This is a genomic window from Nocardioides panzhihuensis (genome assembly GCF_013408335.1).
Lineage (GTDB): Bacteria > Actinomycetota > Actinomycetes > Propionibacteriales > Nocardioidaceae > Nocardioides > Nocardioides panzhihuensis.
Genome location: NZ_JACBZR010000003.1, coordinates 1 through 83150 on the forward strand (window position 1 = coordinate 1; position 83150 = coordinate 83150).

99 protein-coding genes and 3 pseudogenes are annotated in these 83150 nt (G+C 67.2%); 8 read left to right on the forward strand and 94 right to left on the reverse strand.

From position 1 onward, the window contains the following. The 16 genes and pseudogenes from BJ988_RS29560 to BJ988_RS29635 all read right to left on the reverse strand — a co-directional run. A pseudogene (locus BJ988_RS29560) lies at positions 1-625 on the reverse strand (hypothetical protein); the annotation flags it as partial. A gap of 392 nt (positions 626-1017) precedes the next feature. Then, the gene (locus tag BJ988_RS29565; protein WP_179661720.1) at positions 1018-2247 is read right to left on the reverse strand and encodes a DUF3631 domain-containing protein; all 1230 of its coding nucleotides are present in this window, start codon (positions 2245-2247) and stop codon (positions 1018-1020) included. 392 nt (positions 2248-2639) lie between these two features. Further along, positions 2640-3869, reverse strand: a complete 1230-nt coding sequence (locus BJ988_RS29570) for a DUF3631 domain-containing protein (RefSeq protein ID WP_179661720.1) — start codon at positions 3867-3869, stop codon at positions 2640-2642. Between the two features lie 392 nt (positions 3870-4261). Then, positions 4262-5563, reverse strand: a complete 1302-nt coding sequence (locus tag BJ988_RS29575; RefSeq protein ID WP_246321592.1) for a DUF3631 domain-containing protein — start codon at positions 5561-5563, stop codon at positions 4262-4264. Beyond that, positions 5560-6588 (reverse strand): bifunctional DNA primase/polymerase, encoded by a 1029-nt coding sequence (locus tag BJ988_RS29580; protein ID WP_179661026.1) that lies wholly within the window; start codon positions 6586-6588, stop codon positions 5560-5562. The genes BJ988_RS29575 and BJ988_RS29580 overlap by 4 nt, the downstream gene beginning before the upstream one ends. Continuing rightward, a complete protein-coding gene (locus tag BJ988_RS29585; protein ID WP_179661027.1) occupies positions 6569-6862 on the reverse strand; it encodes a hypothetical protein in 294 nt (97 codons plus the stop codon). The genes BJ988_RS29580 and BJ988_RS29585 overlap by 20 nt, the downstream gene beginning before the upstream one ends. Further along, entirely contained in the window at positions 6862-7893 is a 1032-nt protein-coding gene (locus tag BJ988_RS29590; RefSeq protein ID WP_179661028.1) for a helix-turn-helix domain-containing protein, read from the reverse strand. The genes BJ988_RS29585 and BJ988_RS29590 overlap by 1 nt, the downstream gene beginning before the upstream one ends. 279 nt (positions 7894-8172) lie before the next feature. Further along, complete coding sequence (locus BJ988_RS29595) at positions 8173-10434, reverse strand: cell division protein FtsK (protein WP_179661029.1); 2262 nt, start codon at positions 10432-10434, stop codon at positions 8173-8175. Positions 10435-10436: 2 nt separating this feature from the next. Further along, positions 10437-10619, reverse strand: a complete 183-nt coding sequence (locus BJ988_RS29600) for a hypothetical protein (protein ID WP_179661030.1) — start codon at positions 10617-10619, stop codon at positions 10437-10439. Further along, complete coding sequence (locus tag BJ988_RS29605) at positions 10619-10834, reverse strand: hypothetical protein (RefSeq protein ID WP_179661031.1); 216 nt, start codon at positions 10832-10834, stop codon at positions 10619-10621. Before BJ988_RS29605 ends, BJ988_RS29600 begins: the two co-directional genes overlap by 1 nt. Before the next feature lie 4 nt (positions 10835-10838). Beyond that, positions 10839-11048, reverse strand: coding sequence for a hypothetical protein (locus tag BJ988_RS29610; protein ID WP_179661032.1), 210 nt, complete (start codon positions 11046-11048; stop codon positions 10839-10841). An 11-nt stretch (positions 11049-11059) separates the two neighbouring features. Further along, positions 11060-11455, reverse strand: coding sequence for a P-loop NTPase family protein (locus tag BJ988_RS29615; RefSeq protein ID WP_179661033.1), 396 nt, complete (start codon positions 11453-11455; stop codon positions 11060-11062). Continuing rightward, positions 11452-11814 carry a hypothetical protein gene (locus BJ988_RS29620; protein WP_179661034.1) on the reverse strand — a complete coding sequence of 121 codons (363 nt, stop codon included), beginning with the start codon at positions 11812-11814 and terminating at the stop codon, positions 11452-11454. The genes BJ988_RS29615 and BJ988_RS29620 overlap by 4 nt, the downstream gene beginning before the upstream one ends. After that, positions 11811-12023 carry a hypothetical protein gene (locus tag BJ988_RS29625; RefSeq protein WP_179661035.1) on the reverse strand — a complete coding sequence of 71 codons (213 nt, stop codon included), beginning with the start codon at positions 12021-12023 and terminating at the stop codon, positions 11811-11813. The genes BJ988_RS29620 and BJ988_RS29625 overlap by 4 nt, the downstream gene beginning before the upstream one ends. 15 nt (positions 12024-12038) lie before the next feature. After that, positions 12039-12326: a DUF6284 family protein gene (locus BJ988_RS29630; RefSeq protein ID WP_179656084.1), complete on the reverse strand. Its 288-nt coding sequence runs from the start codon at positions 12324-12326 to the stop codon at positions 12039-12041. A 92-nt stretch (positions 12327-12418) separates the two neighbouring features. Beyond that, positions 12419-12688, reverse strand: a complete 270-nt coding sequence (locus BJ988_RS29635) for a hypothetical protein (RefSeq protein WP_179661036.1) — start codon at positions 12686-12688, stop codon at positions 12419-12421. Between the two features lie 166 nt (positions 12689-12854). Here BJ988_RS29635 and BJ988_RS29640 point away from each other — a divergent pair, with 166 nt between their 5' ends. Next, on the forward strand, positions 12855-13727 hold the full coding sequence (locus BJ988_RS29640) for an AAA family ATPase (RefSeq protein ID WP_218861152.1): 873 nt from the start codon (positions 12855-12857) through the stop codon (positions 13725-13727). Next, positions 13724-14296: a phosphotransferase-like protein gene (locus BJ988_RS29645; RefSeq protein WP_179661037.1), complete on the forward strand. Its 573-nt coding sequence runs from the start codon at positions 13724-13726 to the stop codon at positions 14294-14296. The genes BJ988_RS29640 and BJ988_RS29645 overlap by 4 nt, the downstream gene beginning before the upstream one ends. A 179-nt stretch (positions 14297-14475) precedes the next feature. Here the strand turns inward: BJ988_RS29645 and BJ988_RS29650 are convergent, their stop codons facing one another. The 35 genes from BJ988_RS29650 to BJ988_RS29820 form a co-directional block, all read right to left on the reverse strand. Next, entirely contained in the window at positions 14476-15594 is a 1119-nt protein-coding gene (locus BJ988_RS29650) for a tyrosine-type recombinase/integrase (protein ID WP_343051811.1), read from the reverse strand. Continuing rightward, positions 15591-15830 (reverse strand): helix-turn-helix transcriptional regulator, encoded by a 240-nt coding sequence (locus BJ988_RS29655; protein ID WP_179661025.1) that lies wholly within the window; start codon positions 15828-15830, stop codon positions 15591-15593. Before BJ988_RS29655 ends, BJ988_RS29650 begins: the two co-directional genes overlap by 4 nt. Before the next feature lie 292 nt (positions 15831-16122). After that, a complete protein-coding gene (locus BJ988_RS29660; protein ID WP_246321592.1) occupies positions 16123-17424 on the reverse strand; it encodes a DUF3631 domain-containing protein in 1302 nt (433 codons plus the stop codon). After that, on the reverse strand, positions 17421-17576 hold the full coding sequence (locus BJ988_RS29665; protein ID WP_179661839.1) for a hypothetical protein: 156 nt from the start codon (positions 17574-17576) through the stop codon (positions 17421-17423). Before BJ988_RS29665 ends, BJ988_RS29660 begins: the two co-directional genes overlap by 4 nt. Positions 17577-18130: 554 nt before the next feature. After that, positions 18131-19432, reverse strand: a complete 1302-nt coding sequence (locus BJ988_RS29670; protein WP_246321592.1) for a DUF3631 domain-containing protein — start codon at positions 19430-19432, stop codon at positions 18131-18133. Then, positions 19429-19584 (reverse strand): hypothetical protein, encoded by a 156-nt coding sequence (locus tag BJ988_RS29675; protein WP_179661839.1) that lies wholly within the window; start codon positions 19582-19584, stop codon positions 19429-19431. The genes BJ988_RS29670 and BJ988_RS29675 overlap by 4 nt, the downstream gene beginning before the upstream one ends. Positions 19585-20138: 554 nt before the next feature. Further along, positions 20139-21440: a DUF3631 domain-containing protein gene (locus tag BJ988_RS29680; protein ID WP_246321592.1), complete on the reverse strand. Its 1302-nt coding sequence runs from the start codon at positions 21438-21440 to the stop codon at positions 20139-20141. Continuing rightward, entirely contained in the window at positions 21437-21592 is a 156-nt protein-coding gene (locus BJ988_RS29685) for a hypothetical protein (RefSeq protein WP_179661839.1), read from the reverse strand. The genes BJ988_RS29680 and BJ988_RS29685 overlap by 4 nt, the downstream gene beginning before the upstream one ends. A 554-nt stretch (positions 21593-22146) precedes the next feature. Beyond that, positions 22147-23448, reverse strand: a complete 1302-nt coding sequence (locus tag BJ988_RS29690) for a DUF3631 domain-containing protein (protein ID WP_246321592.1) — start codon at positions 23446-23448, stop codon at positions 22147-22149. Then, complete coding sequence (locus tag BJ988_RS29695; protein WP_179661839.1) at positions 23445-23600, reverse strand: hypothetical protein; 156 nt, start codon at positions 23598-23600, stop codon at positions 23445-23447. The genes BJ988_RS29690 and BJ988_RS29695 overlap by 4 nt, the downstream gene beginning before the upstream one ends. A 554-nt stretch (positions 23601-24154) precedes the next feature. Continuing rightward, a complete protein-coding gene (locus BJ988_RS29700) occupies positions 24155-25456 on the reverse strand; it encodes a DUF3631 domain-containing protein (protein WP_246321592.1) in 1302 nt (433 codons plus the stop codon). Continuing rightward, positions 25453-25608 (reverse strand): hypothetical protein, encoded by a 156-nt coding sequence (locus BJ988_RS29705; protein ID WP_179661839.1) that lies wholly within the window; start codon positions 25606-25608, stop codon positions 25453-25455. The genes BJ988_RS29700 and BJ988_RS29705 overlap by 4 nt, the downstream gene beginning before the upstream one ends. 554 nt (positions 25609-26162) lie before the next feature. Then, on the reverse strand, positions 26163-27464 hold the full coding sequence (locus BJ988_RS29710) for a DUF3631 domain-containing protein (protein ID WP_246321592.1): 1302 nt from the start codon (positions 27462-27464) through the stop codon (positions 26163-26165). Beyond that, a complete protein-coding gene (locus BJ988_RS29715; RefSeq protein WP_179661839.1) occupies positions 27461-27616 on the reverse strand; it encodes a hypothetical protein in 156 nt (51 codons plus the stop codon). The genes BJ988_RS29710 and BJ988_RS29715 overlap by 4 nt, the downstream gene beginning before the upstream one ends. A 554-nt stretch (positions 27617-28170) precedes the next feature. Beyond that, complete coding sequence (locus BJ988_RS29720; RefSeq protein ID WP_246321592.1) at positions 28171-29472, reverse strand: DUF3631 domain-containing protein; 1302 nt, start codon at positions 29470-29472, stop codon at positions 28171-28173. Further along, positions 29469-29624, reverse strand: coding sequence for a hypothetical protein (locus BJ988_RS29725; RefSeq protein WP_179661839.1), 156 nt, complete (start codon positions 29622-29624; stop codon positions 29469-29471). The genes BJ988_RS29720 and BJ988_RS29725 overlap by 4 nt, the downstream gene beginning before the upstream one ends. Positions 29625-30178: 554 nt before the next feature. Next, positions 30179-31480, reverse strand: coding sequence for a DUF3631 domain-containing protein (locus BJ988_RS29730; protein ID WP_246321592.1), 1302 nt, complete (start codon positions 31478-31480; stop codon positions 30179-30181). Next, positions 31477-31632, reverse strand: coding sequence for a hypothetical protein (locus BJ988_RS29735; RefSeq protein WP_179661839.1), 156 nt, complete (start codon positions 31630-31632; stop codon positions 31477-31479). Before BJ988_RS29735 ends, BJ988_RS29730 begins: the two co-directional genes overlap by 4 nt. Before the next feature lie 554 nt (positions 31633-32186). After that, on the reverse strand, positions 32187-33488 hold the full coding sequence (locus tag BJ988_RS29740) for a DUF3631 domain-containing protein (RefSeq protein WP_246321592.1): 1302 nt from the start codon (positions 33486-33488) through the stop codon (positions 32187-32189). Further along, entirely contained in the window at positions 33485-33640 is a 156-nt protein-coding gene (locus BJ988_RS29745) for a hypothetical protein (RefSeq protein WP_179661839.1), read from the reverse strand. The genes BJ988_RS29740 and BJ988_RS29745 overlap by 4 nt, the downstream gene beginning before the upstream one ends. A gap of 554 nt (positions 33641-34194) precedes the next feature. Next, positions 34195-35496 (reverse strand): DUF3631 domain-containing protein, encoded by a 1302-nt coding sequence (locus BJ988_RS29750; RefSeq protein WP_246321592.1) that lies wholly within the window; start codon positions 35494-35496, stop codon positions 34195-34197. Beyond that, complete coding sequence (locus BJ988_RS29755) at positions 35493-35648, reverse strand: hypothetical protein (protein ID WP_179661839.1); 156 nt, start codon at positions 35646-35648, stop codon at positions 35493-35495. Before BJ988_RS29755 ends, BJ988_RS29750 begins: the two co-directional genes overlap by 4 nt. Positions 35649-36202: 554 nt before the next feature. Continuing rightward, a complete protein-coding gene (locus tag BJ988_RS29760) occupies positions 36203-37504 on the reverse strand; it encodes a DUF3631 domain-containing protein (RefSeq protein ID WP_246321592.1) in 1302 nt (433 codons plus the stop codon). Continuing rightward, on the reverse strand, positions 37501-38529 hold the full coding sequence (locus BJ988_RS29765; RefSeq protein ID WP_179661026.1) for a bifunctional DNA primase/polymerase: 1029 nt from the start codon (positions 38527-38529) through the stop codon (positions 37501-37503). Before BJ988_RS29765 ends, BJ988_RS29760 begins: the two co-directional genes overlap by 4 nt. Continuing rightward, positions 38510-38803: a hypothetical protein gene (locus BJ988_RS29770; RefSeq protein ID WP_179661027.1), complete on the reverse strand. Its 294-nt coding sequence runs from the start codon at positions 38801-38803 to the stop codon at positions 38510-38512. Before BJ988_RS29770 ends, BJ988_RS29765 begins: the two co-directional genes overlap by 20 nt. Beyond that, positions 38803-39834, reverse strand: coding sequence for a helix-turn-helix domain-containing protein (locus BJ988_RS29775; protein WP_179661028.1), 1032 nt, complete (start codon positions 39832-39834; stop codon positions 38803-38805). Before BJ988_RS29775 ends, BJ988_RS29770 begins: the two co-directional genes overlap by 1 nt. A 279-nt stretch (positions 39835-40113) precedes the next feature. Continuing rightward, a complete protein-coding gene (locus BJ988_RS29780; protein WP_179661029.1) occupies positions 40114-42375 on the reverse strand; it encodes a cell division protein FtsK in 2262 nt (753 codons plus the stop codon). A gap of 2 nt (positions 42376-42377) precedes the next feature. After that, a complete protein-coding gene (locus BJ988_RS29785; RefSeq protein ID WP_179661030.1) occupies positions 42378-42560 on the reverse strand; it encodes a hypothetical protein in 183 nt (60 codons plus the stop codon). Then, positions 42560-42775 carry a hypothetical protein gene (locus BJ988_RS29790; protein ID WP_179661031.1) on the reverse strand — a complete coding sequence of 72 codons (216 nt, stop codon included), beginning with the start codon at positions 42773-42775 and terminating at the stop codon, positions 42560-42562. Before BJ988_RS29790 ends, BJ988_RS29785 begins: the two co-directional genes overlap by 1 nt. A 4-nt stretch (positions 42776-42779) precedes the next feature. Next, positions 42780-42989 carry a hypothetical protein gene (locus tag BJ988_RS29795; RefSeq protein WP_179661032.1) on the reverse strand — a complete coding sequence of 70 codons (210 nt, stop codon included), beginning with the start codon at positions 42987-42989 and terminating at the stop codon, positions 42780-42782. Between the two features lie 11 nt (positions 42990-43000). Then, a complete protein-coding gene (locus tag BJ988_RS29800; protein ID WP_179661033.1) occupies positions 43001-43396 on the reverse strand; it encodes a P-loop NTPase family protein in 396 nt (131 codons plus the stop codon). After that, complete coding sequence (locus tag BJ988_RS29805) at positions 43393-43755, reverse strand: hypothetical protein (RefSeq protein WP_179661034.1); 363 nt, start codon at positions 43753-43755, stop codon at positions 43393-43395. Before BJ988_RS29805 ends, BJ988_RS29800 begins: the two co-directional genes overlap by 4 nt. After that, positions 43752-43964: a hypothetical protein gene (locus tag BJ988_RS29810; RefSeq protein WP_179661035.1), complete on the reverse strand. Its 213-nt coding sequence runs from the start codon at positions 43962-43964 to the stop codon at positions 43752-43754. Before BJ988_RS29810 ends, BJ988_RS29805 begins: the two co-directional genes overlap by 4 nt. Before the next feature lie 15 nt (positions 43965-43979). Then, entirely contained in the window at positions 43980-44267 is a 288-nt protein-coding gene (locus tag BJ988_RS29815; RefSeq protein ID WP_179656084.1) for a DUF6284 family protein, read from the reverse strand. A gap of 92 nt (positions 44268-44359) precedes the next feature. Further along, complete coding sequence (locus BJ988_RS29820) at positions 44360-44629, reverse strand: hypothetical protein (protein WP_179661036.1); 270 nt, start codon at positions 44627-44629, stop codon at positions 44360-44362. Positions 44630-44795: 166 nt separating this feature from the next. Between BJ988_RS29820 and BJ988_RS29825 the strand changes: the two genes are divergently transcribed. Further along, positions 44796-45668: an AAA family ATPase gene (locus tag BJ988_RS29825; protein WP_218861152.1), complete on the forward strand. Its 873-nt coding sequence runs from the start codon at positions 44796-44798 to the stop codon at positions 45666-45668. Then, positions 45665-46237: a phosphotransferase-like protein gene (locus BJ988_RS29830; RefSeq protein WP_179661037.1), complete on the forward strand. Its 573-nt coding sequence runs from the start codon at positions 45665-45667 to the stop codon at positions 46235-46237. The genes BJ988_RS29825 and BJ988_RS29830 overlap by 4 nt, the downstream gene beginning before the upstream one ends. Before the next feature lie 179 nt (positions 46238-46416). On the opposite strand, the gene BJ988_RS29835 is transcribed toward BJ988_RS29830, so the two are convergent. From BJ988_RS29835 to BJ988_RS29910, 16 genes are all read right to left on the reverse strand, one after another. Then, the gene (locus tag BJ988_RS29835; RefSeq protein WP_343051811.1) at positions 46417-47535 is read right to left on the reverse strand and encodes a tyrosine-type recombinase/integrase; all 1119 of its coding nucleotides are present in this window, start codon (positions 47533-47535) and stop codon (positions 46417-46419) included. After that, positions 47532-47771, reverse strand: coding sequence for a helix-turn-helix transcriptional regulator (locus tag BJ988_RS29840; protein ID WP_179661025.1), 240 nt, complete (start codon positions 47769-47771; stop codon positions 47532-47534). Before BJ988_RS29840 ends, BJ988_RS29835 begins: the two co-directional genes overlap by 4 nt. A gap of 292 nt (positions 47772-48063) precedes the next feature. Beyond that, the gene (locus BJ988_RS29845; RefSeq protein WP_179661720.1) at positions 48064-49293 is read right to left on the reverse strand and encodes a DUF3631 domain-containing protein; all 1230 of its coding nucleotides are present in this window, start codon (positions 49291-49293) and stop codon (positions 48064-48066) included. 393 nt (positions 49294-49686) lie between these two features. Continuing rightward, on the reverse strand, positions 49687-50988 hold the full coding sequence (locus BJ988_RS29850) for a DUF3631 domain-containing protein (protein ID WP_246321592.1): 1302 nt from the start codon (positions 50986-50988) through the stop codon (positions 49687-49689). Continuing rightward, positions 50985-52013, reverse strand: a complete 1029-nt coding sequence (locus tag BJ988_RS29855; protein WP_179661026.1) for a bifunctional DNA primase/polymerase — start codon at positions 52011-52013, stop codon at positions 50985-50987. The genes BJ988_RS29850 and BJ988_RS29855 overlap by 4 nt, the downstream gene beginning before the upstream one ends. Then, entirely contained in the window at positions 51994-52287 is a 294-nt protein-coding gene (locus BJ988_RS29860) for a hypothetical protein (protein ID WP_179661027.1), read from the reverse strand. Before BJ988_RS29860 ends, BJ988_RS29855 begins: the two co-directional genes overlap by 20 nt. Continuing rightward, a complete protein-coding gene (locus BJ988_RS29865; protein ID WP_179661028.1) occupies positions 52287-53318 on the reverse strand; it encodes a helix-turn-helix domain-containing protein in 1032 nt (343 codons plus the stop codon). The genes BJ988_RS29860 and BJ988_RS29865 overlap by 1 nt, the downstream gene beginning before the upstream one ends. 279 nt (positions 53319-53597) lie before the next feature. Then, positions 53598-55859 carry a cell division protein FtsK gene (locus BJ988_RS29870; protein WP_179661029.1) on the reverse strand — a complete coding sequence of 754 codons (2262 nt, stop codon included), beginning with the start codon at positions 55857-55859 and terminating at the stop codon, positions 53598-53600. A gap of 2 nt (positions 55860-55861) precedes the next feature. Continuing rightward, positions 55862-56044 carry a hypothetical protein gene (locus BJ988_RS29875; protein WP_179661030.1) on the reverse strand — a complete coding sequence of 61 codons (183 nt, stop codon included), beginning with the start codon at positions 56042-56044 and terminating at the stop codon, positions 55862-55864. Then, complete coding sequence (locus tag BJ988_RS29880; RefSeq protein WP_179661031.1) at positions 56044-56259, reverse strand: hypothetical protein; 216 nt, start codon at positions 56257-56259, stop codon at positions 56044-56046. The genes BJ988_RS29875 and BJ988_RS29880 overlap by 1 nt, the downstream gene beginning before the upstream one ends. A gap of 4 nt (positions 56260-56263) precedes the next feature. Further along, on the reverse strand, positions 56264-56473 hold the full coding sequence (locus BJ988_RS29885) for a hypothetical protein (RefSeq protein ID WP_179661032.1): 210 nt from the start codon (positions 56471-56473) through the stop codon (positions 56264-56266). Positions 56474-56484: 11 nt separating this feature from the next. Further along, entirely contained in the window at positions 56485-56880 is a 396-nt protein-coding gene (locus BJ988_RS29890; protein ID WP_179661033.1) for a P-loop NTPase family protein, read from the reverse strand. After that, positions 56877-57239 (reverse strand): hypothetical protein, encoded by a 363-nt coding sequence (locus BJ988_RS29895; RefSeq protein ID WP_179661034.1) that lies wholly within the window; start codon positions 57237-57239, stop codon positions 56877-56879. Before BJ988_RS29895 ends, BJ988_RS29890 begins: the two co-directional genes overlap by 4 nt. After that, complete coding sequence (locus tag BJ988_RS29900) at positions 57236-57448, reverse strand: hypothetical protein (protein ID WP_179661035.1); 213 nt, start codon at positions 57446-57448, stop codon at positions 57236-57238. The genes BJ988_RS29895 and BJ988_RS29900 overlap by 4 nt, the downstream gene beginning before the upstream one ends. A gap of 15 nt (positions 57449-57463) precedes the next feature. Beyond that, the gene (locus tag BJ988_RS29905) at positions 57464-57751 is read right to left on the reverse strand and encodes a DUF6284 family protein (RefSeq protein WP_179656084.1); all 288 of its coding nucleotides are present in this window, start codon (positions 57749-57751) and stop codon (positions 57464-57466) included. Positions 57752-57843: 92 nt separating this feature from the next. After that, positions 57844-58113 carry a hypothetical protein gene (locus BJ988_RS29910; protein WP_179661036.1) on the reverse strand — a complete coding sequence of 90 codons (270 nt, stop codon included), beginning with the start codon at positions 58111-58113 and terminating at the stop codon, positions 57844-57846. A gap of 166 nt (positions 58114-58279) precedes the next feature. Between BJ988_RS29910 and BJ988_RS29915 the strand changes: the two genes are divergently transcribed. Together BJ988_RS29915 and BJ988_RS29920 are read left to right on the forward strand one after the other, a co-directional pair. Then, positions 58280-59152, forward strand: a complete 873-nt coding sequence (locus BJ988_RS29915) for an AAA family ATPase (protein WP_218861152.1) — start codon at positions 58280-58282, stop codon at positions 59150-59152. Next, positions 59149-59721, forward strand: a complete 573-nt coding sequence (locus BJ988_RS29920; protein WP_179661037.1) for a phosphotransferase-like protein — start codon at positions 59149-59151, stop codon at positions 59719-59721. Before BJ988_RS29915 ends, BJ988_RS29920 begins: the two co-directional genes overlap by 4 nt. A 179-nt stretch (positions 59722-59900) precedes the next feature. Here the strand turns inward: BJ988_RS29920 and BJ988_RS29925 are convergent, their stop codons facing one another. The 17 genes from BJ988_RS29925 to BJ988_RS30005 all read right to left on the reverse strand — a co-directional run bounded on the left by BJ988_RS29925 (position 59901) and on the right by BJ988_RS30005 (position 73218). Then, positions 59901-61019: a tyrosine-type recombinase/integrase gene (locus BJ988_RS29925; RefSeq protein ID WP_343051811.1), complete on the reverse strand. Its 1119-nt coding sequence runs from the start codon at positions 61017-61019 to the stop codon at positions 59901-59903. Next, the gene (locus BJ988_RS29930) at positions 61016-61255 is read right to left on the reverse strand and encodes a helix-turn-helix transcriptional regulator (RefSeq protein WP_179661025.1); all 240 of its coding nucleotides are present in this window, start codon (positions 61253-61255) and stop codon (positions 61016-61018) included. Before BJ988_RS29930 ends, BJ988_RS29925 begins: the two co-directional genes overlap by 4 nt. Positions 61256-61547: 292 nt before the next feature. Beyond that, entirely contained in the window at positions 61548-62777 is a 1230-nt protein-coding gene (locus tag BJ988_RS29935; RefSeq protein WP_179661720.1) for a DUF3631 domain-containing protein, read from the reverse strand. A gap of 392 nt (positions 62778-63169) precedes the next feature. After that, positions 63170-64399, reverse strand: coding sequence for a DUF3631 domain-containing protein (locus tag BJ988_RS29940; RefSeq protein WP_179661720.1), 1230 nt, complete (start codon positions 64397-64399; stop codon positions 63170-63172). Positions 64400-64791: 392 nt separating this feature from the next. Further along, positions 64792-66093, reverse strand: coding sequence for a DUF3631 domain-containing protein (locus tag BJ988_RS29945; protein WP_246321592.1), 1302 nt, complete (start codon positions 66091-66093; stop codon positions 64792-64794). Further along, positions 66090-67118 carry a bifunctional DNA primase/polymerase gene (locus BJ988_RS29950; protein ID WP_179661026.1) on the reverse strand — a complete coding sequence of 343 codons (1029 nt, stop codon included), beginning with the start codon at positions 67116-67118 and terminating at the stop codon, positions 66090-66092. Before BJ988_RS29950 ends, BJ988_RS29945 begins: the two co-directional genes overlap by 4 nt. Further along, entirely contained in the window at positions 67099-67392 is a 294-nt protein-coding gene (locus BJ988_RS29955) for a hypothetical protein (protein WP_179661027.1), read from the reverse strand. The genes BJ988_RS29950 and BJ988_RS29955 overlap by 20 nt, the downstream gene beginning before the upstream one ends. Beyond that, on the reverse strand, positions 67392-68423 hold the full coding sequence (locus BJ988_RS29960) for a helix-turn-helix domain-containing protein (protein WP_179661028.1): 1032 nt from the start codon (positions 68421-68423) through the stop codon (positions 67392-67394). Before BJ988_RS29960 ends, BJ988_RS29955 begins: the two co-directional genes overlap by 1 nt. A gap of 279 nt (positions 68424-68702) precedes the next feature. Further along, a complete protein-coding gene (locus BJ988_RS29965) occupies positions 68703-70964 on the reverse strand; it encodes a cell division protein FtsK (RefSeq protein ID WP_179661029.1) in 2262 nt (753 codons plus the stop codon). Between the two features lie 2 nt (positions 70965-70966). Further along, positions 70967-71149: a hypothetical protein gene (locus BJ988_RS29970; protein ID WP_179661030.1), complete on the reverse strand. Its 183-nt coding sequence runs from the start codon at positions 71147-71149 to the stop codon at positions 70967-70969. Beyond that, positions 71149-71364 carry a hypothetical protein gene (locus BJ988_RS29975; protein ID WP_179661031.1) on the reverse strand — a complete coding sequence of 72 codons (216 nt, stop codon included), beginning with the start codon at positions 71362-71364 and terminating at the stop codon, positions 71149-71151. Before BJ988_RS29975 ends, BJ988_RS29970 begins: the two co-directional genes overlap by 1 nt. Positions 71365-71368: 4 nt before the next feature. After that, complete coding sequence (locus BJ988_RS29980; protein WP_179661032.1) at positions 71369-71578, reverse strand: hypothetical protein; 210 nt, start codon at positions 71576-71578, stop codon at positions 71369-71371. 11 nt (positions 71579-71589) lie between these two features. Next, the gene (locus BJ988_RS29985; RefSeq protein ID WP_179661033.1) at positions 71590-71985 is read right to left on the reverse strand and encodes a P-loop NTPase family protein; all 396 of its coding nucleotides are present in this window, start codon (positions 71983-71985) and stop codon (positions 71590-71592) included. Next, positions 71982-72344, reverse strand: a complete 363-nt coding sequence (locus tag BJ988_RS29990; RefSeq protein ID WP_179661034.1) for a hypothetical protein — start codon at positions 72342-72344, stop codon at positions 71982-71984. The genes BJ988_RS29985 and BJ988_RS29990 overlap by 4 nt, the downstream gene beginning before the upstream one ends. Further along, positions 72341-72553, reverse strand: a complete 213-nt coding sequence (locus BJ988_RS29995; protein WP_179661035.1) for a hypothetical protein — start codon at positions 72551-72553, stop codon at positions 72341-72343. The genes BJ988_RS29990 and BJ988_RS29995 overlap by 4 nt, the downstream gene beginning before the upstream one ends. A gap of 15 nt (positions 72554-72568) precedes the next feature. Next, entirely contained in the window at positions 72569-72856 is a 288-nt protein-coding gene (locus tag BJ988_RS30000; RefSeq protein WP_179656084.1) for a DUF6284 family protein, read from the reverse strand. Between the two features lie 92 nt (positions 72857-72948). After that, positions 72949-73218 carry a hypothetical protein gene (locus BJ988_RS30005; RefSeq protein WP_179661036.1) on the reverse strand — a complete coding sequence of 90 codons (270 nt, stop codon included), beginning with the start codon at positions 73216-73218 and terminating at the stop codon, positions 72949-72951. A 166-nt stretch (positions 73219-73384) separates the two neighbouring features. Here BJ988_RS30005 and BJ988_RS30010 point away from each other — a divergent pair, with 166 nt between their 5' ends. Then, positions 73385-74257, forward strand: coding sequence for an AAA family ATPase (locus tag BJ988_RS30010; RefSeq protein ID WP_218861152.1), 873 nt, complete (start codon positions 73385-73387; stop codon positions 74255-74257). Beyond that, positions 74254-74826: a phosphotransferase-like protein gene (locus tag BJ988_RS30015; protein ID WP_179661037.1), complete on the forward strand. Its 573-nt coding sequence runs from the start codon at positions 74254-74256 to the stop codon at positions 74824-74826. Before BJ988_RS30010 ends, BJ988_RS30015 begins: the two co-directional genes overlap by 4 nt. A gap of 179 nt (positions 74827-75005) precedes the next feature. Here BJ988_RS30015 and BJ988_RS30020 read toward each other — a convergent pair whose 3' ends face one another. From BJ988_RS30020 to BJ988_RS30055, 10 genes and pseudogenes are all read right to left on the reverse strand, one after another. Beyond that, positions 75006-76124, reverse strand: a complete 1119-nt coding sequence (locus BJ988_RS30020; protein ID WP_343051811.1) for a tyrosine-type recombinase/integrase — start codon at positions 76122-76124, stop codon at positions 75006-75008. Then, positions 76121-76360 carry a helix-turn-helix transcriptional regulator gene (locus tag BJ988_RS30025; protein WP_179661025.1) on the reverse strand — a complete coding sequence of 80 codons (240 nt, stop codon included), beginning with the start codon at positions 76358-76360 and terminating at the stop codon, positions 76121-76123. Before BJ988_RS30025 ends, BJ988_RS30020 begins: the two co-directional genes overlap by 4 nt. Before the next feature lie 292 nt (positions 76361-76652). Further along, positions 76653-77357, reverse strand: coding sequence for a DUF3631 domain-containing protein (locus BJ988_RS30030; RefSeq protein ID WP_246322227.1), 705 nt, complete (start codon positions 77355-77357; stop codon positions 76653-76655). A gap of 539 nt (positions 77358-77896) precedes the next feature. Continuing rightward, positions 77897-78283, reverse strand: a pseudogene (locus BJ988_RS31635) (tyrosine-type recombinase/integrase); the annotation flags it as partial. A gap of 11 nt (positions 78284-78294) precedes the next feature. Then, on the reverse strand, positions 78295-78534 hold the full coding sequence (locus BJ988_RS30035; protein ID WP_179661025.1) for a helix-turn-helix transcriptional regulator: 240 nt from the start codon (positions 78532-78534) through the stop codon (positions 78295-78297). 292 nt (positions 78535-78826) lie between these two features. Beyond that, complete coding sequence (locus BJ988_RS30040; RefSeq protein WP_246322227.1) at positions 78827-79531, reverse strand: DUF3631 domain-containing protein; 705 nt, start codon at positions 79529-79531, stop codon at positions 78827-78829. Between the two features lie 539 nt (positions 79532-80070). Continuing rightward, positions 80071-80457 (reverse strand): annotated as a pseudogene (locus tag BJ988_RS31640) (tyrosine-type recombinase/integrase); the annotation flags it as partial. An 11-nt stretch (positions 80458-80468) separates the two neighbouring features. Beyond that, entirely contained in the window at positions 80469-80708 is a 240-nt protein-coding gene (locus tag BJ988_RS30045; protein WP_179661025.1) for a helix-turn-helix transcriptional regulator, read from the reverse strand. Between the two features lie 292 nt (positions 80709-81000). Next, a complete protein-coding gene (locus BJ988_RS30050) occupies positions 81001-82302 on the reverse strand; it encodes a DUF3631 domain-containing protein (RefSeq protein WP_246321592.1) in 1302 nt (433 codons plus the stop codon). Further along, positions 82299-83150, reverse strand: an 852-nt coding sequence (locus BJ988_RS30055) for a bifunctional DNA primase/polymerase (RefSeq protein ID WP_179661840.1), incomplete at its 5' end; no start/stop codon positions are given. The genes BJ988_RS30055 and BJ988_RS30050, both read right to left, overlap by 4 nt.

Here is an 83150-nt window from a genome sequence, read left to right on the forward strand (position 1 = left end):
GCGCGACGGACTCACCAGGCGCGCGACGACGCATCCGGATAACGACGGCGCGGTCCTCGATGGTGTCCGGCATCGCACCGATCCCAGCGAGGGCGGCCATGGCGAATGTCTGGATGCGCTCGACGCTCGAGTTAGCGGCGTTGTAGCGCAGCGCGGGCCGGTTGCGCTGGTGTCCGGCGTTGAGCAGGCCGCGTAGGTCTTCGTTCTCGCCTGCCTTGGGTCCGAAGATGGTGTCGGCCTCGTCGAGCAGGATCGTGGGCGGGTTCTTCGTCTTCATCCCGATGGAGCGGTAAACGGCGCTGGGTGAGGCGTTGACGGTGAGCAGCGGGTCATGGCAGGTCGCCTCGGCCAGGTCGAGCAGCCGCGACTTGCCGCATCGTTTCTCCGGGGCACGGATCACCAGGCGGGGCGCGTGGGCCCACACGGGTACGGCGTGGGTGGCGGCGATCCAGAGAACGACCCCGGTCATGGCGTGAGCATCGGGGAGGATGACGTACTTCCCGATCGCATCGCGAACCTCGTTGAGCAGCAGCTCTCCCGCGTTGGGCGCGAAGTCGGCCGGGGTGAGCCTTTCCTCACCCGGGCTGACCGTGACGTTCTCGGCGGTGGTGGTGTCGTCGGCCATGGGTTGTTCCTCCGGGTTGGGTTCCGAGCGGCAGCACATCGTTCGGGTCGTTGGCTGATCCCGCGACGGCCAGGTGATCGCGGCGGCTGATCTTGCTCATCAGTGGGCCTCCTTGGCGCTCGTGTTGTGGGTTGAGGTGGGGTGAGCCGTACCAGCCGTACCAGCCGTACCAACGGCGTGTTTCGGCTGGTCAGGTGCGGATTTTGGGTGGTACGGCTTTGGTACGGCTGGTACGGCTTGGGATTTCTGGTACGGCTTTGGTACGGCTCGATTTCCCAAGCCGTACCACTCGGAATCGTGGCCTGACCTCGGAAAACAGGGTCTTGGTACGGCTGGTACGGCTGGTACGGCTTGGGGCCCTCGACGTGTCGCCGGTCGGGTGGGGTGGGTGGTCATCGACGGGCCTCCGGGTCGCAGGTCGGGTGTGTGCGGGTGCCGTCGTCGATCGCGAGAGGTTGGCGGCAGATGAGGCAGGTTGGGGCGGGTGCGCAGTAGCGGGCCCAGGCGTCGGCGAACGCGGCACGCTGGTAGCCCTTGGCTTGTCCGGTGTCGAACCGGATCGTGTCGGATCGGATGTCGAAGTCGCGCAGCAGGAAACCGAGTTTCATCGCGGTCAGACCTTGCAGCGGGTTGGAGTAGGTCGCCCACGGTGCCTCGGGGTCGTCCTTGAGCCGGTCGAGCAGGACCGAGGTGGGCAGCGCTTCGGCGTCACCGAACGCGGTACGGCAGTCGGTCAGCAGTCGGGTTTGCAGGGTGGTCTGTGCGTTGGCGTCGCGGGTCTCGGTGAGGGTGACGCAGGCTTCGCGGCCGATCTCGGGCCAGTCGCCTCCGGCAAGGTCGGCGATCGCGAGCAGAGGTTCCCAGGTGTCGGCGGCGCGGTCCTCGACCGGCATGTCCGGGGTGGCGGTGCCGAGGTGGTCATGATGCGCGACCACCCACTGGTTCAGCCGCTTTCGGAGGTTGTCCAGCGCTGGACCATCACGGCGAGTCCGGTACGGCGCGACGGACTCACCAGGCGCGCGACGACGCATCCGGATAACGACGGCGCGGTCCTCGATGGTGTCCGGCATCGCACCGATCCCAGCGAGGGCGGCCATGGCGAATGTCTGGATGCGCTCGACGCTCGAGTTAGCGGCGTTGTAGCGCAGCGCGGGCCGGTTGCGCTGGTGTCCGGCGTTGAGCAGGCCGCGTAGGTCTTCGTTCTCGCCTGCCTTGGGTCCGAAGATGGTGTCGGCCTCGTCGAGCAGGATCGTGGGCGGGTTCTTCGTCTTCATCCCGATGGAGCGGTAAACGGCGCTGGGTGAGGCGTTGACGGTGAGCAGCGGGTCATGGCAGGTCGCCTCGGCCAGGTCGAGCAGCCGCGACTTGCCGCATCGTTTCTCCGGGGCACGGATCACCAGGCGGGGCGCGTGGGCCCACACGGGTACGGCGTGGGTGGCGGCGATCCAGAGAACGACCCCGGTCATGGCGTGAGCATCGGGGAGGATGACGTACTTCCCGATCGCATCGCGAACCTCGTTGAGCAGCAGCTCTCCCGCGTTGGGCGCGAAGTCGGCCGGGGTGAGCCTTTCCTCACCCGGGCTGACCGTGACGTTCTCGGCGGTGGTGGTGTCGTCGGCCATGGGTTGTTCCTCCGGGTTGGGTTCCGAGCGGCAGCACATCGTTCGGGTCGTTGGCTGATCCCGCGACGGCCAGGTGATCGCGGCGGCTGATCTTGCTCATCAGTGGGCCTCCTTGGCGCTCGTGTTGTGGGTTGAGGTGGGGTGAGCCGTACCAGCCGTACCAGCCGTACCAACGGCGTGTTTCGGCTGGTCAGGTGCGGATTTTGGGTGGTACGGCTTTGGTACGGCTGGTACGGCTTGGGATTTCTGGTACGGCTTTGGTACGGCTCGATTTCCCAAGCCGTACCACTCGGAATCGTGGCCTGACCTCGGAAAACAGGGTCTTGGTACGGCTGGTACGGCTGGTACGGCTTGGGGCCCTCGACGTGTCGCCGGTCGGGTGGGGTGGGTGGTCATCGACGGGCCTCCGGGTCGCAGGTCGGGTGTGTGCGGGTGCCGTCGTCGATCGCGAGAGGTTGGCGGCAGATGAGGCAGGTTGGGGCGGGTGCGCAGTAGCGGGCCCAGGCGTCGGCGAACGCGGCACGCTGGTAGCCCTTGGCTTGTCCGGTGTCGAACCGGATCGTGTCGGATCGGATGTCGAAGTCGCGCAGCAGGAAACCGAGTTTCATCGCGGTCAGACCTTGCAGCGGGTTGGAGTAGGTCGCCCACGGTGCCTCGGGGTCGTCCTTGAGCCGGTCGAGCAGGACCGAGGTGGGCAGCGCTTCGGCGTCACCGAACGCGGTACGGCAGTCGGTCAGCAGTCGGGTTTGCAGGGTGGTCTGTGCGTTGGCGTCGCGGGTCTCGGTGAGGGTGACGCAGGCTTCGCGGCCGATCTCGGGCCAGTCGCCTCCGGCAAGGTCGGCGATCGCGAGCAGAGGTTCCCAGGTGTCGGCGGCGCGGTCCTCGACCGGCATGTCCGGGGTGGCGGTGCCGAGGTGGTCATGATGCGCGACCACCCACTGGTTCAGCCGCTTTCGGAGGTTGTCCAGCGCTGGACCATCACGGCGAGTCCGGTACGGCGCGACGGACTCACCAGGCGCGCGACGACGCATCCGGATAACGACGGCGCGGTCCTCGATGGTGTCCGGCATCGCACCGATCCCAGCGAGGGCGGCCATGGCGAATGTCTGGATGCGCTCGACGCTCGAGTTAGCGGCGTTGTAGCGCAGCGCGGGCCGGTTGCGCTGGTGTCCGGCGTTGAGCAGGCCGCGTAGGTCTTCGTTCTCGCCTGCCTTGGGTCCGAAGATGGTGTCGGCCTCGTCGAGCAGGATCGTGGGCGGGTTCTTCGTCTTCATCCCGATGGAGCGGTAAACGGCGCTGGGTGAGGCGTTGACGGTGAGCAGCGGGTCATGGCAGGTCGCCTCGGCCAGGTCGAGCAGCCGCGACTTGCCGCATCGTTTCTCCGGGGCACGGATCACCAGGCGGGGCGCGTGGGCCCACACGGGTACGGCGTGGGTGGCGGCGATCCAGAGAACGACCCCGGTCATGGCGTGAGCATCGGGGAGGATGACGTACTTCCCGATCGCATCGCGAACCTCGTTGAGCAGCAGCTCTCCCGCGTTGGGCGCGAAGTCGGCCGGGGTGAGCCTTTCCTCACCCGGGCTGACCGTGACGTTCTCGGCGGTGGTGGTGTCGTCGGCCATGGGTTGTTCCTCCGGGTTGGGTTCCGAGCGGCAGCACATCGTTCGGGTCGTTGGCTGATCCCGCGACGGCCAGGTGATCGCGGCGGCTGATCTTGCTCATCAGTGGGCCTCCTTGGCGCTCGTGTTGTGGGTTGAGGTGGGGTGAGCCGTACCAGCCGTACCAGCCGTACCAACGGCGTGTTTCGGCTGGTCAGGTGCGGATTTTGGGTGGTACGGCTTTGGTACGGCTGGTACGGCTTGGGATTTCTGGTACGGCTTTGGTACGGCTCGATTTCCCAAGCCGTACCACTCGGAATCGTGGCCTGACCTCGGAAAACAGGGTCTTGGTACGGCTGGTACGGCTGGTACGGCTTGGGGCCCTCGACGTGTCGCCGGTCGGGTGGGGTGGGTGGTCATCGACGGGCCTCCGGGTCGCAGGTCGGGTGTGTGCGGGTGCCGTCGTCGATCGCGAGAGGTTGGCGGCAGATGAGGCAGGTTGGGGCGGGTGCGCAGTAGCGGGCCCAGGCGTCGGCGAACGCGGCACGCTGGTAGCCCTTGGCTTGTCCGGTGTCGAACCGGATCGTGTCGGATCGGATGTCGAAGTCGCGCAGCAGGAAACCGAGTTTCATCGCGGTCAGACCTTGCAGCGGGTTGGAGTAGGTCGCCCACGGTGCCTCGGGGTCGTCCTTGAGCCGGTCGAGCAGGACCGAGGTGGGCAGCGCTTCGGCGTCACCGAACGCGGTACGGCAGTCGGTCAGCAGTCGGGTTTGCAGGGTGGTCTGTGCGTTGGCGTCGCGGGTCTCGGTGAGGGTGACGCAGGCTTCGCGGCCGATCTCGGGCCAGTCGCCTCCGGCAAGGTCGGCGATCGCGAGCAGAGGTTCCCAGGTGTCGGCGGCGCGGTCCTCGACCGGCATGTCCGGGGTGGCGGTGCCGAGGTGGTCATGATGCGCGACCACCCACTGGTTCAGCCGCTTTCGGAGGTTGTCCAGCGCTGGACCATCACGGCGAGTCCGGTACGGCGCGACGGACTCACCAGGCGCGCGACGACGCATCCGGATAACGACGGCGCGGTCCTCGATGGTGTCCGGCATCGCACCGATCCCAGCGAGGGCGGCCATGGCGAATGTCTGGATGCGCTCGACGCTCGAGTTAGCGGCGTTGTAGCGCAGCGCGGGCCGGTTGCGCTGGTGTCCGGCGTTGAGCAGGCCGCGTAGGTCTTCGTTCTCGCCTGCCTTGGGTCCGAAGATGGTGTCGGCCTCGTCGAGCAGGATCGTGGGCGGGTTCTTCGTCTTCATCCCGATGGAGCGGTAAACGGCGCTGGGTGAGGCGTTGACGGTGAGCAGCGGGTCATGGCAGGTCGCCTCGGCCAGGTCGAGCAGCCGCGACTTGCCGCATCGTTTCTCCGGGGCACGGATCACCAGGCGGGGCGCGTGGGCCCACACGGGTACGGCGTGGGTGGCGGCGATCCAGAGAACGACCCCGGTCATGGCGTGAGCATCGGGGAGGATGACGTACTTCCCGATCGCATCGCGAACCTCGTTGAGCAGCAGCTCTCCCGCGTTGGGCGCGAAGTCGGCCGGGGTGAGCCTTTCCTCACCCGGGCTGACCGTGACGTTCTCGGCGGTGGTGGTGTCGTCGGCCATGGGTTGTTCCTCCGGGTTGGGTTCCGAGTTGGGCGTTGTCTGGTCGTCTCGTTGGTCGAAGGCGTGGGTCATGCGGCGCTCCGGGTCGCGGCGCGGCGGAAGCCGGACAGGATCGTGTTCTCGGCCTCGTAGGCGGTGTAGGCGCGAGCGGCGATGTGCCCAGCGGCAGCGACCAACAGCCGGTCGAGCGCGGAGTGTTCGGTGATCAGGTCGCGTGCAACCAACTTTCCGACTGTGGCGGCCGCGACGAAGAGCGCGGCGTTTCGGCCGCCCTTGGTCGCGTCCAGCAGACCCGCGACGCCGTTTGCGTGGTCGCCGTTGATCGCGATGTCGAAGACGCGGTTTACGTACGCGTCCGGGTCGCGCAGTGGCTCGCCGGACCCGATCGGCTGTAGTGGTCGGGCCTGTGTCCTAGAACCGTCCTGAGAGCGGTTCTGTGACGTGCGGGTGGCGGGTCGGCGGTCGTGGGTGAGGAGGTCGAGCAGGAACATCGGGAGCGGTGCGGCCGGGCGGTCGTCGATGATGTCGTACGCGCTAGCTCCGATGCTGGTTGGCGGTGCGGCGACGTATCCGCCGTGGGCGCGGGTGTCGATCAACCAGCCGATCTTTCCGGCTGTGTTGCCGTAGGCCACATCGGCCGGCGCAGCGTAGTAGAGGTGGGTTCCTCCGGAGACGGTGCGCACGGTGTAGGTCGGGGTGATGGTGCCGCCGTGGACTCCGGCGAGGTGGTCGAGCACGTCGGCGCCAGTGGTGATCTCGAACGACTTCCACGGTTCGGGGATCTCGGTTCCGGGCTTGTGGGTGTCGAGGTCGACCACGACCAGGCGGGAGGGCCCACAGGCGATCCCGACTCCGTAGGCGGGGTTGCTGGACCATGCTTTGGTGATCTTGTCGGCGCGGATGGTGGCGCGTTGCTCCCACCCGGCGTGAGTGGTGCGGCACCCCGGGGCGGTGCCATCGCAGTCGGTGGCACGGTGGTTCGGCGTAGCGGGCCGCTTGGAGCCGGGCAGCAGGGGGAAGACTCGCCAGCCACGGGCGGCGTAGTCCAGAGCGGTCGTGAGGCTGTCGGTCAGGGTGTCAGGCTGCTGCTGCATCATCGATCTGTCCTTCCTCGGATTCGTGCTGGTCGTGGTGCTGGTCTGGTTCGTGGCGGTCGGGTCGGGCGAGGGCGACCATGAAGCCCTTCAAGGTCGGTCGCGGGTGCTCGGCGGCGTACTCGGCGAGTTCGGTCGGATAGCCCAGGGATTCGGCCTCAGCGGCGAGGAACCAGGCGTGCGAGGCGTTGTGAAACTCGCTGGTGATCAGGTCGCGCCACCAGTGGCGGCGACGCTGCACATAGCGGCGGCGCGGACGGCGGGGAGGGCGGCTCATCAGGCACCCGCAGCCCTGCTATTGGTCCAGCGGTAGACGGTCCGGTCGGAGACGTCGAGCAGCCCGGCGACCTCGGGCACGGGCAGCCCGTACGCGCGCAGCTCGACCGCAGCGCACGCGGCGTGGACCTGGTCGCCGTCCTCGTCGTTCAGCGGCTCATCGCAGATGGCGCACTGGTCGATGTGGTCCTCGTTGTGGTGCGCGTCGTCGTGGGTGTCAGGGATGACAGTCAGGGTCGGCGCGACACTGACAGCCGGGGTGACAGCGGAGCCGGGAGCAGTGATCTCGTGAGGGTGGTTGTCAGGGTCGGTGTCACCCGCGGTGTCAGCCCTGGTGTCAGGGGTTGTGTCAGGGGTGAGGGTCGCCTGACGGCCGATCAGCTTGCCGTAGGCGATCGCCCCGGCCGCGTGCTTCTCGGCGGACCTGGTCAGCCGGGACGCGGCGCGGTTCTCGGCGCGCTCGACGGTCACCTTGATCTCGGCCAGAGCACGGGTACGTGCGGCCAGCCGCGCCGACTCGCCGTAGCCGGTGATGGTCTCCATGTGGGCGGCGTGACGAGCCTCGATCACGGCCAGGGCTCGCTGGTCGCGGATCTCTGCCGTGCGGGACCGGATGATCGCGGCAGTCTCCGGGGAGACGGTGACCTGGTCGCGGATCCCGTCAGCGACCAGCAGCAGCGCAGCCAGCGCCGGAATCGCCGACCAAGGGCCCATGTGCCCGACAGCAGCGAGCAGGACCGTCGAGGCGGCCACAGCAACCGCCGTGGCGGCACCGAAGCCGTAGGCGGCGGCTCGCTGTCCGGACTTGTAGGCACCGATCGTGGTGTGACCCAGCGCAGCCCACACCACATCAGCGGCGAGAGCGACGGCTACACCGACAGCGGGCGCGGCAGAACCTGCGGCGGGGATCATCGCGGCGACCTGCGGCGCGATGGTCACAGCGACCTGGACGAAGCCAACGAAGGTCATTCCGTAGCCGACACCAGCGAGGCCAGAGGGCCGTTTCTTGGTGGTGGTGGTGTGCGCGTTCATGGCGGTGAGTTCTCCTGTTTCGGACTGTTTCGGGCATGGGTGAGGTAGGGACTTGGGCCAGCGAGACGTTTCTGGAGGGTTTCTCCGCTACCGGGTGGAGGTGTTGGGCGAGGTGGGTAGCGGTAGCGGGCGGGAGGAGGGGTCGGATCGGCCCGGATCCAGGGTTCGAACGGGTGCGCGAAGTGGAGGGCTACTCCGCTACGTCGCTGGTCAGGTAGCAGTTTCGGTAGTAGCAGGGGTGCTACGGGTAGCAGCCGCTACGGCTACCGATTCCGGGGTTCAGACGGGTGCAAGGACACCTCCGATCGGGTTGTCGGGGTCGTCGGTGTCGGTGTGGCCGAGTGTGTCGGTCAGGTCGCGGCGGACCAGACCGCGTTTGTTGGTCTGCTTGCCGTCGATGACCTTCTTGACCTGGACGGTGCGGATCCCGTGGGGTTTGACGGCAGCGGTGACCTGCTCCCCGGTCCACCCGCCATAGAGCGACCCGTTGTGCTCGGCGAGGCGGGCGGCGAGTTCGTCGCACCAGACCTTCCCGTTGCTCCACTCCGGGTCGTGCTCGGGCCAGACCGCGAGGAGGTGGTCCAGGATGGATCCGGTGTCGTCGTCGGGCAGGATCTCCCCGGCCGCCATTCCGGTCAGGCGGCCAGCGGCCAACCGCGCAGCACGGGCACGGGCACAGATGACCTCGGCGGCGGGCGCGTCCACGAAGGAGGACCGGACGATGACCGGGTCGTCACCCTCACCGACGAGGTAGGCGATACCGAGGTCTTTACGACCGAAGGTGGTCGCGCGGATGCCGGACTTGTACATCGAGGTCCCCAGGACCATGTCGTTCTCGACCTGTCCCATGACCTTGAGGCACAGCCGCAGGACCGCGTTCGCGGAGATGCCGGTCGGGATGGACTTGGCGTCGGGGCGCTGGGTGGCCAGCCAGACCATGATCCCGACCGCGGGTCCGCGCTTGACCAGGTCGGTGACGATCTCGGCGATCTCGGCCCCGTGGGTGGGGTGCTCGAACATCTTCTGTGTCTCGTCAAAGGCCCAGAAGATCGGGTGCAGTTTGAGGGACTTCTCCGAGGCGAGAGCGTCGGTGACCTTGGACTCGGGGCACACCTCCCGGGGCAGGGTCTTGATGGCCTTGTAGCGGCGGCGCATCTCGATCGCCCCTTCCCGCAGGTCGCGGACGAGGTAGTCGATGTCTTCGGGGTCGTCCCCGGACCGGTTGGCGTGGGCGACGTCATCGAGCATCCCGAGGTCGGATCCGCCCTTGAGGTTGTAGGTGTGCAGCTCGACGCGCGGGTCCAGCGCGGCAGCGAGGCAGAGCAGGCGCAGGGTGAACGTCTTACCCATGCGCGGCAGGGCACCGATAAGACCGGTCGCGAACATCAGGGTCACGACCACGGGGCGGCCACGCTGGTCGACACCGATCGGGATCGGCTCGAACACGTTGACCTTCCCGGAGGTGGCCAGCGGCCAGGGCGCGGGCTTGGACTGGGCCAGGGACTTGTCGGCGACGTAGAGGACCAGGCGGCCGACGTGGACCTCGGGGTCGGTCTCGGGCCACACCTTCCCCAGGGAGCGACGCAGACCCGAAGCGAGACGGTCGCGCTGCTCGATCACCTCCGAGGCAGTCACCCCGGGCGGGAGGTCGAGTTCGGCACGGAACCCAGCACCGTCACGCATGATCGGCGAGACGAACGCGATCGCCTTCGCACCCTCCTTAGCCATGGCCTGGTTCAGCCGCGCCAGACCCAGCGAACCGAGCGCGTTGAGGATCAGGTCCGAGGTAAGCCGCGGCTCCTTGGCCGTGTCCACGGCACGGCCGGTGATCGGCTTGTCCGGGTTGCGACCGAGCAGGCCGAGACCAGCCAGAGCGGCCAAGCCGAGACCGAGCTGGACCATCAGGGAGTCGATCCCGTACACGACGTAGGCGGCGATGCCGGCCACGGTCAGGAGCATCAGGACCGCAAGGAAGACGCGCGCTTTGATCTGGCGGCGGTGGTCCTCCCTCAGCCGGAGATAGGCCCCGGCGTCGAGGGTGTTGCCGCGTACGGTCATCCGGTTCTCTTTGTCCTCGGCGTCGAAGATCCAGCCCCAGCACATAGCCATGACACGGCCCAGGCCGAGCGGGGACCGGGCGGCCAACTTCGCGTAGTACGTCGGCAGACGCACCCCGTGATAGGTCGTGGTGTGGCCGTAGTGCTTCACCGCCCACGCAGCCGCCGACTTCGCCGACTCGCGGTCCTTGGCCCAGGCGGGCAGGATCTCCCGGCGCGGGGCAGCCTTGACCGTGCCGGACCGGTCGTCGCGAACGGCGAGGACCTGACCGTCAACGATCTCCGGAGTCGTCTCCGTGTCGTCCTCGGCGGCGGCGTCGGTGTTGTCGTGAGCGGCCTGAGCGCGCTCAGAGACGTTCTCGGCGATGGCCGGGGCAGCGTTGGTGCTCTCAGAGGCTTCAGGAGCGGCCTCACGGGCGCGGCGAGCCGCGTCGAGGTCGTAGACCCCGATCCCGTGGGCCTCTTGGTTCGGTGTGGTGGTCATGATCAGGCTCCCTTCTCAGCAAGGCCAGCGGCCTTGGTCAGGTTTTTGGCCAGGGTCCGGGCGGCGGCGGGGGTGATGGTGTGGACGCCGACCTGGACATACGGCGTCCTCGCGGACGGGTCGACGACGATGTCGGGGGTGTTGGGCCCCGACCTGATGACGGTGACCTTGGGGCGCTTGGGCATCAGAACCAGCCCTTCGCCACTGGGTTGGTGCGCTTGACCGGCTTCTTGTTCCGGTACGGGTCGGACGCTTTGCCGACCTTGGCCTTCTTGCCCGCGTGCGGGTCCTTGGAGCCGGGCAGCTTCTTCGCGACCTTCGCGCGGTGGGTCCGGGCGACGTGGCGTGCGGTGTCCTTGACGGTGCCGTGGCCGAACAGGCCGGTGTACTCGACAGCCATGGCGTCACTTCACCCACTTGGGGAACTTGTAGTTCTCGGCCATGTCGGCCTGCTTGAGGTAGACCTTGGCCAGGTCTTCGCAGGTCTTCGCGGCGGCAGGCTTGCCCTGCTCACGGAAGCGCGCGGCTCCCTTCTCGGCCATCTCAGCCTCGCGGCGGAACTTCGCAGCCTGTTTCTTGAAGTCGGCCCGGGCGGCTGCCTTGTTGATCTTCATGACTAGTTCCTTTACCTCTCGGTGGTGGTGTTGTCAGGCCAGGGGTAGGAGGCGCCAGCTGCACGCGCGGTCGCGGCGATCACCAGCCGCAACGCGGTGCGGTCCAAGCCGGGCAGGACCTCGTTGAGGCAGACCGTGCGGTCGTAGGAGGCCAGGGACAGCGCGATGTCCAGCAGGCGACGCTCACCCCCGGAGAGGTAGCCACCGTCCGCGCGGTCGGCGTCGATCCAGGCAGCGCCGGGCTCGACCCGGACCCACGACCCGTTCAGCAGGCGACCGCCCCAGGCACGGACCAGCAGCTCGACCGCAGCCTCGTCGGGAAGGGAGCCCTTCGCCCAGCGGCGCAGAGCGGCCGCGATCTCGGGCTTGGATGTCGGGATCTTCGCCAGGTTCTCAGGGGTGCTCATGCTGCGGCCTCCGAGACGGTCCACACGCGCTCGGTGGTCGACATCTTCACGAACACCGTGGTCTCGCCACTGCCAGCAGGGACCCGACCGGACCAGTCGTGACGAATCAGCAGCCCGATCGCGTCAGCGACGTAGGCCCGGGCATCCTCGCTCAGGTAGAGCGCATCGGCGATCAGCTGTGCCGCGACAAGCCCAGCGGGCTCGATCTCCAGCAGCACAGCGGGTCGACGCTCCGGGGCCCCATGAGCGAGACGAACGTCCGTCCCCGCGCTCACCTTGAAGCCGTGCACGTCCACGTTCGGGACACACTCCAGGATGTTTGCGGCCCAGGTCAGATCCCACGACTTCGCGGTACTCATCGGGCACCCCCGGCGATGTTCGAGGCGGCCGAGAGAGCCGACGTCATCGCCGTCTCGATCCCGTCCAGGATCGGCGCGCCGATCGTGGTCGAGGCCAACGAGAGACCGAGGACCGCACCGAAGGCGAGGACACCCGGGTGGGTGCCGCCCCAGCGGACCATGAAGACAGCGACGATCAGGAAGATGATGAACAAAGGTGCGGTAACCATGACTAGATATGCCTTTCAGGCGGCCTCGGCCGGGACGGCCGGGCGAGGGTCGGTGATCGTGTAGACAGGCGCGGCCGAGATCGCCGCGTCGTGGTTGGCCTGCTGGACCAGCAGGTGCAGCAGTGCCGTCATCGCCCGGCGGTGGGCCCGCTTGGCGAGCGCGTCGGCCGGGTCAGCGAGCAGACGGCACTCGGCCTCGACCAGATCGACCTCAGCAGCGATCTGCGGCCACTCGGCTTCAATCGCGGCCAGGTCATCTCCGGTCGGCTCGTCTCGTGTGTTCGCGAAGTGGTCGGTGTGCATCGGGGTGGTTCCTTCCGGGTGATGAGCGGGTGTTGCTTGGTGGCCGGGCCGGGGCTGCCTCTGGGGCTCACCCCGGGCCCGGGGATCGTGGGTCAGGCTCCGTACTTTCGGGAGCGGGCAACCTGACGACCGGCTTCGGTAAGGGCGAACAAGGCATCGCCGGACGGGAAGGACCGGACGCAGCGGATGAGGCCGCGCTCAGCGAGACCCGTGATGACGCGGTGGTGGTGCTTCCGGGTGGCGATCTGGCCACGGTTGACCGTGTCGGCGGTGTCCTTGCGGGTCTGCCAGGCGGCGTACATCGCGTCGAGGGTCTTGCCCTGGTTGGCGGTGATGGTGGCGGTGGTCGTGATCATCTTCATGCCCTTTCCGTGGCCTGGCAGCCGGGTGGCTGCCTGTGTTCTACCTAACAACGGAATGGCTCACCATGTCAACTGTTAGGTAGAAGTTTCTGCGAGAAATTTCCGCTCGGGCTGGGGTCGTGCGACAGTTGTCAGCGAAACTGTTAGGTCAGAACGAGCACACTGAATGGCGAAGGTCGAACTAGGGAGACGCATGACAGACGGGCCAATCGACGCACTGGCGGGTGCGAAGCAGCAGCGGATCGCACGCGACATTCAGAACCAGATCGAGGCGGGGGTCCTACGTGACGGCGAGGTCATGCCGTCGACCCGAACGCTCGCCGAGCAGACGGGTGCGAGCGTCTGGACGGTCAATGAGGCGATGAAGGCACTCGCAGAGATGGGGCTGGTGGAGAACCAGTCGCGTTCGCGCCGGATCGTGCGATCTGCGCACCTCACGCCCAAGGTGAGCGAGGCGGCTCCCCGGGCTCTGCTGATCGGCGGCTACGCGGGTAGCGGCAAGACCGAGCTCGGGCGCATCCTCACCCGGCTGACGGGCTGGATGATCATCGACAAGGACACCATCACCCGCCCAGTTGTCGAGGTGGCTCTTGAGGCGTTGGGGGCTGAGTCGAGCGATCGGGAGTCGGAGACCTATTTGTCAAAGGTCCGGCCGCGTGAGTATGAGGCGCTGATGTCGACGGCGCACGAAAACACGGCATGCGGCGCTGGTGCCGTCGTCACGGCTCCCTTCTTGCGTGAGTTCAAGGACGCGTCGTGGCTCGCGCGCCAGCAGGCGCAGTTTGCGGACGACGGATTACCCATGACCGTCGTGTGGGTCACCTGTGACGCGGACACGATGCTGACCTATGTACGTCGTCGGGGTGCAGCTCGTGACGCGCACAAGCTGGCCACCTGGGACGCGTACATGGAGGCGATTGACCTCACGTTCCGTCCAGTCGTGGACCATCACGTCATCGACAATTCGACATCTGCGGAGCCTCTTAAGGATCAGGCGGCGCGACTGATAGCAACGCTCGCCGAGGTGCCCGCGAAATGACTCGCGGGGTGATCCTCTACGGTCCGCCGGCCGCTGGGAAGGACACCGTCGACGCTGCCCTTCGAGCGCTGTCGGATGACTACGTCCACTTCGCGCGAATCAAGGTCGGCGAGGGTCGCCGAGAGGGCTACCGAATTACGACCAGCGCCGCGCTCCAAGAACTACGGGAGCGCGGCGGCGTCGTGTGGGAGAACAGCCGCTACGGTGCGACCTATGCGGTTGACAGGCCTGGCCTGATCGACGCGCTCGGCCATGGGGTGCCGGTCCTCCACCTAGGACAGGTCGAGGCGGTCGACGCGGTAGCCACGGCGGTCAGTGGAGCGCGTTGGGTTGTCGTTTCTCTCTGGTGTCCGGAGGATGTCGCAGTCGATCGGTTGCGGCAGCGGGGGAGTGCGGACGTTGCAGAGCGTCTGGAGGCATGGCGGGCGACGCCCGAACTGGGAGAGGCAGACCTCAGGTTCGATACATCCATGGTCGAGCCGCGTGATGCAGCGCGACGTATTGACGCACATGTTCGGAAGGCCTGCACGCTCGCCGATTCATTCCCCCCCGATTCCCCCCGAGGGTGAAACGACATGCAATACATGCAACGCCTGCCAGGTGTTCTCAACCCATAGTTCTGGGTCTCCAAACCTTCGCAATGAGAAGGCCAGGGGTTCGAATCCCCTCAGCTCCACCAAAGAAGAACCCCGCCTGACCTGCGGAAACGCAGAGAGTCAGGCGGGGTTCTTGCTTGTTTGTGCTGCCGTTATTCGGCGGATTCCCCCCGGATTCCCCCCGAGCCGTTCAGGCGGGCCAATCCGGCCTCATCTGCGACGGTCCCGAGGTGGTGCAGATAGATGTTTGTCGTCGCGATTGAGGCATGCCCCATCCATGCCTGAACCGTGGTCGCGGGCACGCCCTTCGCCAGCCACAGGCAGGCGGCCGTGTGGCGCAGATCGTGAATTCTGCGGCCGTGCGAGATCAGCTCCCAGTCGACGGCCCGCTTGACGGCGCTCGCGTGCAACCGGTGACCAGTGGCGGTGACGAACACCAGATCGCGGGTGGTGCGTCCGGCGATCAGGTCTTTGACGGTCGGGAGGATGCGGTCCGCGAGCGGCACGAATCGGGACTTCCCGGACTTGGTTGTCTTGGCTTCGCCTCCCTCGGGTGCTGCGCGTCGAACGTAGATGCCCGGCATGGGGTCGAATACGACGTCGCTCACTCGAACCTCACGCAGCTCCGACCAGCGGAGCCCGGTCCATCCCGCGACCAGCAGGATGTCCGAGAGTCGGGCGAGGTCGCGTGTTCGCTCTGCTGCTCGAATCAGACTGACGGAGTCCCTCGATGCGAGGTGGGCGGCATCGAGGACGAAGGTCTCTAGCTCGGTCTCGCTGAAGGGGTGCATCTCGGTGGCTACCTCACTTGCTTTGGGTACTCGGGTTGGTGTGACGGGGTTGTGCTGGACCATGCGTTCTCGGACTGCCCATGCGAAGAACGAAGACAGTGACGCCCGGTAGCGCTTGACCGACTTCTCGGCGAGGCCTCGGCGGCGGAGCGCGACCAGCGCGCGGGAGACCTCGCGTTCGGTCACACTGCCGATCTGCAGGGCTGACAGCGCGGGCGGTGTTAGGCGCGGGAGCGCGGCATCTGCGGTGTACGTCTTGGGGGCGACGGTCGCCTTGCGCTCATCGAGCCACATCGGCAAGGCCTTGCGGACGGTGATCTGTCCGGCGCGGCGGTCGAACCCACCCGCGAGCGCGGCACGCTCGCGGGTGAGCCAGTCGACAGCCTCGCGGCGGGTGTCGAACATCTTTGTGCCGATGTCGACCCGACCTTGCTTCAGTCGCGCTTGCCAGCGACCGTTCGTCATCTTCCGGACGTTCACGCGGCCACCTCCTCAAGCCAGGCGAGCACGTCGCTACGGCGATAGCGGGGCGAGTCAGGAGAGAGCCAGTAGACGCGAGGTCCCTTGCCGGTTGCCCGCCAGCGGCAGAGCGTCGACGGCGTCACCTTGAGCGCTTCGGCGACCTCGCGCGATGTCCAGAGGATCGGCAGCACATCGTTCGGGTCGTTGGCTGATCCCGCGACGGCCAGGTGATCGCGGCGGCTGATCTTGCTCATCAGTGGGCCTCCTTGGCGCTCGTGTTGTGGGTTGAGGTGGGGTGAGCCGTACCAGCCGTACCAGCCGTACCAACGGCGTGTTTCGGCTGGTCAGGTGCGGATTTTGGGTGGTACGGCTTTGGTACGGCTGGTACGGCTTGGGATTTCTGGTACGGCTTTGGTACGGCTCGATTTCCCAAGCCGTACCACTCGGAATCGTGGCCTGACCTCGGAAAACAGGGTCTTGGTACGGCTGGTACGGCTGGTACGGCTTGGGGCCCTCGACGTGTCGCCGGTCGGGTGGGGTGGGTGGTCATCGACGGGCCTCCGGGTCGCAGGTCGGGTGTGTGCGGGTGCCGTCGTCGATCGCGAGAGGTTGGCGGCAGATGAGGCAGGTTGGGGCGGGTGCGCAGTAGCGGGCCCAGGCGTCGGCGAACGCGGCACGCTGGTAGCCCTTGGCTTGTCCGGTGTCGAACCGGATCGTGTCGGATCGGATGTCGAAGTCGCGCAGCAGGAAACCGAGTTTCATCGCGGTCAGACCTTGCAGCGGGTTGGAGTAGGTCGCCCACGGTGCCTCGGGGTCGTCCTTGAGCCGGTCGAGCAGGACCGAGGTGGGCAGCGCTTCGGCGTCACCGAACGCGGTACGGCAGTCGGTCAGCAGTCGGGTTTGCAGGGTGGTCTGTGCGTTGGCGTCGCGGGTCTCGGTGAGGGTGACGCAGGCTTCGCGGCCGATCTCGGGCCAGTCGCCTCCGGCAAGGTCGGCGATCGCGAGCAGAGGTTCCCAGGTGTCGGCGGCGCGGTCCTCGACCGGCATGTCCGGGGTGGCGGTGCCGAGGTGGTCATGATGCGCGACCACCCACTGGTTCAGCCGCTTTCGGAGGTTGTCCAGCGCTGGACCATCACGGCGAGTCCGGTACGGCGCGACGGACTCACCAGGCGCGCGACGACGCATCCGGATAACGACGGCGCGGTCCTCGATGGTGTCCGGCATCGCACCGATCCCAGCGAGGGCGGCCATGGCGAATGTCTGGATGCGCTCGACGCTCGAGTTAGCGGCGTTGTAGCGCAGCGCGGGCCGGTTGCGCTGGTGTCCGGCGTTGAGCAGGCCGCGTAGGTCTTCGTTCTCGCCTGCCTTGGGTCCGAAGATGGTGTCGGCCTCGTCGAGCAGGATCGTGGGCGGGTTCTTCGTCTTCATCCCGATGGAGCGGTAAACGGCGCTGGGTGAGGCGTTGACGGTGAGCAGCGGGTCATGGCAGGTCGCCTCGGCCAGGTCGAGCAGCCGCGACTTGCCGCATCGTTTCTCCGGGGCACGGATCACCAGGCGGGGCGCGTGGGCCCACACGGGTACGGCGTGGGTGGCGGCGATCCAGAGAACGACCCCGGTCATGGCGTGAGCATCGGGGAGGATGACGTACTTCCCGATCGCATCGCGAACCTCGTTGAGCAGCAGCTCTCCCGCGTTGGGCGCGAAGTCGGCCGGGGTGAGCCTTTCCTCACCCGGGCTGACCGTGACGTTCTCGGCGGTGGTGGTGTCGTCGGCCATGGGTTGTTCCTCCGGGTTGGGTTCCGAGTTGGGCGTTGTCTGGTCGTCTCGTTGGTCGAAGGCGTGGGTCATGCGGCGCTCCGGGTCGCGGCGCGGCGGAAGCCGGACAGGATCGTGTTCTCGGCCTCGTAGGCGGTGTAGGCGCGAGCGGCGATGTGCCCAGCGGCAGCGACCAACAGCCGGTCGAGCGCGGAGTGTTCGGTGATCAGGTCGCGTGCAACCAACTTTCCGACTGTGGCGGCCGCGACGAAGAGCGCGGCGTTTCGGCCGCCCTTGGTCGCGTCCAGCAGACCCGCGACGCCGTTTGCGTGGTCGCCGTTGATCGCGATGTCGAAGACGCGGTTTACGTACGCGTCCGGGTCGCGCAGTGGCTCGCCGGACCCGATCGGCTGTAGTGGTCGGGCCTGTGTCCTAGAACCGTCCTGAGAGCGGTTCTGTGACTGATCCCGCGACGGCCAGGTGATCGCGGCGGCTGATCTTGCTCATCAGTGGGCCTCCTTGGCGCTCGTGTTGTGGGTTGAGGTGGGGTGAGCCGTACCAGCCGTACCAGCCGTACCAACGGCGTGTTTCGGCTGGTCAGGTGCGGATTTTGGGTGGTACGGCTTTGGTACGGCTGGTACGGCTTGGGATTTCTGGTACGGCTTTGGTACGGCTCGATTTCCCAAGCCGTACCACTCGGAATCGTGGCCTGACCTCGGAAAACAGGGTCTTGGTACGGCTGGTACGGCTGGTACGGCTTGGGGCCCTCGACGTGTCGCCGGTCGGGTGGGGTGGGTGGTCATCGACGGGCCTCCGGGTCGCAGGTCGGGTGTGTGCGGGTGCCGTCGTCGATCGCGAGAGGTTGGCGGCAGATGAGGCAGGTTGGGGCGGGTGCGCAGTAGCGGGCCCAGGCGTCGGCGAACGCGGCACGCTGGTAGCCCTTGGCTTGTCCGGTGTCGAACCGGATCGTGTCGGATCGGATGTCGAAGTCGCGCAGCAGGAAACCGAGTTTCATCGCGGTCAGACCTTGCAGCGGGTTGGAGTAGGTCGCCCACGGTGCCTCGGGGTCGTCCTTGAGCCGGTCGAGCAGGACCGAGGTGGGCAGCGCTTCGGCGTCACCGAACGCGGTACGGCAGTCGGTCAGCAGTCGGGTTTGCAGGGTGGTCTGTGCGTTGGCGTCGCGGGTCTCGGTGAGGGTGACGCAGGCTTCGCGGCCGATCTCGGGCCAGTCGCCTCCGGCAAGGTCGGCGATCGCGAGCAGAGGTTCCCAGGTGTCGGCGGCGCGGTCCTCGACCGGCATGTCCGGGGTGGCGGTGCCGAGGTGGTCATGATGCGCGACCACCCACTGGTTCAGCCGCTTTCGGAGGTTGTCCAGCGCTGGACCATCACGGCGAGTCCGGTACGGCGCGACGGACTCACCAGGCGCGCGACGACGCATCCGGATAACGACGGCGCGGTCCTCGATGGTGTCCGGCATCGCACCGATCCCAGCGAGGGCGGCCATGGCGAATGTCTGGATGCGCTCGACGCTCGAGTTAGCGGCGTTGTAGCGCAGCGCGGGCCGGTTGCGCTGGTGTCCGGCGTTGAGCAGGCCGCGTAGGTCTTCGTTCTCGCCTGCCTTGGGTCCGAAGATGGTGTCGGCCTCGTCGAGCAGGATCGTGGGCGGGTTCTTCGTCTTCATCCCGATGGAGCGGTAAACGGCGCTGGGTGAGGCGTTGACGGTGAGCAGCGGGTCATGGCAGGTCGCCTCGGCCAGGTCGAGCAGCCGCGACTTGCCGCATCGTTTCTCCGGGGCACGGATCACCAGGCGGGGCGCGTGGGCCCACACGGGTACGGCGTGGGTGGCGGCGATCCAGAGAACGACCCCGGTCATGGCGTGAGCATCGGGGAGGATGACGTACTTCCCGATCGCATCGCGAACCTCGTTGAGCAGCAGCTCTCCCGCGTTGGGCGCGAAGTCGGCCGGGGTGAGCCTTTCCTCACCCGGGCTGACCGTGACGTTCTCGGCGGTGGTGGTGTCGTCGGCCATGGGTTGTTCCTCCGGGTTGGGTTCCGAGTTGGGCGTTGTCTGGTCGTCTCGTTGGTCGAAGGCGTGGGTCATGCGGCGCTCCGGGTCGCGGCGCGGCGGAAGCCGGACAGGATCGTGTTCTCGGCCTCGTAGGCGGTGTAGGCGCGAGCGGCGATGTGCCCAGCGGCAGCGACCAACAGCCGGTCGAGCGCGGAGTGTTCGGTGATCAGGTCGCGTGCAACCAACTTTCCGACTGTGGCGGCCGCGACGAAGAGCGCGGCGTTTCGGCCGCCCTTGGTCGCGTCCAGCAGACCCGCGACGCCGTTTGCGTGGTCGCCGTTGATCGCGATGTCGAAGACGCGGTTTACGTACGCGTCCGGGTCGCGCAGTGGCTCGCCGGACCCGATCGGCTGTAGTGGTCGGGCCTGTGTCCTAGAACCGTCCTGAGAGCGGTTCTGTGACTGATCCCGCGACGGCCAGGTGATCGCGGCGGCTGATCTTGCTCATCAGTGGGCCTCCTTGGCGCTCGTGTTGTGGGTTGAGGTGGGGTGAGCCGTACCAGCCGTACCAGCCGTACCAACGGCGTGTTTCGGCTGGTCAGGTGCGGATTTTGGGTGGTACGGCTTTGGTACGGCTGGTACGGCTTGGGATTTCTGGTACGGCTTTGGTACGGCTCGATTTCCCAAGCCGTACCACTCGGAATCGTGGCCTGACCTCGGAAAACAGGGTCTTGGTACGGCTGGTACGGCTGGTACGGCTTGGGGCCCTCGACGTGTCGCCGGTCGGGTGGGGTGGGTGGTCATCGACGGGCCTCCGGGTCGCAGGTCGGGTGTGTGCGGGTGCCGTCGTCGATCGCGAGAGGTTGGCGGCAGATGAGGCAGGTTGGGGCGGGTGCGCAGTAGCGGGCCCAGGCGTCGGCGAACGCGGCACGCTGGTAGCCCTTGGCTTGTCCGGTGTCGAACCGGATCGTGTCGGATCGGATGTCGAAGTCGCGCAGCAGGAAACCGAGTTTCATCGCGGTCAGACCTTGCAGCGGGTTGGAGTAGGTCGCCCACGGTGCCTCGGGGTCGTCCTTGAGCCGGTCGAGCAGGACCGAGGTGGGCAGCGCTTCGGCGTCACCGAACGCGGTACGGCAGTCGGTCAGCAGTCGGGTTTGCAGGGTGGTCTGTGCGTTGGCGTCGCGGGTCTCGGTGAGGGTGACGCAGGCTTCGCGGCCGATCTCGGGCCAGTCGCCTCCGGCAAGGTCGGCGATCGCGAGCAGAGGTTCCCAGGTGTCGGCGGCGCGGTCCTCGACCGGCATGTCCGGGGTGGCGGTGCCGAGGTGGTCATGATGCGCGACCACCCACTGGTTCAGCCGCTTTCGGAGGTTGTCCAGCGCTGGACCATCACGGCGAGTCCGGTACGGCGCGACGGACTCACCAGGCGCGCGACGACGCATCCGGATAACGACGGCGCGGTCCTCGATGGTGTCCGGCATCGCACCGATCCCAGCGAGGGCGGCCATGGCGAATGTCTGGATGCGCTCGACGCTCGAGTTAGCGGCGTTGTAGCGCAGCGCGGGCCGGTTGCGCTGGTGTCCGGCGTTGAGCAGGCCGCGTAGGTCTTCGTTCTCGCCTGCCTTGGGTCCGAAGATGGTGTCGGCCTCGTCGAGCAGGATCGTGGGCGGGTTCTTCGTCTTCATCCCGATGGAGCGGTAAACGGCGCTGGGTGAGGCGTTGACGGTGAGCAGCGGGTCATGGCAGGTCGCCTCGGCCAGGTCGAGCAGCCGCGACTTGCCGCATCGTTTCTCCGGGGCACGGATCACCAGGCGGGGCGCGTGGGCCCACACGGGTACGGCGTGGGTGGCGGCGATCCAGAGAACGACCCCGGTCATGGCGTGAGCATCGGGGAGGATGACGTACTTCCCGATCGCATCGCGAACCTCGTTGAGCAGCAGCTCTCCCGCGTTGGGCGCGAAGTCGGCCGGGGTGAGCCTTTCCTCACCCGGGCTGACCGTGACGTTCTCGGCGGTGGTGGTGTCGTCGGCCATGGGTTGTTCCTCCGGGTTGGGTTCCGAGTTGGGCGTTGTCTGGTCGTCTCGTTGGTCGAAGGCGTGGGTCATGCGGCGCTCCGGGTCGCGGCGCGGCGGAAGCCGGACAGGATCGTGTTCTCGGCCTCGTAGGCGGTGTAGGCGCGAGCGGCGATGTGCCCAGCGGCAGCGACCAACAGCCGGTCGAGCGCGGAGTGTTCGGTGATCAGGTCGCGTGCAACCAACTTTCCGACTGTGGCGGCCGCGACGAAGAGCGCGGCGTTTCGGCCGCCCTTGGTCGCGTCCAGCAGACCCGCGACGCCGTTTGCGTGGTCGCCGTTGATCGCGATGTCGAAGACGCGGTTTACGTACGCGTCCGGGTCGCGCAGTGGCTCGCCGGACCCGATCGGCTGTAGTGGTCGGGCCTGTGTCCTAGAACCGTCCTGAGAGCGGTTCTGTGACTGATCCCGCGACGGCCAGGTGATCGCGGCGGCTGATCTTGCTCATCAGTGGGCCTCCTTGGCGCTCGTGTTGTGGGTTGAGGTGGGGTGAGCCGTACCAGCCGTACCAGCCGTACCAACGGCGTGTTTCGGCTGGTCAGGTGCGGATTTTGGGTGGTACGGCTTTGGTACGGCTGGTACGGCTTGGGATTTCTGGTACGGCTTTGGTACGGCTCGATTTCCCAAGCCGTACCACTCGGAATCGTGGCCTGACCTCGGAAAACAGGGTCTTGGTACGGCTGGTACGGCTGGTACGGCTTGGGGCCCTCGACGTGTCGCCGGTCGGGTGGGGTGGGTGGTCATCGACGGGCCTCCGGGTCGCAGGTCGGGTGTGTGCGGGTGCCGTCGTCGATCGCGAGAGGTTGGCGGCAGATGAGGCAGGTTGGGGCGGGTGCGCAGTAGCGGGCCCAGGCGTCGGCGAACGCGGCACGCTGGTAGCCCTTGGCTTGTCCGGTGTCGAACCGGATCGTGTCGGATCGGATGTCGAAGTCGCGCAGCAGGAAACCGAGTTTCATCGCGGTCAGACCTTGCAGCGGGTTGGAGTAGGTCGCCCACGGTGCCTCGGGGTCGTCCTTGAGCCGGTCGAGCAGGACCGAGGTGGGCAGCGCTTCGGCGTCACCGAACGCGGTACGGCAGTCGGTCAGCAGTCGGGTTTGCAGGGTGGTCTGTGCGTTGGCGTCGCGGGTCTCGGTGAGGGTGACGCAGGCTTCGCGGCCGATCTCGGGCCAGTCGCCTCCGGCAAGGTCGGCGATCGCGAGCAGAGGTTCCCAGGTGTCGGCGGCGCGGTCCTCGACCGGCATGTCCGGGGTGGCGGTGCCGAGGTGGTCATGATGCGCGACCACCCACTGGTTCAGCCGCTTTCGGAGGTTGTCCAGCGCTGGACCATCACGGCGAGTCCGGTACGGCGCGACGGACTCACCAGGCGCGCGACGACGCATCCGGATAACGACGGCGCGGTCCTCGATGGTGTCCGGCATCGCACCGATCCCAGCGAGGGCGGCCATGGCGAATGTCTGGATGCGCTCGACGCTCGAGTTAGCGGCGTTGTAGCGCAGCGCGGGCCGGTTGCGCTGGTGTCCGGCGTTGAGCAGGCCGCGTAGGTCTTCGTTCTCGCCTGCCTTGGGTCCGAAGATGGTGTCGGCCTCGTCGAGCAGGATCGTGGGCGGGTTCTTCGTCTTCATCCCGATGGAGCGGTAAACGGCGCTGGGTGAGGCGTTGACGGTGAGCAGCGGGTCATGGCAGGTCGCCTCGGCCAGGTCGAGCAGCCGCGACTTGCCGCATCGTTTCTCCGGGGCACGGATCACCAGGCGGGGCGCGTGGGCCCACACGGGTACGGCGTGGGTGGCGGCGATCCAGAGAACGACCCCGGTCATGGCGTGAGCATCGGGGAGGATGACGTACTTCCCGATCGCATCGCGAACCTCGTTGAGCAGCAGCTCTCCCGCGTTGGGCGCGAAGTCGGCCGGGGTGAGCCTTTCCTCACCCGGGCTGACCGTGACGTTCTCGGCGGTGGTGGTGTCGTCGGCCATGGGTTGTTCCTCCGGGTTGGGTTCCGAGTTGGGCGTTGTCTGGTCGTCTCGTTGGTCGAAGGCGTGGGTCATGCGGCGCTCCGGGTCGCGGCGCGGCGGAAGCCGGACAGGATCGTGTTCTCGGCCTCGTAGGCGGTGTAGGCGCGAGCGGCGATGTGCCCAGCGGCAGCGACCAACAGCCGGTCGAGCGCGGAGTGTTCGGTGATCAGGTCGCGTGCAACCAACTTTCCGACTGTGGCGGCCGCGACGAAGAGCGCGGCGTTTCGGCCGCCCTTGGTCGCGTCCAGCAGACCCGCGACGCCGTTTGCGTGGTCGCCGTTGATCGCGATGTCGAAGACGCGGTTTACGTACGCGTCCGGGTCGCGCAGTGGCTCGCCGGACCCGATCGGCTGTAGTGGTCGGGCCTGTGTCCTAGAACCGTCCTGAGAGCGGTTCTGTGACTGATCCCGCGACGGCCAGGTGATCGCGGCGGCTGATCTTGCTCATCAGTGGGCCTCCTTGGCGCTCGTGTTGTGGGTTGAGGTGGGGTGAGCCGTACCAGCCGTACCAGCCGTACCAACGGCGTGTTTCGGCTGGTCAGGTGCGGATTTTGGGTGGTACGGCTTTGGTACGGCTGGTACGGCTTGGGATTTCTGGTACGGCTTTGGTACGGCTCGATTTCCCAAGCCGTACCACTCGGAATCGTGGCCTGACCTCGGAAAACAGGGTCTTGGTACGGCTGGTACGGCTGGTACGGCTTGGGGCCCTCGACGTGTCGCCGGTCGGGTGGGGTGGGTGGTCATCGACGGGCCTCCGGGTCGCAGGTCGGGTGTGTGCGGGTGCCGTCGTCGATCGCGAGAGGTTGGCGGCAGATGAGGCAGGTTGGGGCGGGTGCGCAGTAGCGGGCCCAGGCGTCGGCGAACGCGGCACGCTGGTAGCCCTTGGCTTGTCCGGTGTCGAACCGGATCGTGTCGGATCGGATGTCGAAGTCGCGCAGCAGGAAACCGAGTTTCATCGCGGTCAGACCTTGCAGCGGGTTGGAGTAGGTCGCCCACGGTGCCTCGGGGTCGTCCTTGAGCCGGTCGAGCAGGACCGAGGTGGGCAGCGCTTCGGCGTCACCGAACGCGGTACGGCAGTCGGTCAGCAGTCGGGTTTGCAGGGTGGTCTGTGCGTTGGCGTCGCGGGTCTCGGTGAGGGTGACGCAGGCTTCGCGGCCGATCTCGGGCCAGTCGCCTCCGGCAAGGTCGGCGATCGCGAGCAGAGGTTCCCAGGTGTCGGCGGCGCGGTCCTCGACCGGCATGTCCGGGGTGGCGGTGCCGAGGTGGTCATGATGCGCGACCACCCACTGGTTCAGCCGCTTTCGGAGGTTGTCCAGCGCTGGACCATCACGGCGAGTCCGGTACGGCGCGACGGACTCACCAGGCGCGCGACGACGCATCCGGATAACGACGGCGCGGTCCTCGATGGTGTCCGGCATCGCACCGATCCCAGCGAGGGCGGCCATGGCGAATGTCTGGATGCGCTCGACGCTCGAGTTAGCGGCGTTGTAGCGCAGCGCGGGCCGGTTGCGCTGGTGTCCGGCGTTGAGCAGGCCGCGTAGGTCTTCGTTCTCGCCTGCCTTGGGTCCGAAGATGGTGTCGGCCTCGTCGAGCAGGATCGTGGGCGGGTTCTTCGTCTTCATCCCGATGGAGCGGTAAACGGCGCTGGGTGAGGCGTTGACGGTGAGCAGCGGGTCATGGCAGGTCGCCTCGGCCAGGTCGAGCAGCCGCGACTTGCCGCATCGTTTCTCCGGGGCACGGATCACCAGGCGGGGCGCGTGGGCCCACACGGGTACGGCGTGGGTGGCGGCGATCCAGAGAACGACCCCGGTCATGGCGTGAGCATCGGGGAGGATGACGTACTTCCCGATCGCATCGCGAACCTCGTTGAGCAGCAGCTCTCCCGCGTTGGGCGCGAAGTCGGCCGGGGTGAGCCTTTCCTCACCCGGGCTGACCGTGACGTTCTCGGCGGTGGTGGTGTCGTCGGCCATGGGTTGTTCCTCCGGGTTGGGTTCCGAGTTGGGCGTTGTCTGGTCGTCTCGTTGGTCGAAGGCGTGGGTCATGCGGCGCTCCGGGTCGCGGCGCGGCGGAAGCCGGACAGGATCGTGTTCTCGGCCTCGTAGGCGGTGTAGGCGCGAGCGGCGATGTGCCCAGCGGCAGCGACCAACAGCCGGTCGAGCGCGGAGTGTTCGGTGATCAGGTCGCGTGCAACCAACTTTCCGACTGTGGCGGCCGCGACGAAGAGCGCGGCGTTTCGGCCGCCCTTGGTCGCGTCCAGCAGACCCGCGACGCCGTTTGCGTGGTCGCCGTTGATCGCGATGTCGAAGACGCGGTTTACGTACGCGTCCGGGTCGCGCAGTGGCTCGCCGGACCCGATCGGCTGTAGTGGTCGGGCCTGTGTCCTAGAACCGTCCTGAGAGCGGTTCTGTGGCTGATCCCGCGACGGCCAGGTGATCGCGGCGGCTGATCTTGCTCATCAGTGGGCCTCCTTGGCGCTCGTGTTGTGGGTTGAGGTGGGGTGAGCCGTACCAGCCGTACCAGCCGTACCAACGGCGTGTTTCGGCTGGTCAGGTGCGGATTTTGGGTGGTACGGCTTTGGTACGGCTGGTACGGCTTGGGATTTCTGGTACGGCTTTGGTACGGCTCGATTTCCCAAGCCGTACCACTCGGAATCGTGGCCTGACCTCGGAAAACAGGGTCTTGGTACGGCTGGTACGGCTGGTACGGCTTGGGGCCCTCGACGTGTCGCCGGTCGGGTGGGGTGGGTGGTCATCGACGGGCCTCCGGGTCGCAGGTCGGGTGTGTGCGGGTGCCGTCGTCGATCGCGAGAGGTTGGCGGCAGATGAGGCAGGTTGGGGCGGGTGCGCAGTAGCGGGCCCAGGCGTCGGCGAACGCGGCACGCTGGTAGCCCTTGGCTTGTCCGGTGTCGAACCGGATCGTGTCGGATCGGATGTCGAAGTCGCGCAGCAGGAAACCGAGTTTCATCGCGGTCAGACCTTGCAGCGGGTTGGAGTAGGTCGCCCACGGTGCCTCGGGGTCGTCCTTGAGCCGGTCGAGCAGGACCGAGGTGGGCAGCGCTTCGGCGTCACCGAACGCGGTACGGCAGTCGGTCAGCAGTCGGGTTTGCAGGGTGGTCTGTGCGTTGGCGTCGCGGGTCTCGGTGAGGGTGACGCAGGCTTCGCGGCCGATCTCGGGCCAGTCGCCTCCGGCAAGGTCGGCGATCGCGAGCAGAGGTTCCCAGGTGTCGGCGGCGCGGTCCTCGACCGGCATGTCCGGGGTGGCGGTGCCGAGGTGGTCATGATGCGCGACCACCCACTGGTTCAGCCGCTTTCGGAGGTTGTCCAGCGCTGGACCATCACGGCGAGTCCGGTACGGCGCGACGGACTCACCAGGCGCGCGACGACGCATCCGGATAACGACGGCGCGGTCCTCGATGGTGTCCGGCATCGCACCGATCCCAGCGAGGGCGGCCATGGCGAATGTCTGGATGCGCTCGACGCTCGAGTTAGCGGCGTTGTAGCGCAGCGCGGGCCGGTTGCGCTGGTGTCCGGCGTTGAGCAGGCCGCGTAGGTCTTCGTTCTCGCCTGCCTTGGGTCCGAAGATGGTGTCGGCCTCGTCGAGCAGGATCGTGGGCGGGTTCTTCGTCTTCATCCCGATGGAGCGGTAAACGGCGCTGGGTGAGGCGTTGACGGTGAGCAGCGGGTCATGGCAGGTCGCCTCGGCCAGGTCGAGCAGCCGCGACTTGCCGCATCGTTTCTCCGGGGCACGGATCACCAGGCGGGGCGCGTGGGCCCACACGGGTACGGCGTGGGTGGCGGCGATCCAGAGAACGACCCCGGTCATGGCGTGAGCATCGGGGAGGATGACGTACTTCCCGATCGCATCGCGAACCTCGTTGAGCAGCAGCTCTCCCGCGTTGGGCGCGAAGTCGGCCGGGGTGAGCCTTTCCTCACCCGGGCTGACCGTGACGTTCTCGGCGGTGGTGGTGTCGTCGGCCATGGGTTGTTCCTCCGGGTTGGGTTCCGAGTTGGGCGTTGTCTGGTCGTCTCGTTGGTCGAAGGCGTGGGTCATGCGGCGCTCCGGGTCGCGGCGCGGCGGAAGCCGGACAGGATCGTGTTCTCGGCCTCGTAGGCGGTGTAGGCGCGAGCGGCGATGTGCCCAGCGGCAGCGACCAACAGCCGGTCGAGCGCGGAGTGTTCGGTGATCAGGTCGCGTGCAACCAACTTTCCGACTGTGGCGGCCGCGACGAAGAGCGCGGCGTTTCGGCCGCCCTTGGTCGCGTCCAGCAGACCCGCGACGCCGTTTGCGTGGTCGCCGTTGATCGCGATGTCGAAGACGCGGTTTACGTACGCGTCCGGGTCGCGCAGTGGCTCGCCGGACCCGATCGGCTGTAGTGGTCGGGCCTGTGTCCTAGAACCGTCCTGAGAGCGGTTCTGTGACTGATCCCGCGACGGCCAGGTGATCGCGGCGGCTGATCTTGCTCATCAGTGGGCCTCCTTGGCGCTCGTGTTGTGGGTTGAGGTGGGGTGAGCCGTACCAGCCGTACCAGCCGTACCAACGGCGTGTTTCGGCTGGTCAGGTGCGGATTTTGGGTGGTACGGCTTTGGTACGGCTGGTACGGCTTGGGATTTCTGGTACGGCTTTGGTACGGCTCGATTTCCCAAGCCGTACCACTCGGAATCGTGGCCTGACCTCGGAAAACAGGGTCTTGGTACGGCTGGTACGGCTGGTACGGCTTGGGGCCCTCGACGTGTCGCCGGTCGGGTGGGGTGGGTGGTCATCGACGGGCCTCCGGGTCGCAGGTCGGGTGTGTGCGGGTGCCGTCGTCGATCGCGAGAGGTTGGCGGCAGATGAGGCAGGTTGGGGCGGGTGCGCAGTAGCGGGCCCAGGCGTCGGCGAACGCGGCACGCTGGTAGCCCTTGGCTTGTCCGGTGTCGAACCGGATCGTGTCGGATCGGATGTCGAAGTCGCGCAGCAGGAAACCGAGTTTCATCGCGGTCAGACCTTGCAGCGGGTTGGAGTAGGTCGCCCACGGTGCCTCGGGGTCGTCCTTGAGCCGGTCGAGCAGGACCGAGGTGGGCAGCGCTTCGGCGTCACCGAACGCGGTACGGCAGTCGGTCAGCAGTCGGGTTTGCAGGGTGGTCTGTGCGTTGGCGTCGCGGGTCTCGGTGAGGGTGACGCAGGCTTCGCGGCCGATCTCGGGCCAGTCGCCTCCGGCAAGGTCGGCGATCGCGAGCAGAGGTTCCCAGGTGTCGGCGGCGCGGTCCTCGACCGGCATGTCCGGGGTGGCGGTGCCGAGGTGGTCATGATGCGCGACCACCCACTGGTTCAGCCGCTTTCGGAGGTTGTCCAGCGCTGGACCATCACGGCGAGTCCGGTACGGCGCGACGGACTCACCAGGCGCGCGACGACGCATCCGGATAACGACGGCGCGGTCCTCGATGGTGTCCGGCATCGCACCGATCCCAGCGAGGGCGGCCATGGCGAATGTCTGGATGCGCTCGACGCTCGAGTTAGCGGCGTTGTAGCGCAGCGCGGGCCGGTTGCGCTGGTGTCCGGCGTTGAGCAGGCCGCGTAGGTCTTCGTTCTCGCCTGCCTTGGGTCCGAAGATGGTGTCGGCCTCGTCGAGCAGGATCGTGGGCGGGTTCTTCGTCTTCATCCCGATGGAGCGGTAAACGGCGCTGGGTGAGGCGTTGACGGTGAGCAGCGGGTCATGGCAGGTCGCCTCGGCCAGGTCGAGCAGCCGCGACTTGCCGCATCGTTTCTCCGGGGCACGGATCACCAGGCGGGGCGCGTGGGCCCACACGGGTACGGCGTGGGTGGCGGCGATCCAGAGAACGACCCCGGTCATGGCGTGAGCATCGGGGAGGATGACGTACTTCCCGATCGCATCGCGAACCTCGTTGAGCAGCAGCTCTCCCGCGTTGGGCGCGAAGTCGGCCGGGGTGAGCCTTTCCTCACCCGGGCTGACCGTGACGTTCTCGGCGGTGGTGGTGTCGTCGGCCATGGGTTGTTCCTCCGGGTTGGGTTCCGAGTTGGGCGTTGTCTGGTCGTCTCGTTGGTCGAAGGCGTGGGTCATGCGGCGCTCCGGGTCGCGGCGCGGCGGAAGCCGGACAGGATCGTGTTCTCGGCCTCGTAGGCGGTGTAGGCGCGAGCGGCGATGTGCCCAGCGGCAGCGACCAACAGCCGGTCGAGCGCGGAGTGTTCGGTGATCAGGTCGCGTGCAACCAACTTTCCGACTGTGGCGGCCGCGACGAAGAGCGCGGCGTTTCGGCCGCCCTTGGTCGCGTCCAGCAGACCCGCGACGCCGTTTGCGTGGTCGCCGTTGATCGCGATGTCGAAGACGCGGTTTACGTACGCGTCCGGGTCGCGCAGTGGCTCGCCGGACCCGATCGGCTGTAGTGGTCGGGCCTGTGTCCTAGAACCGTCCTGAGAGCGGTTCTGTGACTGATCCCGCGACGGCCAGGTGATCGCGGCGGCTGATCTTGCTCATCAGTGGGCCTCCTTGGCGCTCGTGTTGTGGGTTGAGGTGGGGTGAGCCGTACCAGCCGTACCAGCCGTACCAACGGCGTGTTTCGGCTGGTCAGGTGCGGATTTTGGGTGGTACGGCTTTGGTACGGCTGGTACGGCTTGGGATTTCTGGTACGGCTTTGGTACGGCTCGATTTCCCAAGCCGTACCACTCGGAATCGTGGCCTGACCTCGGAAAACAGGGTCTTGGTACGGCTGGTACGGCTGGTACGGCTTGGGGCCCTCGACGTGTCGCCGGTCGGGTGGGGTGGGTGGTCATCGACGGGCCTCCGGGTCGCAGGTCGGGTGTGTGCGGGTGCCGTCGTCGATCGCGAGAGGTTGGCGGCAGATGAGGCAGGTTGGGGCGGGTGCGCAGTAGCGGGCCCAGGCGTCGGCGAACGCGGCACGCTGGTAGCCCTTGGCTTGTCCGGTGTCGAACCGGATCGTGTCGGATCGGATGTCGAAGTCGCGCAGCAGGAAACCGAGTTTCATCGCGGTCAGACCTTGCAGCGGGTTGGAGTAGGTCGCCCACGGTGCCTCGGGGTCGTCCTTGAGCCGGTCGAGCAGGACCGAGGTGGGCAGCGCTTCGGCGTCACCGAACGCGGTACGGCAGTCGGTCAGCAGTCGGGTTTGCAGGGTGGTCTGTGCGTTGGCGTCGCGGGTCTCGGTGAGGGTGACGCAGGCTTCGCGGCCGATCTCGGGCCAGTCGCCTCCGGCAAGGTCGGCGATCGCGAGCAGAGGTTCCCAGGTGTCGGCGGCGCGGTCCTCGACCGGCATGTCCGGGGTGGCGGTGCCGAGGTGGTCATGATGCGCGACCACCCACTGGTTCAGCCGCTTTCGGAGGTTGTCCAGCGCTGGACCATCACGGCGAGTCCGGTACGGCGCGACGGACTCACCAGGCGCGCGACGACGCATCCGGATAACGACGGCGCGGTCCTCGATGGTGTCCGGCATCGCACCGATCCCAGCGAGGGCGGCCATGGCGAATGTCTGGATGCGCTCGACGCTCGAGTTAGCGGCGTTGTAGCGCAGCGCGGGCCGGTTGCGCTGGTGTCCGGCGTTGAGCAGGCCGCGTAGGTCTTCGTTCTCGCCTGCCTTGGGTCCGAAGATGGTGTCGGCCTCGTCGAGCAGGATCGTGGGCGGGTTCTTCGTCTTCATCCCGATGGAGCGGTAAACGGCGCTGGGTGAGGCGTTGACGGTGAGCAGCGGGTCATGGCAGGTCGCCTCGGCCAGGTCGAGCAGCCGCGACTTGCCGCATCGTTTCTCCGGGGCACGGATCACCAGGCGGGGCGCGTGGGCCCACACGGGTACGGCGTGGGTGGCGGCGATCCAGAGAACGACCCCGGTCATGGCGTGAGCATCGGGGAGGATGACGTACTTCCCGATCGCATCGCGAACCTCGTTGAGCAGCAGCTCTCCCGCGTTGGGCGCGAAGTCGGCCGGGGTGAGCCTTTCCTCACCCGGGCTGACCGTGACGTTCTCGGCGGTGGTGGTGTCGTCGGCCATGGGTTGTTCCTCCGGGTTGGGTTCCGAGTTGGGCGTTGTCTGGTCGTCTCGTTGGTCGAAGGCGTGGGTCATGCGGCGCTCCGGGTCGCGGCGCGGCGGAAGCCGGACAGGATCGTGTTCTCGGCCTCGTAGGCGGTGTAGGCGCGAGCGGCGATGTGCCCAGCGGCAGCGACCAACAGCCGGTCGAGCGCGGAGTGTTCGGTGATCAGGTCGCGTGCAACCAACTTTCCGACTGTGGCGGCCGCGACGAAGAGCGCGGCGTTTCGGCCGCCCTTGGTCGCGTCCAGCAGACCCGCGACGCCGTTTGCGTGGTCGCCGTTGATCGCGATGTCGAAGACGCGGTTTACGTACGCGTCCGGGTCGCGCAGTGGCTCGCCGGACCCGATCGGCTGTAGTGGTCGGGCCTGTGTCCTAGAACCGTCCTGAGAGCGGTTCTGTGACTGATCCCGCGACGGCCAGGTGATCGCGGCGGCTGATCTTGCTCATCAGTGGGCCTCCTTGGCGCTCGTGTTGTGGGTTGAGGTGGGGTGAGCCGTACCAGCCGTACCAGCCGTACCAACGGCGTGTTTCGGCTGGTCAGGTGCGGATTTTGGGTGGTACGGCTTTGGTACGGCTGGTACGGCTTGGGATTTCTGGTACGGCTTTGGTACGGCTCGATTTCCCAAGCCGTACCACTCGGAATCGTGGCCTGACCTCGGAAAACAGGGTCTTGGTACGGCTGGTACGGCTGGTACGGCTTGGGGCCCTCGACGTGTCGCCGGTCGGGTGGGGTGGGTGGTCATCGACGGGCCTCCGGGTCGCAGGTCGGGTGTGTGCGGGTGCCGTCGTCGATCGCGAGAGGTTGGCGGCAGATGAGGCAGGTTGGGGCGGGTGCGCAGTAGCGGGCCCAGGCGTCGGCGAACGCGGCACGCTGGTAGCCCTTGGCTTGTCCGGTGTCGAACCGGATCGTGTCGGATCGGATGTCGAAGTCGCGCAGCAGGAAACCGAGTTTCATCGCGGTCAGACCTTGCAGCGGGTTGGAGTAGGTCGCCCACGGTGCCTCGGGGTCGTCCTTGAGCCGGTCGAGCAGGACCGAGGTGGGCAGCGCTTCGGCGTCACCGAACGCGGTACGGCAGTCGGTCAGCAGTCGGGTTTGCAGGGTGGTCTGTGCGTTGGCGTCGCGGGTCTCGGTGAGGGTGACGCAGGCTTCGCGGCCGATCTCGGGCCAGTCGCCTCCGGCAAGGTCGGCGATCGCGAGCAGAGGTTCCCAGGTGTCGGCGGCGCGGTCCTCGACCGGCATGTCCGGGGTGGCGGTGCCGAGGTGGTCATGATGCGCGACCACCCACTGGTTCAGCCGCTTTCGGAGGTTGTCCAGCGCTGGACCATCACGGCGAGTCCGGTACGGCGCGACGGACTCACCAGGCGCGCGACGACGCATCCGGATAACGACGGCGCGGTCCTCGATGGTGTCCGGCATCGCACCGATCCCAGCGAGGGCGGCCATGGCGAATGTCTGGATGCGCTCGACGCTCGAGTTAGCGGCGTTGTAGCGCAGCGCGGGCCGGTTGCGCTGGTGTCCGGCGTTGAGCAGGCCGCGTAGGTCTTCGTTCTCGCCTGCCTTGGGTCCGAAGATGGTGTCGGCCTCGTCGAGCAGGATCGTGGGCGGGTTCTTCGTCTTCATCCCGATGGAGCGGTAAACGGCGCTGGGTGAGGCGTTGACGGTGAGCAGCGGGTCATGGCAGGTCGCCTCGGCCAGGTCGAGCAGCCGCGACTTGCCGCATCGTTTCTCCGGGGCACGGATCACCAGGCGGGGCGCGTGGGCCCACACGGGTACGGCGTGGGTGGCGGCGATCCAGAGAACGACCCCGGTCATGGCGTGAGCATCGGGGAGGATGACGTACTTCCCGATCGCATCGCGAACCTCGTTGAGCAGCAGCTCTCCCGCGTTGGGCGCGAAGTCGGCCGGGGTGAGCCTTTCCTCACCCGGGCTGACCGTGACGTTCTCGGCGGTGGTGGTGTCGTCGGCCATGGGTTGTTCCTCCGGGTTGGGTTCCGAGTTGGGCGTTGTCTGGTCGTCTCGTTGGTCGAAGGCGTGGGTCATGCGGCGCTCCGGGTCGCGGCGCGGCGGAAGCCGGACAGGATCGTGTTCTCGGCCTCGTAGGCGGTGTAGGCGCGAGCGGCGATGTGCCCAGCGGCAGCGACCAACAGCCGGTCGAGCGCGGAGTGTTCGGTGATCAGGTCGCGTGCAACCAACTTTCCGACTGTGGCGGCCGCGACGAAGAGCGCGGCGTTTCGGCCGCCCTTGGTCGCGTCCAGCAGACCCGCGACGCCGTTTGCGTGGTCGCCGTTGATCGCGATGTCGAAGACGCGGTTTACGTACGCGTCCGGGTCGCGCAGTGGCTCGCCGGACCCGATCGGCTGTAGTGGTCGGGCCTGTGTCCTAGAACCGTCCTGAGAGCGGTTCTGTGACTGATCCCGCGACGGCCAGGTGATCGCGGCGGCTGATCTTGCTCATCAGTGGGCCTCCTTGGCGCTCGTGTTGTGGGTTGAGGTGGGGTGAGCCGTACCAGCCGTACCAGCCGTACCAACGGCGTGTTTCGGCTGGTCAGGTGCGGATTTTGGGTGGTACGGCTTTGGTACGGCTGGTACGGCTTGGGATTTCTGGTACGGCTTTGGTACGGCTCGATTTCCCAAGCCGTACCACTCGGAATCGTGGCCTGACCTCGGAAAACAGGGTCTTGGTACGGCTGGTACGGCTGGTACGGCTTGGGGCCCTCGACGTGTCGCCGGTCGGGTGGGGTGGGTGGTCATCGACGGGCCTCCGGGTCGCAGGTCGGGTGTGTGCGGGTGCCGTCGTCGATCGCGAGAGGTTGGCGGCAGATGAGGCAGGTTGGGGCGGGTGCGCAGTAGCGGGCCCAGGCGTCGGCGAACGCGGCACGCTGGTAGCCCTTGGCTTGTCCGGTGTCGAACCGGATCGTGTCGGATCGGATGTCGAAGTCGCGCAGCAGGAAACCGAGTTTCATCGCGGTCAGACCTTGCAGCGGGTTGGAGTAGGTCGCCCACGGTGCCTCGGGGTCGTCCTTGAGCCGGTCGAGCAGGACCGAGGTGGGCAGCGCTTCGGCGTCACCGAACGCGGTACGGCAGTCGGTCAGCAGTCGGGTTTGCAGGGTGGTCTGTGCGTTGGCGTCGCGGGTCTCGGTGAGGGTGACGCAGGCTTCGCGGCCGATCTCGGGCCAGTCGCCTCCGGCAAGGTCGGCGATCGCGAGCAGAGGTTCCCAGGTGTCGGCGGCGCGGTCCTCGACCGGCATGTCCGGGGTGGCGGTGCCGAGGTGGTCATGATGCGCGACCACCCACTGGTTCAGCCGCTTTCGGAGGTTGTCCAGCGCTGGACCATCACGGCGAGTCCGGTACGGCGCGACGGACTCACCAGGCGCGCGACGACGCATCCGGATAACGACGGCGCGGTCCTCGATGGTGTCCGGCATCGCACCGATCCCAGCGAGGGCGGCCATGGCGAATGTCTGGATGCGCTCGACGCTCGAGTTAGCGGCGTTGTAGCGCAGCGCGGGCCGGTTGCGCTGGTGTCCGGCGTTGAGCAGGCCGCGTAGGTCTTCGTTCTCGCCTGCCTTGGGTCCGAAGATGGTGTCGGCCTCGTCGAGCAGGATCGTGGGCGGGTTCTTCGTCTTCATCCCGATGGAGCGGTAAACGGCGCTGGGTGAGGCGTTGACGGTGAGCAGCGGGTCATGGCAGGTCGCCTCGGCCAGGTCGAGCAGCCGCGACTTGCCGCATCGTTTCTCCGGGGCACGGATCACCAGGCGGGGCGCGTGGGCCCACACGGGTACGGCGTGGGTGGCGGCGATCCAGAGAACGACCCCGGTCATGGCGTGAGCATCGGGGAGGATGACGTACTTCCCGATCGCATCGCGAACCTCGTTGAGCAGCAGCTCTCCCGCGTTGGGCGCGAAGTCGGCCGGGGTGAGCCTTTCCTCACCCGGGCTGACCGTGACGTTCTCGGCGGTGGTGGTGTCGTCGGCCATGGGTTGTTCCTCCGGGTTGGGTTCCGAGTTGGGCGTTGTCTGGTCGTCTCGTTGGTCGAAGGCGTGGGTCATGCGGCGCTCCGGGTCGCGGCGCGGCGGAAGCCGGACAGGATCGTGTTCTCGGCCTCGTAGGCGGTGTAGGCGCGAGCGGCGATGTGCCCAGCGGCAGCGACCAACAGCCGGTCGAGCGCGGAGTGTTCGGTGATCAGGTCGCGTGCAACCAACTTTCCGACTGTGGCGGCCGCGACGAAGAGCGCGGCGTTTCGGCCGCCCTTGGTCGCGTCCAGCAGACCCGCGACGCCGTTTGCGTGGTCGCCGTTGATCGCGATGTCGAAGACGCGGTTTACGTACGCGTCCGGGTCGCGCAGTGGCTCGCCGGACCCGATCGGCTGTAGTGGTCGGGCCTGTGTCCTAGAACCGTCCTGAGAGCGGTTCTGTGGCTGATCCCGCGACGGCCAGGTGATCGCGGCGGCTGATCTTGCTCATCAGTGGGCCTCCTTGGCGCTCGTGTTGTGGGTTGAGGTGGGGTGAGCCGTACCAGCCGTACCAGCCGTACCAACGGCGTGTTTCGGCTGGTCAGGTGCGGATTTTGGGTGGTACGGCTTTGGTACGGCTGGTACGGCTTGGGATTTCTGGTACGGCTTTGGTACGGCTCGATTTCCCAAGCCGTACCACTCGGAATCGTGGCCTGACCTCGGAAAACAGGGTCTTGGTACGGCTGGTACGGCTGGTACGGCTTGGGGCCCTCGACGTGTCGCCGGTCGGGTGGGGTGGGTGGTCATCGACGGGCCTCCGGGTCGCAGGTCGGGTGTGTGCGGGTGCCGTCGTCGATCGCGAGAGGTTGGCGGCAGATGAGGCAGGTTGGGGCGGGTGCGCAGTAGCGGGCCCAGGCGTCGGCGAACGCGGCACGCTGGTAGCCCTTGGCTTGTCCGGTGTCGAACCGGATCGTGTCGGATCGGATGTCGAAGTCGCGCAGCAGGAAACCGAGTTTCATCGCGGTCAGACCTTGCAGCGGGTTGGAGTAGGTCGCCCACGGTGCCTCGGGGTCGTCCTTGAGCCGGTCGAGCAGGACCGAGGTGGGCAGCGCTTCGGCGTCACCGAACGCGGTACGGCAGTCGGTCAGCAGTCGGGTTTGCAGGGTGGTCTGTGCGTTGGCGTCGCGGGTCTCGGTGAGGGTGACGCAGGCTTCGCGGCCGATCTCGGGCCAGTCGCCTCCGGCAAGGTCGGCGATCGCGAGCAGAGGTTCCCAGGTGTCGGCGGCGCGGTCCTCGACCGGCATGTCCGGGGTGGCGGTGCCGAGGTGGTCATGATGCGCGACCACCCACTGGTTCAGCCGCTTTCGGAGGTTGTCCAGCGCTGGACCATCACGGCGAGTCCGGTACGGCGCGACGGACTCACCAGGCGCGCGACGACGCATCCGGATAACGACGGCGCGGTCCTCGATGGTGTCCGGCATCGCACCGATCCCAGCGAGGGCGGCCATGGCGAATGTCTGGATGCGCTCGACGCTCGAGTTAGCGGCGTTGTAGCGCAGCGCGGGCCGGTTGCGCTGGTGTCCGGCGTTGAGCAGGCCGCGTAGGTCTTCGTTCTCGCCTGCCTTGGGTCCGAAGATGGTGTCGGCCTCGTCGAGCAGGATCGTGGGCGGGTTCTTCGTCTTCATCCCGATGGAGCGGTAAACGGCGCTGGGTGAGGCGTTGACGGTGAGCAGCGGGTCATGGCAGGTCGCCTCGGCCAGGTCGAGCAGCCGCGACTTGCCGCATCGTTTCTCCGGGGCACGGATCACCAGGCGGGGCGCGTGGGCCCACACGGGTACGGCGTGGGTGGCGGCGATCCAGAGAACGACCCCGGTCATGGCGTGAGCATCGGGGAGGATGACGTACTTCCCGATCGCATCGCGAACCTCGTTGAGCAGCAGCTCTCCCGCGTTGGGCGCGAAGTCGGCCGGGGTGAGCCTTTCCTCACCCGGGCTGACCGTGACGTTCTCGGCGGTGGTGGTGTCGTCGGCCATGGGTTGTTCCTCCGGGTTGGGTTCCGAGTTGGGCGTTGTCTGGTCGTCTCGTTGGTCGAAGGCGTGGGTCATGCGGCGCTCCGGGTCGCGGCGCGGCGGAAGCCGGACAGGATCGTGTTCTCGGCCTCGTAGGCGGTGTAGGCGCGAGCGGCGATGTGCCCAGCGGCAGCGACCAACAGCCGGTCGAGCGCGGAGTGTTCGGTGATCAGGTCGCGTGCAACCAACTTTCCGACTGTGGCGGCCGCGACGAAGAGCGCGGCGTTTCGGCCGCCCTTGGTCGCGTCCAGCAGACCCGCGACGCCGTTTGCGTGGTCGCCGTTGATCGCGATGTCGAAGACGCGGTTTACGTACGCGTCCGGGTCGCGCAGTGGCTCGCCGGACCCGATCGGCTGTAGTGGTCGGGCCTGTGTCCTAGAACCGTCCTGAGAGCGGTTCTGTGACGTGCGGGTGGCGGGTCGGCGGTCGTGGGTGAGGAGGTCGAGCAGGAACATCGGGAGCGGTGCGGCCGGGCGGTCGTCGATGATGTCGTACGCGCTAGCTCCGATGCTGGTTGGCGGTGCGGCGACGTATCCGCCGTGGGCGCGGGTGTCGATCAACCAGCCGATCTTTCCGGCTGTGTTGCCGTAGGCCACATCGGCCGGCGCAGCGTAGTAGAGGTGGGTTCCTCCGGAGACGGTGCGCACGGTGTAGGTCGGGGTGATGGTGCCGCCGTGGACTCCGGCGAGGTGGTCGAGCACGTCGGCGCCAGTGGTGATCTCGAACGACTTCCACGGTTCGGGGATCTCGGTTCCGGGCTTGTGGGTGTCGAGGTCGACCACGACCAGGCGGGAGGGCCCACAGGCGATCCCGACTCCGTAGGCGGGGTTGCTGGACCATGCTTTGGTGATCTTGTCGGCGCGGATGGTGGCGCGTTGCTCCCACCCGGCGTGAGTGGTGCGGCACCCCGGGGCGGTGCCATCGCAGTCGGTGGCACGGTGGTTCGGCGTAGCGGGCCGCTTGGAGCCGGGCAGCAGGGGGAAGACTCGCCAGCCACGGGCGGCGTAGTCCAGAGCGGTCGTGAGGCTGTCGGTCAGGGTGTCAGGCTGCTGCTGCATCATCGATCTGTCCTTCCTCGGATTCGTGCTGGTCGTGGTGCTGGTCTGGTTCGTGGCGGTCGGGTCGGGCGAGGGCGACCATGAAGCCCTTCAAGGTCGGTCGCGGGTGCTCGGCGGCGTACTCGGCGAGTTCGGTCGGATAGCCCAGGGATTCGGCCTCAGCGGCGAGGAACCAGGCGTGCGAGGCGTTGTGAAACTCGCTGGTGATCAGGTCGCGCCACCAGTGGCGGCGACGCTGCACATAGCGGCGGCGCGGACGGCGGGGAGGGCGGCTCATCAGGCACCCGCAGCCCTGCTATTGGTCCAGCGGTAGACGGTCCGGTCGGAGACGTCGAGCAGCCCGGCGACCTCGGGCACGGGCAGCCCGTACGCGCGCAGCTCGACCGCAGCGCACGCGGCGTGGACCTGGTCGCCGTCCTCGTCGTTCAGCGGCTCATCGCAGATGGCGCACTGGTCGATGTGGTCCTCGTTGTGGTGCGCGTCGTCGTGGGTGTCAGGGATGACAGTCAGGGTCGGCGCGACACTGACAGCCGGGGTGACAGCGGAGCCGGGAGCAGTGATCTCGTGAGGGTGGTTGTCAGGGTCGGTGTCACCCGCGGTGTCAGCCCTGGTGTCAGGGGTTGTGTCAGGGGTGAGGGTCGCCTGACGGCCGATCAGCTTGCCGTAGGCGATCGCCCCGGCCGCGTGCTTCTCGGCGGACCTGGTCAGCCGGGACGCGGCGCGGTTCTCGGCGCGCTCGACGGTCACCTTGATCTCGGCCAGAGCACGGGTACGTGCGGCCAGCCGCGCCGACTCGCCGTAGCCGGTGATGGTCTCCATGTGGGCGGCGTGACGAGCCTCGATCACGGCCAGGGCTCGCTGGTCGCGGATCTCTGCCGTGCGGGACCGGATGATCGCGGCAGTCTCCGGGGAGACGGTGACCTGGTCGCGGATCCCGTCAGCGACCAGCAGCAGCGCAGCCAGCGCCGGAATCGCCGACCAAGGGCCCATGTGCCCGACAGCAGCGAGCAGGACCGTCGAGGCGGCCACAGCAACCGCCGTGGCGGCACCGAAGCCGTAGGCGGCGGCTCGCTGTCCGGACTTGTAGGCACCGATCGTGGTGTGACCCAGCGCAGCCCACACCACATCAGCGGCGAGAGCGACGGCTACACCGACAGCGGGCGCGGCAGAACCTGCGGCGGGGATCATCGCGGCGACCTGCGGCGCGATGGTCACAGCGACCTGGACGAAGCCAACGAAGGTCATTCCGTAGCCGACACCAGCGAGGCCAGAGGGCCGTTTCTTGGTGGTGGTGGTGTGCGCGTTCATGGCGGTGAGTTCTCCTGTTTCGGACTGTTTCGGGCATGGGTGAGGTAGGGACTTGGGCCAGCGAGACGTTTCTGGAGGGTTTCTCCGCTACCGGGTGGAGGTGTTGGGCGAGGTGGGTAGCGGTAGCGGGCGGGAGGAGGGGTCGGATCGGCCCGGATCCAGGGTTCGAACGGGTGCGCGAAGTGGAGGGCTACTCCGCTACGTCGCTGGTCAGGTAGCAGTTTCGGTAGTAGCAGGGGTGCTACGGGTAGCAGCCGCTACGGCTACCGATTCCGGGGTTCAGACGGGTGCAAGGACACCTCCGATCGGGTTGTCGGGGTCGTCGGTGTCGGTGTGGCCGAGTGTGTCGGTCAGGTCGCGGCGGACCAGACCGCGTTTGTTGGTCTGCTTGCCGTCGATGACCTTCTTGACCTGGACGGTGCGGATCCCGTGGGGTTTGACGGCAGCGGTGACCTGCTCCCCGGTCCACCCGCCATAGAGCGACCCGTTGTGCTCGGCGAGGCGGGCGGCGAGTTCGTCGCACCAGACCTTCCCGTTGCTCCACTCCGGGTCGTGCTCGGGCCAGACCGCGAGGAGGTGGTCCAGGATGGATCCGGTGTCGTCGTCGGGCAGGATCTCCCCGGCCGCCATTCCGGTCAGGCGGCCAGCGGCCAACCGCGCAGCACGGGCACGGGCACAGATGACCTCGGCGGCGGGCGCGTCCACGAAGGAGGACCGGACGATGACCGGGTCGTCACCCTCACCGACGAGGTAGGCGATACCGAGGTCTTTACGACCGAAGGTGGTCGCGCGGATGCCGGACTTGTACATCGAGGTCCCCAGGACCATGTCGTTCTCGACCTGTCCCATGACCTTGAGGCACAGCCGCAGGACCGCGTTCGCGGAGATGCCGGTCGGGATGGACTTGGCGTCGGGGCGCTGGGTGGCCAGCCAGACCATGATCCCGACCGCGGGTCCGCGCTTGACCAGGTCGGTGACGATCTCGGCGATCTCGGCCCCGTGGGTGGGGTGCTCGAACATCTTCTGTGTCTCGTCAAAGGCCCAGAAGATCGGGTGCAGTTTGAGGGACTTCTCCGAGGCGAGAGCGTCGGTGACCTTGGACTCGGGGCACACCTCCCGGGGCAGGGTCTTGATGGCCTTGTAGCGGCGGCGCATCTCGATCGCCCCTTCCCGCAGGTCGCGGACGAGGTAGTCGATGTCTTCGGGGTCGTCCCCGGACCGGTTGGCGTGGGCGACGTCATCGAGCATCCCGAGGTCGGATCCGCCCTTGAGGTTGTAGGTGTGCAGCTCGACGCGCGGGTCCAGCGCGGCAGCGAGGCAGAGCAGGCGCAGGGTGAACGTCTTACCCATGCGCGGCAGGGCACCGATAAGACCGGTCGCGAACATCAGGGTCACGACCACGGGGCGGCCACGCTGGTCGACACCGATCGGGATCGGCTCGAACACGTTGACCTTCCCGGAGGTGGCCAGCGGCCAGGGCGCGGGCTTGGACTGGGCCAGGGACTTGTCGGCGACGTAGAGGACCAGGCGGCCGACGTGGACCTCGGGGTCGGTCTCGGGCCACACCTTCCCCAGGGAGCGACGCAGACCCGAAGCGAGACGGTCGCGCTGCTCGATCACCTCCGAGGCAGTCACCCCGGGCGGGAGGTCGAGTTCGGCACGGAACCCAGCACCGTCACGCATGATCGGCGAGACGAACGCGATCGCCTTCGCACCCTCCTTAGCCATGGCCTGGTTCAGCCGCGCCAGACCCAGCGAACCGAGCGCGTTGAGGATCAGGTCCGAGGTAAGCCGCGGCTCCTTGGCCGTGTCCACGGCACGGCCGGTGATCGGCTTGTCCGGGTTGCGACCGAGCAGGCCGAGACCAGCCAGAGCGGCCAAGCCGAGACCGAGCTGGACCATCAGGGAGTCGATCCCGTACACGACGTAGGCGGCGATGCCGGCCACGGTCAGGAGCATCAGGACCGCAAGGAAGACGCGCGCTTTGATCTGGCGGCGGTGGTCCTCCCTCAGCCGGAGATAGGCCCCGGCGTCGAGGGTGTTGCCGCGTACGGTCATCCGGTTCTCTTTGTCCTCGGCGTCGAAGATCCAGCCCCAGCACATAGCCATGACACGGCCCAGGCCGAGCGGGGACCGGGCGGCCAACTTCGCGTAGTACGTCGGCAGACGCACCCCGTGATAGGTCGTGGTGTGGCCGTAGTGCTTCACCGCCCACGCAGCCGCCGACTTCGCCGACTCGCGGTCCTTGGCCCAGGCGGGCAGGATCTCCCGGCGCGGGGCAGCCTTGACCGTGCCGGACCGGTCGTCGCGAACGGCGAGGACCTGACCGTCAACGATCTCCGGAGTCGTCTCCGTGTCGTCCTCGGCGGCGGCGTCGGTGTTGTCGTGAGCGGCCTGAGCGCGCTCAGAGACGTTCTCGGCGATGGCCGGGGCAGCGTTGGTGCTCTCAGAGGCTTCAGGAGCGGCCTCACGGGCGCGGCGAGCCGCGTCGAGGTCGTAGACCCCGATCCCGTGGGCCTCTTGGTTCGGTGTGGTGGTCATGATCAGGCTCCCTTCTCAGCAAGGCCAGCGGCCTTGGTCAGGTTTTTGGCCAGGGTCCGGGCGGCGGCGGGGGTGATGGTGTGGACGCCGACCTGGACATACGGCGTCCTCGCGGACGGGTCGACGACGATGTCGGGGGTGTTGGGCCCCGACCTGATGACGGTGACCTTGGGGCGCTTGGGCATCAGAACCAGCCCTTCGCCACTGGGTTGGTGCGCTTGACCGGCTTCTTGTTCCGGTACGGGTCGGACGCTTTGCCGACCTTGGCCTTCTTGCCCGCGTGCGGGTCCTTGGAGCCGGGCAGCTTCTTCGCGACCTTCGCGCGGTGGGTCCGGGCGACGTGGCGTGCGGTGTCCTTGACGGTGCCGTGGCCGAACAGGCCGGTGTACTCGACAGCCATGGCGTCACTTCACCCACTTGGGGAACTTGTAGTTCTCGGCCATGTCGGCCTGCTTGAGGTAGACCTTGGCCAGGTCTTCGCAGGTCTTCGCGGCGGCAGGCTTGCCCTGCTCACGGAAGCGCGCGGCTCCCTTCTCGGCCATCTCAGCCTCGCGGCGGAACTTCGCAGCCTGTTTCTTGAAGTCGGCCCGGGCGGCTGCCTTGTTGATCTTCATGACTAGTTCCTTTACCTCTCGGTGGTGGTGTTGTCAGGCCAGGGGTAGGAGGCGCCAGCTGCACGCGCGGTCGCGGCGATCACCAGCCGCAACGCGGTGCGGTCCAAGCCGGGCAGGACCTCGTTGAGGCAGACCGTGCGGTCGTAGGAGGCCAGGGACAGCGCGATGTCCAGCAGGCGACGCTCACCCCCGGAGAGGTAGCCACCGTCCGCGCGGTCGGCGTCGATCCAGGCAGCGCCGGGCTCGACCCGGACCCACGACCCGTTCAGCAGGCGACCGCCCCAGGCACGGACCAGCAGCTCGACCGCAGCCTCGTCGGGAAGGGAGCCCTTCGCCCAGCGGCGCAGAGCGGCCGCGATCTCGGGCTTGGATGTCGGGATCTTCGCCAGGTTCTCAGGGGTGCTCATGCTGCGGCCTCCGAGACGGTCCACACGCGCTCGGTGGTCGACATCTTCACGAACACCGTGGTCTCGCCACTGCCAGCAGGGACCCGACCGGACCAGTCGTGACGAATCAGCAGCCCGATCGCGTCAGCGACGTAGGCCCGGGCATCCTCGCTCAGGTAGAGCGCATCGGCGATCAGCTGTGCCGCGACAAGCCCAGCGGGCTCGATCTCCAGCAGCACAGCGGGTCGACGCTCCGGGGCCCCATGAGCGAGACGAACGTCCGTCCCCGCGCTCACCTTGAAGCCGTGCACGTCCACGTTCGGGACACACTCCAGGATGTTTGCGGCCCAGGTCAGATCCCACGACTTCGCGGTACTCATCGGGCACCCCCGGCGATGTTCGAGGCGGCCGAGAGAGCCGACGTCATCGCCGTCTCGATCCCGTCCAGGATCGGCGCGCCGATCGTGGTCGAGGCCAACGAGAGACCGAGGACCGCACCGAAGGCGAGGACACCCGGGTGGGTGCCGCCCCAGCGGACCATGAAGACAGCGACGATCAGGAAGATGATGAACAAAGGTGCGGTAACCATGACTAGATATGCCTTTCAGGCGGCCTCGGCCGGGACGGCCGGGCGAGGGTCGGTGATCGTGTAGACAGGCGCGGCCGAGATCGCCGCGTCGTGGTTGGCCTGCTGGACCAGCAGGTGCAGCAGTGCCGTCATCGCCCGGCGGTGGGCCCGCTTGGCGAGCGCGTCGGCCGGGTCAGCGAGCAGACGGCACTCGGCCTCGACCAGATCGACCTCAGCAGCGATCTGCGGCCACTCGGCTTCAATCGCGGCCAGGTCATCTCCGGTCGGCTCGTCTCGTGTGTTCGCGAAGTGGTCGGTGTGCATCGGGGTGGTTCCTTCCGGGTGATGAGCGGGTGTTGCTTGGTGGCCGGGCCGGGGCTGCCTCTGGGGCTCACCCCGGGCCCGGGGATCGTGGGTCAGGCTCCGTACTTTCGGGAGCGGGCAACCTGACGACCGGCTTCGGTAAGGGCGAACAAGGCATCGCCGGACGGGAAGGACCGGACGCAGCGGATGAGGCCGCGCTCAGCGAGACCCGTGATGACGCGGTGGTGGTGCTTCCGGGTGGCGATCTGGCCACGGTTGACCGTGTCGGCGGTGTCCTTGCGGGTCTGCCAGGCGGCGTACATCGCGTCGAGGGTCTTGCCCTGGTTGGCGGTGATGGTGGCGGTGGTCGTGATCATCTTCATGCCCTTTCCGTGGCCTGGCAGCCGGGTGGCTGCCTGTGTTCTACCTAACAACGGAATGGCTCACCATGTCAACTGTTAGGTAGAAGTTTCTGCGAGAAATTTCCGCTCGGGCTGGGGTCGTGCGACAGTTGTCAGCGAAACTGTTAGGTCAGAACGAGCACACTGAATGGCGAAGGTCGAACTAGGGAGACGCATGACAGACGGGCCAATCGACGCACTGGCGGGTGCGAAGCAGCAGCGGATCGCACGCGACATTCAGAACCAGATCGAGGCGGGGGTCCTACGTGACGGCGAGGTCATGCCGTCGACCCGAACGCTCGCCGAGCAGACGGGTGCGAGCGTCTGGACGGTCAATGAGGCGATGAAGGCACTCGCAGAGATGGGGCTGGTGGAGAACCAGTCGCGTTCGCGCCGGATCGTGCGATCTGCGCACCTCACGCCCAAGGTGAGCGAGGCGGCTCCCCGGGCTCTGCTGATCGGCGGCTACGCGGGTAGCGGCAAGACCGAGCTCGGGCGCATCCTCACCCGGCTGACGGGCTGGATGATCATCGACAAGGACACCATCACCCGCCCAGTTGTCGAGGTGGCTCTTGAGGCGTTGGGGGCTGAGTCGAGCGATCGGGAGTCGGAGACCTATTTGTCAAAGGTCCGGCCGCGTGAGTATGAGGCGCTGATGTCGACGGCGCACGAAAACACGGCATGCGGCGCTGGTGCCGTCGTCACGGCTCCCTTCTTGCGTGAGTTCAAGGACGCGTCGTGGCTCGCGCGCCAGCAGGCGCAGTTTGCGGACGACGGATTACCCATGACCGTCGTGTGGGTCACCTGTGACGCGGACACGATGCTGACCTATGTACGTCGTCGGGGTGCAGCTCGTGACGCGCACAAGCTGGCCACCTGGGACGCGTACATGGAGGCGATTGACCTCACGTTCCGTCCAGTCGTGGACCATCACGTCATCGACAATTCGACATCTGCGGAGCCTCTTAAGGATCAGGCGGCGCGACTGATAGCAACGCTCGCCGAGGTGCCCGCGAAATGACTCGCGGGGTGATCCTCTACGGTCCGCCGGCCGCTGGGAAGGACACCGTCGACGCTGCCCTTCGAGCGCTGTCGGATGACTACGTCCACTTCGCGCGAATCAAGGTCGGCGAGGGTCGCCGAGAGGGCTACCGAATTACGACCAGCGCCGCGCTCCAAGAACTACGGGAGCGCGGCGGCGTCGTGTGGGAGAACAGCCGCTACGGTGCGACCTATGCGGTTGACAGGCCTGGCCTGATCGACGCGCTCGGCCATGGGGTGCCGGTCCTCCACCTAGGACAGGTCGAGGCGGTCGACGCGGTAGCCACGGCGGTCAGTGGAGCGCGTTGGGTTGTCGTTTCTCTCTGGTGTCCGGAGGATGTCGCAGTCGATCGGTTGCGGCAGCGGGGGAGTGCGGACGTTGCAGAGCGTCTGGAGGCATGGCGGGCGACGCCCGAACTGGGAGAGGCAGACCTCAGGTTCGATACATCCATGGTCGAGCCGCGTGATGCAGCGCGACGTATTGACGCACATGTTCGGAAGGCCTGCACGCTCGCCGATTCATTCCCCCCCGATTCCCCCCGAGGGTGAAACGACATGCAATACATGCAACGCCTGCCAGGTGTTCTCAACCCATAGTTCTGGGTCTCCAAACCTTCGCAATGAGAAGGCCAGGGGTTCGAATCCCCTCAGCTCCACCAAAGAAGAACCCCGCCTGACCTGCGGAAACGCAGAGAGTCAGGCGGGGTTCTTGCTTGTTTGTGCTGCCGTTATTCGGCGGATTCCCCCCGGATTCCCCCCGAGCCGTTCAGGCGGGCCAATCCGGCCTCATCTGCGACGGTCCCGAGGTGGTGCAGATAGATGTTTGTCGTCGCGATTGAGGCATGCCCCATCCATGCCTGAACCGTGGTCGCGGGCACGCCCTTCGCCAGCCACAGGCAGGCGGCCGTGTGGCGCAGATCGTGAATTCTGCGGCCGTGCGAGATCAGCTCCCAGTCGACGGCCCGCTTGACGGCGCTCGCGTGCAACCGGTGACCAGTGGCGGTGACGAACACCAGATCGCGGGTGGTGCGTCCGGCGATCAGGTCTTTGACGGTCGGGAGGATGCGGTCCGCGAGCGGCACGAATCGGGACTTCCCGGACTTGGTTGTCTTGGCTTCGCCTCCCTCGGGTGCTGCGCGTCGAACGTAGATGCCCGGCATGGGGTCGAATACGACGTCGCTCACTCGAACCTCACGCAGCTCCGACCAGCGGAGCCCGGTCCATCCCGCGACCAGCAGGATGTCCGAGAGTCGGGCGAGGTCGCGTGTTCGCTCTGCTGCTCGAATCAGACTGACGGAGTCCCTCGATGCGAGGTGGGCGGCATCGAGGACGAAGGTCTCTAGCTCGGTCTCGCTGAAGGGGTGCATCTCGGTGGCTACCTCACTTGCTTTGGGTACTCGGGTTGGTGTGACGGGGTTGTGCTGGACCATGCGTTCTCGGACTGCCCATGCGAAGAACGAAGACAGTGACGCCCGGTAGCGCTTGACCGACTTCTCGGCGAGGCCTCGGCGGCGGAGCGCGACCAGCGCGCGGGAGACCTCGCGTTCGGTCACACTGCCGATCTGCAGGGCTGACAGCGCGGGCGGTGTTAGGCGCGGGAGCGCGGCATCTGCGGTGTACGTCTTGGGGGCGACGGTCGCCTTGCGCTCATCGAGCCACATCGGCAAGGCCTTGCGGACGGTGATCTGTCCGGCGCGGCGGTCGAACCCACCCGCGAGCGCGGCACGCTCGCGGGTGAGCCAGTCGACAGCCTCGCGGCGGGTGTCGAACATCTTTGTGCCGATGTCGACCCGACCTTGCTTCAGTCGCGCTTGCCAGCGACCGTTCGTCATCTTCCGGACGTTCACGCGGCCACCTCCTCAAGCCAGGCGAGCACGTCGCTACGGCGATAGCGGGGCGAGTCAGGAGAGAGCCAGTAGACGCGAGGTCCCTTGCCGGTTGCCCGCCAGCGGCAGAGCGTCGACGGCGTCACCTTGAGCGCTTCGGCGACCTCGCGCGATGTCCAGAGGATCGGCAGCACATCGTTCGGGTCGTTGGCTGATCCCGCGACGGCCAGGTGATCGCGGCGGCTGATCTTGCTCATCAGTGGGCCTCCTTGGCGCTCGTGTTGTGGGTTGAGGTGGGGTGAGCCGTACCAGCCGTACCAGCCGTACCAACGGCGTGTTTCGGCTGGTCAGGTGCGGATTTTGGGTGGTACGGCTTTGGTACGGCTGGTACGGCTTGGGATTTCTGGTACGGCTTTGGTACGGCTCGATTTCCCAAGCCGTACCACTCGGAATCGTGGCCTGACCTCGGAAAACAGGGTCTTGGTACGGCTGGTACGGCTGGTACGGCTTGGGGCCCTCGACGTGTCGCCGGTCGGGTGGGGTGGGTGGTCATCGACGGGCCTCCGGGTCGCAGGTCGGGTGTGTGCGGGTGCCGTCGTCGATCGCGAGAGGTTGGCGGCAGATGAGGCAGGTTGGGGCGGGTGCGCAGTAGCGGGCCCAGGCGTCGGCGAACGCGGCACGCTGGTAGCCCTTGGCTTGTCCGGTGTCGAACCGGATCGTGTCGGATCGGATGTCGAAGTCGCGCAGCAGGAAACCGAGTTTCATCGCGGTCAGACCTTGCAGCGGGTTGGAGTAGGTCGCCCACGGTGCCTCGGGGTCGTCCTTGAGCCGGTCGAGCAGGACCGAGGTGGGCAGCGCTTCGGCGTCACCGAACGCGGTACGGCAGTCGGTCAGCAGTCGGGTTTGCAGGGTGGTCTGTGCGTTGGCGTCGCGGGTCTCGGTGAGGGTGACGCAGGCTTCGCGGCCGATCTCGGGCCAGTCGCCTCCGGCAAGGTCGGCGATCGCGAGCAGAGGTTCCCAGGTGTCGGCGGCGCGGTCCTCGACCGGCATGTCCGGGGTGGCGGTGCCGAGGTGGTCATGATGCGCGACCACCCACTGGTTCAGCCGCTTTCGGAGGTTGTCCAGCGCTGGACCATCACGGCGAGTCCGGTACGGCGCGACGGACTCACCAGGCGCGCGACGACGCATCCGGATAACGACGGCGCGGTCCTCGATGGTGTCCGGCATCGCACCGATCCCAGCGAGGGCGGCCATGGCGAATGTCTGGATGCGCTCGACGCTCGAGTTAGCGGCGTTGTAGCGCAGCGCGGGCCGGTTGCGCTGGTGTCCGGCGTTGAGCAGGCCGCGTAGGTCTTCGTTCTCGCCTGCCTTGGGTCCGAAGATGGTGTCGGCCTCGTCGAGCAGGATCGTGGGCGGGTTCTTCGTCTTCATCCCGATGGAGCGGTAAACGGCGCTGGGTGAGGCGTTGACGGTGAGCAGCGGGTCATGGCAGGTCGCCTCGGCCAGGTCGAGCAGCCGCGACTTGCCGCATCGTTTCTCCGGGGCACGGATCACCAGGCGGGGCGCGTGGGCCCACACGGGTACGGCGTGGGTGGCGGCGATCCAGAGAACGACCCCGGTCATGGCGTGAGCATCGGGGAGGATGACGTACTTCCCGATCGCATCGCGAACCTCGTTGAGCAGCAGCTCTCCCGCGTTGGGCGCGAAGTCGGCCGGGGTGAGCCTTTCCTCACCCGGGCTGACCGTGACGTTCTCGGCGGTGGTGGTGTCGTCGGCCATGGGTTGTTCCTCCGGGTTGGGTTCCGAGCGGCAGCACATCGTTCGGGTCGTTGGCTGATCCCGCGACGGCCAGGTGATCGCGGCGGCTGATCTTGCCTCATCAGTGGGCCTCCTTGGCGCTCGTGTTGTGGGTTGAGGTGGGGTGAGCCGTACCAGCCGTACCAGCCGTACCAACGGCGTGTTTCGGCTGGTCAGGTGCGGATTTTGGGTGGTACGGCTTTGGTACGGCTGGTACGGCTTGGGATTTCTGGTACGGCTTTGGTACGGCTCGATTTCCCAAGCCGTACCACTCGGAATCGTGGCCTGACCTCGGAAAACAGGGTCTTGGTACGGCTGGTACGGCTGGTACGGCTTGGGGCCCTCGACGTGTCGCCGGTCGGGTGGGGTGGGTGGTCATCGACGGGCCTCCGGGTCGCAGGTCGGGTGTGTGCGGGTGCCGTCGTCGATCGCGAGAGGTTGGCGGCAGATGAGGCAGGTTGGGGCGGGTGCGCAGTAGCGGGCCCAGGCGTCGGCGAACGCGGCACGCTGGTAGCCCTTGGCTTGTCCGGTGTCGAACCGGATCGTGTCGGATCGGATGTCGAAGTCGCGCAGCAGGAAACCGAGTTTCATCGCGGTCAGACCTTGCAGCGGGTTGGAGTAGGTCGCCCACGGTGCCTCGGGGTCGTCCTTGAGCCGGTCGAGCAGGACCGAGGTGGGCAGCGCTTCGGCGTCACCGAACGCGGTACGGCAGTCGGTCAGCAGTCGGGTTTGCAGGGTGGTCTGTGCGTTGGCGTCGCGGGTCTCGGTGAGGGTGACGCAGGCTTCGCGGCCGATCTCGGGCCAGTCGCCTCCGGCAAGGTCGGCGATCGCGAGCAGAGGTTCCCAGGTGTCGGCGGCGCGGTCCTCGACCGGCATGTCCGGGGTGGCGGTGCCGAGGTGGTCATGATGCGCGACCACCCACTGGTTCAGCCGCTTTCGGAGGTTGTCCAGCGCTGGACCATCACGGCGAGTCCGGTACGGCGCGACGGACTCACCAGGCGCGCGACGACGCATCCGGATAACGACGGCGCGGTCCTCGATGGTGTCCGGCATCGCACCGATCCCAGCGAGGGCGGCCATGGCGAATGTCTGGATGCGCTCGACGCTCGAGTTAGCGGCGTTGTAGCGCAGCGCGGGCCGGTTGCGCTGGTGTCCGGCGTTGAGCAGGCCGCGTAGGTCTTCGTTCTCGCCTGCCTTGGGTCCGAAGATGGTGTCGGCCTCGTCGAGCAGGATCGTGGGCGGGTTCTTCGTCTTCATCCCGATGGAGCGGTAAACGGCGCTGGGTGAGGCGTTGACGGTGAGCAGCGGGTCATGGCAGGTCGCCTCGGCCAGGTCGAGCAGCCGCGACTTGCCGCATCGTTTCTCCGGGGCACGGATCACCAGGCGGGGCGCGTGGGCCCACACGGGTACGGCGTGGGTGGCGGCGATCCAGAGAACGACCCCGGTCATGGCGTGAGCATCGGGGAGGATGACGTACTTCCCGATCGCATCGCGAACCTCGTTGAGCAGCAGCTCTCCCGCGTTGGGCGCGAAGTCGGCCGGGGTGAGCCTTTCCTCACCCGGGCTGACCGTGACGTTCTCGGCGGTGGTGGTGTCGTCGGCCATGGGTTGTTCCTCCGGGTTGGGTTCCGAGTTGGGCGTTGTCTGGTCGTCTCGTTGGTCGAAGGCGTGGGTCATGCGGCGCTCCGGGTCGCGGCGCGGCGGAAGCCGGACAGGATCGTGTTCTCGGCCTCGTAGGCGGTGTAGGCGCGAGCGGCGATGTGCCCAGCGGCAGCGACCAACAGCCGGTCGAGCGCGGAGTGTTCGGTGATCAGGTCGCGTGCAACCAACTTTCCGACTGTGGCGGCCGCGACGAAGAGCGCGGCGTTTCGGCCGCCCTTGGTCGCGTCCAGCAGACCCGCGACGCCGTTTGCGTGGTCGCCGTTGATCGCGATGTCGAAGACGCGGTTTACGTACGCGTCCGGGTCGCGCAGTGGCTCGCCGGACCCGATCGGCTGTAGTGGTCGGGCCTGTGTCCTAGAACCGTCCTGAGAGCGGTTCTGTGACGTGCGGGTGGCGGGTCGGCGGTCGTGGGTGAGGAGGTCGAGCAGGAACATCGGGAGCGGTGCGGCCGGGCGGTCGTCGATGATGTCGTACGCGCTAGCTCCGATGCTGGTTGGCGGTGCGGCGACGTATCCGCCGTGGGCGCGGGTGTCGATCAACCAGCCGATCTTTCCGGCTGTGTTGCCGTAGGCCACATCGGCCGGCGCAGCGTAGTAGAGGTGGGTTCCTCCGGAGACGGTGCGCACGGTGTAGGTCGGGGTGATGGTGCCGCCGTGGACTCCGGCGAGGTGGTCGAGCACGTCGGCGCCAGTGGTGATCTCGAACGACTTCCACGGTTCGGGGATCTCGGTTCCGGGCTTGTGGGTGTCGAGGTCGACCACGACCAGGCGGGAGGGCCCACAGGCGATCCCGACTCCGTAGGCGGGGTTGCTGGACCATGCTTTGGTGATCTTGTCGGCGCGGATGGTGGCGCGTTGCTCCCACCCGGCGTGAGTGGTGCGGCACCCCGGGGCGGTGCCATCGCAGTCGGTGGCACGGTGGTTCGGCGTAGCGGGCCGCTTGGAGCCGGGCAGCAGGGGGAAGACTCGCCAGCCACGGGCGGCGTAGTCCAGAGCGGTCGTGAGGCTGTCGGTCAGGGTGTCAGGCTGCTGCTGCATCATCGATCTGTCCTTCCTCGGATTCGTGCTGGTCGTGGTGCTGGTCTGGTTCGTGGCGGTCGGGTCGGGCGAGGGCGACCATGAAGCCCTTCAAGGTCGGTCGCGGGTGCTCGGCGGCGTACTCGGCGAGTTCGGTCGGATAGCCCAGGGATTCGGCCTCAGCGGCGAGGAACCAGGCGTGCGAGGCGTTGTGAAACTCGCTGGTGATCAGGTCGCGCCACCAGTGGCGGCGACGCTGCACATAGCGGCGGCGCGGACGGCGGGGAGGGCGGCTCATCAGGCACCCGCAGCCCTGCTATTGGTCCAGCGGTAGACGGTCCGGTCGGAGACGTCGAGCAGCCCGGCGACCTCGGGCACGGGCAGCCCGTACGCGCGCAGCTCGACCGCAGCGCACGCGGCGTGGACCTGGTCGCCGTCCTCGTCGTTCAGCGGCTCATCGCAGATGGCGCACTGGTCGATGTGGTCCTCGTTGTGGTGCGCGTCGTCGTGGGTGTCAGGGATGACAGTCAGGGTCGGCGCGACACTGACAGCCGGGGTGACAGCGGAGCCGGGAGCAGTGATCTCGTGAGGGTGGTTGTCAGGGTCGGTGTCACCCGCGGTGTCAGCCCTGGTGTCAGGGGTTGTGTCAGGGGTGAGGGTCGCCTGACGGCCGATCAGCTTGCCGTAGGCGATCGCCCCGGCCGCGTGCTTCTCGGCGGACCTGGTCAGCCGGGACGCGGCGCGGTTCTCGGCGCGCTCGACGGTCACCTTGATCTCGGCCAGAGCACGGGTACGTGCGGCCAGCCGCGCCGACTCGCCGTAGCCGGTGATGGTCTCCATGTGGGCGGCGTGACGAGCCTCGATCACGGCCAGGGCTCGCTGGTCGCGGATCTCTGCCGTGCGGGACCGGATGATCGCGGCAGTCTCCGGGGAGACGGTGACCTGGTCGCGGATCCCGTCAGCGACCAGCAGCAGCGCAGCCAGCGCCGGAATCGCCGACCAAGGGCCCATGTGCCCGACAGCAGCGAGCAGGACCGTCGAGGCGGCCACAGCAACCGCCGTGGCGGCACCGAAGCCGTAGGCGGCGGCTCGCTGTCCGGACTTGTAGGCACCGATCGTGGTGTGACCCAGCGCAGCCCACACCACATCAGCGGCGAGAGCGACGGCTACACCGACAGCGGGCGCGGCAGAACCTGCGGCGGGGATCATCGCGGCGACCTGCGGCGCGATGGTCACAGCGACCTGGACGAAGCCAACGAAGGTCATTCCGTAGCCGACACCAGCGAGGCCAGAGGGCCGTTTCTTGGTGGTGGTGGTGTGCGCGTTCATGGCGGTGAGTTCTCCTGTTTCGGACTGTTTCGGGCATGGGTGAGGTAGGGACTTGGGCCAGCGAGACGTTTCTGGAGGGTTTCTCCGCTACCGGGTGGAGGTGTTGGGCGAGGTGGGTAGCGGTAGCGGGCGGGAGGAGGGGTCGGATCGGCCCGGATCCAGGGTTCGAACGGGTGCGCGAAGTGGAGGGCTACTCCGCTACGTCGCTGGTCAGGTAGCAGTTTCGGTAGTAGCAGGGGTGCTACGGGTAGCAGCCGCTACGGCTACCGATTCCGGGGTTCAGACGGGTGCAAGGACACCTCCGATCGGGTTGTCGGGGTCGTCGGTGTCGGTGTGGCCGAGTGTGTCGGTCAGGTCGCGGCGGACCAGACCGCGTTTGTTGGTCTGCTTGCCGTCGATGACCTTCTTGACCTGGACGGTGCGGATCCCGTGGGGTTTGACGGCAGCGGTGACCTGCTCCCCGGTCCACCCGCCATAGAGCGACCCGTTGTGCTCGGCGAGGCGGGCGGCGAGTTCGTCGCACCAGACCTTCCCGTTGCTCCACTCCGGGTCGTGCTCGGGCCAGACCGCGAGGAGGTGGTCCAGGATGGATCCGGTGTCGTCGTCGGGCAGGATCTCCCCGGCCGCCATTCCGGTCAGGCGGCCAGCGGCCAACCGCGCAGCACGGGCACGGGCACAGATGACCTCGGCGGCGGGCGCGTCCACGAAGGAGGACCGGACGATGACCGGGTCGTCACCCTCACCGACGAGGTAGGCGATACCGAGGTCTTTACGACCGAAGGTGGTCGCGCGGATGCCGGACTTGTACATCGAGGTCCCCAGGACCATGTCGTTCTCGACCTGTCCCATGACCTTGAGGCACAGCCGCAGGACCGCGTTCGCGGAGATGCCGGTCGGGATGGACTTGGCGTCGGGGCGCTGGGTGGCCAGCCAGACCATGATCCCGACCGCGGGTCCGCGCTTGACCAGGTCGGTGACGATCTCGGCGATCTCGGCCCCGTGGGTGGGGTGCTCGAACATCTTCTGTGTCTCGTCAAAGGCCCAGAAGATCGGGTGCAGTTTGAGGGACTTCTCCGAGGCGAGAGCGTCGGTGACCTTGGACTCGGGGCACACCTCCCGGGGCAGGGTCTTGATGGCCTTGTAGCGGCGGCGCATCTCGATCGCCCCTTCCCGCAGGTCGCGGACGAGGTAGTCGATGTCTTCGGGGTCGTCCCCGGACCGGTTGGCGTGGGCGACGTCATCGAGCATCCCGAGGTCGGATCCGCCCTTGAGGTTGTAGGTGTGCAGCTCGACGCGCGGGTCCAGCGCGGCAGCGAGGCAGAGCAGGCGCAGGGTGAACGTCTTACCCATGCGCGGCAGGGCACCGATAAGACCGGTCGCGAACATCAGGGTCACGACCACGGGGCGGCCACGCTGGTCGACACCGATCGGGATCGGCTCGAACACGTTGACCTTCCCGGAGGTGGCCAGCGGCCAGGGCGCGGGCTTGGACTGGGCCAGGGACTTGTCGGCGACGTAGAGGACCAGGCGGCCGACGTGGACCTCGGGGTCGGTCTCGGGCCACACCTTCCCCAGGGAGCGACGCAGACCCGAAGCGAGACGGTCGCGCTGCTCGATCACCTCCGAGGCAGTCACCCCGGGCGGGAGGTCGAGTTCGGCACGGAACCCAGCACCGTCACGCATGATCGGCGAGACGAACGCGATCGCCTTCGCACCCTCCTTAGCCATGGCCTGGTTCAGCCGCGCCAGACCCAGCGAACCGAGCGCGTTGAGGATCAGGTCCGAGGTAAGCCGCGGCTCCTTGGCCGTGTCCACGGCACGGCCGGTGATCGGCTTGTCCGGGTTGCGACCGAGCAGGCCGAGACCAGCCAGAGCGGCCAAGCCGAGACCGAGCTGGACCATCAGGGAGTCGATCCCGTACACGACGTAGGCGGCGATGCCGGCCACGGTCAGGAGCATCAGGACCGCAAGGAAGACGCGCGCTTTGATCTGGCGGCGGTGGTCCTCCCTCAGCCGGAGATAGGCCCCGGCGTCGAGGGTGTTGCCGCGTACGGTCATCCGGTTCTCTTTGTCCTCGGCGTCGAAGATCCAGCCCCAGCACATAGCCATGACACGGCCCAGGCCGAGCGGGGACCGGGCGGCCAACTTCGCGTAGTACGTCGGCAGACGCACCCCGTGATAGGTCGTGGTGTGGCCGTAGTGCTTCACCGCCCACGCAGCCGCCGACTTCGCCGACTCGCGGTCCTTGGCCCAGGCGGGCAGGATCTCCCGGCGCGGGGCAGCCTTGACCGTGCCGGACCGGTCGTCGCGAACGGCGAGGACCTGACCGTCAACGATCTCCGGAGTCGTCTCCGTGTCGTCCTCGGCGGCGGCGTCGGTGTTGTCGTGAGCGGCCTGAGCGCGCTCAGAGACGTTCTCGGCGATGGCCGGGGCAGCGTTGGTGCTCTCAGAGGCTTCAGGAGCGGCCTCACGGGCGCGGCGAGCCGCGTCGAGGTCGTAGACCCCGATCCCGTGGGCCTCTTGGTTCGGTGTGGTGGTCATGATCAGGCTCCCTTCTCAGCAAGGCCAGCGGCCTTGGTCAGGTTTTTGGCCAGGGTCCGGGCGGCGGCGGGGGTGATGGTGTGGACGCCGACCTGGACATACGGCGTCCTCGCGGACGGGTCGACGACGATGTCGGGGGTGTTGGGCCCCGACCTGATGACGGTGACCTTGGGGCGCTTGGGCATCAGAACCAGCCCTTCGCCACTGGGTTGGTGCGCTTGACCGGCTTCTTGTTCCGGTACGGGTCGGACGCTTTGCCGACCTTGGCCTTCTTGCCCGCGTGCGGGTCCTTGGAGCCGGGCAGCTTCTTCGCGACCTTCGCGCGGTGGGTCCGGGCGACGTGGCGTGCGGTGTCCTTGACGGTGCCGTGGCCGAACAGGCCGGTGTACTCGACAGCCATGGCGTCACTTCACCCACTTGGGGAACTTGTAGTTCTCGGCCATGTCGGCCTGCTTGAGGTAGACCTTGGCCAGGTCTTCGCAGGTCTTCGCGGCGGCAGGCTTGCCCTGCTCACGGAAGCGCGCGGCTCCCTTCTCGGCCATCTCAGCCTCGCGGCGGAACTTCGCAGCCTGTTTCTTGAAGTCGGCCCGGGCGGCTGCCTTGTTGATCTTCATGACTAGTTCCTTTACCTCTCGGTGGTGGTGTTGTCAGGCCAGGGGTAGGAGGCGCCAGCTGCACGCGCGGTCGCGGCGATCACCAGCCGCAACGCGGTGCGGTCCAAGCCGGGCAGGACCTCGTTGAGGCAGACCGTGCGGTCGTAGGAGGCCAGGGACAGCGCGATGTCCAGCAGGCGACGCTCACCCCCGGAGAGGTAGCCACCGTCCGCGCGGTCGGCGTCGATCCAGGCAGCGCCGGGCTCGACCCGGACCCACGACCCGTTCAGCAGGCGACCGCCCCAGGCACGGACCAGCAGCTCGACCGCAGCCTCGTCGGGAAGGGAGCCCTTCGCCCAGCGGCGCAGAGCGGCCGCGATCTCGGGCTTGGATGTCGGGATCTTCGCCAGGTTCTCAGGGGTGCTCATGCTGCGGCCTCCGAGACGGTCCACACGCGCTCGGTGGTCGACATCTTCACGAACACCGTGGTCTCGCCACTGCCAGCAGGGACCCGACCGGACCAGTCGTGACGAATCAGCAGCCCGATCGCGTCAGCGACGTAGGCCCGGGCATCCTCGCTCAGGTAGAGCGCATCGGCGATCAGCTGTGCCGCGACAAGCCCAGCGGGCTCGATCTCCAGCAGCACAGCGGGTCGACGCTCCGGGGCCCCATGAGCGAGACGAACGTCCGTCCCCGCGCTCACCTTGAAGCCGTGCACGTCCACGTTCGGGACACACTCCAGGATGTTTGCGGCCCAGGTCAGATCCCACGACTTCGCGGTACTCATCGGGCACCCCCGGCGATGTTCGAGGCGGCCGAGAGAGCCGACGTCATCGCCGTCTCGATCCCGTCCAGGATCGGCGCGCCGATCGTGGTCGAGGCCAACGAGAGACCGAGGACCGCACCGAAGGCGAGGACACCCGGGTGGGTGCCGCCCCAGCGGACCATGAAGACAGCGACGATCAGGAAGATGATGAACAAAGGTGCGGTAACCATGACTAGATATGCCTTTCAGGCGGCCTCGGCCGGGACGGCCGGGCGAGGGTCGGTGATCGTGTAGACAGGCGCGGCCGAGATCGCCGCGTCGTGGTTGGCCTGCTGGACCAGCAGGTGCAGCAGTGCCGTCATCGCCCGGCGGTGGGCCCGCTTGGCGAGCGCGTCGGCCGGGTCAGCGAGCAGACGGCACTCGGCCTCGACCAGATCGACCTCAGCAGCGATCTGCGGCCACTCGGCTTCAATCGCGGCCAGGTCATCTCCGGTCGGCTCGTCTCGTGTGTTCGCGAAGTGGTCGGTGTGCATCGGGGTGGTTCCTTCCGGGTGATGAGCGGGTGTTGCTTGGTGGCCGGGCCGGGGCTGCCTCTGGGGCTCACCCCGGGCCCGGGGATCGTGGGTCAGGCTCCGTACTTTCGGGAGCGGGCAACCTGACGACCGGCTTCGGTAAGGGCGAACAAGGCATCGCCGGACGGGAAGGACCGGACGCAGCGGATGAGGCCGCGCTCAGCGAGACCCGTGATGACGCGGTGGTGGTGCTTCCGGGTGGCGATCTGGCCACGGTTGACCGTGTCGGCGGTGTCCTTGCGGGTCTGCCAGGCGGCGTACATCGCGTCGAGGGTCTTGCCCTGGTTGGCGGTGATGGTGGCGGTGGTCGTGATCATCTTCATGCCCTTTCCGTGGCCTGGCAGCCGGGTGGCTGCCTGTGTTCTACCTAACAACGGAATGGCTCACCATGTCAACTGTTAGGTAGAAGTTTCTGCGAGAAATTTCCGCTCGGGCTGGGGTCGTGCGACAGTTGTCAGCGAAACTGTTAGGTCAGAACGAGCACACTGAATGGCGAAGGTCGAACTAGGGAGACGCATGACAGACGGGCCAATCGACGCACTGGCGGGTGCGAAGCAGCAGCGGATCGCACGCGACATTCAGAACCAGATCGAGGCGGGGGTCCTACGTGACGGCGAGGTCATGCCGTCGACCCGAACGCTCGCCGAGCAGACGGGTGCGAGCGTCTGGACGGTCAATGAGGCGATGAAGGCACTCGCAGAGATGGGGCTGGTGGAGAACCAGTCGCGTTCGCGCCGGATCGTGCGATCTGCGCACCTCACGCCCAAGGTGAGCGAGGCGGCTCCCCGGGCTCTGCTGATCGGCGGCTACGCGGGTAGCGGCAAGACCGAGCTCGGGCGCATCCTCACCCGGCTGACGGGCTGGATGATCATCGACAAGGACACCATCACCCGCCCAGTTGTCGAGGTGGCTCTTGAGGCGTTGGGGGCTGAGTCGAGCGATCGGGAGTCGGAGACCTATTTGTCAAAGGTCCGGCCGCGTGAGTATGAGGCGCTGATGTCGACGGCGCACGAAAACACGGCATGCGGCGCTGGTGCCGTCGTCACGGCTCCCTTCTTGCGTGAGTTCAAGGACGCGTCGTGGCTCGCGCGCCAGCAGGCGCAGTTTGCGGACGACGGATTACCCATGACCGTCGTGTGGGTCACCTGTGACGCGGACACGATGCTGACCTATGTACGTCGTCGGGGTGCAGCTCGTGACGCGCACAAGCTGGCCACCTGGGACGCGTACATGGAGGCGATTGACCTCACGTTCCGTCCAGTCGTGGACCATCACGTCATCGACAATTCGACATCTGCGGAGCCTCTTAAGGATCAGGCGGCGCGACTGATAGCAACGCTCGCCGAGGTGCCCGCGAAATGACTCGCGGGGTGATCCTCTACGGTCCGCCGGCCGCTGGGAAGGACACCGTCGACGCTGCCCTTCGAGCGCTGTCGGATGACTACGTCCACTTCGCGCGAATCAAGGTCGGCGAGGGTCGCCGAGAGGGCTACCGAATTACGACCAGCGCCGCGCTCCAAGAACTACGGGAGCGCGGCGGCGTCGTGTGGGAGAACAGCCGCTACGGTGCGACCTATGCGGTTGACAGGCCTGGCCTGATCGACGCGCTCGGCCATGGGGTGCCGGTCCTCCACCTAGGACAGGTCGAGGCGGTCGACGCGGTAGCCACGGCGGTCAGTGGAGCGCGTTGGGTTGTCGTTTCTCTCTGGTGTCCGGAGGATGTCGCAGTCGATCGGTTGCGGCAGCGGGGGAGTGCGGACGTTGCAGAGCGTCTGGAGGCATGGCGGGCGACGCCCGAACTGGGAGAGGCAGACCTCAGGTTCGATACATCCATGGTCGAGCCGCGTGATGCAGCGCGACGTATTGACGCACATGTTCGGAAGGCCTGCACGCTCGCCGATTCATTCCCCCCCGATTCCCCCCGAGGGTGAAACGACATGCAATACATGCAACGCCTGCCAGGTGTTCTCAACCCATAGTTCTGGGTCTCCAAACCTTCGCAATGAGAAGGCCAGGGGTTCGAATCCCCTCAGCTCCACCAAAGAAGAACCCCGCCTGACCTGCGGAAACGCAGAGAGTCAGGCGGGGTTCTTGCTTGTTTGTGCTGCCGTTATTCGGCGGATTCCCCCCGGATTCCCCCCGAGCCGTTCAGGCGGGCCAATCCGGCCTCATCTGCGACGGTCCCGAGGTGGTGCAGATAGATGTTTGTCGTCGCGATTGAGGCATGCCCCATCCATGCCTGAACCGTGGTCGCGGGCACGCCCTTCGCCAGCCACAGGCAGGCGGCCGTGTGGCGCAGATCGTGAATTCTGCGGCCGTGCGAGATCAGCTCCCAGTCGACGGCCCGCTTGACGGCGCTCGCGTGCAACCGGTGACCAGTGGCGGTGACGAACACCAGATCGCGGGTGGTGCGTCCGGCGATCAGGTCTTTGACGGTCGGGAGGATGCGGTCCGCGAGCGGCACGAATCGGGACTTCCCGGACTTGGTTGTCTTGGCTTCGCCTCCCTCGGGTGCTGCGCGTCGAACGTAGATGCCCGGCATGGGGTCGAATACGACGTCGCTCACTCGAACCTCACGCAGCTCCGACCAGCGGAGCCCGGTCCATCCCGCGACCAGCAGGATGTCCGAGAGTCGGGCGAGGTCGCGTGTTCGCTCTGCTGCTCGAATCAGACTGACGGAGTCCCTCGATGCGAGGTGGGCGGCATCGAGGACGAAGGTCTCTAGCTCGGTCTCGCTGAAGGGGTGCATCTCGGTGGCTACCTCACTTGCTTTGGGTACTCGGGTTGGTGTGACGGGGTTGTGCTGGACCATGCGTTCTCGGACTGCCCATGCGAAGAACGAAGACAGTGACGCCCGGTAGCGCTTGACCGACTTCTCGGCGAGGCCTCGGCGGCGGAGCGCGACCAGCGCGCGGGAGACCTCGCGTTCGGTCACACTGCCGATCTGCAGGGCTGACAGCGCGGGCGGTGTTAGGCGCGGGAGCGCGGCATCTGCGGTGTACGTCTTGGGGGCGACGGTCGCCTTGCGCTCATCGAGCCACATCGGCAAGGCCTTGCGGACGGTGATCTGTCCGGCGCGGCGGTCGAACCCACCCGCGAGCGCGGCACGCTCGCGGGTGAGCCAGTCGACAGCCTCGCGGCGGGTGTCGAACATCTTTGTGCCGATGTCGACCCGACCTTGCTTCAGTCGCGCTTGCCAGCGACCGTTCGTCATCTTCCGGACGTTCACGCGGCCACCTCCTCAAGCCAGGCGAGCACGTCGCTACGGCGATAGCGGGGCGAGTCAGGAGAGAGCCAGTAGACGCGAGGTCCCTTGCCGGTTGCCCGCCAGCGGCAGAGCGTCGACGGCGTCACCTTGAGCGCTTCGGCGACCTCGCGCGATGTCCAGAGGATCGGCAGCACATCGTTCGGGTCGTTGGCTGATCCCGCGACGGCCAGGTGATCGCGGCGGCTGATCTTGCTCATCAGTGGGCCTCCTTGGCGCTCGTGTTGTGGGTTGAGGTGGGGTGAGCCGTACCAGCCGTACCAGCCGTACCAACGGCGTGTTTCGGCTGGTCAGGTGCGGATTTTGGGTGGTACGGCTTTGGTACGGCTGGTACGGCTTGGGATTTCTGGTACGGCTTTGGTACGGCTCGATTTCCCAAGCCGTACCACTCGGAATCGTGGCCTGACCTCGGAAAACAGGGTCTTGGTACGGCTGGTACGGCTGGTACGGCTTGGGGCCCTCGACGTGTCGCCGGTCGGGTGGGGTGGGTGGTCATCGACGGGCCTCCGGGTCGCAGGTCGGGTGTGTGCGGGTGCCGTCGTCGATCGCGAGAGGTTGGCGGCAGATGAGGCAGGTTGGGGCGGGTGCGCAGTAGCGGGCCCAGGCGTCGGCGAACGCGGCACGCTGGTAGCCCTTGGCTTGTCCGGTGTCGAACCGGATCGTGTCGGATCGGATGTCGAAGTCGCGCAGCAGGAAACCGAGTTTCATCGCGGTCAGACCTTGCAGCGGGTTGGAGTAGGTCGCCCACGGTGCCTCGGGGTCGTCCTTGAGCCGGTCGAGCAGGACCGAGGTGGGCAGCGCTTCGGCGTCACCGAACGCGGTACGGCAGTCGGTCAGCAGTCGGGTTTGCAGGGTGGTCTGTGCGTTGGCGTCGCGGGTCTCGGTGAGGGTGACGCAGGCTTCGCGGCCGATCTCGGGCCAGTCGCCTCCGGCAAGGTCGGCGATCGCGAGCAGAGGTTCCCAGGTGTCGGCGGCGCGGTCCTCGACCGGCATGTCCGGGGTGGCGGTGCCGAGGTGGTCATGATGCGCGACCACCCACTGGTTCAGCCGCTTTCGGAGGTTGTCCAGCGCTGGACCATCACGGCGAGTCCGGTACGGCGCGACGGACTCACCAGGCGCGCGACGACGCATCCGGATAACGACGGCGCGGTCCTCGATGGTGTCCGGCATCGCACCGATCCCAGCGAGGGCGGCCATGGCGAATGTCTGGATGCGCTCGACGCTCGAGTTAGCGGCGTTGTAGCGCAGCGCGGGCCGGTTGCGCTGGTGTCCGGCGTTGAGCAGGCCGCGTAGGTCTTCGTTCTCGCCTGCCTTGGGTCCGAAGATGGTGTCGGCCTCGTCGAGCAGGATCGTGGGCGGGTTCTTCGTCTTCATCCCGATGGAGCGGTAAACGGCGCTGGGTGAGGCGTTGACGGTGAGCAGCGGGTCATGGCAGGTCGCCTCGGCCAGGTCGAGCAGCCGCGACTTGCCGCATCGTTTCTCCGGGGCACGGATCACCAGGCGGGGCGCGTGGGCCCACACGGGTACGGCGTGGGTGGCGGCGATCCAGAGAACGACCCCGGTCATGGCGTGAGCATCGGGGAGGATGACGTACTTCCCGATCGCATCGCGAACCTCGTTGAGCAGCAGCTCTCCCGCGTTGGGCGCGAAGTCGGCCGGGGTGAGCCTTTCCTCACCCGGGCTGACCGTGACGTTCTCGGCGGTGGTGGTGTCGTCGGCCATGGGTTGTTCCTCCGGGTTGGGTTCCGAGCGGCAGCACATCGTTCGGGTCGTTGGCTGATCCCGCGACGGCCAGGTGATCGCGGCGGCTGATCTTGCTCATCAGTGGGCCTCCTTGGCGCTCGTGTTGTGGGTTGAGGTGGGGTGAGCCGTACCAGCCGTACCAGCCGTACCAACGGCGTGTTTCGGCTGGTCAGGTGCGGATTTTGGGTGGTACGGCTTTGGTACGGCTGGTACGGCTTGGGATTTCTGGTACGGCTTTGGTACGGCTCGATTTCCCAAGCCGTACCACTCGGAATCGTGGCCTGACCTCGGAAAACAGGGTCTTGGTACGGCTGGTACGGCTGGTACGGCTTGGGGCCCTCGACGTGTCGCCGGTCGGGTGGGGTGGGTGGTCATCGACGGGCCTCCGGGTCGCAGGTCGGGTGTGTGCGGGTGCCGTCGTCGATCGCGAGAGGTTGGCGGCAGATGAGGCAGGTTGGGGCGGGTGCGCAGTAGCGGGCCCAGGCGTCGGCGAACGCGGCACGCTGGTAGCCCTTGGCTTGTCCGGTGTCGAACCGGATCGTGTCGGATCGGATGTCGAAGTCGCGCAGCAGGAAACCGAGTTTCATCGCGGTCAGACCTTGCAGCGGGTTGGAGTAGGTCGCCCACGGTGCCTCGGGGTCGTCCTTGAGCCGGTCGAGCAGGACCGAGGTGGGCAGCGCTTCGGCGTCACCGAACGCGGTACGGCAGTCGGTCAGCAGTCGGGTTTGCAGGGTGGTCTGTGCGTTGGCGTCGCGGGTCTCGGTGAGGGTGACGCAGGCTTCGCGGCCGATCTCGGGCCAGTCGCCTCCGGCAAGGTCGGCGATCGCGAGCAGAGGTTCCCAGGTGTCGGCGGCGCGGTCCTCGACCGGCATGTCCGGGGTGGCGGTGCCGAGGTGGTCATGATGCGCGACCACCCACTGGTTCAGCCGCTTTCGGAGGTTGTCCAGCGCTGGACCATCACGGCGAGTCCGGTACGGCGCGACGGACTCACCAGGCGCGCGACGACGCATCCGGATAACGACGGCGCGGTCCTCGATGGTGTCCGGCATCGCACCGATCCCAGCGAGGGCGGCCATGGCGAATGTCTGGATGCGCTCGACGCTCGAGTTAGCGGCGTTGTAGCGCAGCGCGGGCCGGTTGCGCTGGTGTCCGGCGTTGAGCAGGCCGCGTAGGTCTTCGTTCTCGCCTGCCTTGGGTCCGAAGATGGTGTCGGCCTCGTCGAGCAGGATCGTGGGCGGGTTCTTCGTCTTCATCCCGATGGAGCGGTAAACGGCGCTGGGTGAGGCGTTGACGGTGAGCAGCGGGTCATGGCAGGTCGCCTCGGCCAGGTCGAGCAGCCGCGACTTGCCGCATCGTTTCTCCGGGGCACGGATCACCAGGCGGGGCGCGTGGGCCCACACGGGTACGGCGTGGGTGGCGGCGATCCAGAGAACGACCCCGGTCATGGCGTGAGCATCGGGGAGGATGACGTACTTCCCGATCGCATCGCGAACCTCGTTGAGCAGCAGCTCTCCCGCGTTGGGCGCGAAGTCGGCCGGGGTGAGCCTTTCCTCACCCGGGCTGACCGTGACGTTCTCGGCGGTGGTGGTGTCGTCGGCCATGGGTTGTTCCTCCGGGTTGGGTTCCGAGCGGCAGCACATCGTTCGGGTCGTTGGCTGATCCCGCGACGGCCAGGTGATCGCGGCGGCTGATCTTGCTCATCAGTGGGCCTCCTTGGCGCTCGTGTTGTGGGTTGAGGTGGGGTGAGCCGTACCAGCCGTACCAGCCGTACCAACGGCGTGTTTCGGCTGGTCAGGTGCGGATTTTGGGTGGTACGGCTTTGGTACGGCTGGTACGGCTTGGGATTTCTGGTACGGCTTTGGTACGGCTCGATTTCCCAAGCCGTACCACTCGGAATCGTGGCCTGACCTCGGAAAACAGGGTCTTGGTACGGCTGGTACGGCTGGTACGGCTTGGGGCCCTCGACGTGTCGCCGGTCGGGTGGGGTGGGTGGTCATCGACGGGCCTCCGGGTCGCAGGTCGGGTGTGTGCGGGTGCCGTCGTCGATCGCGAGAGGTTGGCGGCAGATGAGGCAGGTTGGGGCGGGTGCGCAGTAGCGGGCCCAGGCGTCGGCGAACGCGGCACGCTGGTAGCCCTTGGCTTGTCCGGTGTCGAACCGGATCGTGTCGGATCGGATGTCGAAGTCGCGCAGCAGGAAACCGAGTTTCATCGCGGTCAGACCTTGCAGCGGGTTGGAGTAGGTCGCCCACGGTGCCTCGGGGTCGTCCTTGAGCCGGTCGAGCAGGACCGAGGTGGGCAGCGCTTCGGCGTCACCGAACGCGGTACGGCAGTCGGTCAGCAGTCGGGTTTGCAGGGTGGTCTGTGCGTTGGCGTCGCGGGTCTCGGTGAGGGTGACGCAGGCTTCGCGGCCGATCTCGGGCCAGTCGCCTCCGGCAAGGTCGGCGATCGCGAGCAGAGGTTCCCAGGTGTCGGCGGCGCGGTCCTCGACCGGCATGTCCGGGGTGGCGGTGCCGAGGTGGTCATGATGCGCGACCACCCACTGGTTCAGCCGCTTTCGGAGGTTGTCCAGCGCTGGACCATCACGGCGAGTCCGGTACGGCGCGACGGACTCACCAGGCGCGCGACGACGCATCCGGATAACGACGGCGCGGTCCTCGATGGTGTCCGGCATCGCACCGATCCCAGCGAGGGCGGCCATGGCGAATGTCTGGATGCGCTCGACGCTCGAGTTAGCGGCGTTGTAGCGCAGCGCGGGCCGGTTGCGCTGGTGTCCGGCGTTGAGCAGGCCGCGTAGGTCTTCGTTCTCGCCTGCCTTGGGTCCGAAGATGGTGTCGGCCTCGTCGAGCAGGATCGTGGGCGGGTTCTTCGTCTTCATCCCGATGGAGCGGTAAACGGCGCTGGGTGAGGCGTTGACGGTGAGCAGCGGGTCATGGCAGGTCGCCTCGGCCAGGTCGAGCAGCCGCGACTTGCCGCATCGTTTCTCCGGGGCACGGATCACCAGGCGGGGCGCGTGGGCCCACACGGGTACGGCGTGGGTGGCGGCGATCCAGAGAACGACCCCGGTCATGGCGTGAGCATCGGGGAGGATGACGTACTTCCCGATCGCATCGCGAACCTCGTTGAGCAGCAGCTCTCCCGCGTTGGGCGCGAAGTCGGCCGGGGTGAGCCTTTCCTCACCCGGGCTGACCGTGACGTTCTCGGCGGTGGTGGTGTCGTCGGCCATGGGTTGTTCCTCCGGGTTGGGTTCCGAGTTGGGCGTTGTCTGGTCGTCTCGTTGGTCGAAGGCGTGGGTCATGCGGCGCTCCGGGTCGCGGCGCGGCGGAAGCCGGACAGGATCGTGTTCTCGGCCTCGTAGGCGGTGTAGGCGCGAGCGGCGATGTGCCCAGCGGCAGCGACCAACAGCCGGTCGAGCGCGGAGTGTTCGGTGATCAGGTCGCGTGCAACCAACTTTCCGACTGTGGCGGCCGCGACGAAGAGCGCGGCGTTTCGGCCGCCCTTGGTCGCGTCCAGCAGACCCGCGACGCCGTTTGCGTGGTCGCCGTTGATCGCGATGTCGAAGACGCGGTTTACGTACGCGTCCGGGTCGCGCAGTGGCTCGCCGGACCCGATCGGCTGTAGTGGTCGGGCCTGTGTCCTAGAACCGTCCTGAGAGCGGTTCTGTGACGTGCGGGTGGCGGGTCGGCGGTCGTGGGTGAGGAGGTCGAGCAGGAACATCGGGAGCGGTGCGGCCGGGCGGTCGTCGATGATGTCGTACGCGCTAGCTCCGATGCTGGTTGGCGGTGCGGCGACGTATCCGCCGTGGGCGCGGGTGTCGATCAACCAGCCGATCTTTCCGGCTGTGTTGCCGTAGGCCACATCGGCCGGCGCAGCGTAGTAGAGGTGGGTTCCTCCGGAGACGGTGCGCACGGTGTAGGTCGGGGTGATGGTGCCGCCGTGGACTCCGGCGAGGTGGTCGAGCACGTCGGCGCCAGTGGTGATCTCGAACGACTTCCACGGTTCGGGGATCTCGGTTCCGGGCTTGTGGGTGTCGAGGTCGACCACGACCAGGCGGGAGGGCCCACAGGCGATCCCGACTCCGTAGGCGGGGTTGCTGGACCATGCTTTGGTGATCTTGTCGGCGCGGATGGTGGCGCGTTGCTCCCACCCGGCGTGAGTGGTGCGGCACCCCGGGGCGGTGCCATCGCAGTCGGTGGCACGGTGGTTCGGCGTAGCGGGCCGCTTGGAGCCGGGCAGCAGGGGGAAGACTCGCCAGCCACGGGCGGCGTAGTCCAGAGCGGTCGTGAGGCTGTCGGTCAGGGTGTCAGGCTGCTGCTGCATCATCGATCTGTCCTTCCTCGGATTCGTGCTGGTCGTGGTGCTGGTCTGGTTCGTGGCGGTCGGGTCGGGCGAGGGCGACCATGAAGCCCTTCAAGGTCGGTCGCGGGTGCTCGGCGGCGTACTCGGCGAGTTCGGTCGGATAGCCCAGGGATTCGGCCTCAGCGGCGAGGAACCAGGCGTGCGAGGCGTTGTGAAACTCGCTGGTGATCAGGTCGCGCCACCAGTGGCGGCGACGCTGCACATAGCGGCGGCGCGGACGGCGGGGAGGGCGGCTCATCAGGCACCCGCAGCCCTGCTATTGGTCCAGCGGTAGACGGTCCGGTCGGAGACGTCGAGCAGCCCGGCGACCTCGGGCACGGGCAGCCCGTACGCGCGCAGCTCGACCGCAGCGCACGCGGCGTGGACCTGGTCGCCGTCCTCGTCGTTCAGCGGCTCATCGCAGATGGCGCACTGGTCGATGTGGTCCTCGTTGTGGTGCGCGTCGTCGTGGGTGTCAGGGATGACAGTCAGGGTCGGCGCGACACTGACAGCCGGGGTGACAGCGGAGCCGGGAGCAGTGATCTCGTGAGGGTGGTTGTCAGGGTCGGTGTCACCCGCGGTGTCAGCCCTGGTGTCAGGGGTTGTGTCAGGGGTGAGGGTCGCCTGACGGCCGATCAGCTTGCCGTAGGCGATCGCCCCGGCCGCGTGCTTCTCGGCGGACCTGGTCAGCCGGGACGCGGCGCGGTTCTCGGCGCGCTCGACGGTCACCTTGATCTCGGCCAGAGCACGGGTACGTGCGGCCAGCCGCGCCGACTCGCCGTAGCCGGTGATGGTCTCCATGTGGGCGGCGTGACGAGCCTCGATCACGGCCAGGGCTCGCTGGTCGCGGATCTCTGCCGTGCGGGACCGGATGATCGCGGCAGTCTCCGGGGAGACGGTGACCTGGTCGCGGATCCCGTCAGCGACCAGCAGCAGCGCAGCCAGCGCCGGAATCGCCGACCAAGGGCCCATGTGCCCGACAGCAGCGAGCAGGACCGTCGAGGCGGCCACAGCAACCGCCGTGGCGGCACCGAAGCCGTAGGCGGCGGCTCGCTGTCCGGACTTGTAGGCACCGATCGTGGTGTGACCCAGCGCAGCCCACACCACATCAGCGGCGAGAGCGACGGCTACACCGACAGCGGGCGCGGCAGAACCTGCGGCGGGGATCATCGCGGCGACCTGCGGCGCGATGGTCACAGCGACCTGGACGAAGCCAACGAAGGTCATTCCGTAGCCGACACCAGCGAGGCCAGAGGGCCGTTTCTTGGTGGTGGTGGTGTGCGCGTTCATGGCGGTGAGTTCTCCTGTTTCGGACTGTTTCGGGCATGGGTGAGGTAGGGACTTGGGCCAGCGAGACGTTTCTGGAGGGTTTCTCCGCTACCGGGTGGAGGTGTTGGGCGAGGTGGGTAGCGGTAGCGGGCGGGAGGAGGGGTCGGATCGGCCCGGATCCAGGGTTCGAACGGGTGCGCGAAGTGGAGGGCTACTCCGCTACGTCGCTGGTCAGGTAGCAGTTTCGGTAGTAGCAGGGGTGCTACGGGTAGCAGCCGCTACGGCTACCGATTCCGGGGTTCAGACGGGTGCAAGGACACCTCCGATCGGGTTGTCGGGGTCGTCGGTGTCGGTGTGGCCGAGTGTGTCGGTCAGGTCGCGGCGGACCAGACCGCGTTTGTTGGTCTGCTTGCCGTCGATGACCTTCTTGACCTGGACGGTGCGGATCCCGTGGGGTTTGACGGCAGCGGTGACCTGCTCCCCGGTCCACCCGCCATAGAGCGACCCGTTGTGCTCGGCGAGGCGGGCGGCGAGTTCGTCGCACCAGACCTTCCCGTTGCTCCACTCCGGGTCGTGCTCGGGCCAGACCGCGAGGAGGTGGTCCAGGATGGATCCGGTGTCGTCGTCGGGCAGGATCTCCCCGGCCGCCATTCCGGTCAGGCGGCCAGCGGCCAACCGCGCAGCACGGGCACGGGCACAGATGACCTCGGCGGCGGGCGCGTCCACGAAGGAGGACCGGACGATGACCGGGTCGTCACCCTCACCGACGAGGTAGGCGATACCGAGGTCTTTACGACCGAAGGTGGTCGCGCGGATGCCGGACTTGTACATCGAGGTCCCCAGGACCATGTCGTTCTCGACCTGTCCCATGACCTTGAGGCACAGCCGCAGGACCGCGTTCGCGGAGATGCCGGTCGGGATGGACTTGGCGTCGGGGCGCTGGGTGGCCAGCCAGACCATGATCCCGACCGCGGGTCCGCGCTTGACCAGGTCGGTGACGATCTCGGCGATCTCGGCCCCGTGGGTGGGGTGCTCGAACATCTTCTGTGTCTCGTCAAAGGCCCAGAAGATCGGGTGCAGTTTGAGGGACTTCTCCGAGGCGAGAGCGTCGGTGACCTTGGACTCGGGGCACACCTCCCGGGGCAGGGTCTTGATGGCCTTGTAGCGGCGGCGCATCTCGATCGCCCCTTCCCGCAGGTCGCGGACGAGGTAGTCGATGTCTTCGGGGTCGTCCCCGGACCGGTTGGCGTGGGCGACGTCATCGAGCATCCCGAGGTCGGATCCGCCCTTGAGGTTGTAGGTGTGCAGCTCGACGCGCGGGTCCAGCGCGGCAGCGAGGCAGAGCAGGCGCAGGGTGAACGTCTTACCCATGCGCGGCAGGGCACCGATAAGACCGGTCGCGAACATCAGGGTCACGACCACGGGGCGGCCACGCTGGTCGACACCGATCGGGATCGGCTCGAACACGTTGACCTTCCCGGAGGTGGCCAGCGGCCAGGGCGCGGGCTTGGACTGGGCCAGGGACTTGTCGGCGACGTAGAGGACCAGGCGGCCGACGTGGACCTCGGGGTCGGTCTCGGGCCACACCTTCCCCAGGGAGCGACGCAGACCCGAAGCGAGACGGTCGCGCTGCTCGATCACCTCCGAGGCAGTCACCCCGGGCGGGAGGTCGAGTTCGGCACGGAACCCAGCACCGTCACGCATGATCGGCGAGACGAACGCGATCGCCTTCGCACCCTCCTTAGCCATGGCCTGGTTCAGCCGCGCCAGACCCAGCGAACCGAGCGCGTTGAGGATCAGGTCCGAGGTAAGCCGCGGCTCCTTGGCCGTGTCCACGGCACGGCCGGTGATCGGCTTGTCCGGGTTGCGACCGAGCAGGCCGAGACCAGCCAGAGCGGCCAAGCCGAGACCGAGCTGGACCATCAGGGAGTCGATCCCGTACACGACGTAGGCGGCGATGCCGGCCACGGTCAGGAGCATCAGGACCGCAAGGAAGACGCGCGCTTTGATCTGGCGGCGGTGGTCCTCCCTCAGCCGGAGATAGGCCCCGGCGTCGAGGGTGTTGCCGCGTACGGTCATCCGGTTCTCTTTGTCCTCGGCGTCGAAGATCCAGCCCCAGCACATAGCCATGACACGGCCCAGGCCGAGCGGGGACCGGGCGGCCAACTTCGCGTAGTACGTCGGCAGACGCACCCCGTGATAGGTCGTGGTGTGGCCGTAGTGCTTCACCGCCCACGCAGCCGCCGACTTCGCCGACTCGCGGTCCTTGGCCCAGGCGGGCAGGATCTCCCGGCGCGGGGCAGCCTTGACCGTGCCGGACCGGTCGTCGCGAACGGCGAGGACCTGACCGTCAACGATCTCCGGAGTCGTCTCCGTGTCGTCCTCGGCGGCGGCGTCGGTGTTGTCGTGAGCGGCCTGAGCGCGCTCAGAGACGTTCTCGGCGATGGCCGGGGCAGCGTTGGTGCTCTCAGAGGCTTCAGGAGCGGCCTCACGGGCGCGGCGAGCCGCGTCGAGGTCGTAGACCCCGATCCCGTGGGCCTCTTGGTTCGGTGTGGTGGTCATGATCAGGCTCCCTTCTCAGCAAGGCCAGCGGCCTTGGTCAGGTTTTTGGCCAGGGTCCGGGCGGCGGCGGGGGTGATGGTGTGGACGCCGACCTGGACATACGGCGTCCTCGCGGACGGGTCGACGACGATGTCGGGGGTGTTGGGCCCCGACCTGATGACGGTGACCTTGGGGCGCTTGGGCATCAGAACCAGCCCTTCGCCACTGGGTTGGTGCGCTTGACCGGCTTCTTGTTCCGGTACGGGTCGGACGCTTTGCCGACCTTGGCCTTCTTGCCCGCGTGCGGGTCCTTGGAGCCGGGCAGCTTCTTCGCGACCTTCGCGCGGTGGGTCCGGGCGACGTGGCGTGCGGTGTCCTTGACGGTGCCGTGGCCGAACAGGCCGGTGTACTCGACAGCCATGGCGTCACTTCACCCACTTGGGGAACTTGTAGTTCTCGGCCATGTCGGCCTGCTTGAGGTAGACCTTGGCCAGGTCTTCGCAGGTCTTCGCGGCGGCAGGCTTGCCCTGCTCACGGAAGCGCGCGGCTCCCTTCTCGGCCATCTCAGCCTCGCGGCGGAACTTCGCAGCCTGTTTCTTGAAGTCGGCCCGGGCGGCTGCCTTGTTGATCTTCATGACTAGTTCCTTTACCTCTCGGTGGTGGTGTTGTCAGGCCAGGGGTAGGAGGCGCCAGCTGCACGCGCGGTCGCGGCGATCACCAGCCGCAACGCGGTGCGGTCCAAGCCGGGCAGGACCTCGTTGAGGCAGACCGTGCGGTCGTAGGAGGCCAGGGACAGCGCGATGTCCAGCAGGCGACGCTCACCCCCGGAGAGGTAGCCACCGTCCGCGCGGTCGGCGTCGATCCAGGCAGCGCCGGGCTCGACCCGGACCCACGACCCGTTCAGCAGGCGACCGCCCCAGGCACGGACCAGCAGCTCGACCGCAGCCTCGTCGGGAAGGGAGCCCTTCGCCCAGCGGCGCAGAGCGGCCGCGATCTCGGGCTTGGATGTCGGGATCTTCGCCAGGTTCTCAGGGGTGCTCATGCTGCGGCCTCCGAGACGGTCCACACGCGCTCGGTGGTCGACATCTTCACGAACACCGTGGTCTCGCCACTGCCAGCAGGGACCCGACCGGACCAGTCGTGACGAATCAGCAGCCCGATCGCGTCAGCGACGTAGGCCCGGGCATCCTCGCTCAGGTAGAGCGCATCGGCGATCAGCTGTGCCGCGACAAGCCCAGCGGGCTCGATCTCCAGCAGCACAGCGGGTCGACGCTCCGGGGCCCCATGAGCGAGACGAACGTCCGTCCCCGCGCTCACCTTGAAGCCGTGCACGTCCACGTTCGGGACACACTCCAGGATGTTTGCGGCCCAGGTCAGATCCCACGACTTCGCGGTACTCATCGGGCACCCCCGGCGATGTTCGAGGCGGCCGAGAGAGCCGACGTCATCGCCGTCTCGATCCCGTCCAGGATCGGCGCGCCGATCGTGGTCGAGGCCAACGAGAGACCGAGGACCGCACCGAAGGCGAGGACACCCGGGTGGGTGCCGCCCCAGCGGACCATGAAGACAGCGACGATCAGGAAGATGATGAACAAAGGTGCGGTAACCATGACTAGATATGCCTTTCAGGCGGCCTCGGCCGGGACGGCCGGGCGAGGGTCGGTGATCGTGTAGACAGGCGCGGCCGAGATCGCCGCGTCGTGGTTGGCCTGCTGGACCAGCAGGTGCAGCAGTGCCGTCATCGCCCGGCGGTGGGCCCGCTTGGCGAGCGCGTCGGCCGGGTCAGCGAGCAGACGGCACTCGGCCTCGACCAGATCGACCTCAGCAGCGATCTGCGGCCACTCGGCTTCAATCGCGGCCAGGTCATCTCCGGTCGGCTCGTCTCGTGTGTTCGCGAAGTGGTCGGTGTGCATCGGGGTGGTTCCTTCCGGGTGATGAGCGGGTGTTGCTTGGTGGCCGGGCCGGGGCTGCCTCTGGGGCTCACCCCGGGCCCGGGGATCGTGGGTCAGGCTCCGTACTTTCGGGAGCGGGCAACCTGACGACCGGCTTCGGTAAGGGCGAACAAGGCATCGCCGGACGGGAAGGACCGGACGCAGCGGATGAGGCCGCGCTCAGCGAGACCCGTGATGACGCGGTGGTGGTGCTTCCGGGTGGCGATCTGGCCACGGTTGACCGTGTCGGCGGTGTCCTTGCGGGTCTGCCAGGCGGCGTACATCGCGTCGAGGGTCTTGCCCTGGTTGGCGGTGATGGTGGCGGTGGTCGTGATCATCTTCATGCCCTTTCCGTGGCCTGGCAGCCGGGTGGCTGCCTGTGTTCTACCTAACAACGGAATGGCTCACCATGTCAACTGTTAGGTAGAAGTTTCTGCGAGAAATTTCCGCTCGGGCTGGGGTCGTGCGACAGTTGTCAGCGAAACTGTTAGGTCAGAACGAGCACACTGAATGGCGAAGGTCGAACTAGGGAGACGCATGACAGACGGGCCAATCGACGCACTGGCGGGTGCGAAGCAGCAGCGGATCGCACGCGACATTCAGAACCAGATCGAGGCGGGGGTCCTACGTGACGGCGAGGTCATGCCGTCGACCCGAACGCTCGCCGAGCAGACGGGTGCGAGCGTCTGGACGGTCAATGAGGCGATGAAGGCACTCGCAGAGATGGGGCTGGTGGAGAACCAGTCGCGTTCGCGCCGGATCGTGCGATCTGCGCACCTCACGCCCAAGGTGAGCGAGGCGGCTCCCCGGGCTCTGCTGATCGGCGGCTACGCGGGTAGCGGCAAGACCGAGCTCGGGCGCATCCTCACCCGGCTGACGGGCTGGATGATCATCGACAAGGACACCATCACCCGCCCAGTTGTCGAGGTGGCTCTTGAGGCGTTGGGGGCTGAGTCGAGCGATCGGGAGTCGGAGACCTATTTGTCAAAGGTCCGGCCGCGTGAGTATGAGGCGCTGATGTCGACGGCGCACGAAAACACGGCATGCGGCGCTGGTGCCGTCGTCACGGCTCCCTTCTTGCGTGAGTTCAAGGACGCGTCGTGGCTCGCGCGCCAGCAGGCGCAGTTTGCGGACGACGGATTACCCATGACCGTCGTGTGGGTCACCTGTGACGCGGACACGATGCTGACCTATGTACGTCGTCGGGGTGCAGCTCGTGACGCGCACAAGCTGGCCACCTGGGACGCGTACATGGAGGCGATTGACCTCACGTTCCGTCCAGTCGTGGACCATCACGTCATCGACAATTCGACATCTGCGGAGCCTCTTAAGGATCAGGCGGCGCGACTGATAGCAACGCTCGCCGAGGTGCCCGCGAAATGACTCGCGGGGTGATCCTCTACGGTCCGCCGGCCGCTGGGAAGGACACCGTCGACGCTGCCCTTCGAGCGCTGTCGGATGACTACGTCCACTTCGCGCGAATCAAGGTCGGCGAGGGTCGCCGAGAGGGCTACCGAATTACGACCAGCGCCGCGCTCCAAGAACTACGGGAGCGCGGCGGCGTCGTGTGGGAGAACAGCCGCTACGGTGCGACCTATGCGGTTGACAGGCCTGGCCTGATCGACGCGCTCGGCCATGGGGTGCCGGTCCTCCACCTAGGACAGGTCGAGGCGGTCGACGCGGTAGCCACGGCGGTCAGTGGAGCGCGTTGGGTTGTCGTTTCTCTCTGGTGTCCGGAGGATGTCGCAGTCGATCGGTTGCGGCAGCGGGGGAGTGCGGACGTTGCAGAGCGTCTGGAGGCATGGCGGGCGACGCCCGAACTGGGAGAGGCAGACCTCAGGTTCGATACATCCATGGTCGAGCCGCGTGATGCAGCGCGACGTATTGACGCACATGTTCGGAAGGCCTGCACGCTCGCCGATTCATTCCCCCCCGATTCCCCCCGAGGGTGAAACGACATGCAATACATGCAACGCCTGCCAGGTGTTCTCAACCCATAGTTCTGGGTCTCCAAACCTTCGCAATGAGAAGGCCAGGGGTTCGAATCCCCTCAGCTCCACCAAAGAAGAACCCCGCCTGACCTGCGGAAACGCAGAGAGTCAGGCGGGGTTCTTGCTTGTTTGTGCTGCCGTTATTCGGCGGATTCCCCCCGGATTCCCCCCGAGCCGTTCAGGCGGGCCAATCCGGCCTCATCTGCGACGGTCCCGAGGTGGTGCAGATAGATGTTTGTCGTCGCGATTGAGGCATGCCCCATCCATGCCTGAACCGTGGTCGCGGGCACGCCCTTCGCCAGCCACAGGCAGGCGGCCGTGTGGCGCAGATCGTGAATTCTGCGGCCGTGCGAGATCAGCTCCCAGTCGACGGCCCGCTTGACGGCGCTCGCGTGCAACCGGTGACCAGTGGCGGTGACGAACACCAGATCGCGGGTGGTGCGTCCGGCGATCAGGTCTTTGACGGTCGGGAGGATGCGGTCCGCGAGCGGCACGAATCGGGACTTCCCGGACTTGGTTGTCTTGGCTTCGCCTCCCTCGGGTGCTGCGCGTCGAACGTAGATGCCCGGCATGGGGTCGAATACGACGTCGCTCACTCGAACCTCACGCAGCTCCGACCAGCGGAGCCCGGTCCATCCCGCGACCAGCAGGATGTCCGAGAGTCGGGCGAGGTCGCGTGTTCGCTCTGCTGCTCGAATCAGACTGACGGAGTCCCTCGATGCGAGGTGGGCGGCATCGAGGACGAAGGTCTCTAGCTCGGTCTCGCTGAAGGGGTGCATCTCGGTGGCTACCTCACTTGCTTTGGGTACTCGGGTTGGTGTGACGGGGTTGTGCTGGACCATGCGTTCTCGGACTGCCCATGCGAAGAACGAAGACAGTGACGCCCGGTAGCGCTTGACCGACTTCTCGGCGAGGCCTCGGCGGCGGAGCGCGACCAGCGCGCGGGAGACCTCGCGTTCGGTCACACTGCCGATCTGCAGGGCTGACAGCGCGGGCGGTGTTAGGCGCGGGAGCGCGGCATCTGCGGTGTACGTCTTGGGGGCGACGGTCGCCTTGCGCTCATCGAGCCACATCGGCAAGGCCTTGCGGACGGTGATCTGTCCGGCGCGGCGGTCGAACCCACCCGCGAGCGCGGCACGCTCGCGGGTGAGCCAGTCGACAGCCTCGCGGCGGGTGTCGAACATCTTTGTGCCGATGTCGACCCGACCTTGCTTCAGTCGCGCTTGCCAGCGACCGTTCGTCATCTTCCGGACGTTCACGCGGCCACCTCCTCAAGCCAGGCGAGCACGTCGCTACGGCGATAGCGGGGCGAGTCAGGAGAGAGCCAGTAGACGCGAGGTCCCTTGCCGGTTGCCCGCCAGCGGCAGAGCGTCGACGGCGTCACCTTGAGCGCTTCGGCGACCTCGCGCGATGTCCAGAGGATCGGCAGCACATCGTTCGGGTCGTTGGCTGATCCCGCGACGGCCAGGTGATCGCGGCGGCTGATCTTGCTCATCAGTGGGCCTCCTTGGCGCTCGTGTTGTGGGTTGAGGTGGGGTGAGCCGTACCAGCCGTACCAGCCGTACCAACGGCGTGTTTCGGCTGGTCAGGTGCGGATTTTGGGTGGTACGGCTTTGGTACGGCTGGTACGGCTTGGGATTTCTGGTACGGCTTTGGTACGGCTCGATTTCCCAAGCCGTACCACTCGGAATCGTGGCCTGACCTCGGAAAACAGGGTCTTGGTACGGCTGGTACGGCTGGTACGGCTTGGGGCCCTCGACGTGTCGCCGGTCGGGTGGGGTGGGTGGTCATCGACGGGCCTCCGGGTCGCAGGTCGGGTGTGTGCGGGTGCCGTCGTCGATCGCGAGAGGTTGGCGGCAGATGAGGCAGGTTGGGGCGGGTGCGCAGTAGCGGGCCCAGGCGTCGGCGAACGCGGCACGCTGGTAGCCCTTGGCTTGTCCGGTGTCGAACCGGATCGTGTCGGATCGGATGTCGAAGTCGCGCAGCAGGAAACCGAGTTTCATCGCGGTCAGACCTTGCAGCGGGTTGGAGTAGGTCGCCCACGGTGCCTCGGGGTCGTCCTTGAGCCGGTCGAGCAGGACCGAGGTGGGCAGCGCTTCGGCGTCACCGAACGCGGTACGGCAGTCGGTCAGCAGTCGGGTTTGCAGGGTGGTCTGTGCGTTGGCGTCGCGGGTCTCGGTGAGGGTGACGCAGGCTTCGCGGCCGATCTCGGGCCAGTCGCCTCCGGCAAGGTCGGCGATCGCGAGCAGAGGTTCCCAGGTGTCGGCGGCGCGGTCCTCGACCGGCATGTCCGGGGTGGCGGTGCCGAGGTGGTCATGATGCGCGACCACCCACTGGTTCAGCCGCTTTCGGAGGTTGTCCAGCGCTGGACCATCACGGCGAGTCCGGTACGGCGCGACGGACTCACCAGGCGCGCGACGACGCATCCGGATAACGACGGCGCGGTCCTCGATGGTGTCCGGCATCGCACCGATCCCAGCGAGGGCGGCCATGGCGAATGTCTGGATGCGCTCGACGCTCGAGTTAGCGGCGTTGTAGCGCAGCGCGGGCCGGTTGCGCTGGTGTCCGGCGTTGAGCAGGCCGCGTAGGTCTTCGTTCTCGCCTGCCTTGGGTCCGAAGATGGTGTCGGCCTCGTCGAGCAGGATCGTGGGCGGGCCGCGAGCGGCACGAATCGGGACTTCCCGGACTTGGTTGTCTTGGCTTCGCCTCCCTCGGGTGCTGCGCGTCGAACGTAGATGCCCGGCATGGGGTCGAATACGACGTCGCTCACTCGAACCTCACGCAGCTCCGACCAGCGGAGCCCGGTCCATCCCGCGACCAGCAGGATGTCCGAGAGTCGGGCGAGGTCGCGTGTTCGCTCTGCTGCTCGAATCAGACTGACGGAGTCCCTCGATGCGAGGTGGGCGGCATCGAGGACGAAGGTCTCTAGCTCGGTCTCGCTGAAGGGGTGCATCTCGGTGGCTACCTCACTTGCTTTGGGTACTCGGGTTGGTGTGACGGGGTTGTGCTGGACCATGCGTTCTCGGACTGCCCATGCGAAGAACGAAGACAGTGACGCCCGGTAGCGCTTGACCGACTTCTCGGCGAGGCCTCGGCGGCGGAGCGCGACCAGCGCGCGGGAGACCTCGCGTTCGGTCACACTGCCGATCTGCAGGGCTGACAGCGCGGGCGGTGTTAGGCGCGGGAGCGCGGCATCTGCGGTGTACGTCTTGGGGGCGACGGTCGCCTTGCGCTCATCGAGCCACATCGGCAAGGCCTTGCGGACGGTGATCTGTCCGGCGCGGCGGTCGAACCCACCCGCGAGCGCGGCACGCTCGCGGGTGAGCCAGTCGACAGCCTCGCGGCGGGTGTCGAACATCTTTGTGCCGATGTCGACCCGACCTTGCTTCAGTCGCGCTTGCCAGCGACCGTTCGTCATCTTCCGGACGTTCACGCGGCCACCTCCTCAAGCCAGGCGAGCACGTCGCTACGGCGATAGCGGGGCGAGTCAGGAGAGAGCCAGTAGACGCGAGGTCCCTTGCCGGTTGCCCGCCAGCGGCAGAGCGTCGACGGCGTCACCTTGAGCGCTTCGGCGACCTCGCGCGATGTCCAGAGGATCGGCAGCACATCGTTCGGGTCGTTGGCTGATCCCGCGACGGCCAGGTGATCGCGGCGGCTGATCTTGCTCATCAGTGGGCCTCCTTGGCGCTCGTGTTGTGGGTTGAGGTGGGGTGAGCCGTACCAGCCGTACCAGCCGTACCAACGGCGTGTTTCGGCTGGTCAGGTGCGGATTTTGGGTGGTACGGCTTTGGTACGGCTGGTACGGCTTGGGATTTCTGGTACGGCTTTGGTACGGCTCGATTTCCCAAGCCGTACCACTCGGAATCGTGGCCTGACCTCGGAAAACAGGGTCTTGGTACGGCTGGTACGGCTGGTACGGCTTGGGGCCCTCGACGTGTCGCCGGTCGGGTGGGGTGGGTGGTCATCGACGGGCCTCCGGGTCGCAGGTCGGGTGTGTGCGGGTGCCGTCGTCGATCGCGAGAGGTTGGCGGCAGATGAGGCAGGTTGGGGCGGGTGCGCAGTAGCGGGCCCAGGCGTCGGCGAACGCGGCACGCTGGTAGCCCTTGGCTTGTCCGGTGTCGAACCGGATCGTGTCGGATCGGATGTCGAAGTCGCGCAGCAGGAAACCGAGTTTCATCGCGGTCAGACCTTGCAGCGGGTTGGAGTAGGTCGCCCACGGTGCCTCGGGGTCGTCCTTGAGCCGGTCGAGCAGGACCGAGGTGGGCAGCGCTTCGGCGTCACCGAACGCGGTACGGCAGTCGGTCAGCAGTCGGGTTTGCAGGGTGGTCTGTGCGTTGGCGTCGCGGGTCTCGGTGAGGGTGACGCAGGCTTCGCGGCCGATCTCGGGCCAGTCGCCTCCGGCAAGGTCGGCGATCGCGAGCAGAGGTTCCCAGGTGTCGGCGGCGCGGTCCTCGACCGGCATGTCCGGGGTGGCGGTGCCGAGGTGGTCATGATGCGCGACCACCCACTGGTTCAGCCGCTTTCGGAGGTTGTCCAGCGCTGGACCATCACGGCGAGTCCGGTACGGCGCGACGGACTCACCAGGCGCGCGACGACGCATCCGGATAACGACGGCGCGGTCCTCGATGGTGTCCGGCATCGCACCGATCCCAGCGAGGGCGGCCATGGCGAATGTCTGGATGCGCTCGACGCTCGAGTTAGCGGCGTTGTAGCGCAGCGCGGGCCGGTTGCGCTGGTGTCCGGCGTTGAGCAGGCCGCGTAGGTCTTCGTTCTCGCCTGCCTTGGGTCCGAAGATGGTGTCGGCCTCGTCGAGCAGGATCGTGGGCGGGCCGCGAGCGGCACGAATCGGGACTTCCCGGACTTGGTTGTCTTGGCTTCGCCTCCCTCGGGTGCTGCGCGTCGAACGTAGATGCCCGGCATGGGGTCGAATACGACGTCGCTCACTCGAACCTCACGCAGCTCCGACCAGCGGAGCCCGGTCCATCCCGCGACCAGCAGGATGTCCGAGAGTCGGGCGAGGTCGCGTGTTCGCTCTGCTGCTCGAATCAGACTGACGGAGTCCCTCGATGCGAGGTGGGCGGCATCGAGGACGAAGGTCTCTAGCTCGGTCTCGCTGAAGGGGTGCATCTCGGTGGCTACCTCACTTGCTTTGGGTACTCGGGTTGGTGTGACGGGGTTGTGCTGGACCATGCGTTCTCGGACTGCCCATGCGAAGAACGAAGACAGTGACGCCCGGTAGCGCTTGACCGACTTCTCGGCGAGGCCTCGGCGGCGGAGCGCGACCAGCGCGCGGGAGACCTCGCGTTCGGTCACACTGCCGATCTGCAGGGCTGACAGCGCGGGCGGTGTTAGGCGCGGGAGCGCGGCATCTGCGGTGTACGTCTTGGGGGCGACGGTCGCCTTGCGCTCATCGAGCCACATCGGCAAGGCCTTGCGGACGGTGATCTGTCCGGCGCGGCGGTCGAACCCACCCGCGAGCGCGGCACGCTCGCGGGTGAGCCAGTCGACAGCCTCGCGGCGGGTGTCGAACATCTTTGTGCCGATGTCGACCCGACCTTGCTTCAGTCGCGCTTGCCAGCGACCGTTCGTCATCTTCCGGACGTTCACGCGGCCACCTCCTCAAGCCAGGCGAGCACGTCGCTACGGCGATAGCGGGGCGAGTCAGGAGAGAGCCAGTAGACGCGAGGTCCCTTGCCGGTTGCCCGCCAGCGGCAGAGCGTCGACGGCGTCACCTTGAGCGCTTCGGCGACCTCGCGCGATGTCCAGAGGATCGGCAGCACATCGTTCGGGTCGTTGGCTGATCCCGCGACGGCCAGGTGATCGCGGCGGCTGATCTTGCTCATCAGTGGGCCTCCTTGGCGCTCGTGTTGTGGGTTGAGGTGGGGTGAGCCGTACCAGCCGTACCAGCCGTACCAACGGCGTGTTTCGGCTGGTCAGGTGCGGATTTTGGGTGGTACGGCTTTGGTACGGCTGGTACGGCTTGGGATTTCTGGTACGGCTTTGGTACGGCTCGATTTCCCAAGCCGTACCACTCGGAATCGTGGCCTGACCTCGGAAAACAGGGTCTTGGTACGGCTGGTACGGCTGGTACGGCTTGGGGCCCTCGACGTGTCGCCGGTCGGGTGGGGTGGGTGGTCATCGACGGGCCTCCGGGTCGCAGGTCGGGTGTGTGCGGGTGCCGTCGTCGATCGCGAGAGGTTGGCGGCAGATGAGGCAGGTTGGGGCGGGTGCGCAGTAGCGGGCCCAGGCGTCGGCGAACGCGGCACGCTGGTAGCCCTTGGCTTGTCCGGTGTCGAACCGGATCGTGTCGGATCGGATGTCGAAGTCGCGCAGCAGGAAACCGAGTTTCATCGCGGTCAGACCTTGCAGCGGGTTGGAGTAGGTCGCCCACGGTGCCTCGGGGTCGTCCTTGAGCCGGTCGAGCAGGACCGAGGTGGGCAGCGCTTCGGCGTCACCGAACGCGGTACGGCAGTCGGTCAGCAGTCGGGTTTGCAGGGTGGTCTGTGCGTTGGCGTCGCGGGTCTCGGTGAGGGTGACGCAGGCTTCGCGGCCGATCTCGGGCCAGTCGCCTCCGGCAAGGTCGGCGATCGCGAGCAGAGGTTCCCAGGTGTCGGCGGCGCGGTCCTCGACCGGCATGTCCGGGGTGGCGGTGCCGAGGTGGTCATGATGCGCGACCACCCACTGGTTCAGCCGCTTTCGGAGGTTGTCCAGCGCTGGACCATCACGGCGAGTCCGGTACGGCGCGACGGACTCACCAGGCGCGCGACGACGCATCCGGATAACGACGGCGCGGTCCTCGATGGTGTCCGGCATCGCACCGATCCCAGCGAGGGCGGCCATGGCGAATGTCTGGATGCGCTCGACGCTCGAGTTAGCGGCGTTGTAGCGCAGCGCGGGCCGGTTGCGCTGGTGTCCGGCGTTGAGCAGGCCGCGTAGGTCTTCGTTCTCGCCTGCCTTGGGTCCGAAGATGGTGTCGGCCTCGTCGAGCAGGATCGTGGGCGGGTTCTTCGTCTTCATCCCGATGGAGCGGTAAACGGCGCTGGGTGAGGCGTTGACGGTGAGCAGCGGGTCATGGCAGGTCGCCTCGGCCAGGTCGAGCAGCCGCGACTTGCCGCATCGTTTCTCCGGGGCACGGATCACCAGGCGGGGCGCGTGGGCCCACACGGGTACGGCGTGGGTGGCGGCGATCCAGAGAACGACCCCGGTCATGGCGTGAGCATCGGGGAGGATGACGTACTTCCCGATCGCATCGCGAACCTCGTTGAGCAGCAGCTCTCCCGCGTTGGGCGCGAAGTCGGCCGGGGTGAGCCTTTCCTCACCCGGGCTGACCGTGACGTTCTCGGCGGTGGTGGTGTCGTCGGCCATGGGTTGTTCCTCCGGGTTGGGTTCCGAGTTGGGCGTTGTCTGGTCGTCTCGTTGGTCGAAGGCGTGGGTCATGCGGCGCTCCGGGTCGCGGCGCGGCGGAAGCCGGACAGGATCGTGTTCTCGGCCTCGTAGGCGGTGTAGGCGCGAGCGGCGATGTGCCCAGCGGCAGCGACCAACAGCCGGTCGAGCGCGGAGTGTTCGGTGATCAGGTCGCGTGCAACCAACTTTCCGACTGTGGCGGCCGCGACGAAGAGCGCGGCGTTTCGGCCGCCCTTGGTCGCGTCCAGCAGACCCGCGACGCCGTTTGCGTGGTCGCCGTTGATCGCGATGTCGAAGACGCGGTTTACGTACGCGTCCGGGTCGCGCAGTGGCTCGCCGGACCCGATCGGCTGTAGTGGTCGGGCCTGTGTCCTAGAACCGTCCTGAGAGCGGTTCTGTGACGTGCGGGTGGCGGGTCGGCGGTCGTGGGTGAGGAGGTCGAGCAGGAACATCGGGAGCGGTGCGGCCGGGCGGTCGTCGATGATGTCGTACGCGCTAGCTCCGATGCTGGTTGGCGGTGCGGCGACGTATCCGCCGTGGGCGCGGGTGTCGATCAACCAGCCGATCTTTCCGGCTGTGTTGCCGTAGGCCACATCGGCCGGCGCAGCGTAGTAGAGGTGGGTTCCTCCGGAGACGGTGCGCACGGTGTAGGTCGGGGTGATGGTGCCGCCGTGGACTCCGGCGAGGTGGTCGAGCACGTCGGCGCCAGTGGTGATCTCGAACGACTTCCACGGTTCGGGGATCTCGGTTCCGGGCTTGTGGGTGTCGAGGTCGACCACGACCAGGCGGGAGGGCCCACAGGCGATCCCGACTCCGTAGGCGGGGTTGCTGGACCATGCTTTGGTGATCTTGTCGGCGCGGATGGTGGCGCGTTGCTCCCA

Coding starts and splice junctions, on each gene's coding strand:
- BJ988_RS29565 (WP_179661720.1), bottom strand. CDS start 2,247: ATGGCCGACGACACCACCACCGCCGAGAACGTCACGGTCAGCCCGGGT.
- BJ988_RS29570 (WP_179661720.1), bottom strand. CDS start 3,869: ATGGCCGACGACACCACCACCGCCGAGAACGTCACGGTCAGCCCGGGT.
- BJ988_RS29575 (WP_246321592.1), bottom strand. CDS start 5,563: ATGACCCACGCCTTCGACCAACGAGACGACCAGACAACGCCCAACTCG.
- BJ988_RS29580 (WP_179661026.1), bottom strand. CDS start 6,588: ATGATGCAGCAGCAGCCTGACACCCTGACCGACAGCCTCACGACCGCT.
- BJ988_RS29585 (WP_179661027.1), bottom strand. CDS start 6,862: ATGAGCCGCCCTCCCCGCCGTCCGCGCCGCCGCTATGTGCAGCGTCGC.
- BJ988_RS29590 (WP_179661028.1), bottom strand. CDS start 7,893: ATGAACGCGCACACCACCACCACCAAGAAACGGCCCTCTGGCCTCGCT.
- BJ988_RS29595 (WP_179661029.1), bottom strand. CDS start 10,434: ATGACCACCACACCGAACCAAGAGGCCCACGGGATCGGGGTCTACGAC.
- BJ988_RS29600 (WP_179661030.1), bottom strand. CDS start 10,619: ATGCCCAAGCGCCCCAAGGTCACCGTCATCAGGTCGGGGCCCAACACC.
- BJ988_RS29605 (WP_179661031.1), bottom strand. CDS start 10,834: ATGGCTGTCGAGTACACCGGCCTGTTCGGCCACGGCACCGTCAAGGAC.
- BJ988_RS29610 (WP_179661032.1), bottom strand. CDS start 11,048: ATGAAGATCAACAAGGCAGCCGCCCGGGCCGACTTCAAGAAACAGGCT.
- BJ988_RS29615 (WP_179661033.1), bottom strand. CDS start 11,455: ATGAGCACCCCTGAGAACCTGGCGAAGATCCCGACATCCAAGCCCGAG.
- BJ988_RS29620 (WP_179661034.1), bottom strand. CDS start 11,814: ATGAGTACCGCGAAGTCGTGGGATCTGACCTGGGCCGCAAACATCCTG.
- BJ988_RS29625 (WP_179661035.1), bottom strand. CDS start 12,023: ATGGTTACCGCACCTTTGTTCATCATCTTCCTGATCGTCGCTGTCTTC.
- BJ988_RS29630 (WP_179656084.1), bottom strand. CDS start 12,326: ATGCACACCGACCACTTCGCGAACACACGAGACGAGCCGACCGGAGAT.
- BJ988_RS29635 (WP_179661036.1), bottom strand. CDS start 12,688: ATGAAGATGATCACGACCACCGCCACCATCACCGCCAACCAGGGCAAG.
- BJ988_RS29640 (WP_218861152.1), top strand. CDS start 12,855: ATGGCGAAGGTCGAACTAGGGAGACGCATGACAGACGGGCCAATCGAC.
- BJ988_RS29645 (WP_179661037.1), top strand. CDS start 13,724: ATGACTCGCGGGGTGATCCTCTACGGTCCGCCGGCCGCTGGGAAGGAC.
- BJ988_RS29655 (WP_179661025.1), bottom strand. CDS start 15,830: ATGAGCAAGATCAGCCGCCGCGATCACCTGGCCGTCGCGGGATCAGCC.
- BJ988_RS29660 (WP_246321592.1), bottom strand. CDS start 17,424: ATGACCCACGCCTTCGACCAACGAGACGACCAGACAACGCCCAACTCG.
- BJ988_RS29670 (WP_246321592.1), bottom strand. CDS start 19,432: ATGACCCACGCCTTCGACCAACGAGACGACCAGACAACGCCCAACTCG.
- BJ988_RS29680 (WP_246321592.1), bottom strand. CDS start 21,440: ATGACCCACGCCTTCGACCAACGAGACGACCAGACAACGCCCAACTCG.
- BJ988_RS29690 (WP_246321592.1), bottom strand. CDS start 23,448: ATGACCCACGCCTTCGACCAACGAGACGACCAGACAACGCCCAACTCG.
- BJ988_RS29700 (WP_246321592.1), bottom strand. CDS start 25,456: ATGACCCACGCCTTCGACCAACGAGACGACCAGACAACGCCCAACTCG.
- BJ988_RS29710 (WP_246321592.1), bottom strand. CDS start 27,464: ATGACCCACGCCTTCGACCAACGAGACGACCAGACAACGCCCAACTCG.
- BJ988_RS29720 (WP_246321592.1), bottom strand. CDS start 29,472: ATGACCCACGCCTTCGACCAACGAGACGACCAGACAACGCCCAACTCG.
- BJ988_RS29730 (WP_246321592.1), bottom strand. CDS start 31,480: ATGACCCACGCCTTCGACCAACGAGACGACCAGACAACGCCCAACTCG.
- BJ988_RS29740 (WP_246321592.1), bottom strand. CDS start 33,488: ATGACCCACGCCTTCGACCAACGAGACGACCAGACAACGCCCAACTCG.
- BJ988_RS29750 (WP_246321592.1), bottom strand. CDS start 35,496: ATGACCCACGCCTTCGACCAACGAGACGACCAGACAACGCCCAACTCG.
- BJ988_RS29760 (WP_246321592.1), bottom strand. CDS start 37,504: ATGACCCACGCCTTCGACCAACGAGACGACCAGACAACGCCCAACTCG.
- BJ988_RS29765 (WP_179661026.1), bottom strand. CDS start 38,529: ATGATGCAGCAGCAGCCTGACACCCTGACCGACAGCCTCACGACCGCT.
- BJ988_RS29770 (WP_179661027.1), bottom strand. CDS start 38,803: ATGAGCCGCCCTCCCCGCCGTCCGCGCCGCCGCTATGTGCAGCGTCGC.
- BJ988_RS29775 (WP_179661028.1), bottom strand. CDS start 39,834: ATGAACGCGCACACCACCACCACCAAGAAACGGCCCTCTGGCCTCGCT.
- BJ988_RS29780 (WP_179661029.1), bottom strand. CDS start 42,375: ATGACCACCACACCGAACCAAGAGGCCCACGGGATCGGGGTCTACGAC.
- BJ988_RS29785 (WP_179661030.1), bottom strand. CDS start 42,560: ATGCCCAAGCGCCCCAAGGTCACCGTCATCAGGTCGGGGCCCAACACC.
- BJ988_RS29790 (WP_179661031.1), bottom strand. CDS start 42,775: ATGGCTGTCGAGTACACCGGCCTGTTCGGCCACGGCACCGTCAAGGAC.
- BJ988_RS29795 (WP_179661032.1), bottom strand. CDS start 42,989: ATGAAGATCAACAAGGCAGCCGCCCGGGCCGACTTCAAGAAACAGGCT.
- BJ988_RS29800 (WP_179661033.1), bottom strand. CDS start 43,396: ATGAGCACCCCTGAGAACCTGGCGAAGATCCCGACATCCAAGCCCGAG.
- BJ988_RS29805 (WP_179661034.1), bottom strand. CDS start 43,755: ATGAGTACCGCGAAGTCGTGGGATCTGACCTGGGCCGCAAACATCCTG.
- BJ988_RS29810 (WP_179661035.1), bottom strand. CDS start 43,964: ATGGTTACCGCACCTTTGTTCATCATCTTCCTGATCGTCGCTGTCTTC.
- BJ988_RS29815 (WP_179656084.1), bottom strand. CDS start 44,267: ATGCACACCGACCACTTCGCGAACACACGAGACGAGCCGACCGGAGAT.
- BJ988_RS29820 (WP_179661036.1), bottom strand. CDS start 44,629: ATGAAGATGATCACGACCACCGCCACCATCACCGCCAACCAGGGCAAG.
- BJ988_RS29825 (WP_218861152.1), top strand. CDS start 44,796: ATGGCGAAGGTCGAACTAGGGAGACGCATGACAGACGGGCCAATCGAC.
- BJ988_RS29830 (WP_179661037.1), top strand. CDS start 45,665: ATGACTCGCGGGGTGATCCTCTACGGTCCGCCGGCCGCTGGGAAGGAC.
- BJ988_RS29840 (WP_179661025.1), bottom strand. CDS start 47,771: ATGAGCAAGATCAGCCGCCGCGATCACCTGGCCGTCGCGGGATCAGCC.
- BJ988_RS29845 (WP_179661720.1), bottom strand. CDS start 49,293: ATGGCCGACGACACCACCACCGCCGAGAACGTCACGGTCAGCCCGGGT.
- BJ988_RS29850 (WP_246321592.1), bottom strand. CDS start 50,988: ATGACCCACGCCTTCGACCAACGAGACGACCAGACAACGCCCAACTCG.
- BJ988_RS29855 (WP_179661026.1), bottom strand. CDS start 52,013: ATGATGCAGCAGCAGCCTGACACCCTGACCGACAGCCTCACGACCGCT.
- BJ988_RS29860 (WP_179661027.1), bottom strand. CDS start 52,287: ATGAGCCGCCCTCCCCGCCGTCCGCGCCGCCGCTATGTGCAGCGTCGC.
- BJ988_RS29865 (WP_179661028.1), bottom strand. CDS start 53,318: ATGAACGCGCACACCACCACCACCAAGAAACGGCCCTCTGGCCTCGCT.
- BJ988_RS29870 (WP_179661029.1), bottom strand. CDS start 55,859: ATGACCACCACACCGAACCAAGAGGCCCACGGGATCGGGGTCTACGAC.
- BJ988_RS29875 (WP_179661030.1), bottom strand. CDS start 56,044: ATGCCCAAGCGCCCCAAGGTCACCGTCATCAGGTCGGGGCCCAACACC.
- BJ988_RS29880 (WP_179661031.1), bottom strand. CDS start 56,259: ATGGCTGTCGAGTACACCGGCCTGTTCGGCCACGGCACCGTCAAGGAC.
- BJ988_RS29885 (WP_179661032.1), bottom strand. CDS start 56,473: ATGAAGATCAACAAGGCAGCCGCCCGGGCCGACTTCAAGAAACAGGCT.
- BJ988_RS29890 (WP_179661033.1), bottom strand. CDS start 56,880: ATGAGCACCCCTGAGAACCTGGCGAAGATCCCGACATCCAAGCCCGAG.
- BJ988_RS29895 (WP_179661034.1), bottom strand. CDS start 57,239: ATGAGTACCGCGAAGTCGTGGGATCTGACCTGGGCCGCAAACATCCTG.
- BJ988_RS29900 (WP_179661035.1), bottom strand. CDS start 57,448: ATGGTTACCGCACCTTTGTTCATCATCTTCCTGATCGTCGCTGTCTTC.
- BJ988_RS29905 (WP_179656084.1), bottom strand. CDS start 57,751: ATGCACACCGACCACTTCGCGAACACACGAGACGAGCCGACCGGAGAT.
- BJ988_RS29910 (WP_179661036.1), bottom strand. CDS start 58,113: ATGAAGATGATCACGACCACCGCCACCATCACCGCCAACCAGGGCAAG.
- BJ988_RS29915 (WP_218861152.1), top strand. CDS start 58,280: ATGGCGAAGGTCGAACTAGGGAGACGCATGACAGACGGGCCAATCGAC.
- BJ988_RS29920 (WP_179661037.1), top strand. CDS start 59,149: ATGACTCGCGGGGTGATCCTCTACGGTCCGCCGGCCGCTGGGAAGGAC.
- BJ988_RS29930 (WP_179661025.1), bottom strand. CDS start 61,255: ATGAGCAAGATCAGCCGCCGCGATCACCTGGCCGTCGCGGGATCAGCC.
- BJ988_RS29935 (WP_179661720.1), bottom strand. CDS start 62,777: ATGGCCGACGACACCACCACCGCCGAGAACGTCACGGTCAGCCCGGGT.
- BJ988_RS29940 (WP_179661720.1), bottom strand. CDS start 64,399: ATGGCCGACGACACCACCACCGCCGAGAACGTCACGGTCAGCCCGGGT.
- BJ988_RS29945 (WP_246321592.1), bottom strand. CDS start 66,093: ATGACCCACGCCTTCGACCAACGAGACGACCAGACAACGCCCAACTCG.
- BJ988_RS29950 (WP_179661026.1), bottom strand. CDS start 67,118: ATGATGCAGCAGCAGCCTGACACCCTGACCGACAGCCTCACGACCGCT.
- BJ988_RS29955 (WP_179661027.1), bottom strand. CDS start 67,392: ATGAGCCGCCCTCCCCGCCGTCCGCGCCGCCGCTATGTGCAGCGTCGC.
- BJ988_RS29960 (WP_179661028.1), bottom strand. CDS start 68,423: ATGAACGCGCACACCACCACCACCAAGAAACGGCCCTCTGGCCTCGCT.
- BJ988_RS29965 (WP_179661029.1), bottom strand. CDS start 70,964: ATGACCACCACACCGAACCAAGAGGCCCACGGGATCGGGGTCTACGAC.
- BJ988_RS29970 (WP_179661030.1), bottom strand. CDS start 71,149: ATGCCCAAGCGCCCCAAGGTCACCGTCATCAGGTCGGGGCCCAACACC.
- BJ988_RS29975 (WP_179661031.1), bottom strand. CDS start 71,364: ATGGCTGTCGAGTACACCGGCCTGTTCGGCCACGGCACCGTCAAGGAC.
- BJ988_RS29980 (WP_179661032.1), bottom strand. CDS start 71,578: ATGAAGATCAACAAGGCAGCCGCCCGGGCCGACTTCAAGAAACAGGCT.
- BJ988_RS29985 (WP_179661033.1), bottom strand. CDS start 71,985: ATGAGCACCCCTGAGAACCTGGCGAAGATCCCGACATCCAAGCCCGAG.
- BJ988_RS29990 (WP_179661034.1), bottom strand. CDS start 72,344: ATGAGTACCGCGAAGTCGTGGGATCTGACCTGGGCCGCAAACATCCTG.
- BJ988_RS29995 (WP_179661035.1), bottom strand. CDS start 72,553: ATGGTTACCGCACCTTTGTTCATCATCTTCCTGATCGTCGCTGTCTTC.
- BJ988_RS30000 (WP_179656084.1), bottom strand. CDS start 72,856: ATGCACACCGACCACTTCGCGAACACACGAGACGAGCCGACCGGAGAT.
- BJ988_RS30005 (WP_179661036.1), bottom strand. CDS start 73,218: ATGAAGATGATCACGACCACCGCCACCATCACCGCCAACCAGGGCAAG.
- BJ988_RS30010 (WP_218861152.1), top strand. CDS start 73,385: ATGGCGAAGGTCGAACTAGGGAGACGCATGACAGACGGGCCAATCGAC.
- BJ988_RS30015 (WP_179661037.1), top strand. CDS start 74,254: ATGACTCGCGGGGTGATCCTCTACGGTCCGCCGGCCGCTGGGAAGGAC.
- BJ988_RS30025 (WP_179661025.1), bottom strand. CDS start 76,360: ATGAGCAAGATCAGCCGCCGCGATCACCTGGCCGTCGCGGGATCAGCC.
- BJ988_RS30030 (WP_246322227.1), bottom strand. CDS start 77,357: ATGGCCGCCCTCGCTGGGATCGGTGCGATGCCGGACACCATCGAGGAC.
- BJ988_RS30035 (WP_179661025.1), bottom strand. CDS start 78,534: ATGAGCAAGATCAGCCGCCGCGATCACCTGGCCGTCGCGGGATCAGCC.
- BJ988_RS30040 (WP_246322227.1), bottom strand. CDS start 79,531: ATGGCCGCCCTCGCTGGGATCGGTGCGATGCCGGACACCATCGAGGAC.
- BJ988_RS30045 (WP_179661025.1), bottom strand. CDS start 80,708: ATGAGCAAGATCAGCCGCCGCGATCACCTGGCCGTCGCGGGATCAGCC.
- BJ988_RS30050 (WP_246321592.1), bottom strand. CDS start 82,302: ATGACCCACGCCTTCGACCAACGAGACGACCAGACAACGCCCAACTCG.